The following is a 92,869-nucleotide window of genomic DNA, read 5'->3' on the forward strand; positions in this document are numbered from 1 at the left end:
CCCCGTGGTGAACGACACGGGCGCTGGCACGCCCGTGTACTCGCAGGCGGCCGCCAGCCGTCCGGACATTCTGGGGGAGGACGGCTATGACCGACCCGACACCGTCTGAAGCGAAAGCCGCATCGACCTCGATCGGAGATCTCCTCGGGGAAGTGTCCCGTGACATTTCGACGCTGATGCGCCAGGAGGTCGCCCTCGCCAAAGCAGAGTTGAAGGACTCGGCCACGAAGTCCGCCAAGGGTGCGGGCCTGATGGGTGCCGCCGGCTACGGCGCACTGATGGCGGTGTTCTTCCTGTCCGTCGCGCTGTGGTGGGCTCTGGGAACGCTGATGGGCGGCGGCTGGTCCGGCGTTGTCGTCGCGGTCCTGTGGGCACTCATTGCCCTGATCCTGTTCCTGGTCGGGCGCAGCCAGATCAAGCAAGTGAAGGGCGTCCCGCAGACCGTGGACACCCTGAAAGAGATCCCCGAAACGCTGAAGAGAAATGAGGAAAACCGATGAGCGATTCACCCGACGAGATCCGCACCGACATTGAGCGGACCCGCCAAGACCTCGGCATGGACGTGGACGCCCTGGCCGATAAGGTCTCCCCGTCGAAGATCGTGGACCGACAGGTCGAAAAGGTCCGCGGTGCGTTCACCTCCGTCCGTGAGCGTGTGATGGGCGCAGCGGATGACGCCGGCTCGTCGCTGACGGATGCGGGCTCTCACGCGGGAGATCTGAAAGACCGCGCCGTCGCGAAGGCGGAGGGGAACCCGCTCGCCGTCGGTCTGATCGCCTTCGGCGCCGGCTTGGTCATCGCCTCGCTGATCCCCGCATCATCGAAGGAGAAAGACCTCGCTGCAACCGTCAAGGAGCAGGCGCAGCCGCTGGTTGACGAGGTCACCGATGCTGCGAAAGAAGTCGGCGATCATCTGAAGGAGCCTCTGCAGGCGTCGGTCGAATCCGTGAAGTCGTCGGCGCAGGACTCCGTCGCCACAGTCAAGGACGAAGCCCAGGGCGCGGCCAGCGACGTGAGAGACCAGGCTCAGCACGCTCGCGAGAACATCTCCGACAGCTGAACCCGCACGAATCGGGCGGGCCCGTCACACGACGGGCCCGCCCCGTCACGAAGGAACCTGCGATGACCAGCACAGCCCCCTCCACCCCGCGCAACGCCCCAGACCCCGAAGCATCAGGCAAGCCCGATTCCCCAGACGATCTGCACAAGAGGTCCTGGAAATACGTACTGCGGAAGACGATTCGCGAGTTTTCCTCGGACCAGTGCACCGACATCGCCGCCTCCCTGACGTATTATGCGGTGCTGTCGCTGTTCCCCGGCCTGATTGCAATCTTCTCGCTACTGGGTGTCGTCGGGCAGGGAAAAGCCGCCAGCGATGCGGTCCTGGGAATCATCGAGCAGGTCGCTCCCGGCGACACGGTCGACACGATCCGCGGGCCGATCGAGCAGATCGCCGAGTCTCCGGGTGCCGGTTTCGCTCTCATCACCGGCATCCTGCTGGCCATCTGGTCAGCATCCGGGTACGTGGGAGCGTTCAGCCGTGCGATGAACCGGATCTACGAGATCGAGGAGGGCCGGCCGTTCTGGAAGCTGAAGCCCGCCCAGCTGCTGGTCACCGTGATCACGATCGTGCTGCTCGTCATCGCCGCGATCATTCTTATCGTCTCCGGCTCGGTCACCAAGGCGATCGGCGACGCACTCGGCATCGGCGACGTGCCCCAGACGGTCTGGTCCATCGCCAAGTGGCCGTTGCTCATATTCATCGTGGTGTTGGTCGTCGCAATCCTCTACTACGCCACCCCGAACGCGAAGCAGCCGAAATTCCGGTGGATCAGCATGGGCGCCCTGCTAGCGATCATCGTGCTCGCACTCGCTACCGCAGCCTTCGGGTTCTACGTCGGAAACTTCTCGAACTACGACCGCACCTATGGATCCCTTGCGGGGATCATCATCTTCTTGCTCTGGCTGTGGATCGCAAACCTCGCGCTGCTGTTCGGCGCGGAGTTCGATGCTGAGCTCGAGCGAGGTCGCCAGCTGCAGGCGGGCATCGCCGCCGAGGAGGACATCCAGCTACCTCCGCGCGACACCCGCAAGAGCGACAAGGCCGCCGAGAAGGAGCGGCAGGACATCGAGAAGGGCCGAGAGATCCGACAGAATGCCGACCCCGACGACACAGCCAAGGACGCGACCACCCCCGGTCCTGCCAGAGAACACTGACGGACGGCCTCGCTCGGGGCGCTCACGCCGCAGCTACTGGGACAGCTCCCCTGCGAAACGGTCGAGGAGTACTTCCAGCGATACTTCGAATTCTTCGTCGGAATGGTCCTCGCTCAGAAGAGCCCGTAGCCGACGGACCTCCGGAGCGTCATCCAAGCCGATGCTCCCGTCACGCTCGGGTATATCCGCGTTTCCTTCGTCGAGCGGTTCTTCCACCGGGCCGGTCTCAGCTCCCCGAACCGCGGATTCCAGCAAGAGTTGACCGAGCAGGAAGCTGCTGAAGGACCGATACGCATCGACCGCTTGCGCGTCCGTAAACCCGTGCCCCAGCAGGGTGCTGAGGAACGTGTTCACGACCTCGACGCTGCGTAGCGGGGGTCGTAGCCAGGGCGCCGCGGGATGCCGGGTCGCCACTAACGGAAATGCCTGAGGATGATCGATCGCGATCTGACGTACCTTATGGGCGACATCCTGCAGGAAGCCCTGCCAGTGCTCCGCCAACTCGTCGTCCAGGTTCGATGTCAATTGTCCGAGGAGCAGAGCGATCACACCCTCGAGCAGATCCTCACGCCCGTGCACGTAGCGGTAAAGAGACATCGCTTCCACACCCAGTTCCTGAGCAAGGGAGCGCATAGAGAGGCCCTGTGCCCCGGCGCGATCGATCTGGCCTAGGGCGGTCTCGATGATGAGTTCGCGACTTAGGCGCCCGGCCGCTGACCCTCGGGGCTCCCGGCTAGATTCTCTCGACATGACGCGTCATCCCTCCCAACGGTCAGGAACGCACCGTCCCTGCGGGTGCAGATCGGACCGACCGATATATGCCACGGTAACCCTGCTTACAACGTAAGCAGGGTTACCTGCCCTCGGTGCGGTCCTGTACCCACCGAGCGATCCCGATCATGAGACGCGCAGAGCTTGCTTCGCGGATCGAAGAGTGTTTGGCCGGACGCGAGAGCCTGCAGGTCAGTTTTCTCCGTTGGCGGCTTCGTCTTCTTCTGGGTTGAAGTGCGAAGGCGAGTCGGACAGGCCTGCGGCTACCCCGTCGGGGTTCGCGGGGATGGTGTTGTCTTCGCCCAGACCCCCGGGCTTGACCGTTCCCTCGGAATCGTTGGTCGGAACATCGGTGTCGGAGTATTCACGGCTCGATGCATTGCTATCGTTCGTCATCGGCTTCTGCTTTCACTATGTTCTGTACTGCAAGAGAAGGCAAGAGTACCTCCTGTGACACGCTAGTTAGCACCCCACTGCCTATGGGACCCAGGTAACGGACAGGCGATGTTAGGAACTTCGCCACGCCTCAGCGTCAAGACGGTCTCACGACGCCGCGACTCAAGTCGGACACTAGCGGTCGACTGCTGCGCATGATCAGGTACCGGGACTAGGCCCGCGATGCTCCGGCCCGTCGGGATCATCGCCCGCCGAAAACGACCGTTCTCGGTGGGGATCGCAGATCCAATTCTCCAAGGGGGCCTGTGAAGCGATACCTAGTCGCGTAGGTCTGTGAGACGCTGGTTCTATCTTCATCGGTTACTGATCACCGCCTCGATGCGTCCTCGAGCCTGCATCACGCAGCCCTCGGCCACTTCGGAACGGAGTTGGGCGAACTGCTGGCCGTGAAGCTGCTCGAGCACCGCACGGGGCTCCAATTACGCGCCGACTAACGCGGAAGCGATCTGACGCCTGCAAGCGCAATCCCGCGGCTTAATACCGGACGCCCCGCGCCGGATCAACCCCTCTTCCGAAGACCCTGGAACCCGCTATTTTCGGCGTACCGGGGGTGACCCCAGCATCCTCGGGAACTACCGGTGGCCTTGCACGCACCCCAGCCCTCGCGGAGGTCGCCGGTCCCTTCTAAAGGGTTTGCGGATGAGGTCGGATCCCGCTCATGCGCCGGGCGTATGAGGGGGATCCGACATCTCGCTCCGCGGAAGCGGAGGGCACGCGCTGTCTGCTCCCGATATCCCCAGATCCCGGTTCACCGACTCCCCAGAAGGTAGTGCGAGAAAGCGCAACCCACCGTCGGGAGACGTCATTATCCTGTCAGATCCGTGCCGCCGGGGCACGCCCTTGGGGTGCAATTTACAACGATGGGCCCAACAAGCCGATGTGGACTTGTAGCTACCCCACTATAGACAAACGTCTAGGTGCGGGCGCGCTGCCGTTGGGATGCCGATGCGCAGCGAAGGCCGCCTGGGGGTGTTGCTCGCGAATCAGCAGTGGGACGCTAAGTGTCTCCACACCGCCACCAATCCGGTTGCGATCATGGGCACTGTCGCCCGGGGAGACAGAGCAAAGGCGCACTATGGGCACGTTCATCTGCGAGGGACACCAGAAAGCGGAGATTGAGGACCGCGCCCTCATCCACCTTCAGCTCGTCATCACCGCGAAACTCCGTCGAGGCGAACCCTTCCCCTGGAAAGAGGACATGAGTATCGGTGGCGGCCGCACCACGGTGTGGCTACACGAGCACAGCTCGATCACGTTCAAGTACCACGGCAGCCGGCAGCCTCCTATCAACCGGACCTGGACCGACGCGCTCGCTTTCACCGCGAACGCACCCTCCGGTCTGTACCTGACACCCGAACCCCGCGAGGGGACCCACCTCGACCCCGGGACGAGCGCTCCCGCACTCGCCTGAGCCGGCGGGCAGGCTCGCGTTCGCGAACGGTAGACATCGCATGCACGATGCTCCACGAGAGTATGCCCCGTGAGGAGGTGAGGCGAAGGATCGTCAGGCCACGGGCTCCAGCAGAGAGGGGTCGGTCGAGTCGACTGTGCGGGAGTTGCTGACCTTCCGGTCGACGACGTGCTCACGAATGGTCGAGGCGACGTCTCCGGATGTGTGCTCGAGCATCGCCAACGTCTCAGCCTTGCGATCGCCGGTGAGCTTCTCCGGAGCGAGCCACGTATCCCACGTATCGGGCATAAGGAACGCGGGCATCCGGTCGTGCACCTCCCCGCTGGCATCCCGCGCCTCGCGGGTGATAACGACGAAGCACCGTGACTTCTCCCCGTTCGGCAGCTCCATCGACCAGGTGAGGCCTGCGGCCGAGAGAGGACCGTCGCCGTGGAGGAAGTGTGGGGTCTTCGGCGTCTTGTCGCCGGTCCACTCGAAATAGCCGCGCATCGGCACGATGCACCTAGCGGCAGAGAAGGCGGGCGCCCAGAATCCCTGCGCGAGCTTCACCGAACTAAGCAGACGGCGCGCCGAAAACGATCGTTTCCGGCAGGCGCACCGCGGTCACCGGCCGACTGCACGACACGCCGGTCGCGCACCTGCCGAAACCCCCTGCCGGAACCTGTCGCGCCGAAACGGTCCGCCCGACCTTTTAGGCAGGGTGAGAACGAAACGCGAATACCGACAAGTTTCGTGAGACAACCGGCAGTTTCGGCAGCGCACCACTCACCCGCCTTTCCGGGGATGTTCTGTCTCACCAACCGACAACTCTCGTGAGATCGGACAGCTGATGCGCGCCGCGATGTGGCGCAATATCGCTTTCCAGCTGCCGCCGCGAGCTTCTCTGGGTCACTATCGCGCAGGGGACATCACGAGTGCGTCAGACGCGCAGGGAATCCGCGATGTCCGCGAAGGAGCCGATCGTCGGCCTATACCTCGCAAGAGGGTCGTGAAGTACTCGGCCCGCTCAGGAGGCTCCAATGGCAACTCGGGTGGCACAGCGTCCGCCAGCTCGGCCGACCGCCCCGGCGGCAGTGTCGCTGGGCGTCCTTCCTCGCCGCCAGCTGACCGGCATCATTCCCGCGCTGCTCTGCATCGCTCTCGCGACGGCAGTGACAGGACTCAACGCGGTGCGGCCGTTCACCGACCTGGTCCCGGTGGTGTGGATCGTGGCGGTGGCACTTGCTGTCGGCGCGATCGCATCGGGGGTGCGAGCCTTCCAGCGGCAGGGCCGTATGGACCCGGCCATCGAGGCGGTGCTTCCTCATCTCGGCGCAGCCCAACCGACCCGCGCGCTCGTGGAGCCGGTGAAGTGGACGAAGGGATGGGTGGGCCTCCCGGCGCGCGTAAAGATCCGGTACGCCTCGCACGTTGTCGACGACGATCCGCGTTTCGTCGACCAGATCATCGCCGGCCTCACCCGACGCCTGGGTGCGGAGTACCGGGTGCGGAAGCACAACTCGAGGCGGTGCGTCCTCATCGTCGAGCTCGCACCCGCGAGCGATCCGGTCTCCCGCGAGCAGCAGCGCGCGATCGAGGTCGTCAAGCAGGTCATCGACCCGACCGCCAACGTGTCGGTGACGTCGGCCGAGGATGCGTCGGTCTCGAAGATCGAGGTCAAGCACAACGTGGGTCCGAAGATGGCGATCGCCGCCCGTCGATCCCAGATCGAGAAGGTCGTCTCGTCGATGCTCCCCGGCCGGTGGCGGGCGCACTGGGATCTCGAGGGCGACAAGATCAGGTTCGAGGTCCGCCCGACCATGCCCGACATGGTCTTGCACGAAGTGGAGCCCGCGGCCGCGCTCACTCACTCGGCCTACAAGTCGTTCAGGATCCCGATCGGCCCCGACGAGGACGGGCAGATCCAGTCGTGGCATCCGGCGATCTCCCCGCACTGCCTCGTCATCGGTGGCACCGGCTCGGGCAAGACCAGCTTCCAGCACACGGTGCTCACCCACCTGACGCACGCGCACTGGCGCGTATGGGTGCTCGACGGCAAGCGGATCGAGTTCGCCGGTTTCCGTGACTGGCCCAACGTCGAGCTGGTCGGTGCGCGCGTCGAGCACCAGGTGCGGATGCTGCACGCCGCACACGAGCTCATGGAAGAGCGCTACTCGCAGCTCGAGAACGGCACAGCCCGGCTCGAGGACTTCGACCCGCTCGCGCTGATCATCGACGAGTACGCCACCTTCAAGGCTCGCGTGCAACGGTGGTACAAGACCGTCAAGCCGAAGGGTGCGCCGGCGCAGGCTCCCGTCCTGGATCTGCTCTCCGACCTCGCCCGGCTGGCGCGATCGGCGAAGATCCACATTCTGCTGGGTCTGCAGCGTCCCGACGTGGAGTTCCTCGGCGGTGAGATGCGAGACAACTTCGGTGCGCGCGTCAGCTTCGGTCGCCTCTCCCCGCAGGGCGCCAACATGATGTGGGACAGCTTCGCGGTCGGCGTAGCGATCCCACGCAACAAGCGGGGCCGCGGCATCACCCTGAACGCCGAGTCGCTGCCTGTCGAGATCCAGGCCTTCTACACCCCGGACCCCGCGAAGCTCGACTCGTCCGACAAAGCGGACTGGGACCACCTGGCAGCGCTGCGCCCCGCGACGGCGGACTATGAGCGGATGATGGTGCGCGACCCGGAACCGGAGCTCACCGACGACGGCGAGGGCGAAGAGATCGAGCCTGACTACTTCCAGTGGTCCACAGCCGAGATCGTCGAGTGGGATCCCGCGGCCGCGTCGAAGCCCCAGCCCGGCGCCCTCCGCCCCGCGAACGTCACCCCGCTGGACCCGCGCGAACGGGTCCGGTTCGTCCCCGACGTCGACGACGAGGCACCCGACGTCGACGCAGCTGCGGACGGCGACGGGTACAGCGAATCACTCGAGGGGCCGGCCGTCGAGCTCGAGGTCGGAGATCTCCTCCTCGTCGACGCCGCACTGGGCCTGTGGGGAGTGGTCGAAGGGGTCGAGCCCGACGTCGTCGACGACGAGTACCTCGCTATCGAGTACCGCGACATCGACAGCGGAGAAGACGGACTGCTGACGGTGTTCGACAACTCGGTCATCAGTTACCGACGTCCCGAGGCCGCGTGATCGTCGTGGCAGGGATGACACCGAGGGCCGACTGGCCCCGAGAGAAGGGATGAGCAACTCGTGTCGAATCAGAGCGTGTCGGAAGACGACTGGATCTCGCTGCTGCTGATTGCCGTGCTCGTCCTGGCGAGCGGTGCCGTATCGCTGGGGATGTTCCTCGATCCGCTGCGCACATGGATGGTGCAGTACCACTTGCTCGAGCAGGGTGACGCCGTGGCGCTCGAGGTCGTCGACGGCGTTGGACTCGGTTGGGGACAGATCCTCGTCATTCTCGCGATCCTGATCGGTGCGATCGCGCTCATCGTGTGGCTCAAGCGCCGCGCGGCTGCCCGTGTCTGAGCTGCCCGGCATGCTCGGCCCGAGGAGAACAGGAAGGAGGAGATAACCACCCATGATCCGATTGCTATCAAAGAGCGGATGCGTCCAGTGCACCGCGACATCCAAAGCGATGGACGCGAAGGGGATCAACTATCAAGTGATCGACCTGGGCGAGGACGCCGAGGCGCTCGTCGAGGCCAAGGCGCTCGGCTATATGCAGGCGCCCGTCGTCATCACGGACGAGGACCACTGGTCGGGCTTCCGCCCCGACAAGATCGACGAGCTCGCGCAGCGTCTCGTGTGATCAACAGCAGAGGCCCCGCCGGCGGATTGCCACCGGCGGGGCCTCTGCTATGCCCGTCAGGGCCAGCGTGTCACTGGTGCGGCATGTGCGCCGCCGCCCACTGCTGCAGCAGCTCCTCGCGCATGCGGGTGTTGTGCTCGAGCAACCGTCGCACGCCGGCAGGCGTTGCGCCTACGGCCGCGCCGTCGTTGATCGTGCGCATGCCGAGATGCTCACAAGCCCACGCCGCGAGTTCGTCGAGCTCGACGGTGACGGTCGCAGTGAGGCTGACGTGTTGCTGCCACTGAACCCTGTAGGCAGGCATCGAACGCTCAATCGGGGTTGCGGAAGAAGTCGACCACGAGCGCGATGGTGAGCGGGACGAGGACCACCGCGGCCGCGGTGACGATGATGCGATCGAGGATCGGCGCGGCGAGGATCCCGAGCCAGCCGGCGGCGATCGCCGCCACGATGAACAGCGCAGCGCGTGCGACGTGCTGCAGCCGGCGCGCGGTGGGTGCGGGAATGGTTCGGGGTCGGGCGGCGAGGGTCATGAGCTTGCCTCGCTCTGGCCGACACTGTGTTCGCGGATGTGCGTGTAGGGCACGGTGCCGCGGTGGCCGTAGGCGTCGGTGATGCTGACGCTCTTCGGGTTGACGCGGGTGACGGTGCACCAGCTGCCGAAGTACTTGATTTGGTCGCCGACGTTGATGGTGTCTTTGCTGTGGTCGGTGGCGGCGCCGGACGCGATTTGCTCGGCGCGAACCTCCTGCCAGTAGGAGAGCTGATCCTGAGCTGCGGCCAGCTCACGCTCGAGCCGTTCGGCGTAGGCGCCTGTTGCCGCGGCTGTGACCTCGATGTACCCGCCGGCGAGGGTCCGGCTAGATCCGTCGAGACGTCGCCGCATGCCCGCGATGTCGGCGCGGAGCTTCTCGATCCGGTTCGCAACAGTGATGGGTGCGTAGCGGGCGTCGTTCGATGAGGCCGCGATGTCGGCGCGCACCTGGGCGCGGCGGGCCTCCGAGTCGGCGTCGATTGACCGGCGGATCGCGGCATCCGCTTTGGCGATCGCGCGACGGTGTCCGGCTTCCGAGTGGTGCCCGATCTTGATCGGCTCGCCACCTTCGGGCAAGCGGCGCAGTGCGCGTGCGGCCCGCTCCGCTTCCTCGGTCGCGTGATGGTGGCGCCGAGTGGCGCGGTCGGCCAGAGCGTCGGCGCGTTCGCTCCGGCGCTCGATGAGGTCCGCTTCGACGTCCGTGGTGGCGCGGCGGGCGTAGTCGATCGAGATCTCGACGGCGAATCCGGCCGCGGCGAGCTGCTCGGCGGTGCGGTTGATGATCGCGGTCTTGGGCTCCCGGTCGCGGGAGTGGGGGATGTACCAGGAGCCGATGGCCCTGCTCCATCGCCACCCGTTGGCTTTGAGCGCGTCGGACGTTCCGTCGCCCCGGCTGGTCCCGTCGATGAGGGTGCCTTCCGCGGCGGCGTGGGTGATCGTGAGAGTCATGGCCGGCTCCCTTCCCGCGCGGCTGCGTCGTGCGTGAGCGGGTGGCGGAATCCGATCTCTCGCTCCCAGACCTCGACGGCGCGGTGCAGGCCCTCGTACTCTTTGACGCCCAGGTGGTCGGGGGAGTCCACGAGCGGACGGTGGGAGAACCGCCGCGCGATTGCGTCGCCGAGGCGCTCGACGAGATCACGGGCGGGGGACTGGTCCCATTCGGGGTGATGGCAGGAGACCTCTGCGAGCAGAAGACGGCTGCGTTCGATCTGCAACGCCTGCTCATCGTCGGCCAGGGGAACGATCTCGGCGACGGGCTGCCACTCGTAGTGGGGTGCGGCGATGTGCTGCTTGATCGCGTAGCTGACGCTGGCGTGGTTCTCGTCCCAGAGGCTCTGCCCCATCCGGTCGGCGTTCTCGGCGAGCTCGCGCGGGGTGCTGCTGCGATAGGCGGGGGTGGAGATGTAGGCGGCGGTGACCAGCAGGTCGATGGTGTCGCGGTTCACGGGGAACGCACGCATGATGAGACCTCCTCAAAGGTGGTGAATGTGACATTCACTACTCTAAAACCAGCTTGCTCCCGTGTCAAGGCGTGGTGGTGGGGCGCTCTGCAGCCGCCACGCTGCGGGCAAGATCGAGCGGTACGAGGGGGAGTGGCCTGGGCGGATACCGTTGGGATCGTGCCGAAGTCGTTGTCGATGAATGAGATCCGAGCTCGCGCTGCGCAGTTCACCCGTGACTGGCAGGACGAGCCCGGCGACGAGCGACAGCAGGCGCAGTCCTTCGTCCGGGATCTGCTCGGCGTGTACGGGATAACCCAGACCCGCGCGGCGTTCTACGAGAAGCGAGTCAAGCGCTCATCTACCGGCTCGCGCGGATACATCGACGCGCTGATCCCTGGTCTCGCGCTGATCGAGATGAAGTCCGCCGGCAAGGATCTCGTCGCGGCTGAGCAGCAGGCGCTCGACTACATCGACGACCTTCCCGACCCGGAGGTTCCTCGGTGGGTCATCACGAGCGACTTCCGCCGGCTCCGTCTGCTCGATCTTCACGCTGAGAGCGAGGGTGTGCAGGAGTTCGCCCTGACCCAGATGCGGGATCGTGCCGACGTGCTGGCCTTCCTCGCCGGGTACGGTGAGCGCACCTTCGGATCGAAGGCGCAGGAGTCGGCGTCGATCAAAGCGGCGAAGCTGATGGCGTCGCTGTACGAGGCCCTCGAGGGGTCCGGGTACGACGATCACGAGGCGTCGGTGTTTCTGGTGCGCACCTTGTTCGCCCTCTACGCCGATGACGCCGGAGTGTGGGATCGCGATCTGTTCCTCGAGTTCCTCGAGACCCGCACCGCGACGGATGGTTCCGACCTCGGGCCTCAGCTGTCGTTGCTGTACCAGGTCATGGGACGTGAGCCGTCTCGTCGGCAGTCGAACCTCGACGAGCTAATTTCGCGGTTCCCCTACGTCAACGGTGGCGTCTTCGAGGAATCGGTGTCGATCCCGTCCTTCGACGCCGGCATGCGTGACCGGCTGATCGCGGCTGTGATGTTCAACTGGTCGGCGATCTCGCCGGCGATCTTCGGCAGCCTCTTCCAGGCCGTCAAAGACAAGACAGCTCGGCGTGAGCTCGGTGAGCACTACACAACCGAGACCAACATCATGAAGGTCATCGGCCCGATGTTCCTCGATGAACTGCGGCAGCGGTTCACGGACGGGTACCACGACACCGCCAAGCTCAAGAAGTTGCGTGCCGACATGGGGCTGATGCGGTTCCTGGATCCGGCGTTTATGCGCAAGTCGGATGTCTCACGAGACACCGAATCGAGCACGCCAAAGCGGTTCCATCTGGCCGCGTAGCGGTCAGCCGAGCGCCTTGTTGACTGCCGTTGAGAGCGATCGCCAAGCTTCGCGTTCCGATGGATCGAGTGCCGCAGTTCCATTCGCACTCAACCATTTCGCGAATGCGCGAGCGAGCTTCCACTTGGAAGCTCCAGGATGCTCGGCGACGAGGATCTCCATGAGAGGGCGAGCGGGTTGCTGCTGTACCGTCGCGAGGCTGTCCCATCCGAGTTCGTCGCAGGCGATCTGAGCCAGTGTCTGCCGCAGCAGGTCCTCGATTTCAGCGCGCTGCACGCCAGAGATGTGGTCTCCCGTTCTCAGGATCCGCTTCGCGCTCAGTAGTTGCCAAAGCGCTTCCTGCTCAGCAGCCTGATCGCCAGCCGAATCCGAGTCCAGGAGAGCTGCCACCTTGAGGCTCTGGCTCGTGAGGATGGTGCTGTAGTAGACGACCTTGCTCGCGCTTCCTGCGGGCACTATCGCGATGTCGCTGTCCAGCGCCGGTCCGCCCTCCGATGAGAATGCAGCATTCAGTGCCTCGATGATGAGGAGGTCAGTGATGCCCTCAACGACCAGGTTTCGCTGGTGCGTGAACATGCTCTGCGCGAGGTCGTACCCGAGTGCTGCCTGAAGCGGGTAGATCGACTTTGGATCGTCGACCGCGAGGCGTGTGTGTACCTTCGTCCCAAGCTTTCGGTTGACCATCTCGACCACCCGGACGAGATCCAGCTCGTCGGCTCCCACCATGAAGGGTGAGTGTGTCGTGTAGATGATCTGGTTCCCCTCAGCCAGAGCGGACACCGTCTTACGAAACTCTTGTTGCTTGAGCGCGTGAAGGCTGAGTCCGGGCTCGTCGAGGAGCAGGATGGCGTTTCGGAGATCATCCTTTGCCTGAGCATGGAAGACCACGAAGAACGAAACGAGCCAGCGGAAGCCCTCGCTTCGCTGATCGAGCTCGACCGGAATGCCGAGCTCATCCTCGACGAGGGTCTGGAGATACTGTCCATCGACGTCGAGTCGGAGCGTCAGGGAGTCATCGTTCCATACCCGACGGATCTCAGCCGTCAGGCGTGCACCGGCTGTTTGCAGCGCGCGCTTGCGCTCTGTGAGCCGGCGTTCATGCGCGGCAAGTGCGGCCTTGTATCGTTCCTGCTCTCGGACATCGGTGTCGTAGTTCGCACCCTTTGTCGGGGCCTCTGAATCCATCTCCGAGAGCTCGCGTGCCGTGAAGCCGAGGAACTTGAGGAGCTGCAGGTTTCCGAAGTCGTAGTCGAGATCGATCTCACCCGATTCTTCGCGTTCCGCCAGGCGGTTCAGGTGGATTCTCGGACGCACTGAGAAATACGAGGAGAAGTAGACGAACGGGGGCAACTTTGACAGGAGGTGCTTGCCAATCTTGTCTCGTCCCGCCGCCTCCTTGAGGGCGGAATCGAGTACATCCCAGTGGGTCTCCGCGGCCGACCCGTCTGCGAACAAGGGCAATAGTGCATCGAGATGTCCGCGGAGTTCTTCAGCGACCTTGCCGCTGATCGGGTCAGTCGGACTCTGCTTCTCCCTCCACCCAGTCAGCGCCTGAGCTGCGGCTTTCGCGTCCCCGCTCGACTGCTTTGCCATTGCGCTGGTTAGGCGAACAATGCTCTTGTCAACGTCTTCGAGCGAGGGTGCAGGCGGCAGACCCGTCACGCGGAAGGTGCGGTTACCGCTGAGCCATGCAGTCATCTCAAGCCGGAGGTCAGCGTCTTTGGGGATGGCGAGGCCATCGACATCAGTCGCGTCCGGCGTCAGGATGACCCTCGCCACTGCCATCCGCTCTCGATCGAGATTTCCGCGGCGGATGTCGTCGACCATCGGTGCGGGCGCGTCGAAGAGCCAGTCGATCTTGGGCGTATCCGGGGTTGGGCTCACGAGTTGAATCGCCTTCAACAGCGCGGTCTTGCCTGCCTCGTTGATGCCGACCAGGATTGTCTTGTCGGCTTCAACTCCGAAATCTCCACTATCGACAATGCAGCGATAGTTGGTCACGACTGCTGATTCGATCCTCATCTACGAGGCTCCTTCCGTCTTGATCTTCTCGACCTCGGCACCGATCGGGCGTCGTAGTCGCTTGGCCTGACTAATTCTCGAAGCCCGAGCTCGCGTCGAACTTGAGCACGCGTGCGTTCTCGGAGATGGTGCGCACCTCTCCCTCGCCGAAGCCGTCGCTCTTGCTGGCCTGGATGTCGATCGTGATCTCGAGCTTCGCGCCGGCGCCGGCGAGGCGATCGATGATCTCGCGGGTCACGTTTCCGATGTCCCTTGAGTAGCGATCGGGGTCGACCTTCACGGAGCCGAAGTAGCGGATCGGGCGTCGCGGTGCGACGATGTCTTCGCTCGATGTGGCGGAGTCGTCCGCATCGACATCGACCAGCACGATGTCGATCGGACCTAGCTCTGCGGCACCTTCCTCGGCTGCGCGCCGAGCAGCCTCCCGAGCGGCGGAGGCTCGGTCTGCAGATGCTTGCTCATCGGCCGTGTTCCAGTCCACCAGCAGCGTGCTGTCTGTCACCTGGAGTGCGGCGTTGTGCGCAGGCGGAACGATCAGTCCGCGGTAGCGACCGGACTCGGTGTCCTTCGCCGTCGCGATCGCGAACTTCTCGCCGTCGACGAGCACGGAGTTCAGCGACCGCTCGATCGCGGAGTCGAGGGTCTCGCGGCGAACGAGGCGCGGTAGGTAGACGTACCGGGTGAAGTAGCCCCACAGCTCGCCGACGCTGATCTCGCCCTTATCGCGCCACAGCTGTCCCAGCTCCTGGTGCAGTGTGGCACCGAGGATTGGCGCACCAAGTTCGGTGACGAGCTGATCGTCGCGAGACAGCTTCGCGGCGACGCGCTCGGCGAGCGAGCGGCCGCTCGAGTCCGGCACCTTGTCGGTGATCAGCTCGAACGGCTTGGTGGCGTCGAACTGTTCGGGATAGACCGCCCACACGAAGGTGTCGCGGATCCGGTCCGAGACGGTCCGATCCAGGCGCGTGACCCAGTCGTCGGTCTGCTTGCGCTGCTGCACCGACAGGTTGAGGCTCTCGCTAGTCGCCTGCACACGCTTCCACGCGAGGTAGCTGCGCGCGGCGGCCTCCAGGCTCTCCAGCTCGCTCTTGTCTGCGACGAGGAAGACGAGAGTGTTGCGATGCACGCGCTGGCTTGCGCCCTTGGTCTCGATCGCGTCGCGCACCCACTGGTGGGCGGGCGAGTCGGCGCCATCCGACTTTCGCCGCGAGTGGCGTGGGTGAGCAATCACCAGTCGCGCGTCCTCGAGGTCGGGGACGTCGGCGCTGGATGCCGGCGCGACGTGTACACGATCGAAGACACCGCGCGCGCGTTCCTCGCTGCGAAGTCGCTCGGTGATCTCGTTCCACACGGTCTCGACGTCTTCGCGGAGTCGCTCGGCATAGTCGTTCGCAGTCTTTGTCACCGACGGTTGAGTGTCGAACCAGTAGTGACCCTGCTCCTCGTAGAAGTACGTCGACCGCTGGGCAAGCAACTCGATCGCACTGCCGAAGTTACCGAGCGTGTCACCGGGAGCCGCGGTTCCGAGCCAAACATACTGCTTGTCCAGGCCCTTCCGTGATGCCTTGATCCGCGGGGCGGCACCCATGAAGATCGTTCGCGCGATCCGCTGCGTCACGAACCGCTGCCCCAGGTTGGGGCGGTCCAGGTCGATCTGCTGCGCCATGGATCCCGGGCCGTCGATGTCCGAGTCGATGATCGGCTTCCACTGGTCCTCGAGGTACTGGGTGAGGTCGGTGTTGACCGTCGTCGCCTCCAGCGGCACGTTTCCGGGGAGGATCAACGGCGACGTGTCGTTGGATGCCCACAGCTCGTGCACGATCGAGGAAACGAGCTTGAGCACGCCGCGGGTGCGCTGGAATCGCTCCAGCGTCGACCAGTCCTCGTACAGGCGGTCCAGCAGCTCGGGGTGCAGTGGATAGGACGCCCGGATGCGCTGCTCGTAGTCATCGCTCGGTGCCGCGGCATCCCGGGGGAAAAGCGCGGTATTGCTCCGATACAGAGTGACGAAGCTGCGCGCTACGGCGGAAATCGTGGTCAGGCCCTCCGCGTTCGGCGCCTGGAATAGTCGGCGGCGGACGATTTCGAAGGACTCGTCCTTGCTCGACGGACGCCACTGATCGGCGACACGGCGGATGACGTTCTGCAGTCGTTCCAGAGCGAGCTGGCCGTTCGCGCCACCGATCTCGATGTCGCTTCCGCTGCCCGCTTCGCCGGTGTCGGATGCCGGGATCGAGACGACGAGCATCGCGCCCGGCACGGACCGGACGACTTCCGTCAGCGACTGCGCGAACGTGAACTGCGTCTCGAAGGACCCTGACGGAAGTTCCTTATCCGTGACGAGCTGCCGCGCGTACGCAACCCACTCGTCGATCAGGATCAGGGCCGGCGAGTACTTCGCGATCAGCGTGCGCAGCGCTTCACCGGGGTTCGTCCCAGCTCGGTCGTCCTCAGCAATGAGGTCGTACGCTTCGCGGCCCCCGAGCTGCCAAGCGAGCTCGCCCCAGAGCGTGCGGACCTCGGTCCCGTCGTCCTTGATGAGCGGTGATCCCGCCTTCAAGTACGTGCCGACGAGCGCGACGCGCTTCACGCCCAGCGCCGCAAGGTCGGCGTTTCCGGTCTCTGCGATGAGCTCCTGCAGCTCCTGCGGGTAGTCCTTCGCGGGCGTGCCGCTGAAGAGGTGGTAGAGAGCGAGCATCGAGTGCGTCTTGCCGCCACCGAAGTTGGTCTGCAGGTTGACGACCGGGCTGGCGTTTCCGTCTCCGCCGCCCACGCGTCGGAGCGCGCGCGACAGCAGGTCTCGCAGACCTTCCGTGAGGTATGTGCGGGTGAAGAACTCGACCGGGTCGCCGTACTCGGGGCTCGTCGCCTGACCTGTTCGCACGAGATGCAGGTCGGCAGCGAACTCGGATGCTGTGAACTCGCCGCGTGCCACATCATCGTGCGGGCGGATCACCTCGCGCCAGGGACGCAGACCCGAACCCGGGTCGAGGGTCACCGTCGTCCGCTTGACCTGCTTGCGCGTCTGATCCTCGAAGACCGTGCGCTGCAGGTCGACGCGGAGCTTGCGGACGTCCTCGGCGGAGTCGACCGCGCCGACGGCATGGAGCAGTCGCTCGATCGTGTCGAGCGCGCGCGCCGCGTCATCAGAGCTGAACGGCTCGTTGTGCGCCCACAGGTTGCGTGTCTCGCGGAGCTCAGAGCCGAAGCCCTGCTGTGCCCGCGACAGCATGTCCTTGAATCGGTACCCCTGCTCTGTGATGGCGCGCAGCTGCACCTGGACATCGTGCTTTGTCAGCGTTCGTGCCGGTCCGCCCCGGCGTTGAGCATCTTCTTGTGCCCACGCGGCCGGCCAGTCCGATGTGCTGTAGGCGGCGGTCATCACTTCATCGACGGAATCAAGTAGTCCCTCCGACAACAGGTCGAAGGCCTTGCCCACGCGGTCACGGTTGTTCATCGCCATCGAACTCAGTCCCCGTCCTCATCGAAGTCGAACGCCTGCTGAACCGAGCGCGGCGAACCGGCGTGCTTCCGCGCCTGTTCATTCACGTCACCCCACGCACTCACCAACCCGTTGAAGAGGATCGCGTCCTTGGTGTCCCGCTTTTTCTCCGCCTCATGGAACAGAAGGAAGCCCAGTTCCTTCACCGCGTCGAGATTCACCCGTGTCTGCACCGACGGGAGCAGGGCGGCGACCTGGTCGGCGCCATGCTTCGCCATCACTGCGGCGAGTCGGACGGTAGCCTCCCACACACTTACTCGTTCATCCGCTGCAACGTCCCATGCGTTCTCGAGCTGAGTCGGAGACAGTAGCCGCGCTTTGCCACCTCTTGCTTCGAATATGCCCCCACGCTCAAGTGTGCCTAGGGAGGTGTCCGAAGATCGCGCGAGCTGGTCCGCAACGCCTGAGCTTTCTTCGGTCCAGCCGTACTGTCGGTACCACTTGACGGCAAATCGGGTATCAGGATCGAAGTCGGACTCCTGTTCACCGATTACCTCATCGAGCGTGGCGTTCACGAGTAGCAGCGCGTCCTTCACGCTCATGTCGGAACCATCGGCTTCGCGAACCCGCGAGTAGCGAGAGAAGACCTCAATGCCGGGCCCGATAGCAGCCTGCGCAAGATCGACCGGGGCAACATCGCCCTGAATCATCTTGCGGAGCGCATCCGGCAGCTCTGTCTTCAGAGCGGCGACGAATGCTCGTCTGGTGGTAGCGGGGGCGTCGACAGGTCTGGGCCTGCACGCCAGCACGATCGACGAAGCAAGGGCATTCGTCCCGAAGCTCAGCATCCGGCCAGCGCGCTCGCTACGCAGGGGCCAGGTTGCGGTGATCGTCCACCCGCCGTCGATCAGCCCGCCGAGCATCGTGTGCCATCCCGTAGATGTTGTGCCGGTATCGCGCACGTCCTGTTGCTTGTAGGCGTAGTAGACGGTGAGTGGGACAAGTCCGTTCGCGGACTCACGCATGCGCGCAAAGACGCTGTTGAAGCCGCTAACAAAGAACTCCGCAGCGCCCGCCTTTCCGCCGTGTCGTGCAGAGTTCGCCACCAACTCGTCCGCCTTCGGTGTCAAGACAGTCTCGAAGAGGGACGGGTGTATGTCGCGCAGCGAGCGTCGGAGCCATACGTAAAAGAAATCGGAGAGATCCGAGTATCCGATGTTGTCGTAGTAGGGAGGATCAGTCGAAACGACAGTCACTGCATAGTCACGCGCGGCTGCGTCGGCTTGGGTGGCTCGTCCAGGGTTACGGGGGTCAGCGGGCATGGCATCAACACCAGCAGCCACCCATTCGACGTGGGCACTGAAGTTGCCGACTGAGTTCGAGAACGGGTTGATTTCCACGTAGTCCCAAACCATGGGCAAAGCTTGTCGCGAGAAGGTGTCCCGAACGCCCTCGATCTGCGTGATCCAGCTACACAAGGTGGACGACCAATCCGCGAGCTTGCTCACCGCGAAAGCGAGGTACGTCGCGACTGCGTCTGCGTACGCAATCGCCCCGTTCCCACCAAGAGCGATTCCCTCTCCGTCTTCCATCCCGGCGCTACGCGCATCGTCCACCACGCGCCCGTGGACCTCACCGATGAGATCACTGAACGTCGACAACGCGGCCAACTGACGGGACGAGAAGAGGTCGGTGAAGTGCCTGAAACCATAAAGGGAAACGTTCCGTGATGCAGGTCCCCCCTCGGGGATCTCGCCAATCGGGAGATCCTGTGGTGGGGGAGTGACTGCGGCACGGATTTGCACGTCGTCTGCGGGAAGGTAGAGCCGCGACCGAGAGCCTTCGGCGACCGTCGCCATGAGCTGTGTGCCCATTCGTCCTGCCGTGGCTTCGGAGCGCAGATAGTCCCAGGACATAGGCGTTCCATCGACGATCGAGATAGCGCCGCCCTTGTCCCGACCGACGGATCCATCCTCGCCAACCGGGCCTGAGCGCCCGTGTTCGATCCTGAAGCTCACACCGCGCCCGCTCACCTCGGGGGTCAGATAGGTTTCCCGACCCTTCTTCTTGCTGAGCCACCACGTCCGCGCTAGCGGAACGCTTATCGGGTTGGCGGGGTTCGGGTTTGTGACAGTTCGAGCCCAGATCCAGCCGACGACCGTGTGCTCGGTGCCTTCCGCAGTCGTCGCTTTGGGATACAGGTGGCCAATACGAGCCCATGCCGCCTCCCGGAGCCACTCGCCGTAACGGCGCACATCCTCGGCGAGCCCGGCAGCTCGGCTCCATGGGACCGTGCGTGACTCTGCATCTGGGTTGACCGGCGCCCTATCCGCGAAGACTGGGGGGATTTCGATTAGACCCTTGTTCTTGAGGACAGCGACTGGGTTCAGATCGGACGCCGATGCTTGCAGGCCGAGCCTCTGCGCCTCGAGGGGAATCGCTCCGCCGCCGGCAAAGGGGTCTAGGAATGTCAGGGGCGTGTCGCCATTGCTGCGAACGATCTCCGCGCGCGCCTTCGCGAGCAGCTCCTCGTTGGAGGAGTTCTCCCACTTGCACAGCTCCTCAAGGAGTCCGTGGAGTCGACGTCGTTCCGCGTCCTGGGCATCCACTGAGGGGAACTCATCGGGCCGCGATGAGGGATCATCGACCAGCTGAGCAAACAGCACCGCACGCGCTGCCGCGAGCGGGCGTGGGGCCCAGTACAGGTGCATTGTGGAAGGATGACCCTTCCTGGGGACTGACTTTTCATGTTCCGCCGCCGCGTTGATGGCTTCGAGCGGAAGAGAGGTTTCGATGAGCTTCTTCTTGGGCGTTGCGTTCACGGCTGCGTCTCTCGTAGGTCGATGGCTGTTTCGATCGGGCCCGTCATCGCGGTGGGCCTCCGCGATCCCAGTAGTCGCGCCATTCCTCGTTGTACGACCGAGTTGTTGCTGACGGCTCGATGTGCGTGAATGCGTCGAGGACATACCGAAGCCGGTCGTGCTCCTCGCCATCGGGCGACACGAGCACGAGCGCGAGTCGGTGACGATCGCCTTGAGTCTGGGCAAAGGTGACTTCGTTGGTCGTGATGGTGAAGGTGTCGGATCCTTCGACCCGCCCCTTCACTTCGATGTAGTGGATGCGTCCCTCGTTGTCGTACGACTGGATGTCGTAGCCGGGGTTGTTCCGGGGCATCTCGAGAGGGTTGCGGCCGAGTGCGAGCTCCGCGGCGAAAACTGCCTCGACTGCACGTCGCTCGACTAACTCGGTCTCGCGCGCAAATGTCCGAGGGGCGGCATCCTCATCTCCCGGAGCGAGACGCTGACTCGGCACAACGATCGCTGATCCACGGACGACCGCGGGCAACGCGACGAGCTGCGTGCTTTCGTCGAGCGCGCGGAGCCGCTTCTCGAGTCGTTCGTCGAGCTGTCGCGCTCGTTGGAGCGCGGCTTCTGCGCGGATGCGGCCAATGGTACCGGCGCGTTCGAGAGCTTCGAGGCGGTTGTGCTCGCGATCCCAGTGGTTGATCTCGGCGAGCAGTCGCTCTTTGACCTGCACGCGGGTGCGGTCGACGTCTACCGAGATCCGCGCGCTGAGCTCCTCCATGCGGGGGGCGAGTCCGTCGCGGTATGCCCACGCGCGGATGGATCGTTCGTGATCGCTCTTCGACCACTCGGCGTCAAGGACCGTCGCGATTGCATCGGCCTCGTCGGGGTCTGGTGCGTCGTAGTCGAGGTACGGAGGCGCGGCTGCCAACGTTACGTCGCCTGCGGTGTCGAGGACAGGGTAGTCGAAGTGGTGCGAGACAGTGTCGGGGTCGGGGGTGGCGTTCTGGATACGCTGCTCGACCGCGTAGAGCAGTGCGGTTCGGTCGGACTGCTGTTCACGACGGTCGACGAACACTGTGCCCTGCTTGAGGACCGGGCCGAGATCCTCAATGGTGAGCTCGATGACGGCCTGCAACAACGGGTGGCCGGGTGCGAGCAGCGCGGCCTGAGTCTGACCCTCGGGACGAACATGCACGGTCTCGAACGTGACCCGTTCATATCGCTCCGGCACGGGCGCCCACCTGTTGAGCCTGCGGGCGGTGTCGATGACACGCTGGGGCACGCGAGTGATCTCGTAGCGCCCCTTCTCGCGGCGCCGGATTCGGCCGCCCAGTCGTTCGAAGGCGGGAATGAAGAAGGCTGCGATGTAGCCGGGCTGCAGTCGCCGCTCGCGGGCTTTCTCCATGCGTCCACGGATCTCTTCGAGGTTGAGCGAGGAGTACATCTCGGGGTGCAACGCGCGCTCGGCCACCATCGTGTCGAGACCGTGAGCGACGCTCGCGTCGATGACGCGGTCCAGCTCAGCCTTCCGCTCAGGCTGGTCACCGTAGCGGATCGCCTCGATCAGCAACTCGCGGAGAGACTTCTCCTGGAAGGCATCCGCGTCGCCAAGAACGTTGAAGAGGTTGCCGCTGTACGCGATCGACATCTGGTCGATCTTTGACAGCAACCGCGTGAAGACATCTCCTTCGCGAGTGTCCTTGGCGACCATGTTCCACAGATGACAGACCTCGCGCTGTCCGATGCGGTGGATCCGCCCGAAGCGCTGCTCGATCCGGTTCGGGTTCCACGGCAGGTCGTAGTTGACCATGAGATGCGCGCGTTGCAGGTTGAGGCCTTCACCCGCGGCATCCGTCGCCAACAGCACGACGGTATTGCGGTCGTAAGTGAACTGCTCGCGCGCCGCTTTGCGATCTTCACGGCGGGTGCCGCCGTGAATGGTGATGACTGACTCGGGGCGTCCCAGCTGCGTCGTGATCTTCTGCCGCAGGTAGTCCAGCGTGTCCTTGTGCTCGGTGAAGATGATGATCTTGCGCGGCTCGCCGGAGTCGTCGTGGACGAGGAGCTGGTCGTCGAGGATCGCTCGCAGCTGCACCCACTTCTTGTCGTCGTCGAGCAGCCGAACTCGACGTGCGACACGGATGAGGTCTTCGAGGATCGTGATCTCCGCGCGGAGCTCTCCGATCGACTCCGCGGCGGTGGCGAGGTCCACGACCTCGTCGACGCGCGCTTCGAACTGTGCGCGCTCTTCCTCGGCGACCTCCTCGTCGAGGTCGTCGAACGAGTCGGGGTCGAAGTTCGGGATCGAGTTGGACGCGTCCTCGAAGTCGAGAGTCGTGCGGCCCGTCGACCACTCGTCGATCGTCGCCGTCATCGAGGTGCTGTACCGTGCCTCGTCGGTCGCACGCTGCCATTCGCGCAGACGCGTCTCAAGTCTCACCTGGCGCCGCTCAAGCGATCGGAGGATCGCTTCAGGGCTCGAGGCGAGGCGTCGCTGCAGAACGGTGAGCGCGAACCCCACGTTGTTGCCGCGCTTCTTGTCGCCGGCCTGCGCGAGGCGTTCCGCGCGGCCCATCTCAGTGCGGACATAACCGGTGACGAGTTCGTACAGTTCGCGTTCTGCGTCGCTGAGCTCGTACTCGACCGTGTAGGCGCGGCGTTCAGGGAACAGTGGTTTGCCCTCGAAGGTGAGGAGCTCTTCCTTCACCATTCGGCGCATCAGTCCACGCGTGTCGGTCCGATGAACACCGGCGCGGAACTGTCCCTCGAACCGATCCCGATCCAGCAGCGACATGAACAGCTGAAAGTCCTCTTCCTTCCCCGCGTGCGGTGTCGCTGTCATCAGGAGGAAGTTGTGCGCGGTCTCGGCGAGCAGTCGGCCGAGCCGGAACCGCTTCGTCTCGTCGACTTGACCCGCCCAGGAGGAGTAATGCGCAGACATCCGGTGCGCCTCGTCGACAACGACCGCGTCCCACGTCACGTCGGAGAGCTGCTCGATCAGGTCGTCGCTGCGGGAGAGCTGGTCCATCCGTGCGATCAGGAACGGGTGCTCGGCGAACACGTTGCGGCCTTGTGCATCGTCGATCATCTGGCGGTTGAAGATCTCGAACGAGAGGTCGAACTTCTGCGACAGCTCTTCACGCCACTGCTCTACGAGGCCGCCGGGGGCGACGATCAGCGCTCGTTCGCAGTCGGCACGGAGGATGAGCTCCTTGAGGTAGAGGCCGGCCATGATCGTCTTGCCGGCGCCGGGGTCGTCGGCGAGCAGGAACCGCAGCGGGATCCGCGGGAGGAGCTCTTCGTACACCGCGCGGATCTGATGCGGCAACGGGTCGACGTCCGAGCTGTTCACCGCCGCCATCGGGTCGTAGAGCGCGGCGTACTTGATGCGCAACGCTTCGGCCGCAAGCCGGAACTCGTCAGGGTCGCCGTCGAACGCGGGTGCGTTACCCAGCTCCGTGACTAGTTCGAGCTTGCCGGCATCGAGCTCGGTGATGGTGCGTTCGCCGGTCCGACCCGAGTCATCGCGGAAGAAGATCTCGACGAGCGCGTCGTCCAGCGGTGTCACGCCGACGAGTGTCACCGGCTGCCCGGGCAGGACACCGCGCAGGCGTTGCCCGGCGCGCAGCGATGCGAGCGTCACTGTGGGTGCGTGCACGTGGTTCCTCCCCTGGAAAATGGCAAGTCGATCAGGATACGTCGTGCCGCCGACATCGCGGCCGACTGGGTCAGTCCGGAGATCCTGCGTCCCCCCTGCGTACCCAGTCGTCGACCTCGCTCGCCTGGAACTTCCACAGACGCCCGACCTTGTGCGCCGGCATCCCCTTGTCGGAGATCCAGGCGTAGATCGTGTCTTTGGTCACGCCCAAGTGCTCAGCGATGTCGTCGGCAGAGAGCCACGGCTCTGACATTCACGCCCCCATGCGGATCGAGCCGGATTTTTCCGGGTATGGCCGATCCTATCGGGAACCCTCGCCCTCGTCGCCATTGAGGTGCCCGACTTCGTCAACGGCCGCCAGCAGCTCTTCGAGGTGCATGTGAAGTTCGTCGTACGCCTGCATAAAGAACATCAAGTCCATGTTGAGTGGGGGCGTGCCGTCCAGGTCGGCGAGGACCTCTCGAGCCTCGCGGACCGCTGTCTGCAGCCGCGTCTCGATTCCGGGCAGCCTCTGGATCCACGCGTCGATGACGCTGAACGGGACTGGTGAGAAGTCGTGGGCGTCGACGCCGACGTGGAACTGATGCCCATTCGGGCCATGGTCCCGCGCGTGGGTGTGCCCGTGGATGAGCGGGATTCCGTCGTCCCAGCGCGGGCGATGCGACGTGTGTCGATCCTGTTCCTGGCTGTCGCCGGCGTAGGGGTAGTGCGAAGCGATGATCCGGTACCCGCGGCGGGTGCCCTCGACGACCTCTGGGAGGATCTCCCAGAGGTCGTCGCTTCGTACATGGGCAGGAATCGCTCTATCGCCCGTTTCGACTGTGTCGCGGGTGAGACGCGATCGTGGTTCCCGGGTACGAGCAGCCTGCGCCCGTTGAGCCGCGCGGTGAGCGCGATCGATTCCTCGATCGAGCCGAGCGCCACGTCGCCAAGGTGAAGGACGACGGCGCCTGGCGACACCGTGTCGTTCCATCGGCAGACGAGATCCTCGTTCATCTCCTCGACGGTGGAATAGGGCCGACCGGCGAGTTCGCTGATGCGGGCGTGGCTGAAGTGCGTGTCGGAGGTGACGAAGTCGACCTGATCGAAGTCGAACGTCGGATAGTCAAGCACCTCGAACCTCGTCGTTGGCGTTTATGTCGAAGGCGCGCAGGAGGAGCCGTTCCACGTCGCTCACCGGCTCAGGAGGAAGGTCCTTCATCTCGTCGCGGAGCCGGTCCAGCGCCTGTTCGATCAGTGGGCGGTGTTGGTCACGCCAGGCGCGGATCCCAGGATCGCGCAGGAGGCCGGATTCTGCATTCCCCTCGTAGCCAAGCAGCAGCTCGGTGTCGATAACCGAGGCCATGACACGGGCATCGACGTTGGGCGACGAGCGCAGGCTCGACAGGTGGGTGACGGCATCCGAGCCAGTCACGTCGATGCGGTAGCGCTGGATGTCGCCAAACTCAGTCGTCTCGGTCTCGACGTGGGAGACCGTGATGGTGCGCCCGCCGATGGTGTTTTCTCGCACGCATCCTCCCTCCCGAACAGATCAGACTATCGAGGCGGGCCTACCTCACCCAGCCTCAGGTGGGATGCGGCCCGGTCGGATGACCTCGTCGTGGCCCGGAACGAATGTGATCGTCCCGAGCCGTGACCAGTAGCTGACGAGCCAGCGCTGGAGCAGTTCGCGTTGCTCCTGCCGCTGGAGAAGTGAGCGTCCGGGATCGTCGATGATGTGCTCCCAGTCGGGGCTCGAGAACATCTCGTCGAAGAGTTCGGCTTGCGATGGTCCGGTGCCGTGGCGGCCCCACCACGACAGAGTCAGCTGGCCCGCGAGCTCGGCGGTTGACCTGTCCTGCGGCTCTTCGATGGTGCCGATCAACGCACTGATGTACGGATCGTTCGCTGCCAAGGCGAACGGCTCGTGCTCGATCGCCACCGCCTCCATAGATTGAGGATGCCATACGGATTAGGCATCGCGTGCGAGGTCGGTTGGTTGGGCTACGAGGCTACGCGGATTGTGAGCGTCCCGCCCGAATGCCGTCGGCGGATGACGGAGCTGGATCCGACCGATGAACAGGGACGATGGAACGCGCACCATGAGGGGGTGGCGGGGCTCCCACGAACTAAACTCGAAGGCCAACTTGCTGCGCCGAGCCGAGGAGCCGGTGCCTGATGTGGCGACGGCTACGTTGCGCCGCCCCAGTTCTTCAGCCACGAACTACCCATCGAACTCCAGATGATCTTCGTCGCAAGCGTTTGCTCGAACCAGATTGTCATCAGGTGATAAACCGTCAGCACAGCCTCCTGACAGTCCTGGCTATCCTCCAGTGACTCGATAGCAAGTCCCTGTGCCTGTGCCTCGTCTCGTCCGATACGGCGACCGTGCGACTTATGGTGCGAGTTGTCGGCGAAGTAGTGCGCGATCTCCGCCGACCGGGTGGCAGCGTCCGAGTCTCCGGCGAGCATGTACTTCTCTAGCCAGTTCGCGACCATCTTCTCGGAGTACTCGAGGTTGTTGCTCGCTTCCTTGACGAGCGCTGGGCCAAGACTCGCGAGTACGGGTGCCCACGCGTGTGCCACGACGGGATCGGCGGTGATCTCTGCCTTCGCCTGGTCGAACTGGTCGACAATCGCGCGCGCCGAGTAACTGCGTCCGCCGGGCATCGGCATCTGTGGGTCGATCGGCCCGAGCTGGCTGTGGCGTGCCATGACAATGCGGTCGGCGGCCATCGAGATCATGGTGCCCGCCGACATCGCGTAGGTCGGCACAATGACCTCGATCGCGGGGAACTTCGCACGGAGATAGTCGACCAGCGACTCCGTCGCGTTCGTGACCCCGCCCGGCGTGTGCAAGATGAGCGTCAGTCCGTCGCTAAACCTCATCCCCTTGATGACGGCCATAAGGCCGTTCAGGTCTTCGTGGGTGATGCTCACATACGCCTGCGGAACGTTCTGTTTCTGTAGCCAGCCCGAGCCGTACAGGACGACGTTCTTGTCATTGCGCAGTTCAGAGACGCGCTTCAGCCAGATGTCGAACTGCTCGTTCATCCACACGCCCTTTGCCTCGGGCGGCAGTTGCTCGAACTCGTTGAGCAACTCGTTCCAGGCCGGCACTTATCCGGCGAACGTCAGCGAGCCAGGCATCGGACGCGGCGCGAAGAAATCGGGTAGCTCGTCGTGTGTCTGGTCGATGGATTCGAGCGCATCGAACGCCAGCCGACGGTACTGCGCGTATTCGGCGAGCACTGCGTCTGTCGGCTCTAGCGGCGTTGCGGGGGCAATCGGCATGGGTGACCTCCACGTAGCTGATTACTTGATAGTAGCCACATCGGACAATGAATCGGCTGAGTCGGTGCGCGAATGTTGAACGCGTCACGGGAGCGATGTCGGCTGCAGCCGGTAGCGTCACGCGCGTGGAATGGATCGCTACCGTTGTCGCCGTCATCGCTGCGCTGATCGCTGGTTGGCAGGCGTGGGAGGCGCGACGATCTCGCCTCGACGCACGTGCGTCGGCGGGCGAGGCGCAGCAACATGAAGAGCGCGCAGCCGCCGCGTCCGAGCGCATCGCGCTAGCGATCGAAGAACAGATCGCACTCGAACGTGCTGAGCGGGAGAAGTACCGCAATCCGTGGAGCATGCGGTCGACGCGCGACAAGAGCAGCCGCACCTACAAGTTCATGCTGGGCGGTGACGAACCGGTGAGCGACGTTCAGATCAGCGTCGACGACGCGCACAGCGAACGCGAGAAGTTCCGTTTCGTGAAGCCCGAGGCAGCGACGATGCGCCCCGGAGAGTCGATGACGTTGAGTTGGTGGCGGCACATGGGTTCGACATCGCAGGTCACAGCCGAACTCCGGTGGACGCGTCCGAACGGCGAGCAGCACGAGGCCGCGATGACGCTCGATTGAACTCTCACGGCTGAACATTCTCGATCACGCGGCGACGCACCAGTTCGCCCCGATCCTCGCGGCCACCGCGTGGGCAGGCATGCAACGCGGTCCCGGTTCGCCAGTACATCTCAGTGAATCGTGAGATCGGGCGTTTCAGTGGGGAGAAGATCGGTGATGGTCACACCCAGCACTTGCGCGACCGCAAGCAGCGTCTTGACCGTGGGGTTCGCCGGCGTGCCGGGCCGCGACTCGCCCTTCTCGAGCTTTTGGTGCATATCGATCCCACGGTTCAGTTGATAACGCATGGGAAGGCACACATTCAGGCTTACGATTAGGCCTCCGCTGGTAGGCCTAATCCGTATGGCAAGGTGACGCGCGCTTCGTTCGGTGCCGCACGTAATGCAGCGTCAAGCGCGTTCAGCGGGGCTCCGCCTCGGCAAGGTGCGCTTCATCGGGGTGACGTTCCTCGTTGGGTCCTCGCCTCGCAGCAGCTGGTTCTCCGCGTGGAGTTCGGCGACCGCGGTGGCTGCGATCGTGAGTTGCTCCTCCAGTTCGCGGACCCGCGCGCGGAGGTCCTTGATCTGGGCCGCACGCTCTGTGAGAGATCGGTTCAGGGACTCGATCTCGCGGTCGCGCGGCTGGGTACCGTCGACGCGCATAGCCCACTCGTCGAGCACGGACTTCGTGCGGTTCATCGTGGCGCGGCTGACACCGGCTTCGCGGTAGAGGTTCTCCTTGATGAGGCGGCCGTCGGTGCGCTCCGCTGTGCCGGTGAGGAGGCGATTCATCGCGTCGCGGAGGTTGCGCTCCGATGCGCTCATGGGTTCAGGCATCCGTGAATCTCCTCGTGATCTTTTGCACTTCGACGAGCTCGGATTCGAGTTGCTCGCGATTGTGCGTTGCCATGCTGCGATCGCGGAGCTTGGCGACGAGATCGCGCTCCTCGGCGATCCATACGGGCGCGTGCTCGTCCGTGACGACAGAGTTGCCGCACGCGGTCGGCTGGCAACGATTCGGCATGACGCCGCCTGCGGCAGCCTCGGCGGGCAGCCCCTTGAGGCATGCGGCCTGAGCTGGATCGCCGAGACAGTGGTTGATTGTTCCCCACCGGAGCGTGCTGAATCGGTCCCGTAGGAGAGTGCGCAAGGTGCGCTCATCCCCAATCTTGACTGCACTGACGGCTTCCTCCTCGACGTTCGCCAGCTCGCTGCGGAAGCGTTGGGCGCCGGCACCGGCAAGTCGAACGTCGCTCACCGACTCTGAGGACCACATGCCGACGAGACGCGAGGCGACGGCCTCTTGCAGTTCGTGCTCGAACTCCGCCGCCCACTCGGGTGTCTCGCTTGCGTATCCGGACGTCGTCCCGTTCGCGACTGCCCGACGCGCGGCATGCTTCAGTTGGATGCCGAGCGCTATCTCTCCATCCGGCTGCTGGGCAGTAATGACCGCCATCGTGCGGCGAAACATGTGCGGCGCGAGGTGGAACGCGGGGATCGGCTCGAGACCAGCATCGGCACCGAGCGCATTGAGTTGCGAGATGAACTTCTTCAGCTCATCGTGGCGATCGAAGGTGACCAGGTGGCCTTCCTTCTGCTGGCTGCGTCGGCTCGAGCCGAAGACGGCGTCGCCGACCGCGAGCCGCTCTGCGACGCTGATTGCCTGTGCAACTGGCTCGATGATCCACCAGTTGCGACGATGGGTGCCTCGCCGACCCTTCCGAAGTTGTGAGGCTACGGCGGGTGCGCCGTAGAAGCTCGTCAGCGCACCCTTCTTGATGCTCAGCAACTCAGAGTCCCGCATCATCGTGAGCGCTGCGCAGAAGACGTAACACGCGTTGCGCAGGACCTTGAGTTGAGCTCGGATGGTGGCGGGGTCAAAGCCATCGATCCACGGACCGATCGAGCCGTCTGCCTTCCGCACGTCGGTCGGCTTCGAGCGCAGCCCACCGCGCGCAGTGGGGATCTCACCAGCGTCGATGGAGGTCACGATGCGCTGGCGTCGACGCCGGACCTCGGCTCGAGATGTCTCGGCGAAGAGGTGCTTGCTGTTGCCATCGGACACGAGCAATGAGAGCAGAGTCCAGTGGATCTCACCTTCGGTGAATCGTCCGTACGACATGCGATGCAGCGGCACGGCGGACCCAGTACTGTCCAGCCAGGTTTCGATCGCCTGGTCGGGGTTACGGACAGCGACACGCTCGTCGCGAGGACGTTCGAGCGCGGACCACTCGTCGACTGCCGCGAAGATGTCGTGCGAGAACACGTCGATGTATTGCCAGCACGCGCGAAGCAGCGGCCACCAGACGTGCGGTGGGATCACCGGTGTGCTCAGCTCGTCGCTGAACTTCTGTCCGCTCAGCGCGATGGTGGTGGCTTCACCCCACGGTCGGAACGGTATCCCGCCGCCGGTGATGACCCTGCTGTACCGGTGAAGGGCGCGGACTGCGTCGACGGCGCTCCTCGCCGCTGATGGTGCAGCGAATGGTTTGACGTCGCTGAGGAAGTGGTCGAGGTGCGATTGGTGGAGCTCAGGCAGGGGGAGCGGGTCGACATGCTCGCGGTGCCATGACGCGTAGCGCTTGAGTCCTTCAAGTCGGGCTCGGATCGTCTTCACATGAGCCGGCGTCGCGGCCAGATACAGGCTCCTGTCGCGCAGTACACGATGGGCTGGATTGAGCATCGCCATCGCGAGCTCACGCGCTCGAAGGTTCCACTCACCAGTGAACGCGTCGAACAGCAGCACCGCCGAGTGGCGGCCGGCGGCGGGATTCCAGCCAAGTGAGTGCAAGTCCCACCGAGAGGCGTCGCCGAACACCGGAACGACGTCGCTCGGCTGTCGGTGGTGATTGAGGAGCACAGGCTGATCGTCGCCCCAGTACTCGCTGACAGGTGCGAGTCTCGCGACTTCGGGCAGCACTCCGCCCGTGCTCACAGGTGAACTCCTCGCTGGCTGATCGGGACATGGACATCGGCATCAAGCTCGTGACCGTGTTGCGCTCGTTCTCGCTCCGCCGGCGGGGACTCGTCGATGATGCGCTCGATGTTCCTCAGCTGCTGGCCGTGAGTCGCCGCGAACTGGGTGGGTGTCATCTCGTTCTCGTGGCGACGGAGGATGTCACGGTAGGCGAGTATGCGCGGCAAGTGATCGGTGAACACGATCGCGTTCGGACATGCGAAGCACATCGACGGACGATGCTCGCAGAGGCGCCCGGCGCTCCCGTAAGGCGAGTCATAAGGCGAAGTGCAGTGCGCGACGTTCATTGATCGATCCGTCGGTGTGGACCCCAGCTCGGCTGTAGCCGCGGCTGCCAGCTCGGCGTGATCGTCGCCTCGGATTGTTGCAGCGGGCGCCTTCACGAAGAGCGGGCCGCGCAGGCGTTCGAACACCTGGTGCTGCGCAGCGTTGACTGCGGCGCCCGCCAGCACATGCACGGTCGTTGATTGGGCGTAGTGACGCTGATAGACGGCGATACTGTGGTCATCGCCGGCTGCGAGGTCGGCGCTCCTGAGCACCGCGGCTCTCACACTCTTGACCGTCTTTCGCAGTCGCCGGGCGTCGTGAGGTTTAGAAATGCCTGGCTCGATCGCCGCGAGTAGTGACGCGAACGACTTCGAGAACGATTCCGCACGCGCCTCGAGCATGCGCGACGGAGTGCGGAAATTGCTCAAGAACAGAGCGTCCTTCGAAGCTGTTGCGTTGGTGTCAGCAAGCATCCTCGCCGTCGCTGTGGCAGCCAGGAGACGCTGGACGAGATCGCCCGATTTCCAGCCGTTGCCGGGAGGTGTCGAGAGTGCGCATCGCACCGTTCGACTCCGGTGGGCACGCGCCTTATATAAGCGGACGTGCAGGGTGCCCGAGCCTGCGTCTTGGATATCGCCCAGCGCGACGCCCGACCATTCCTCGGGAGCTGCGCCGGTCTCGAGCTGGAGGAGCGTTCTGAACGCGACGAGATCCGCGCTGGAAGGGTAGAGGTAGGACATCAGGCGGCGGACGACACGGCCCGATCCGCCATAGGTCGTCGGTCGCTCTGTCGCGAAGTCAGCGCTCATCTCGTTGAGATCGCCGCGGTCGCACGCGTTCATCGCTTCGCGCTCGACGGTTGTGCCATGAGTTCGCCCGAGGTGGTGGATGCCCCAGACAATGTTCGCAGCGCTGTGCCAACCAGCGGTACGTGGATCGTGTCCAGCTTCGAGCATCCTCTTTCCGATCGTGAGTCGAGCTTCCAGCTCGCGAATGCGCGTGCGGCAGGCGTCCCGGATCGCGATGCGTTCGGCGTTCGAGAACTCGTCGAGGGGTGTGTCCTCCCCGCCCTGGTGGAGCACCGGTCCGTTGGCCCAGCGCTCGACGTCGTCATTGATGTCTCGGCCGCTGGCGATGTGCACTCGCACCAGGCGTCGGGCTTGTCGGCCGCACTTGTAGGGCATTGTGCTTTCGGCAGGGTACGCGGAAGCTAGCCCGGACTCCCATTCGTGCAACGCATTGACCACTCCGCGATCGGTGGAAGCGAGGCTCGCAGTCCGCGGGCAGCTCTCGGTCAAGGCGTGAAGGAGGTTGATGATCGTCGCACGGTAGTGGTACGCGGTGCCGTCGGCCAGCGCGAACGTCCTCCTCATGTCGATCAGCGCGTCAGACAACTCGGCGGCCAGGATTGGGTGATTGAACTGGAGAGGAGCGACGGTTCCATCGATCGTGGTTGACGTGGTCTTGAACGTCATCGGACGGGGCGAGAGGTCGACGCCGCTCACTCGGCGCTCCGCTCCGCAAGTACGGCGTCGGCAAAGGTCGCGGCCTCGTCGCTCCAGCTATCGAACACGTCCCGGACGAGTGTGTCGGTGTCTTCGATGTAGCGGAGATAGATCATCGTCGTGGCGGGGTTCGAGTGGCCGAGGAGCCGCTGCACAGTGAGTCGAGGATTGATGGCGATGTGCTCGGAAAGGGTCGCGGGACCGAGATCGCCGGCACGCCGATCAGCTTCACGAGCGAGTGCGACGTCAGTGAGCGCCTTGAGGAGGACGACGGCGAATGTGTGGCGCAAGTCGTGCGGCGTGATCCGAGCTCGACGACCACCCATGTCGTTCGAGGCGAGGTCCAGCGTGCGGCGACTCGCTGCTTCGAAGGTGGCGTGCCATGCGCGCCGACTGATGGGTAGGCCGCCGCGGCCCAGGAACAGGCCCAGCGCCTCGAGTCCGCCGTCGCGCTCGATCACGGCAATCTGGCGCAAACGAGGTGGGAGCAGATGCAATCGCCATCTGGAAGGACGTCCGTCCAACCGTCCGCGGACGACCCCCGCGGAGACGTCGAGTTCGTCGACGATGAACAGCTCGCCGCGCCGTGACCACAGAGAGCTCGCAGAGGCGCGAACCACGGCTCGACGTTCAGTCTGGCGATAGAGGTCGACTGCGCGCAGGGTCGTGCTCGGAACGTGGACGCGCCGTCGCTTCTGGTACTTCGCGCATGCCTCGAGGAGGACGGAGACGCCCGTGCCTGTAGATGCGGGCAACTCGGCATCCAGCAATGTCGAGAACTCGCCGAGTCGCATGCCTGTGGTCACCGCGACCTGGGCGCCCGCCTGGGAGCGCAGGCTCGTGCTGCCGCGCCAACTCGCGTCGAGCTCACCAGTCGCGGTCTGCCCACCCAGGCCGATGTCACGGAAGGCGCTCCACTGCTCCTGGGTCAACGGGCGGATATCAGGCTCACTCCGCCAGGGGCTGCGTAGCGCTGACGACCGACCGATGGTGATCCAGGGCTCGCGGCGGATCTGCCCAGTCTGCATGAGCAGTTGGTAGATCCCGCGAATCACGACGACGTCGCGTTGCCAGGTCGCCGGCGAAACCGGTCGCTCGGCGCTGCCCACCCGCCACTCCCGATACGCGACGATGTCGTCGTCCGAGGCATGGACGACATCGGTGCCCCGTGCGTCGAGGAACGAGGCGAATCGGAGCGCGTCGTATGCGTAGTTGCGGGCAGTTGACCTCTCCGTCGAACCTGCGATGATCCGAAAATAGGTCAGCCACGGTTCGACGGGCCGCCATCGGCTGTCGAGGATGACCGGCATCCCCTCTGGAAGTGCGTGCGTGCTCGAGTACACCTCGCGGGTGCGTTCATCGACGTCGTCCGGCGCGGTGAGGGTGTGGTCGACGAAACGCAGCTGCATCGCTCTCCGGGGTGATCGAGTGGTCAGTTGAGACACTGACAGAACCTACACATAACGGCGTGCGGCTGCGGCAACTTCCTGGTGGTCGGCTACCGACAGATGCGAGCCCTCGATCTTGAGGTTCTGCTGCGGGTCCAAGAGTTGTCCGGCGAGACGGCCCGCACGATGTTCTTCACCGAGGAGCACCTGGCCGTGCGGCTGTCGAGCTTTCACGGGATCGAGCTCGAGGAATGGCCCGCCCAGATCGCAGCGACGGCGCTGCACCTGGTGGAGCACCAGGCAAACCAGGCGATGGAGCTGGCGCTCGGATCTGCGCCCGATCCGCTGCCACTGGACAAGATCAAGAGCATCGTCGTCGGCAACGCGCTGCGGGTCGATTGGGCGACCGTCCTAGAACCGACCGAGCACCTGTACATCATGGGAAACCCGCCCTTCCTCGGCCACGCCACCCGCTCGGCCGAGCAAGCGCAGGAACTGCGCGACGTGTGGCGGCGGGACGACATCGGGCGGCTGGACTACGTCACTGGCTGGTATGCGAAGGCGCTCGAGCTGCTCGGCCGTCCCGGCTACCGGGGCGAGTTCGCCTTCGTCTCGACGAACTCGATTGCACAGGGAGAGCCGGTGCCGGCGCTCTTCGGCCCCGTGTTCGCCGCCGGGTGGCGTGTCAAGTTCGCACATCGGACATTCGCCTGGACCAGTGAAGCGCCCGGCGCCGCGGCAGTGCATTGTTCGGTGATCGGTTTCGACCGACCGTCGAGGAAGAGAGCGCGGCTGTTCGACTACTCCGGCAACCTCAAGGGCGAGCCCGTCGAAATCCCCGTGGTGGATCAGCTCAACGGCTACCTCGTCGACGGCCCGATTGTCCTGGTCGACCAGCGCCGAAGCCCACTGGCCTCGGCGCTTCCTCCGATGGTGTTCGGGAACATGGCTCGCGACGACGGCAACCTCCTCATCGAGCCGGACGACTACGCGGAGGTCATGGCGGATCCGATCGCCGCGAAGTACGTCCGACCGTTCGTCGGCGCCCGGCAGCTCATCCACAACGAACCCCGGTGGTGCCTGTGGCTCGTCGATCTGGACCCCAGCGACATCGCCCGCTCACCGATACTCCGCCGGCGGCTGGATGCCGTGCGCCAGTTCCGCGCAGCATCGAAGGCCGAGTCCACGCGGCAGATGGCGGAGACGCCACACCTATTCGGGCAGCGATCGCAGCCCGACACGCCCTATGTCTGCGTGCCGCGGCACGCAAGCGAAACCCGCAAGTTCTTCCCGACAGCCCTGTTCACCCCGGATGTGATCTGCGGTGACGCGAACTTCAAAGCAGACGACCCGGACGGTCTCGCCTTCGCAGTGATCTCGTCGTCGGCATTCATCACCTGGCAGCGCACTATCGGCGGCCGCCTCGAGTCTCGCCTGCGCTTCTCGAGCACCCTGACGTGGAACACCTTCCCGCTGCCCGCCATCACCGACGCACAGCGTGCCGCGATCATCGCCGGCGGCCGAGCCGTTCTGGACGCGCGAGCGCTACGCCCCGAACGCTCGCTCGCAGACCACTACAACCCCCTCGCGATGGCGCCCGAGCTGCTCCGCGCGCATCGCGAGCTCGACGCTGCTGTCGACAAGACCCTGGGCCTGCGTGGAACCGCAACGGAGGTCGACAGGCTGCGAGCGCTGTTCGCCAGCTACGCGAAGCTCACCACGGTCGACGAGCTCGCAATGCCGAAGAAGCGTCCCCGCAAGACGAGAGCCGTGAGCGCGGTGTCGTGAGCTGGCCATATCCGACCGTCCGCGTCGACGGGATCGCGACGGTTGATGAGGACGGGGAGAATCAGGTCTGCGCCTGCGGCAACGATTCGGCTACTCAGGATTGGCGAAGTGCCGATCGTCACGGGCGCCTTACCTTCGATGCGGCTGGTTCGTCCGATCCTGACGAGTTCGCGGTGTGCCCGGTGTGCGGCCGCGTGTATCCCAACGCTGCGTTGTTCCAGGGTGCCGCGGCGGCGGTGGCCCGCTATGAGATCACGAGCGCCGAGTTCATTGCTGCGCTGCGGCGGTATGACCACGACGCTTACGGATCCGGCGCGCCGCTGACGAGCTGAGGTCACGCGGTAGTCGGCAGCGGCTCAGCGCACGGGCTGTCGGCGCGCCAGCATAGGGTTCGCTGTTGTGGTGCAGCACTGGTCTCCGATGTCTCAGCTGCAGGCGTCACCGGAGCCGGGGATCTGGTACGTGTTCGACCACAGCAAGAGGATCGCGATCATCCGCCATGTCGAGATCCGCGGCCGCAGGCTGTTGCGGTCGGTGACGTTCGATCAAGATCCCGAGCGGCGGCTGCTGATCGGCTACTTCCCGGACGATGCGATGAGACTCGCTGTCGAGTGCACCTGGTCTGAGTATGTGAGGGCGACGGGCCCGCCGGTGAGCAATCGTCGATGATCGCGTGCCACCGGGGCAAGAGAAACGGCACCCGGCCGGAGCGTGGAAATTGTCACATTCACCAACGATCCAACTGAGGAGGAACTTTCGCCCCGAGGGGCGGGAAGGAACCTGCTCAACAGCCGGGTGCCGCGCCTTAGTGTACCGCGCAGGGCGGTCAGAGCGGGGTTTCTCGGAGGAGCTCATCAGCGATCCGGTCGAGGATCTCCGGGGTGAGCTTCTCGTGTCGGCCGGCGCGCTTGACGGCGTCGATTGTGGCGAGCACCGTGGTGTGCGCGTCCGGCGCGGACGGGATGGTCTTCTGAGCTCGGCGGATGCGTGCGCTGAGCTCGAGGATCGCGGACTCGTCTCGTTCGGTGTTCGCGTATCCGGCGGCGATCTCGAGCGCCTTGTGTAGCAGGCGGAGCTCGCCGGTAGTGAGCGGTGCGGTCATCGTGTCCTCGCGTTCAGGAGAGCGGCGGTCAGCTGGGTGAAGCGGTCGTCGACGTCGCGCTGGTCGGTGAGTTCTGGATCTGGCGCGATCGGCCGGGCATCGTAGAAGTGGTGCCGGATGACGCGGCCTCGGTGGTCGACGAACCCGTCGCCCTCGCCCTCGAGTGGATCGAGGAGGGTGGCGACGGTGACTGTGAGCTCGCGCGCGGTTTCGCGCTCCCGGATGAGGGCGCGGTCCCCGATGCGCAGCGCTGGCCATGCGGTGAGCGTGTGGTCTTTCATGAGGGCGTTCCTCCGGTTCGTCGGGCCGGCTGGCGGCGAAGGCGTCGAGCTGACTTGGGGAGCGGTTCGTTGCGGGGCAGCTTGGCGAGGTTCCAGTCGTCACGGGCTGCGATGGCGGCGGCGTAGCAGGTCATGAGTGTGGGGTGGTGGTGGTTGGCGCATCCGGCGCGAGTCTGGCATCCGAGGTCGTACCCCTCGGGGCTGCCGTGGACGATCGTCCGTGCGACCTCGTCGGAGAGCATCGCCGGTCCCTCAGTCGAAGGTGGCGTCGAGGAGGAGGTCGAGCGCGTCGGCGAGCTCGCGGAGCCGGTAGCTGCGCCGGCCGGCGATGACATGGCCGAACAGGTTCACGAAGTGCAGCTCGCGGGTGGTGGTGTTGGCGACCGCCACGGTGTGGATGTCGTGGGCGTCGATGTATTGCCAGCTGATGATGTAGTTGCGTCCCGCGACGTGCGCCTGAGCCCAACGGAGCAGGAGCGCGCCGAGCGGTCCGTCTTCGGATGCGCGGGGCGAGAAGGGGTCGGCCGGCACAATGGCGTCGACGGAATGGAACCCGACCGAGGATCGGGTGATCTCGTAGCTGTCGAGAGGGATGTCGACGAAGAGATCGTTGTATCGGGTGCCGGTGTCGTCGGTGATGATGATGTTGCGCAGGGTGCTCATCGGCGGTGGTCCTTTCGGGTGTTGGTCAGGCGGTGCAGCTGGCGAGCTGCGCGCTGAGCGCGGTGTGGTCGGCCGCGTTGATCGTGAGTTGGTAGGTGGTGAGGACGTCGACGAAGCGGGCGGCGTACATGCAGCCGTAGTCCGCGTTCGGTGGCATCCAGTTGGCGGGACCGCGGTCGCTCTTTGACTGGTTCGCGCTGCCGTCCGTGGCCTGCAGGTTGATCGGGTCGTTTGCGAAGTGCTCGCGCTGCGTCTCGTCCCACTCGTCGGCGCCCTGCCGCCAGGCCCATGCGAGGGGAACGATGTGGTCGACCTGCACGAGCTCGCTGGTGCCCTGGCCGCGCTGGAAGGCGATCGTGAGTCCCGTGTAGGGGTCGTGGAGCGTGCCGGTGAGGACGACGCAGTCGTGGGTGCCGGGCTTGGTGGTGATGTTCTCGAGCGCGGCCGCGAGTGCGTCGTTGCGCTGGTCGCAGCCGTTGCGGTCGATGTCGGCCCATCGCTGCCCGAACTCGTCTCGCTGGTAGCTGTCCTGGTCGTCGGCTTCGGCCACGACGAGCTGCTCGAGCTGCGAGAGAGTCTCGGCCGCATCCGCCGAGATCTCCGCCGGCGCCAGGGGCGGCACGGCTGGCCCCGATGTCGTCGAGTCGATCGTCGTCGCTGCACCAGTATCGGCGGTGTTGGCGGTGAGGGCGATCGCGCCGGCGAGTAGGGCGATGACGAGGGCGCCGGCGGCGGATGCGGTGCGCTTGATGTGGCGGGGCATGTTTGATCCGTTCAGAGGAAGAGGATGGCGCCGAGGGCGACGGCCGCGGCGATCGCGGCCGCACTGACGGCGAGAGTGATGAGGAGCTTGAGGGTGCGCCGCACGGTGCGTTCGGTGCGGCGCGCTGCGTCGACCGCGACGATGAAGCCGACGATGCCTCCGCTGCCGAGCAGCAGGGGAGCAAAGTCGCGTGCGGTGGTCAGGGCGAGATCCATGGGCTCCTCCGGGTTGTGCGTCTACGGGTATAGGCCGCGGCTGGGGGGCTTCGCGGACAGAACAGTTCGGGGGCGGGCCGGTCGCGCCCGCCCCCGAAGCTGTTACGCGGCCGGGGCCTGGTCCTCGTCGCCGAGCATCGCGTCGGCGATCGCGTTGACGGCGCGGAGGACGTTGCTGGCGACGCTGCGGATGAGGTCGACGTCGCCGCCGGCCCAGCCTGCGACGTACCCGATCGACCACGAGCTGGTGTCGATGCCGAGCAGTGCGCCTGCGCCGTATGCGACCGACTCGGCCTCGGTCTCGATTACGCCGCGGTGCTCGCGGGTGCTGCCCTCGTCGAAGTGCAGCAGCGCGTGGCCGATCTCGTGGAGGAGGGTCTTGACCCGCATGGCCGGTGCCATCTTGCTGTCGACGCGGATCTGCCGCGTCGTGCCATCGGTGTATCCGTTGAGCCCGTCCTGGGTGATGTCCTCGAGCGCGACGTCCCAGCCCTGCCCGGTGATGTATTCGGCGAGCTTGTCGAACAACCCGGCAACGTCATCCCCCTCGAGGTAGACGGCGGGCTGCTCGGGAAGCGGCTCGCCCTCGGTGTCGCTGACGTCGAAGACGGAGAGCACCGGGTAGATGACCCGGCTGCTGGTGGACTCCTCGCCGGTGGTCTCGTCGACCTCGACGATGCGCTTGGTCGAGTAGCCGAAGATCTTGATCGACTTCGCGCCCTTGACGACGTGCCGGCCGAGGCCCTCCCACTGGCGATAGCCGAGGCAGTAGGTGCCACCCTGCGCGAGGATGAGCATCTGGTTGGAGAACGAGCGTCGGCGGACGAGGCCGGCGAAGCGCAGCCAAGCCTTCCAGTTCTCGCTCTCGGCAAGTGTTGCGACCTGCGCGGTGAGCTGCTCGTGCAGCGCCTCGGCCTGCGCCCGACGCTCTTCCGGGGTACGGCGAGCGGTGCTGGAACGGCGGGTCTTGGTGGTCATGGTGTCCTCCCTCAGACTGGACAAGTAGTGAATGTGACATTCACTACTCTAAGGGTGGCGCGTGCGTGCGTCAACCCCTGATGTGCAGGCGCCGCTCGATGCGTGGTCAGTCCTGCAGAATGTCGGTGTCTGGCTTGGGGTACGCGGTGCGAGGCAGGCCGATCGGAAGGCGTCGGCGCTGCAAGCTGCTGCCGAGCGGGAAGGCGTAGCGGAAATTGCCGGGGTGGCGGATCTTCGTGACCTCGAGCGCAGCGAGTGCCGCGCGCAACCAAGATCGAGGATCCTGGCCAGCTCGGCGCATAGGAGCGCCGAGAGAGACCAGGTGCCGCTCGGCGGCGTCGGCGCCTCGCTCTTGTCCTCTGATCTTCGACAGAGATCGCTCGGAGAGCACGATGCCTTGTCGGGCGTGGTAGTTAAGGGTGCGTGCAGTGCTGCGGCCGAGGGCGACCGCGTTCCCTGCTTGATATATCAGCCCGCAGTGACCGGGCGACGTCCGCTCGGTGCGTTCGATCATGGTGCCGTCGTCGAGAACCTCGGTGACCTGTCGGTGTCGCGGCATTGGATCCGCGAAAGAGACGACGCCACGGATGCCGCGGTCGTAGGCGTGACGGAACGCGCGTGCGAGGAACCACGATTCGGCGTTCGCGGGGGTGTCGGTCAAGACAAAACGGCCAAGCTCGATGCTCTGCTCATACGGCTCGAGCGTGGGGAAAACGCTCGAAAGTACACGGCTGGCCATGGGCGTCGAGAAGGTGGCGACTCCGACGAGTGCCATCCCGTCGACGGTGGCGCCGTTGATCGGGAAGCGGTCGTCACGGGTGAGGAGCCCGACCGAGAAGCGTGCCGCAGGGAACGAAGAGGCGTAGTGCTCGTCGATGACGAAGGCTCGCGCGGTGGCCTCGGTGATCGGGGTGACCTGGTACAGCTGGGGGTCGAAGCCGCCCTCGGAAGCGTGGCGCCAGGAGTGGCGGCCGCGGGACCAGCGCTGGCAGTACTCGCTTGCGGGGGAGGAGGGCAGCTCGGCCGGCGTGAGTGCCGGCCGAGCTGTGATGGCGGGCATTGGGTCAGACCCGCGCGGCGATCGCGCGCAGCTGCTCGGCGACGTCGGGGGCAGCGTCTGCCCACTCCCCGGTCCTGGCGTGCAGTCCCACGATGAGCGCGGTGCTGAAAAGCAGCGTGCCGCGGCCGTTCTGAGTCAGGTAGAGCGACGCGAGCAGATTGGGCTCGGTGTTCTTGACGCCCGCTTCCTCGTCGACGAGCAGGGCGTGACCGTTGGTCAAGCGAAGCTCTGCGATCCATCCGCCGATCTCGCGCTGATAGTCAGCGAGCTCGGCGACGTGGATGGTGGTGATCTCACCGGCGGGCGTGACCTTGATGGCGGTGGTCATGGTGTCCCTCTCAGAATGGCTTAGTAGTGAATGTGACATTCACTGATGCTAGGCTGTTGTGCGGAGCGCGTCAACCCGTCGTCGCCGGCGCGGCGCGGCGCGTCTGAGTGCATGGCTCACGAGCGCTCGCTCTGACCGCTCAGAGGAGCGCTGGGTCGACTCGGCAGCACTTCTGCTGCGCGTAGGGGCGTTCGCTCAACGGCATCCAACCCTCTTCGCCGCGGCGGATGAGCCGGGGGCGTCCTGGCTCGGCGTCGGCGAGCATGTGAGGGCCGGCGTTGGTCCAGCAGTTCTGAGCGCGGGTCTCGCACCAGAGCGCGAGGCGTGCTTCGCGAGGGAGGCAGGCTCGGTGTGTCCACCAGGCTCGTTTCTCACCGTAGGGTCCGAACTGGTGCCCCTCACTGTGTGCGATCGCGTCGTGGACGGCGCGGAAGACGTCGTTGGCGAGCATCGGTGCGCGCTGCCCCGAGGGGAGGGCGACGTTCACGGTGCGTGCCATCGGGTGGTCGGGAGGCAGAGCCCCCTCGGTGTGCTGCGAGACCTCGGTGCGGAAGTAGAACAGGTGCTTGTTCTGGCGGAGGTCGTCGAGCATCGCGGCGGAGTCGGCGTAGGGCTGCTCGGTCTCCCCATGCCAGGGCTCGAAGGTGTAGCCGGCTTCGGTGAGCATGTCCCACTGCGCGCCGATGTGCTGCCGCAGGGAGCGGTAGGACCGAGCGACCTGTGGGTGGTTGGGTTCGTGCGTTGCGGCCTCGTAGGCGCGCGCTGCAGCGATGTCGTCGAGCTCGGTGAGTCGAGGGATGGGCTTGCGCTGCGGGAACCCGTGCGCGTCCGCGTACCGCTCCCGAAGCGACTGGATCTCCTTGATGGGCTGGTGGCGCTGGTAGCTGTCGTTGCCTGGCACGAAGGCGACGTGTGCTCGAGCGAAGGTTGGCTCCGTGCCGAGTCGTGCGGCGATCGCGTTCACTGCGGATGCCGGCAGCGGGTATTCGGCTGGCTCGGCGATCTCGAGTTTGCCGTCGTAGAGCCTGCCACCTGGTGCGCCGGCCGCGCGGAGGAGGTCGAGGGTTTCTTGGACCCGCTGCTGTGTGCCGGTATCGGCGGCGAAGCTGTAGACCCGGTCGGGCCCATCCGGGTCGAAGTACCCGGCCATGATGCTGTCCTGCTCGTACCGTCCGGCCAGCTCGCCAGCCCAGTCGGTGATCTGCTCGAAGCTCTCCGCGCGGACGATGTAGGCGCCCGCCGGCTCCGATGTGCCTTCCCAAAGCCCATCCGCGTGCTGCAGCTCGGAGATCTCGACACCGTGCCGCTCCGCGGCCGCGCGGAGGGAGTCTTCGTATTCGATCCACTCATCGGTGTCGTAGTAGCTCGGCCGCGAGCTCATCCGCATCAGCTCGCCAGAGACCGGCCGGAATGGGGTCGCACCGATGAACGCCTCGAGTTGCTTCTCTGCGCTCTGCTCGCGCTTCTCCGCTCGCCGGCGCCGCTGCCCCTCGGCCGTTGACGACGGGCACCGTCGCCCTCCGTGGTCGATGTCGTCACACATGGCCTCTCCCCGTCTGTCTGCTGGGTATAGGCCGAGGTTTGAGCTGTTCGCGGACAAAGATCGGGCCCCGCCGTAGCAGGGCCCGATCGGTTCTCGCAGCAGGTTCAGGAGGATCCGTGAGAGTACGGAGAACCATGGTTCCCGTCAGGCCGCGGCACTGGCGAGGCCCCCGTCTCATCCTGCGGAGTGTCGAAGTGAAAGACCGCTTCTTTCAGACGGGCAAGGCGGGCCTCTTTCAGAGTGAGAACCACGATCAATGCGATGCCTGCCAGCGGGAGGAACACGATCGGCGCAGGGAACACGATCACGACCGCCACAGTGAGCAGTGCGACCATCAGGAGCGATCTCAGAGTCGGTCGGTGGTACTGGCTGAGCCGGGCTTTGATGCGGTCCTTGATCACGACGTCCTGCTGGCCGTAGACCGCAATCGGATCTGATGAGCGAAGCATGGAGCGGATCGCCCCGCTCGTCCACTCGCTCAACGTGCGCTGGTGCCGGCTGCTGCTTCCTTCCATGGTCTGCCTCGTCATCGGATGTACTCGCTGGGCGAGGGGATCGGGAGGTCGGGGTTGCGGATCTCGTACCGCCGATCCTCCACATAGGCGGCGTACTCGTCTGCGAAATCGCGCGCCTCGCCCTCGTCCTGCCCGGTCTCTCTTGCGTGATCGAACGCCGCTTGCCACGGCTGACCGACCGCGCGGCCGCGCAGCGCCTCGCTGACACCATCCATCAGCTGCCCCGCCCGCACGGACGCGAACCGCAGATCCCCCTCGGCGAGCGCGAACAGGATCTTCTCGATGCCTTCGATCGCGGGAGCGGGGATGGTCAGGGTGATGCTGTCGCCGGTGCCGTGCGGGTTGGTGCGGAGTCGCCAGAGGGCGTCGGAGAGCGATAGTGCGCGTTGGCGTTGGACGGGGGTGAGGAGTGAGTTGTCTGGTTCGGTGGTTGCTGGGTTAGGCATGCTCGGTCTCCTCGTCGGGTGGGTTCATGATGATGAACCCCGTGCCGGCGCGCGGCTGGTCCTGCGTCAGCCCGATGATCTCGGCGTCGGTGGCGTCGCGGTCGTTGAGGGTCTGCTTGAGCAGGTCGGCGTACTCGTCCGGGGTGAGTGCCTGGACGGCGGTGGGGTCGGTGACGTCGACGGGCTTGCCGTTGACGTGGAAGATGCGGGTCATGGTGGTCTCCTGCTGGTGCGGTGGGGTGGGTGGTGTCTATCCTCGCCGCGGGTCAGTGGAGGTCGAGTTCGACGCTGTCGGCTTCGAGATCGGGGACGGTCTGTTCGGGGTGGCTGAACGTTGCGCAGGGGGCGTGGACGATGACGCGATCGCCGCGGTGCGTGGTCAGTCGGAGCAGCTCGGCGAGCGCGCCGCTGGCGTGGACGTTGTAGGGGCCGTCGTCTGTGTCGACGCGGAATCCGACTCGGGCTCGGCGGTCGGGGATGCGGCGGACGAGGGTGAGCGGTGTGCGGACGGTTCCTGTGATGGTGACCGCTGTGCCGGTGGGGGCGGCGGTCTGGGTGATGGTCATGGCCAGTCTCCTCAATCGTGTAGTGAATGTGACATTCACTGACTATACGCCTGCGTGCCCGGTAGGGGAACCCCGTGCCTGACGCTGCAGGCTCTCTTGATGGGTATAGGTCGGTTCCGGGGGTGTTCGCGGACATCCGGGTTGGGGATAGCAGTGCTTAGGCGTCGGGATCTGGCTCGTCGCATGCGCCGCTGTTGATGGCGTCGACACCGGCCTTGGTGAGCACCCAGCCTGGCTCGGTCCAGGAGTAGCGCTCGATCAGCCCGCGGCGGTTCAGCGAGCGGATGGTGCCGCCGGGGATCCCCAGGCCGGTCGTGTCGAGGTAGCTCGAGCCGCCGGAGGGAGATCGGCCGTCTGAGATCATCCGCATGGTGACCCGCTGTGACCAGTTCAGGGTCGTGCTCGACGACGCCGACCTCGACGCGGCAGCCGCCGCGGCCGCGGTCGGTCGCTTCGCCAACGGCGGCCAGGCCTGCACCGCGTCCAAGCGCTTCATCGTCCTGGACGCGGTGTACGACGCGTTCCTCGAGAAGTTCATCGAGCAGAGCCGCGCGTACGCCACAGGCGATCCGTCGTCGGACGAGACGAAGCTCGGCCCGCTCTCCTCCACCGCCGCCCGCCGGGATCTCGTCGAGCTGGTCGACGAAGCCATCGACCGCGGCGCGAAAGTCCACCTGGGCGGGGAGGCCCCTGACGCACCGGGCGCCTACTATCCGGCGACCGTGCTGTCGGGCGTGACGAAAGACATGCGCGCCTACGCGGAGGAGCTGTTCGGACCGGCCGCGGTCGTGCACCGCGCCGCGTCCGAGGAGGAGGCGGTGCGGATCGCCAACGACTCCCCGTTCGGTCTGGGCGGCACGGTCTTCTCGGGCGACCTGGAACGGGCGCAACGGGTCGCCGACCGGATCGAGACGGGCATGGTCTGGATCAACAGCACGAGCAAGACAGCCCCGGATCTCCCGTTCGGCGGGGTCAAGGCCTCGGGCGTCGGCCGCGAGCTCGCGCATTACGGCATCAACGAGTTTGCCAACAAGAAGCTCGTCCGCGTCCCTGGGGCCACGAAATAGTACGCCGCGTGGCGGAGTGCACCACCGGAGCGATTCGGGGGATACACTCCGCCACTTCGCATGCCCCATCCCCATGCCCAGGCTGCACTCACAAGAAGTAACCTCGGGCAGGGCTCGGATCTCTGAGCCGATGGGGCCGGGCGTGCCGTACGCGCAGCATGAGCGGCATTCCGAGTCGCTTCATTTGACGTGCGTTCAGAGACCGTGTTCAGGGCCCCGCGGGTACATGACGTGCCGAAGACGACCTTTGGGCACCCGAAAGGCGAGACCGCGCACGCAGCGTTCGAAGAGGCGCCGGAGTTGACGGGTCACCTGGTCCTCGAAGCCTCCGTGGTTGACATCGGCGAACCAGCAAGTGGGCTGGCGAGCGGGCGAGACGCTAGTCGACGGGTCGAACAGCATGAATCCTCGCGCGCATGTTCGTTCATACCGATGCGATGAAGAACATCCGTATTTCGGTGGTACCGGTGATCGCTGTGCCGAGCGATGCGGCCCGAGACGCGGTCTAGCGTCTCGGCCGGTCGAGCCCGACGGTTTCTCGATCCGCGTGCCGCGGTCAGGAGCGCCGGGCTCGACCGCACCCGCCTCTAGCCGAGGGCGGGCTGATCCCAGATCGGCAGCACCGTGCCGATGTCGCGGCGCTGCGCCTCCCAGAGGAGTTCGGTCGCCCAGGCGACGTCTTCGGCCGGGATCCCGCCGATGGAGAAGAATGACGGCCGCGCCGGATCGTAGCCGGGTGCTCGGCCGTCGACGATGTCCCCGAACTCGGCGATGTCGGCGGCGGTCAGGCGCCCCTCCAGGAGCATGTCCTGGTATTTGACGCCGAGTGCCCCGAGCTGCTCGTGGTACGGACGGCTGAAGTTCGCGACGTAGGCTTCATAGAGCGGAGTGTGGTCGACGACGTTGCGAGCTCCAGCACTCAGGAACCCGGCATCGACCTGGATGTTCGAGGTCGCCGCGACATACGCTCCCGGGCGCAGCCACTCCGGGTCGATGACCGGGTAGTTCGCGGTGCCGGACAGACCGGTCGCGGCGACGGTGACGATGTCGGCGTCGGCGACCGCCGACCGGATCGAATCGACGATCTCCACCGCTTGGATCTGGGGGAACTCGGAGCGGACGAGCTGCTCGAAGCGCTGCGCGTTCCGGCTCGTGAGCGAGCGCGCCGCGATCCGGACGCGGGCGATGGCGGGCCGTGCCTCGAGGATCGCCCGGAACGCGACCTGGTTGATGAGCCCGGGGCCGATCACCGCGACCGAGTCGGCGTCCGGCCGGGCGAGGTGGCGGGCGCCGGCTCCGACGACCGCACCAGTGCGATAGGCGCTGATCAGGTTTCCCGGCATCACGGCGATCGGAGCGCCTGTCTCGGTGTCGTTCAAGACCACGAGGTGGATGGACCGGGGCAGATCCTTCTCGGTGTTCTCGATGTTCGAGCCGTACCACTTGAGGCCGGTCGCACGATACTTCCCGCCGATGTACGCCGGCATCGCCATGAAGCGGCGGTCCGACGTGTGGCGCGGCATGCCAGGGAACGCCGGCTCGAGCGGGAAGTCGACTTTGATCCCGTGCGAGCTGTGATTCGGGCCGCCCATGCGGTAGTCGCCAGTCGCGAGCAGTGAGAAGACCTCGCACATCGTGTCGATGCAGCGCACCATGTCCGTGGCGCCGACGTCGATGAGCTCGGGCTCGCTGAGGTACCGCAACCGGAGAGAAGTGTCGTGCATCGTTGCCCTTTCCTGCCCGCGGCCTCACCGCGAGGTGCCGTATTCGATATTGCGATGCTAACCCTCGATAACGTGCCCGGAATGCAAAAGAGCCGCTTTCATTCAGACTGATAGCGCATGAATCATGCGGGAACTGGTATCGCGGGGCTCTTCGATTCCCTGCATCGACCTGGAACACTGAGGTCACCAGCTACTTTCGCAACGGCTGCACGGTGCCGTGCCGCACGAGGAGGATCGATGTCCAGCGCTGAGCAGGCGTCCGTCGCCGTCATCGGAATGGGCACCGTAGGCGCCATGGCCGCGTGGCAGCTGTCGAAGCTGGTGCCGGGACGCATCATCGGCATCGAGCAGTACGGCGTCGCGCACGCGTACGGCGCGTACGCCGGGGAGTCCCGCCTGTTCCGCACCGCAGCTTACGAGGGCGAGCACTATACTCCGTTGCTCGTCCGGTCGCAGCAGCTGTGGCGAGAACTCGAGCGGGAATCGGGGCAGAGCATCTACCTGCAGGTCGGCGCGCTCACGATCGCCCCCGGTGCTTCCCCGAAGATCGCTGGAACCCTCGAGGCCGCCGAGCGATTCGCCCTCCCCTACGAACATCTGGCGGGGCGCGAGCTGCTCAGCAGGTTCCCGCAGCACGACTTCGACGACGGCGACGAGGCGATCCTCGATCTCGGCGGCGGCGGCCTGCGCCCCGAGCGCGCCATTCTCACCGCGGCATCACTCGCCGAGCGCGGAGGCGCCGAGATCTGGGACGGCACTCGGGTGCTCGGCATCGACGAGCAGCACGGGCGGCACCTCGTGAGCACCACCCGCGGCGACATTCTCGCCGAGAAGGTCGTCATCGCCGCCGGCCCCTGGAGCCAGCAGGTCCTCCCTGAGCTGAAGACGTTCACGAAGGTGAAGAGTGTGCCGCTCACGTGGTTCATGCCGAAACGCGTCGACCAGTTCCTTCCCGAACGGTTCCCCGTCTTCGTGCGGGACCGCGGAACCACCCACCTGTTCGGCGCCCCGAGCCTCGAAGGCTACGCCGTGAAGATCAGCCGCGCCGCGTTCCCGGACTGGCCGCTCGTCGACGACGTCGCGCAGCTGCAGCGTGAGCACACCCGGGCAGAGCTCGCGCAGACCTCCGAGTTGGCGACCTGGTACTTCCCGGGCCTGCACCCGGAGCCGGTGCGCCACAGCATCCACCCGGACAGCTACACGGCCGATCTCACCCCGATCATCGACGCCTCGCCCGACGGCAGCCGCGTCGTCGTGTCCGGGCTGTCGGGACGGGGCTTCAAGTTCGCGCCCGTCCTCGGCCGCATCGCCGCTGACCTCATCCACGCAGGCGCCAGCGAACTCTACGACCCCGGCCGGTTCAGCCTCGCCGCTCACTACCGCACGCTCGACCACTAACCACACAGGCGGTCCGGGGCTCCTGCCGCGGCGCACCGCGCACGCGCCGGGAGCACAGTTCGCCATATCCATGAGAACCCCTTGAGAAGGAGAAACACCATGCAGGAAATCACTCGCGACGTCGTCATCATCGGCGCCGGTCCCGCGGGCCTCACCGCGGCGCGGCGCCTGAGCCAGGCCGGGAAGACGGTCGCCGTGCTCGAAGCGCGCGACCGCGTCGGCGGCCGCACCTGGTCGGACACGATCGACGGCACCTTCCTCGAGATCGGCGGCCAGTGGATCGCACCCGAGCAGACCGCGATCCAGGATCTCGCGGCGGAACTCGGACTCGAGCTCTTCCAGCGCCACCGCGACGGCGATTCGGTGTTCATCGACAAGGAGGGCAACCGCCACCGTTTCACCGGCGACTTCCCCGTGAAGCCGGAGACCCTCGAGGAAATGCTCAAGCTCCGCGCAGAACTCACCCGACTCTCCCTCGAAGTCGACCCGGCCGCCCCGTGGGAGCACCCCCGCGCCGCCGAGTACGACGAGATCACCTTCGACGCCTGGCTGCGCACCCAGAGCGACGACGCCGAGGCGCGCCTCATCATCGGCAACTTCATCTCAGGGGCGATGCTCACCAAGCCCAAGCACTCGTTCTCCCTGCTGCAGGCCATCTTCTTCGGCGCCTCGGCCGGGTCGTTCGAGAACCTCGTGGACGAAGACATCCTCCTCGACAAGCGCGTCGTCGGCGGCATGCAGAGCGTCTCCATCCGCATCGCCGAAGAACTCGGCCCCGACAATGTCTTCCTCGACAACCCGGTGCGCGAGCTTCACTGGGAGGACAGCGGCGAAGGCGCCCCCGCCACGGTCATCGCGATCACCGACCACATCCGCGTGAGTGCCCGCCACGCGATCCTCGCGGTACCGCCGAACCTGTACTCCCGCATCCAGTACGTACCGGCCCTCCCCCGCACCCAGCAAGTCGCGCACCAGCACCACTCGATGGGGCTCGTCATCAAGGTCCACGCCTCCTATGACCGCCCGTTCTGGCGCGAGCAGGGCCTCTCCGGCACCGGCTTCGGCTACTACAACGTCGTCCAGGACATCTACGACAACACGAATCACGGCGACGAGCGCGGCACCCTCGTCGGATTCATCGTGGAGCGCGACGCGGAGAAGGTCTGGGCGCTGCCCGAGAAAGAGCGCCGGGAGACGATCCTGAACTCCCTCGCCGAGTACCTCGGCGACGAGGCGCGCAACCCGCTCGCGTTCTACCTCTCCGATTTCGGCGCCGAGGAGTGGACCCGGGGCGCATACGGCACCAGCTACGATCTCGGCGGCCTGAGCCGCTGGGGCGCGACCCAGAACCAGCCCGTCGGCCCGATCTTCTTCGCCAGCTCCGACATCCAGGGCTTCGGCTACCAGCACGTCGACGGCGCCGTCCGCATCGGGCAGGACACCGCCGCCCGCATCCTCGAGGCGGACGGCGCAGCACAGTGACCACCGCACAGCGCGAGCCCGCCGCGACCACCAAGAGCCTGACACTCAAAGGTCTTCAGAAAGGGAAGATCGGCGCCTTCGCCGGGGCGATCATCGGAATCGCGAGCATCGCCCCGGCATACACCATGACCTCCGGGAACGGGCCGACGATCTCGGTGGCCGGGCTGCAGACCCCGTTCATCCTTTTGGTCGGATGCATCCCGATGCTGTTCGTGCTCATGGGCTACCGGGAGCTGAACACCTCGATGCCGGACTCGGGCTCCACATTCACATGGTCATCGCGCGCGTTCGGCCCCTGGATCGGCTGGCTCGGCGGGTGGGGGCTCGTCGCGTCGACCGCGCTGGTGCTGTCGAACCTCGCCGCGGTCGCCGTCGACTTCCTGTTCATCGCGCTGTCGCAGATGTTCGGGAGCCCCGACATCGCCGACCTCACGGACAATCTCTGGGTCAACATCCCGGTCGTCGCGATCCTAACGGGGATCGCCGCGTACATCTCGTATCGAGGCGTCGAGGAGACCAAGCGCGTCCAATACGCGCTCGTCGGCCTGCAGGCCATCGCCCTGGCCTGGTTCGTGATCGCAGCGGTCGTCAAGATCGCGAACGGCGAAGCCTACGACTACACCCCGGTGAGCCTGGAATGGTTCAACCCCGCGCTCCTCGGATCCGACGGGTTCAGCTTCAGCGTACTCATGGCCGGCCTCTCGCTGTCGATCTTCATGTTCTGGGGCTGGGACGTCATCCTCACGATGAACGAGGAGACCAAAGATCCCCGCCGCACCCCCGGACGGGCCGCACTGCTCACCATCGCCATGATCGTGATCACCTACCTCACCGTCACGATCGTGCTGCTCAGCTATGCCGGCATCGGCACGACGGGACTCGGGGCCGGAAACCCGGACATCCAAGAAGCGCTGTTCGCCGCCCTCGCCCCCGAGGTAATGGGACCGTTCGCCCTGGTGATGTCGCTCGCCGTCTTCGCGAGCTCAGCCTCGGCGCTCCAGGCGACGCTCGTGTCCCCTTCCCGGACCTTGCAAGCGATGTCGCATTACGGGGCTGTGCCGAAAACCTTCGGCAAGCTCTCCAAGTACCAGACACCGGGTGCCGCGACGGTGTGGGCGGCGGTCGCCTCGGTCGCCTTCTACGTGCTCATGCGCCTCGTGTCCGAGGACGCCCTCTGGGACACGATCACCGCGATGGGCATCATGGTCTGCTTCTACTACGGCATCACCGGCCTGGCAGCGTTCTGGTACTTCCGCGGCACCTGGTTCGCCAGCCTTGGGAACTTCTTCCGGCGCTTCTTCCTCCCGCTGCTGGGCGGGATCGCGCTCGTCGTCATGTTCGTCAAGACGCTGTACGACTCCGCCACCGACCCCGACTTCGGGTCCGGGAACATGCTCTTCAGCACCACCCTCCCCGACGGCTCTACCGATGGCGGCGTCGGAGTCGTCTTCGTCGCCGGCGTCGCCATTATCGGCGGCGGCATCATCCTAATGGTGATCTACTCCCTCATAAACCCAGGATTCTTCAAAGGCAAGGAAATCGAAGTCGGATCGGTACGCCAGGAAACCGATATGACACCTTTTGATGCCGCAGCAGATCACGCCTCAGCAGAGCGAGAAGAGCACTTGCAACATGAAACCGGACGCTAGTCAAGGTTACTCAAAAGTGTTATTACCGCAATACAGTCTGCATGTTCAATGCATAGAAATAACATAGGAGAGGACCAATAGCGGTAGGCGTCGGGCGGTTAGGAATTTCCTATCCCTAATCATCTGGTGCGATGCCCACACTATCGCCGTGGCCGACACAGGTGAAGAGTTCACCTCGGAGCAAGGACGTTTTACTGGTGGAAACGAGAGTTCCACTCATGGCCCGGCATCATGTCCTGAAATCAGCAACCGAGAGAACCGCATACCGTGAAATCAAGATTGTTGCGGTCCGAAGCGGTAGCTTACGCGTGTTGGTTGACAACTATGAAACCCTTGCGCACACCGGTGACATTACAGTTCTCCCCGCAGAGACGGTATTCCATGTGGTCCCAGTGCCCCAAGCCTCAATTACATGCATCTACTTAGACCCAGAATATGCGCTTGATCTAGTCTATTGGCAGTATCGCGGCCGACTCTCTCACCGCGCAGAGGCGCACGTCTTTGCTGAACGTTTATACGGTGACATGCGAATTATCGTGCGGCTTGGCAAACGCCTTAAGAAACTGGCACCGATTCTCGACGGAATGGTTGCGCTGAGCAGAACGAGTGATTTTGTCATACATTCAAACCAGATGCAGGCACACTGGTTCACCCTTGCAAACGCAATTTCACGCAGTATTGGTGGACCGGAGGCATTTCCGCCCGCCGGGTCCGACCAAAGGCTCCGTGCGACGCGCCCGACGCCGATCAGACCTGAGGTACTAAAGGTCGAAACGCTCCTGCGTGAGAGGCCCGAATTTGAGTGGACACTTAGAGAGCTGGCCAGGCGAGTTAATCTCTCGCCGGGTCATCTCTCTACACTGTGCACTCGAGCCTGGGGCTATCCGCCAAGAACCCGATTGCAATTGATCCGGGTTGAGATGTTGGCAAGGTTGCTGCAGGAGACAGACAGCACAGTCGAGCATTGCATTCATCTTGTCGGATGGAGAAGTAGTTCGCATGCCTCGAAGCTTTTTCGTACAGTTATGCAAGTCTCGCCTCACGAATATCGGATCGCGCGTCGGCGTGATACTTCTGTGACTTTGGGGGCCGAAATCGTTGGTCTTGGGGCCCGTAGCGAGGCAGTTTGAAAGAGGACACTTCCATCTTGGAAGTGATTAGCGGTAAGCCGGATATTCCATAGTGTCGGGGTCACTGCTACGCCTGACGAACGGTACCCTCCGAACGTCACTTGCGTCTTCTGTTCTCCTCGTCGCACCTTATCGCCAGTACCCAAGGTGAGAAGGAGTTAGCAACATGAATGATCTCGATCAACGGCTCATGCTGCTCGGCAGACTGTTGGGCACTGTCCGTGGCCTGCCTACCGCTGCGATGTATCTTGCCAGACATGGAGTGCCCGTCTTTCCATGTGTGTCTGGATTCAAACGCCCAATAGTAAAAGGCGGTTTCACGGCAGCAACCGTCGATGTTCGGCAGGTTGAAACCTGGTGGCGTCGGTGGCCTGACGCAAATCTAGCCGTGCCGACCGGTGCGGCGTCGGGTCTTGATGTCGTGGATGTGGATCGTCACAGCGACAGCGACACCGGGCTCCTGTCGTTCGGTCGCGCTCGTGATGCCGGGCTGCTGAGCGGCTGGTCCTCGTTGGTCGAGACGCCCTCCGGCGGCTTGCACATTTACTTTCCTGCCGATCCGAATCGGCCGCAACGGATCTGGCAGGCGGCGTCTGCGCAGGTCGATTTTCGTGGCGATGGCGGGTATGTGCTCGTGCCACCGTCGAGGGTACGGCAGAAAGATGGGACACTCGGCGCATACGTGCTGCGCTCGACCAGCCCAGCCCCCACCGCTCCGGTGGATGCGCAGCGGTTGCTCGAGTTGCTCGCACCGCCTAAGCCTGCCCGCGCCCGCCCGGTGCCGAGCACGCCTCGTGAAGCGCGAAACAGTGATGCTGGGCGGGCCAGATGGGTGGCGGCGCAGCCCGAGGGGAACCGGAACTGGGCGTTGTACTTCATGTCTTGTAGGATGACCGAGGACGGCATCGCCAAGGCCGACATCGTGAGGGTGTTGCTCCCCGCAGCGGAGCAAGCGGGGCTTGGTGAGCGGGAGATTCTGCGAACGATCGACTCCGCGTGGGAACGAGCACACCCGACCACCGGGCAGCAACAGTCACCGCAGTTGGCGCGGTTTGGCGTCGCTTGAGCTCGGCCGCTGCGCACTGGGTTGCGGTGGCCTCCGTGGTGTGCCGGTGAGCGCAACGCCACACCCGTTCCCCGGAGCGGTGGGTGCCTTTGTCGGCGATGTCGTCGATGACGCCGCGCAACGCTCCGCCCTCGCGTCCAGGGGTCCATGACGACCAGCTGGCGGTCATCATGCGATCGCCGCGGTCAGCTCGGGGGAGAGGACGCCGGCGTGCTGGTCTGCGCGGACGGCTGCGCCGCAGTCCTTGCACGTCATATCCGCGATCGCCGTTGCCGGCGCCGTCGTCTTGCGGCCGCAGTAGCCGCGTCCTGTGGTGCCTGCCAGGCAGGTTCGGGTGGTGCTCTCCTGTGTCATTGGCGGGATCCGTCGTCGGTGCTGCAGCTCGAGCAGAGATCGGGGGCGCCGTCGTCGTTGATCCACCAGCAGCCGCCGAAGCATGCCCGCTCGTCCGTGCACCCGCAGGCGTGGCAGGTTCGCACGATCTCGAGGAGCACTTGGTCGATTGCACGGTGGGTGCCGAGGTCCGCGCCGAGGGCGGTGACTCTCGAGATCAAGTCCTCGGGTGCGGTGCTGGGCACTTGGATCGTGATGGTGACGGAAGCGGCGGTGTCGTTCATGGTGAGCCTTCTTGGCGTCGGTGTCGCGGGTCAGGCGGAGCGTGCGAGCTCGGGTGCTGCGGTGGCCGGCTGCAGGGCGAGGAGACGCTGCGCCTTTTCCGCTTCGATCTCGCGCGGCAGCTCGCCTTTGCGCGCGCCGGAGCGGCCGTAGAGGAGGATCTTCACGCCGCTCTTGGAGGCTTGTGCGCTGTCGGCGATTTCGATGACGGTCATGCCGGAGGCCATGAGCTGGCGGACGTGTTGACGGACGGGCTCGGCGGGTACGCGCGGAGCTTGCGGGGCGATGCCGGCTTCACGCCGGCGGCGCCGCTCTTCGGCCAGCGAGGCATCCGCGCACGAGGTTTCGGCCGGGCAGTGGTCGCGGTCCTTGCAGCCGAGCTGGTAGCCGTAGGCCGTGCCGTGGTGCTCGAGCGGGATGGCCTGCGCCTTCCGGTTCGCCATCCACTGGCGGTGATACTCGCGTCCCGCTTCGATGCACTCGGGCCTGTCGCAGCCGCGCGCCCGGCAGGCATTGGTCCCATGGGGCTGCAGCTGCCTCGGCTGCGGTGTGCGTCGCGGGGTTTCCCCGCGTGGCCTCGGCATGCGCGGCTTGGCCGGCGGTGTGGGGCGGGCGTGAGCGGCAAGAGCGTCGGTCGCGGCCTGGTGTTGAACGGTCGCGTTGTGCAGGGCACGCTCGATCACGCCGCCGACCGAGAGGCCGCTGCCGGCGGCGATGGTGGCCGTCTTGAGGGTCTCGGTCGCAGCGCGCAACCGGTCGCGGAGATCTCGCTGCTCATCGCGCCCCTGTGCGAGCTCGTCGACGTGCCGATCGAGTTCGGCTTCGTAGCGGTCGACTGCCTGGGTGAAGGTGCCGGCGAGATCCACGGGTAGCTGCGCGGCCGCGGCGCGGGCTTTGTCGATCCATTGGTAGCCGGCGTGGGTGCGAGTCCGCGGGGCTGCCGGCGTCGACGGGCGTGGGTGCGAGTCCTGCGCGGGGTGGGGCTGACGTGCGGGCTTGGGCGCCGCCGCACGCTTCGCCCGCGGTGTCGGGGTCGGCTTCGCGCGTCGGGGTCGCGCGGCCATTGCCGCCGCGTCGCGCTCTTTGCGTGCGGCGTTCTTGTCGCTCTGTCGTGCCTCGTCGCGCGCGGCAGCGTCGCGCTCGAGGATCTCGGTGAGCGGGGTGCCAGCGTCGAACAGCCTCGCGAAAGAGAAGTCCCCGACGTAGCGGGTGTGTACGGTGCGGCAGGGGATGAGCGCGGGGCAGGCGGCGGTGCGGCATCCGCGGCGGTATCCGTTCGGGGTGCCGTGCGGGAAGCTGTCGTCGAGCAGGTCGAGGGTAGACATGACGGTCGGCCTCAGTAGCGCAGAAGCTTCGCGGTGACCAGCGTCAACAGCGCCGCCCGCTGGGGCGAGTTGAGGCGTGAGAAGTGGGCACCGAGGGTGTCCAGCGCTGCGGTGAACTCCGCGGGCAGCCCGTCGAGATCCCGCTTGACGCGCCGCTCGTTCGCGTCCCGCTGCGCTTCGGCCTGATCGGTCACCCGCCACTCGTCGGTCGCCGCAGTGTCGGCGTAGGCGCCCGTGATCCGTGGCGCGTACTGGCCGCTCGTGTAGAGCATGGTCGGCTCGTCCGCGGGGCGGTTGATCGTGACGATCGCCCCCACTGGCGCGGCTGTGTACGGCTTGTAGGAGCCGATCTCTTTGTCGGAGAGCTCGCCGTCGACGAGCGCGCGATACCAGTGCGCGAGCTTCCCGTTGCCCGCGGCCTTACGGCCGACGTAGACGACTTCCTCGGTGACGGTCGATGCGGCTTCACCCATGAGTGGACTCCCTCAGGTCAATCGTTAGTAGTGAATGTGACATTCACTGATACTAGAGAGGTTGCAGGGCGACCGCAACCGTCGTCGTCGAGGTCGTCGTTGCAGTGAGCTTCCGATGGTCGGCGACATGCGCGGGTTCGTCGCGGGGGCCTTCGATCTCGAACCCGCAGACACCGCAGCTATGCAGCCCGATGCCGTCGACGTCGTCCGAGGGGATGTACATCGTGGTGGGCTCTTCGCACATCAAGCAGCGCATGGTGTCTCCGTTCGTGATTGTCAGGTGATCGGTTGGACGGTGGCGGAGTATCCGCGGTGGGAGCCCCAGGCCGCGGCGATGCGGTCGGCAATGTCGCGGTCCTCGCCGAGGTATGGCCGGTATCTCTTGCCGCGAGGGTCGGTGATCACGACCTGGACGACGCCGGCGGGCTCGCGCACGGTGACCCTGGCGGCGGGGATCGGATATGCCTGGACGCGACCGGCGATGATGAAAGTCGGGTACAGGTCGCGTGCGAGCTCCGGGGCACGGAACACGTCGTGAACCCACGCCGTGATGGCGAGCGCGCCGGCGGGGCTGAACCCGATGAGGCGGGCGGGGAGTTGCTCGAGCCCGGCGCGGACGAAGTAGTGCTCGTCGACGAGGATCGGCGTCGGCGGGAGCAGGGTTTGCTCGTCGTGGGCGGGGTAGATGGTGAGGCTGGTGCGGCTGTTCATGAGGCGCTCGTTCATGCGGTGCGGCGGATGCCGGCGGCGATGATGTGGGCCTTGGTGGGCCGGGAGTAGAAGCCGAAGCTGTCGTCGTCGTCGGAAGCGGAGACGGTGGCGGTGAGTAGATCTTCGCCGTCCGGCGTGTGCTGCCGTCGCTCTCCGTGGAGATGGAATCCCGGCTGTCGGTCTCGTCCTGGCGACGGTCTTCACGCAGAGCGGCTGGGTCGGAGCAATGGCGGTGACCGCCGCGACTCTCGTCGTGGCGGCGCTGATCGTCTGGCACCGTGCCCGATCCGGTCTCGTTCGTGCGCTGGATCCTGATCATGCCGTGCGCCGGAGCCGATCTCTGTCGTGGTCACCGGGCAACCCGGGTGAGCTGTTCCAAATCGGCACAGCGCTGTGGCGGAATCCTCCCTGAGAGTAGAGCTCATCCACCGAGTGGTCGCCTAGTTCCTGCAGGCGCCGAGCATCAACGAAGGAGTTATGCGATGTCCTCGTCATCCACCGCGACCGCAGTCGTCCCGAGCGCCCTGCGTGATCTGTATCTGGGCTGGTCCGAGCTCATGGCCACCCACGAGCTGGACATGCGGCTGTTCCGCAGCATCTTCGATGAATGGCACCAGCCGACCATCGAACCGGAAAATGTCACCTACAAGGAGGAGACGGTCGGCGGCGTGCCCGGCATCTGGGCGTTCCCGGCCGGAGCCGATCGCTCCAAGGTCCTCCTCTACACGCACGGCGGCGGGTTCGCCGTCGGCTCTGCGGCCAGCCACCGGAAGCTCGCCGCGCACGTCGCGAAGGCGGCCGGGGTAACAGCGTTCGTGCTGGACTACCGTCGCGCGCCCGAGCACCCGCACCCCGCCCAGGTAGACGACGGGGTCGCGGCGTTCGAGGCCCTGCTGGAGCGGGGGGTCCACCCCGAGGACGTCACCACCATCGGCGACTCGGCGGGAGGCAATCTCGCCATCGCCATCCCGTTGGCGTTGAAGGCGAAGGGACGGCCGCTGCCCGGGCACGTCATCGCGTTCTCCCCGTGGCTGGACATGGAGAACCGCGGCGCGACGCTGGTCACCAACGATGCGACCGACGCGCTGATCTCCGTGCCGCTCCTGGAGGGCATGATCGCCGGCGTGCTGGGGGAGACCACCAGCCCGTCGGCGCCGCTCGCGAACCCGCTCTACGCGGATTTCACCGGGTTCCCCCCGCTGTACGTCAACGCCGGTTCGGTCGAGTCGTTGGTCGACAATGCCATCCGCGTGGCAGAGCGCGCCAAGGGCGCCGGCGTTGACGTCACCCTGCATGTCGCCGAAGGACAGCAGCACGTCTACCCGTTCCTGGCTGGCCGCGACGCGGACGTCGACGCGGAGCTTGCGGCGATCGGCCAGTGGCTTCGCCACTGACCTGCAGCACCCCCACCCACCTCATTCAACGAAGGAGTTGCACCATGACATCCACACAGACCACGGACCTCGACGCGATCGTCGTCGGCGCCGGATTCGGCGGCATCTACCAGCTGCACACACTGCGCGACAAGCTCGGCCTGCGCGTCCGCGGGTTCGAGAAGGGCGCCGGCATCGGAGGCACCTGGTACTGGAACCGGTACCCCGGCGCCATGTCCGACACGGAGAGCCCCTTCTACCGATACTCGTTCGATGACGAACTGCTGCAGGAGTGGGACTGGGCCCGAAAGTACATCGACCAGCCCGACATCCTCAGCTATCTCGAGACCGTCGTCGACCGGTACGACCTCCGCAAGGACTTCCAGTTGAACACCGAAGTCACGTCGATCGTCTTCGACGAAGCCACCAACACCTGGACGGTCGGCACCTCCGCCGGAGAATCCTTCACGGCCCGATACGTGGTGACGGCGCTGGGGCTGCTCGCAGCAACCAACATCCCCGACATCCCCGGGATCGACTCGTTTGAAGGCCGCCTCGTGCACACCGCGGAGTGGCCGGAGGACCTGTCGATCGAGGGCAAGCGGGTGGGGGTCATCGGCACTGGCTCGACCGGAACACAGTTCATCGTCGCCGCGGCCAAGCAGGTGTCGCACCTGACCGTGTTCCAGCGCTCGGCGCAGTACAGCGTCCCCTCCGGCAACGGACCGGTCGGCCCGGGGGAGGTGGACGGATACAAGTCCCGGTTCCCGGAGATCTGGGAGCAGGTCCGAAACTCCGGCGTCGCCTTCGGGTTCGAGGAGTCCACCGTCGCGGCCACCGATGTCGACGAGGCCGAGCGGGAGCGCGTGTTCCAGGCGGCATGGGACCGAGGCAACGGATTCTATTTCATGTTCGGCACGTTCAACGACATCGCCATCAGCCCGGAGTCGAACGAGGCAGCCGCTGCGTTCATCCGCCGCAAGATCGCCGAGACGGTCAAGGACCCGGAGACGGCGCGACTGCTCACCCCGACCCAGCCGTATGCGAAGCGGCCGCTGTGCAACCAGGGCTACTACGACGTGTACAACCAGGACAACGTGAAGCTGGTGTCGATCAAGGAGAACCCGATCGTCGAGATCACCCCGCGAGGCGTGAAGACCGCGGACGGCGTGGAGCACGAGCTGGATGTGCTCGTGCTGGCTACCGGGTTCGACGCGGTCGACGGCAACTACCGCCGCATCGACATCCGCGGGCGCGGAGGGGTGAGCGTCGACGAGCACTGGGCCGACGCTCCGACCAGCTTCCTCGGCATCATGACGGCCGGATTCCCGAACATGTTCATGATCCTCGGCCCCAACGGGCCGTTCACCAACCTGGTGCCCAGCATCGAGGCGCAGGTCGAGTTCATCACGACCCTGGTGACCGAGGCGGAGCGGAGAGGCGGGCTCATCGAGGTGTCGCAGCAGGTCGAGGACGAATGGACCGAGACCTGCACGACGATCGCGAACTACACGCTGTTCCCCAAGACCGACTCGTGGATCTTCGGGGCGAACATCCCCGGCAAGAAGCACGCCGTGATGTTCTACCTCGGCGGCCTAGGCGCCTACCGCGGCCTCCTCTCGGATATCCAGGCGAAGGACTTCGAAGGATTCAGCATCGGACAGCCCGTCCCGGCCTGATCGACGGTAACCGTAGGCCGGGAGTGTGCTTCCCGGCCTACGGTCGTCCTATGAGCGACTCCATGTCAGCAGACGTCACATTCCGGTCACGCCGCTGGGTCCGTCCCGAGGACCTGAACGCGCACGGCACCCTGTTCGGCGGCAGCCTGCTGCGCTGGATCGATGAAGAGGCCGCGATCTACGCCATCATCCAGCTCGGAAACTCCCGGGCGGTCACCAAGTACATCTCCGAGATCGACTTCGTCAGTTCCGCGCGACAAGGCGATCTGATCGAGATGGGACTGCGCGCCACCGCGTTCGGGCGCACCTCCCTCACGATGCGCGCCGAGGTGCGCAACATGATCACTCGTGAACGCATTCTCACGATCGAGAAGATCGTCTTCGTCGGCCTCGATGACCACGGCCAGCCCATTCCTCACGGCTACACCGACATCACCTACGAACGCGACCGGCTTCCCCACCACCATGGACTCATGCGCACAGAGGATGGATCCACAGCGGACCAGGTATTGGCGGGTTCCAATAGGGAGGCGGATACTGGGTGTGACCACTTGCAATGACGCGAGGTCCCAGCTATGTCCATCGACACCTACTCCGCCGCGAGCGTGCGGCAGGCTCGTGAACGCCTTCTCGAAGCTGGCGTCGGCGCGCACGGTCTCACTCCCCGCACGCTGAACGTCCCTCCGTGGATCGAGCGCAGTTGGCGTCGCTCGTTCACCACCGGTGGCGGCTACGATCCGACTGCGACTCCTGCTTACCACCCGTTCTCCGAACCGGCGGGACGCTTCCAGGACACCGCTGAGACCGTCCTGGCGCGATGGGCGGAATCACTCGCTGACATGCGTGTCGCGCTGCTGGTCAGCGACCGATCCGGACGGATCCTCGCCCGAAAGGTAGGCGACCCGAGCCACGCGAGACGGCTCGACAAGGTGTCCGCCGCCGAAGGATTCGAATTCTCGGAGTCCGCGCTGGGCACGAACGGACTCGGAACGGCGATGGAGGAAAGATCCGCAGTGTTCGTGCGCGGCGCCGAGCACGTCAACGACCGGCTGCAGACCCTCGCCTGCGCCGGCGCCCCCATCCACGACCCCCTCTCGCAGCGGGTCATCGGCTCGCTCGCCCTCGCCTCTCCAGTCGGGGCATCCCATCCCGCGATGCTCGCGATCGCGAAGCAGGCCGCTCGCGACCTCCAGGACGCGCTCCTGAACACCGCACCGCCGGAGTTGCAGGCGCTGCTGGCCCGGTTCGCGGACGGCACCGCCCGCCACCGCGTGCTTGCCATCAGTCGAGGAGGCGTGCTCGCCTCGACGGGCGCGTTGCCGATGCTCTCGGCCGAGCGGCACGTGACGCTGTGGGACGAGTTGCAGGCTCACCAGTGGCAGGGGGGTGTCGCGTCCGTCCTGCTCGCGGGTCGGCCGAGCACTGCCCGCCGCATCGTGAATCGGGCAGGCGAGAGCATCTACCTCGTTGAACTGCCCGAGGACGAGCCGACCGCAGCGCCGGAACCCACCCGGCTCTCCCGCCTTGCCGCGCACCTCGACGTGCTCGGTCGCACCAGCGGGTGCATCGCGATCCACGGTCCCCGCGACAGCGGGAAGACGCTTCTCGCCCAGCTCTGGCTGCGCGAACGCGACCGCCACGACCCGGTCGTCATCGACGCCCCGGCATTTCGGGAACCGGGGGCCGTGGCCACGGCGGCGCACGCGCTGAGCACAGGCACGTCGGTGGTCGTCCGCAGCGTCGAGTCTTTGACCGACGCAGACTTCCCGGTCCTGCAGCAATTGGCTGGCGCGGCAGATCCCATCCGGTCCGCCCGGGTCGTGTTCTGTGTCGCAGACGACCCGACTGGCGTCGTCTTCAGTTACCTGGGCCGCCGGGGGCCGCGACTCGACCTCCCAGCGCTGCGCGATGACCCAGACCGTGTCATCGGCCTGGCCGTGAGACTCGCTCAGGAGCACTCGGTGACACTGAGCCCTGCTCTGCTGCAGGCGCTTTCCCGGTGGGACTGGCCTGGTGGCGCCTCGGAGCTGCGGGTTCTGATTGCCGCGATGGTGGCGTACCGCCCCGTCGGCACCATCCTGGACGTCGACCTTCTGTCCGCCGAGATGCGCACACGTGCCCGCCAGCTGCGCGGCATCGCCGCATCCGAGTACCGGGCGATCGATGCGGCGCTGCGGGAAGCGGACGGAAACCGTTCGCGCGCAGCGGAGATCCTCGGTATCGGGCGCACAACGCTGTACCGGAAACTGCGCGCGTACGGTTTCGACGGGCAGAACACCCTGATCTCCTGAAAACAGCGCCCCCGCCTGCCGACCAGGGAGGCCTGGATTCGCAGTTGCGTACTCGGCGCGGCGGAGGCGTTACACGGGGATATCAGGCGGGGGTTCGGATGAGCTTCTTGTTCGCGAACTCGTCCATGCCGTACCGGGCGAGCTCGCGTCCGACGCCGGAGCGCTTCACGCCGCCGAAGGGGAGGTCCGGTGCGCTGCGGCTGGTGCTGTTGATCCACACCATCCCGACCTCCAGTTCGCGGGCGATCTGCGCGGCTGCCAGAGGATCCTGCGTGAAGACGCTGCTGGACAGCCCGAAGGGCGACTCGTTGGCCAGGGCGACCGCGGCCTGCGGGGAGGGCACCCGGTACACGACCGCGGTCGGTCCGAACAGCTCCTCCTCGTAGGCTCGCATCAGCGGGGTGACCCCGGTGAGCACGCTGGGCGGGTAGAAGGCGCCCTCTCGGCGTGCACCGGGGGCGATGTGCAGGGTGGCGCCCTTGGCGACCGCGTCCTCGACGAGCTCCTCGAGCTCATCTCCGGCATCCGCGGACGCCAACGGGCCGAGGAACGTGTCGGGGTCCGTGGGGTCGTCGGGGATGATCTTCGTGATCGCGTCGATGAACTTCCGAGAGAACTCGTCGTAGACGGCATCCACGACAATGAACCGCTTGGATGCCGTGCACGCCTGGCCGCCGTTGGCGATGCGGCCGCGTACGCCGGCTGCCACGGCCGCGTCGACGTCAGCATCCTCCAGGACGATGAACGGGTCCGAGCCGCCCAGCTCGAGGACGACCTTCTTCATATGCCTGCCGGCCACCTCGCCGACAGCCGAGCCCGCCTTCTCGGAGCCGGTCAGCGACACCCCTTGCACGCGCGGGTCGGCGATGATGCCGGCAATCTGGCGGCTGTCTACGAACGCGTTGATGTACGCGTCGGCCGGAAGCCCGGCATCGTGGAGCACGCGTTCGATGGCGAGGGCGGACTGCGGGCAGTTGCGGGCGTGTTTGAGGATGATCGTGTTGCCCAGTGCGAGGTTGGGGGCGACAAACCGGGCCACCTGGTAGTAGGGGAAGTTCCACGGCATGATCCCCAACAGCGGCCCGATCGGCTCGGTGCGGACGAGCGCTTCCCCTCCGCCGACGATGTCGAGGGTCTCGTCGGCGAGGAACGCTTCGGCGTGGTCGGCGTAGTACTGGTAGATCGAGGCGACCAGCTCGACTTCCCCGCGGGCCTGCGTGACGGGTTTGCCGACCTCGAGTGTCAGCAGCGCGCTCAGTTCATCAATGCGGTCCCGGTGCAGCTGCGCCGCGCGTGCCAGGATCCCCGTCCGTTCGGCGAGCGGCAGCTCCCGGTACTTGCGGTAGGCCGTGTGCGAGCGGGCGACGATGTCGGCCACGTCCGCATCGCCGATCACGGCGTACTCGGCGACCGTCTGACCGGTGGCTGGGTTGATGGTCCGGTATGCACCCATCGTGGTCTCCTCGCTTCATTGCTGTCGTGCGTCTCACGGGCCACGCCCGCCCAGATCGGCGGTCGTCTGGCGCGGTACTGCCCTCTCAGCCTGTCGCGCCGTGGCCGAGTTCGTCCAATACTGATCCCGGTCCAGATTGATGACGATGGCGCATCAGATGTACGTGGATCGGGTATTGGACGCGCATTGATCGGTGATGGGAGGCTGGGACGGTGACCACTCTGATACTCCGCGAGGGCGCGGACCGGCTTCACGTCGAACTGAACCGTCCTGACGTGCGAAACGCGATCAACGACGACATGGTCGACGAACTTCACGCGGTATGCACGAGCCTGGAGCGAGAGCCCCGCATCCTGATTCTCACCGGAACCTCCACGCCCGAACGGGGTGTGTTCGCGGCTGGCGCAGACATCCGGCAGCTGCTCGAGCGCGGCCGCGACGAAGCGCTGGCCGGCATCAACTCCGGGCTGTTCACCCGTATCGCGCGGCTGCCTATGCCGGTGATCGCCGCGGTCGACGGGTTCGCGATCGGGGGCGGTGCGGAACTCGCGTACGCGGCCGACATCCGGATCGCGTCCACCCGCGCCGTGTTCGGCAACCCCGAGACGGCGATCGGAATCCTGGCCGCGGCCGGGGCGACCTGGCGGCTCGCCGAGCTGGTGGGGGAGCCGCTGGCCAAGGAGATCCTGTTCACGGGGCGCCGGCTGGACGCCGAGGAGGCGCTGCGGTGTGGGTTGGTGGCCTCGGTGCATGCACCCGACCAGTTAGCGGCTGCGGCGGACACAGTCGCCGATCGGATCGCGGGCCAGGATCCGCTCGCCCTCCGCGTCTCGAAGCGCGTGCTCGCTGCGCCGCGGGACGCCCACCCCCTTGTCGACGAACTCGCGCAGGCGATCCTGTTCGAGTCGGACGCCAAGACGCAGCTGATGACCCGATTCCTCAACCGTTCTCAGGAGACCCGATGATCACTGTTCCCTCCACCGTCGGCGTGATCGGGGGCGGCCGCATGGGCGCCGGTATCGCGCAGGTATTCGCTCAGGCGGGCGCCCAGGTCACCGTGATCGAACGCGACCCGGCAGCGGCGGGCGCGGCCGCCGCGCGGTTGGCCGATGGGATCCGCAAGGCCGCGGAGCGGGATGCCTCGGTCGACGTCGACGCAATCGCCGGCCGCGTCGCGGCCAGCGCCGACTACGAGGCGCTGCGGAATGCCGAGCTCGTGATCGAAGCTGTCCCAGAGACATTCGCACTCAAGGTCGAGGCGATGCAGAGAGCAGAGGGGATCGTGGAGGAGTCGGCGTGGCTGGCCACGAATACCTCATCGTTGTCGGTGACAAGGCTCGCGGCGCAGCTCGCAAGGCCGGAGCGCGTGTGCGGACTGCACTTCTTCAACCCGGTGCCGCCCTCGTCACTCGTCGAGATCGTGCTGACGCCGTCGACCGACCCGGACCTGCGGCAACGGGCGGAGCAATGGGTGACATCGCTGGGGAAGACCCCGATCGTCGTCAACGACGCGCCCGGCTTCGCGAGCTCCCGCCTGGGCGCGGCAATCGCGCTGGAAGCGATGCGGATGCTCGAAGAGGGGGTGGCCAGCGCCGAGGACATCGACACGGCGATGGTGCTGGGATACCGTCACGCGACAGGTCCGTTGCGCACCTCCGATCTTGTCGGGCTGGACGTGCGTCTCGGGATCGCCGAATACCTCTATGAGACGCTCGGCGAGCGGTTCGCCCCGCCGCAGATCCTCCGCGACAAGGTCGCGGCCGGGGAGCTGGGACGCAAGACGGGACGCGGCTTCTTCGACTACGCGTGAGTCGTGGCCGGCTGGACGCCCGGCGCGGTCACGCGCTGAGCACGATCCGGCCGGGCACGCCGCCCGCGGCGAGCCGGTCCAGCGCATCCTGCACCGCCGTCGCAGACAACTCCCCGTCGATGATCGGGAGATGCGGGAGCGCGCCGCGCCGCGCGAGCCCGACGAGCTCCTCGAGCTCGCCGAGGGACCCGACGAAGCTTCCGCGGATGGTGATGATCTTCAGAGTGAGCAACGCGGTGGGGATGACCAGCTCTCCGCCGAACAGCCCGACCTGAACCATCGTTCCGCCCTTGCGGAGCGCGGCGAACGCAGCGGGAGCTGTTGTGGAGTTGTTGACGAAGTCCACGATCGCCGCGACCGGCCCACCGGCGCCGGCGACGATGGCGGCGGCAAGGTCTTCCTGGCGGGCGGAGATCGTCGTGGTCGCTCCGAGCTGCCGCGCCAGTTCCAGATTGCGCTCCTGCAGGTCCACCGCGAGGACTGCTTCGTGGCCGAGCGCGCGCAGCGTGGCGATCGCCATCAACCCGACACCGCCGGCGCCTATCACCACGACCGGATCGGACGCGGTGGCCGGAAGGGCCTTGCGCGCGGCACTGTAGGCGGTCAGGCCGGAGCAGGCGAGAGTTGCGGCCCACCGCTCTTCGATCCCGGTGACGTCAAGGAGGTAACGGGGATGCGGGACGAGGATGAACTCGGCATACCCGCCGTGGCGGGCGACGCCGAGGTTGCGGGGCGAGGGGCACAGGTTCTCGTGACCTGCCTGGCATGCGTCGCAGGATCCGTCGCCGATCCATGGGTAGACAAGGCGATGCTCACCCGGCGAGACCCCGTCGGCGTCGGGGCCGGTCGCTTCGACGACGCCCACGACCTCATGGCCGAGGACAAGCGGGTAGGTGACGCCCCGGTCGATCAGATTCAGACGTCCCCGGCTGCCGAGGTCGTAGTACCCCTCACGCAGGTGCATGTCGGTGTGGCACACCCCGGAGCGAACCACGCGGAGGAGCACTTCGGTGCCCTCGGGCGTTGGTGTCGGCAGTTCCACATCGGTCACGGTGTGGTCGTCTTGGAAGATCGCGAACGCGTGCATGGTTGTCCTCGCCGTTGATATACGCACAGTGGACTCCACGCTTCCACTTCGTTCTGATTCTCTCCAATACCAAATGGCAGGCGGATTGATACCTGGCGACCCTTAGTCCTGCGGCGTCGGGAGGACGGATTCGGACAACCGGAGCACGGCGTGCAAGGCACGGTCGTCGCTGTCGCGCAGCCACGCCATCCGCAGCTCGACAGGTGCGACGTCGTCGGTCAGGCGCAGGAAGCGCAAGTGCGGGTCGGCGATGCTGTCGATCACCGAGGACAGGGTCAATGAGCAGCCGATCTCGGCGGAGACGAGGGACATCAGCGTCCACGAGTCCGGTGCGTGCTGGACGACATCGGCGTTGAACCCGGCGGCTCTACTCATCTGTCGCAGCCGCTCCAGCAGCAACGTGCCGGTCTGCGGTTGGAGCGACACGAACGGCTCACCCTCGAACTGCGCGATCGACACGGCACCGGCGTCGGCTAGACGGTGGGTCTCCGGGACGGCGATGACGAGTTCCTCGACAGCGATCACGCGGGTGCGCACGGCGGCGGGAATGTGGTCCCACCTGCCGAGGGCGATGTCGATGTCGCCGCGGGTGAGCAGCTGCATCGCCGGTTGGGCGAAGTGCTGACTGAGCAGCTCGAGGTGGATGCCTGGGTGGTTCTGGTTGACCGCTCGGGCGAGCAATCCGACCATCACGTTGGAGGACGCACCCGCGTACGCCAGACGGACGTGACCGATCTCGCCCGTCCCGGCTGCGCGGGCGACCCTGCTCACCCGGTCCAGCGCGTCCAGGACCTCCTGGGCGGGGGCGACGAGGGCCTCGCCCACCGAGGTCAGCGTTACCTTGCGGGTGCTCCGCTCGAACAGCCGCGCACCCAACTCCCGCTCCAGCTGCTGGATGCCGCGGCTGATCGGCGGCTGCGCCATATGCAGGCGCTCGGCTGCCCGTCCGAAGTGCAGTTCCTCGGCGACGGCGAGGAAGGTGCGCAGCTGCTGCAGATCCATCCAGGGATTATTGCATATTCCGTACCGATCGAAGGTGGATTGGCGCGCATGACTGGATGAATCGGCCGGGGTCGACACAACAGACCCCGGCCGACCGGGATCACTGCGCGGTGTAGCCTCCGTCCACGACATACTCGGCGCCGGTGACGAAGGAAGCCTCGTCCGAGGCGAGGAAGAGTACGACGTTCGAGACTTCCTCGGGCTGGCCGGGCCGGTCGAGGATCGTCGTGGACAGCACGGCTTTCGTCGACTCCGGCGTCGCCAGCAGCCCCGTGGTCATGGGGGTGGCGATGACACCGGGATGCACAGAGTTCACCCGGATGCCGTACTTGGCCAGGTCCACCGCGCTGGCCTTGGTCAGCAGCCGGACGGCGCCCTTTGACGCCTCGTACGCGGCGGCGCTCGGTGCGCCGATGATGCCGTAGATCGACGAGATGTTCACGATCGATCCCCCGCCTGCGCGGACCAGAGCAGGCACCGCGGCCTTGGTGCCGAGGAAGACACCCTTGGCGTTGATGCGGAAGATGAGGTCCCACTCCTCCTCTGTGGTCTCCTCGACGGGCTTGAGGATGAGCACCCCCGCGTTGTTGACCAGAATGTCGAGCCGGCCGAAACGCTGCTCGGCTTCTGCCACGATCTCGTCCCACCTCGCCGCGATCGCGACATCCTGCTCCAGCCCCACGACCGTCCCGCCGTCACGGTTCGCTTCGGCGACGGTGTGCTCGAGCCCGGCCGAGTCGACGTCGGTGGCGAGGACGCTCGCCCCTTCCTGGGCGAGGCGGCGCACATGTGCGCGCCCCATCCCGTTCGCCGCGCCGGTGACGATCGCGACCTTGCCTGCAAGCCTGCTACCCATGGGTTCTCCTTAGCCTCATTGCTGATCACGCCCAGGCGCGGGCCGCTCCCGGCCCCATCGCCTCGACACCACCAGGGTGGCGTCGAAATGGGGAGCCTCGAGTGTGCCGTTCTGGAACAGCCCTCGTTTCATGAGATTAGAGCATCAATACGTGCCTGATCAGGTATTGGACGGACATAAACGGCTGCTGGGAGTCTGGACGAACACGACGACTGAGGTGTTCCCGATGATGAAGAGCTCGCTCCCGGATGGCCGGACGGTGCAGGACGTGGCCGGTGGTCCTTTCGAGGGTCTCCTGGTCGCGGATTTCGGCCGGGTACTCGCTGGCCCCTACTGCACGATGCTGCTCGCGGACCTCGGGGCGACGGTCATCAAGGTGGAGAGTCCGCTAGGGGACGAGACACGCAGCTACCGGCCACCGGAGTACCGAGGCGAGTCGACCTACTTCCTCTCCATTAACAGGAACAAGCAGTCTGTGGTGCTGGACTTCCGCAACCCCGATGACCTTGTCCTCGCACAGCGTCTCGCGGCCCGAGCCGATGTGGTCACAGAGAACTTCAAACCCGGCGGGCTCCGGCGATTCGGCTTGGACTACGAGTCCGTCAAGCGGGAGAACCCCAGTGTGATCTATGCGTCGATCACCGGCTTCGGTACCGCGGGAGGCGCGGGGCTCGCCGGTTACGACCTGCTCGCACAGGCGCTGTCTGGACTGATGAGCGTGACCGGCGCGCCGAACACGGAAGGGTTCCGCGCGGGCGTCGCGGTGTTCGATGTGATCACCGGGTTGCACACGTGCATCGCGATCACCTCCGCCCTTTACCACCGACAGCGCTCGGGAGAGGGACAGCACGTCGAACTGAACCTGCTGTCCTCCGCATTGTCGGGCATGGTCAACCAGACCGGCGGGTTTCTGCTGAGCGGGCAGTCTCCGACCCGGATGGGCAATGACCACCCCAGTATCTACCCCTACGCACCGTTTCGCACCCATGACGGGGAACTGGTGCTCGCGATCGGCAACGACGCGCAGTTCGCTACGTTCTGCGACGCCATCGGGCTGCCGCAGCTGGCCGCAGACACTCGCTTCGCGTCCAACGCAGACCGCAGCGCGCACCGAGACGCCCTGCGCCCGCTGCTGACAGCGCGGCTGGTCACCAAGACCGCATGGGAGTGGTTCGACATCTTCAGCCCGTTGCAGGTCCCGTGTGCGCCGGTCCTGGATGTCCGTGGAGGCGTCGAGTTCGCTGCGAAGATCGGCCTGGAGCCCAGCGTCGCGGCCGGCACCGGCGACCACGCGGTGCCCACCATTCGCAACCCCATAACGTTCTCCCGCACCCCCGCGAGTTACCGCGCCGCGCCTCCTGCACTCGACCAGGATGGCGAGGCGGTCCGACGGTGGCTGCAAGTCGCGGAAGACGATGAAGACCACGTCGGCGATCGGGTTACCGTCCCGGCGATTCGGAAAGAGGGACGCTGAGAGATGACGATCACGAAGGCGGCACATCCGGTGGATACGGACTTTTATCAGATCGGTGATCTTCTCGGCGACGACGACCGCAATCTCATCACACGTGTGCGCGGATTCGTGGATTCCGAGGTCCTGCCAGTTATCAACGAGTACTGGGAGTTAGCGGACTTCCCTTACCAGATCCTCCCCGCACTGGGCGAGCTGGGAATCGTGGGCACCGCGATCCAGGGCTACGGCTGCCCGGGACTGACCCGACTGCAGACCGGCCTCGTCGCGATGGAACTGTCACGCGGCGACGGCAGTGTGAACACGCTCAATGCCGTGCACTCGGGACTCGCGATGGGCAGCATCGCACTGCTCGGCGACGACGAGCAGAAGCAGCGCTGGCTGCCCGAAATGGCAGCCCTCCGCAAGCTCGGCGCGTTCGCGCTGACCGAGCCCGAGCACGGATCAGACTCCGTTGCGCTGGAAACCACAGCCCGCCGCGAAGGAGACGTCTATGTGATCGACGGTGCCAAGCGGTGGATCGGCCTCGGCCATGTCGCCGACATCGTCATCATCTGGGCACGCGACACCGCAGACTCGAAGGTGAAGGCATTCGTCCTTGAGAAGAATGCCGATGGAGGATACCCCGACGGATATGAGGCCGAGGCGATCACCGGGAAGATCGCCAAACGCGCGATCCAGCAGGCGCACATCGAGATCTCCGGACTGCGGATCCCTGCCGGGAACAAGCTCGCGAAGTCGAGCTCCTTTCGGGACGTCTCCGCGATCCTCAATCGCACCCGCAGCACCGTCGCGTGGGAGGCGCTCGGGCACGCACTCGCCGCGTACGAGGCGGCAGCGGCCTACGTCCAGGAGCGCGTCCAGTTCGGCAAGCCCATCGCGAGCTACCAGCTGGTGCAGAACAAGCTGGCCAACATGCTCGCCGATCTCACCGCGATGCAGCTGCTCTGCTTCCGCACAGCCACCCTGCAGGATGAAGGCCGACTGACGAACGAACAGGCCTCGCTCGCGAAGATGTTCACCGGCGAGCACGCGCGTGCACTCTGCCGGGATGCCCGTGACCTCCTCGGCGGCAACGGACTCCTTCTGGAGAACCACGTCGCCCGCCACCTCACCGACATGGAAGTCGTCCACACGTATGAGGGAACCGACTTCATCCAGTCGCTCATCATCGGGCGCCAGATCACCGGAATATCGGCGTTCGCCTGACCCTCGGCCGACCACGGAAGGGAGCCCGCCATGACCGCGAGCTTTGTCTACGATGCTGTCCGCACCCCCTTCGGGCGGGCGGGTGGCGCGCTCAGCGGCATCCGGCCCGACGATCTCGCCGCAGTCGTCATGAAGGCGACCGTCGCGCGCATGGGCCTCGACCCCGCGCGCATCGATGACGTGATCTTCGGCGATGCGAACCAAGCAGGAGAGGACAACCGCGACGTCGCCCGTTTCGGGGCGCTGCTGGCAGGCTTCCCCACCAGTGTCACCGGCGTGACCGTCAACCGACTCTGCTCGTCGTCGCTGGAAGCGGTGATCCAGGCCGCCCGCGCTGTCGAGACCGGCGACGCCGGTCTCGTGCTCGCCGGCGGAGTGGAGTCGATGAGCCGGGCGCCGTTCATCGTGGAGAAGTCGCCGAGGCCGTGGCCGGCGGTCGGTAACCAGACACTGTGGAACACCTCCATCGGGTGGCGGATGACCAACCCGAAGCTGCCGAAGCAGTGGACCATCTCCAATGGAGAATCGGCGGAGAAGATCGCCCGAGAGTGGGGAATCTCCCGAGATGCCCAGGACGAGTTCGCCGTGCGCTCTCACCGGCTGGCAGCTAAAGCGTGGGCTGACGGGGTCTACGATGGCGAGATCGTGCACGTGCCAGGGGCCGACCTGGCACGCGACGAGGGCATCCGGGACGACACTTCCGTGGACAAGCTCGCCGGGCTTACTCCGCTGTTCGCGCGCGACGGCGAAGGCACCGTCACCGCCGGCAACTCCTCGCCGATCAACGACGGCGCTTCCGCCGTTCTGATCGCCGCGGAGGGTGCGCTGCCCGGCGAGCCACTCGCGCGGATTGCGGGACGCGGGGCGCATGGCGTCGATCCGCATCTGTTCCCGATCGCGCCGATCGAGGCGGCGAACAAGGCGCTCGCACGCGCCGGCCGGTCCTGGGCCGATGTCGACGTGGTCGAGCTCAACGAGGCGTTCGCTTCACAGTCGCTCGCATGCGTCGCCGGGTGGCCTGAACTTGATCCTGAGCGGGTCAACATCCACGGCGGAGCGCTGGCCATCGGCCATCCGCTGGGCGCTTCGGGGGGCCGCATTCTCGGGCATGCCGCGCATGAGCTTGCGCGACGCGGAGGCGGCGTCGCCGTCGTGGCGATCTGCATCGGCGTGGGTCAAGGCCTCGCCGTCGTGCTGGAACGGTGACAGTGAGACCGCGAGCATCCGTTCGTGGTGGGGTCATTGGCAGTCCCAGAGTCAACCGAAGCTTCAGCATTCCCCTCCGACGTTCTTCCTCGACGGTGAGATGCTCGAGCTCGGCCAGCTGCAGTGACCTCCAGCGCTCTCGCCGCCGTGACAGGCCGCTGACCAGACAGGGTCGGCGCGTCAGAGAGCGGTGTAGGAATCCGCCATTTCCCGTGGAATCCTGAGTCCGGGACCACCGCCAACTAGCGTGGAATCCCTGGGGTTATCCGCCATCTCGAGCGGGAACCTACAGTGATCTGGCCGGCGTGCGCGGGTGCGCGATCCTCGTCAGTGGGGCCGAGCCCTTCCCAGAGGTCGGGGCGGTTCTCGTGGATCCAGGCGCAGATGGCGGCCCAGTCCGCGACGCCGGACGGGTACTGGTTGGTGGTTGCCATGGTGTCCTCCCGGATCGTTGGTTAGTGAATGTGACATTCACAGCCTAGGGAGGGGGTCGGACATCGCACGGGGACATCGCGACTGCGTCGCTGGGGGCGACGGAGTCGCCGCCGCCCCCAGCTGGCTAGTGCATCTGTTTGGCGATGCCGGCCGCGGCACTGACGACGCGACGGGGGATGCCGAAGAGATCGGCGGGGCCGGATGCGACGCCGTTGCTCCACACCTTCCCGACGCGCCATCCGATGGGGAACCGGATGGCGGTCGTGGTGTAGGTGGCCCCGGATTCGAGGGGGCCGGCGATCACGCCGAGCGGGCTGACCTCGACGTACCATCGGCCAACCGTCCGGGAGCCGCCCTCGTGGCCGGTCATGCGCCGGCGCTCTCGAGCGGCTGCGCGACGTGTGCCGGCAGCGCGCGCAGCGCGGCACGGGTCACCCACTCGTCGGCGGTCTCGTCGAGCTGGCCGAGCTCGATGATCGGGCCCTGGTCGTCGTGGTGGATGAACAGCGATCCGTACTCTCGGCCGTCGACGTAAAGGTAGATGTTCCCGGCGTAGGCGCCGATCTCGCCGTTGTCGAACAGTCCGTCGCGGGCGTCGGGTTCGCCCAGGTCGATCTCTTCCTGGCGGTGGCCGAAGTTGAGGGTGAGTTTCATGGTGTCCTCCCTGGTAGGTGGTGAATGTGACATTCATAGGCTACGGTGGGGGTCCGACATTGCGCCGGCGAGCGAGCGAGGGCACTCTGTGTCCGCGAAGACGCCGGGATGCGGCCTATACCCCTCAGACGGGCACAAGCCCGCGACGAGAGGAGGAGCGATGCCGAGTCGCGAAGAGGTAGACGATGTCCTGCAGCGCGTGGGGCTGGCGGCGATCTCGTACTACCCAGAGATCCACATCGACGAGCCCGACTACACCGTCGACACCGACGTTGACTGGTGCCTCGAGCCGGTGACCGACCTGACCGATGAGCAACGCGCCCCGCTGCGAGAGGCGGTCGGCCTGGCGATCACCAACCCGACAGCTCACCGGTACGCCCTGTTCCAGATCTTGCTCGAGCTGGCGCCCGCGGACTCGTAATGTCCGCCGGCGTCGACGACACGTCGGCGCGATCGAATGGCGGAGCACCAGACCCACACGCGGCATGGCTGCGCGCGGGGCAGGCCCGTCAACAGGCGAAGCGCGCCGACCAAGGACAGGATGCCGCGGCGAGCGCCGCGGCAGAGCGAGAGCGTGAGTACAAGAGGCGCTATCGCGAAGAGCATCGCGAGGAGATCCGCGCGTACCGGGCGCAGTATCACGCTGAGAACCGGGATGAAGTGAACCGGAAAAACCGGGAGTACATGCGTGAGCGGTCGCGGAAGATGCGAGCGCAGAAGGAGCGGCGCGAGAAGGACCGCGAGCGGGTGCGGCGGTGGACCGAGGCCAATTCTGAGCGCAAGCGCGAGACGATCCGGCGGTGGCATGCGGAGCACCCGGAGAAGACGGCGGAGTACTCGCGGCGCTACTACGAGCGCAACCGTGAGGCGGTGCTGGCCAGGGCGAGACAGCGCCGAGATCAGAGCCCGGAGAAGGTGAAGGCGTCGGCGCGGGACTGGCAGCAGCGCAACCGTGACCGTCTGACCGAGTGGCAGCGGCAGTATCGGGCTGAGAACCCGGATGTGTATGAGCGGGCGCTGCAGTCCAACCGTGAGTCGAAGCGGTTGGCTCGCCGCCTCAAGTCGTTGGGGTTGCCGGCAAAGCGCGTGCGTCGGTCCCCGGCAGCAGAGCGGCGGACGCATGAGGCAGAGTCGCGGGAGTTCTTCGAGCGGGACCGGGCGGCGAGCGCGCGGAAGCGGGTCATGGCGGAGTACACACCGCTGGATCAGGCGGCGCTCGAGGCGTGGCGCTCGAAGTCGCCATTGGCGCGTCGACGGGATGCGCAGCTGTCGCGGTTCCGGCGGAAGCTGACGACGGGCGCAGCCATGGTGGCGAAGATCCGTGAAGAGGTTCGGATGGATGCCGTCGCGCGGCGACTGCGGGGAGACAGCATCGACGCGCCCGCGGAGCTGCGTCAGCGGGTCTTCGACGCCGCAGGGGGCCGGGAGTACCTTGCCGCGGGTGGCGATCGCCACACGGCGGCGCTGATGCTCGAGGAGTCCCTGGATGGGCTGGTCAAGCCTGTCGCGCTCCCGGATGGGCGGGGCATGGTCTGGGTGCCGGAGCACACTCGCGCAGGACGGGAGATCGCCGGTCACTGGCGCAGGCGCCCCGGCGCGTGAGCAGCTGCGCGGTGAGGAGTGCGGGGCGTCCCTGTGTGGGGCGCCCCGCACTCGCTCAGCTGGCTGCGGCGAGCGCGTAGCTGCGAGCGCGCCAGCGGGGGATGCGCACTCGCACGCCGTGGTGGTCGATCACGCGGAGCACGTCGCGCTCGACGACCTCGAAGACGGTCGCCGCGGTGGTCTGGAGCCCGCCTCCGAACGTGAAGGCCTCCGCGAAGCGGATGCGGTCACCGCGGCGGACGCGGGGCTTGGCCTCCTCGAGCTCGAGGTTCGCCCAGCACGCCGTGCGCCACTGCTTCGCGTACTCGTGATCGGTCGGGGTGAGTGCCTCGAGCACGCGGCGGGGAGCGTGGACGGCGCCGGGGCCGACCGTCTCGTCCATGTCCTTGTACGTGAAGTTGTAGTAGCTGGACGGGGCGACGGAATAGAGCACGACGAACGCGAAGACCTCCCCGGCGTGCGGGTGGCCCTCGTCGTAGCACACCGCGGCATAGAACTCGAAGGGCCAGTCGTAGCTCCCGCCGACGTAGTCGGGGTCGCGGCGGGTGCCGCTGGCGATGATCGTGGCGTTGGTGAAGTAGTCCGCGAAGTAGTCGCGGACGCTGACGCCGGCCGTCTTGTGAGTGGATGTGGCACCCATGGTGTCCTCCTCGATTGCTAGTGAATGTGACATTCACAGGCTACGGGAGGCCTCCGACATTGACGATCGCCGACGTCGATGGTGGGGCTGTGAGACGATGCGTCGATGACGACGACGGATCGCACTGGGGCGGTGGGCGGGCTGCGGATGCCGGCCGTGTGGGATCGGGCCTCCTTCGAGGCGGTGGGATTCGTGGGGTTCGTTCCGTTCGCGAATCTTGCGGCCGCGGGGGTGCCGACTGAGGCGGGGATCTATGTGGTGCTGCGTCCGGCGTCGGCGTCGCCGGAGCTGCTCGAGCTGACGCGAGCGCGGGCGGGGTCTACCTACCCGTTGGACGACCTCGCGTCGCGGTGGGTGCCGGGGACGCCGGTGGTGTACATCGGCAAGGCAGAGGCGAAGGTGGGCGGGCTGCGCAAGCGGCTGGGACAGTTCGCGCGGAAGGGCGCCAGCCACCAGGGCGGGCGTTCGATCTGGCAGCTGGCCGATCAAGACGAGCTGCTCGTCGCGTGGCTGACGACGCCGGGGGAATCTGCCGAGGACGTGGAAGTCCGATACCGTGCCGCGTTCGCCGACGTGTATGGTCGCTGGCCGTTCGCGAACCGGAAGCGATGAGGGCAGGCGGTTGATGAGAGGGTGGCGGGGCTGCTGCACACGGGTCTCGCTGGCGTTGACTTCTCCGGGGATCTAGGTTGCTACCGCTGGCCTGTGTACGCTCTCGGCCATGAGGGCAGACAGGTTTGAGGACGTGGAGCTCGGCGCGTTTGAGCGCTTCTATGACGAGCGACCCTTCGAGGGGCGCAGCTATCCCGGCCCATACTTCGAGACCGAGATCGCGTCGGGCATGAAGCGCGGGTTAGCGGTGTCCGTGGAGGGGCCCACGGTCGATGATGCGCGTGCGCTCATGGATCAGGTGAGGGCCATCATCGCCCGCCCGCTGCCCACCCAAGAGATGTACTCTGCGCTGCTCGAGACATTCCCCAAGGCGTTCCCCTGGAATACCCCAAGACAGATGAGCTATGCCGTCACGCCGAGTGCCATTTGCGTCGGAAGGGAGGGAGACTACTCGGTCCACTTCGACGTCGACTCGGAGGACGACACTCTCGTCGACTACTGGCCTGTCGTGTGGCTTGACCGTGACGGCAACATTCTGAGCGCTCACGCCGATGGCGGACGTGGCGTATATCCCGGAGGTCGGGACTACACACTCCCGGAGTCGACCGAGGCGTTGGTGCGCTCCTGGCCGTCGAAGAACATTTGGGCAGAGGATGTCGCGACCCGTCTGGACAAACTGGACGGGCTGGGCTGAGCCCCGCGTTCGTCGGCGGGGCCCAGCGTTGGGGTGTCAGCCTCGTGCGGCTGCCAGCTCGGCGTCGATCCGGCGCCGCTCGCCGCCGGGGTGGGTGCTGCCCAGCAGCACGACGCGGCGATCCCATGCGACCTCGCCCGTGAGCGAGTCGACCCAGTCGGTGACGTCGGCGCGCTGCGCCTCGGTCAGCTGGTCGACGGCCAGGCCGGGCAGGATCGTGTCGGGCAGGGTGAGGGTCTTGCGCAGGTACTCGAAGTCGACCTCGTTGCGCCAGGCGCGCTCCGACTCGATGAACCGGTCGATCTGCGCGGTGTCGGGGTGCCACTGGCATCCGCCGATGCAGGCCTCCTCGGGGTCGACGGACTGAAACCAGACGGCGTGTACGGTGCGGTTGGTGGTCATGGCATCCTCCCGGATTGCTAGTGAATGTGACATTCACAGGCTACGAGTGGCCTCCGACATTGGCTGCGGCGAGCGCCGCGAGGGGCGGGGCGGGCGGTGTGCCCGCCCCGCCGGGTTGGGCTACTCGCGCTCCCAGTCGGTGACTTCCGCGTCGATCGAGTCGGCGACGTAGTTGTCGGATCGGAGCGACTCGATCACGTCTTCGACGGTGTACGCCTCGGTCGCGAGGTCTTCCGCTTCGTCTGACGTGCGAGCGGTGACCGAGACGGTGACGCGCTGGGTCAGCGTGACGGAGAGGGTCACCCGGAAGTCGCGCTCGCGCGGGGTGCCGCCGATCGCTTCCACGAGCCGGTCGTACTCGGAACAGAAGCCCTCATCGTTGGCAATCTGCTCGCCCCTCTCCCAGATCGCCGCGAGGCGGTCGTCTGCCGCGTTGGTGATCGGCAGCTGCAGGCGCTCGATCTCCCGCTGCTGCCGTTCGACGGTCAGCGCGAGATCCGCGGCCCGCGCCTCTGCCGCGACGAGATCGGCCTGAGTGCGGGCCATCTCTCCGGCGTAGCCGCCGCGACGGTCGGTGACCGGGGCGGGCATGTCGAGCTGGCCCTGTGCGAACTCGATGCTGGTGGTGGTTGCCATGGTGTCCTCCTTGGAACGTAGGCGGTGAATGTGACATTCACAGGCTACGGGAGGCCTCCGACATTGGCTTCGGCGAGCGCGACAGTGCCCCGCCGAACGATCCCGGCGGGGCACTGAGCGGGCGTCAGCTGACGGGTGGGGTGAGTGCCGCCAGGATCGCTCTGAGCGCGTCCACGGCCCCGTCGCGGGCTTCGAAGACGGCATCCATGGTGTCGGCCTCGGTGGAGCGCTCCGCCTCCTCGATCGCCGCCTGCGCCGTGTCGGTCAGCTCGCGCAGCCGGTCAAGGTCTGCGGCGAGCGCGAGCGGCGCCGCGTGCTGGTGGATGTGCAGCGTCCAGCCGTCGTCGGTCGGGGTGGCCCAGACGGTGGCGATCGCCTGTCCTTCGGGGTTGTCGAAGTCGACCTTGCCGAAGTCGTCGCCATGGTGGGCGAGGATGCGTGCGCGGTCGTCGGCGGGCATCGAGTACAGGTGCGAGTTGCTCGGTGTCCAGGCGGACGGCTCGGCACGGCTGCCGGTGTCGTAGGGGGTGAGTGCGGTGGTCATGGTCGGTCCTTTCGTGCTGAGTGCCGGGGCGGGCGTGGTGCCCGCCCCGGCGGGATGTCAGCGGGTAATGAGCCCGGCAATGATCCGGTCGACGGAATCCGCGGAGACGGTGATCGCACACGGGATGCAGACCTCCGTGCGGGTGTGGCGGATGTCGTCGTGGTCAAGGATCGTGACGACGTAGTTGGTCGCGTCCTGCGTGCCGCACTCGGCGCAGGCGTAGCCCACCGGCTCAGCCTCGGGCTCCTCGTCGACGTCGGCGACGTCGAGCCCCTGGCGGGCCAGCTCGACGGCCTGACCGACCCAGTAGGCGACGGCCTGGTCGTCGACGACGAACGCGCCGTCGTCGATCGCCTCGACGAGCGAGCCGCCGTGGTTGCTGGTCATGCGCTCGAGGATCGTTCGCGAGATCTCGTCGGTGGTGAGTGGTGTGGTTGCCATGGTGTCCTCCTTGGAACGTAGGTGGTGAATGTGACATTCACAGGCTACGGGAGGCCTCCGACATTGGCTGCGGCGAGCGCGAGAGTGCCCCGCCGGGATGATCCGGCGGGGCACTCTCAGGGGTTCAGTCTTCGCCGGGGAGGGCGATGATGATGCAGGCCTGGCCGGTGAGGTTGTAGCCCTCGATGCTCACGCGGAGCGGCTGGCGGCTGGCGGTGGTGGCGTTGCTGGGGTTGCCGGATCGCGTGGTGTTCGGCACGCGCAGCACGTAGGTCTCGCGGGGGATGAGATCGCCGGCTACCTGCCGGGCGGTGGGGCGGATGACGTTGAGCACGTCCCAGAATCGGGCGTCCTCGCTCTGCCAGCTGCCCTCACGGGTCCACTGCACCGCGGCCTCGTAGGCGGCACGGGTGAGCAGCACCGTCAGTCGGTATCCGGCCTCGAGTGCGGTGGCGGGGTTGAAGTGCAGCAGGATGCCGTCTGCGACGGCTTCCTCTGCGGTGTAGACGGCGATGATCTCTGCGCCCTCGAACGGGTTTTCGTTCTGCTCGGTCATGGTGTCCTCCCGGATCGTTAGCTAGTGAATGTGACGCTTACACTCTAAGCGAGGGGTCTGACATTGGCCCGCTGGGGGCGCAGGGCGATGGGGGACAGTGGCACGCATGACTGAGACGTGGATCTACGAGCGCACGGCGGACAACTCCGCGCGCTTCGTGCTGGGCACGGTGGGCGTAAACCCTCTCGTGTGCGTCGGCGTGAACCCCAGCACCGCGGCGCCGGGAGACCTCGATCTCACCGTCAGCAAGGTCATGGGTTTCGCGGCCCGCAACGGGTTCGACAGCTGGGTGATGCTGAACCTCTACCCGCAGAGATCCACCGACCCCAAGGGCATGCACCTGGCGCACGATCCGGCGCTGAAAGCCGAGAATGAGCGACACATCGCCGATCTCATCGGCGGGCGTCAGCTCACAATCCTTGCCGCGTGGGGCGAGCTGATCCGATCCCGCACCTACCTCCCGCGGATGCTTCAAGGGGCTCTGTTGCAAAGATTGGCGGCAGTCAGAGGTAGGCTGTCGCTCTGCGCCGATCAGGCGGCTGCTGCGAAATGGTGGTTGAGCATGCCCATGGCCTCCGTCAGCGCCGAGGGCCCAATGCCAAAAGCTCTCTCCACAAGGCGCACCTCGCCCCTGATGCCGGGCTGCAGGCACCAGGGGCGAGCCTGTCCTTTGCGCAGGGCTCGCATGACTTCGAATCCCTTGATCGTGGCATAGGCCGTGGGGATCGATTTGAAACCGCGCACCGGCTTGATCAGTATCTTGAGCTTTCCGTGATCGGCCTCGATCACGTTATTGAGATACTTCACCTGCCGGTGGGCCGTCTCCCGGTCCAGCTTTCCTTCGCGCTTCAATTCGGTGATCGCTGCACCATAGCTCGGCGCTTTGTCGGTATTGAGCGTGGCAGGCTTTTCCCAGTGCTTCAGGCCTCGCAGGGCCTTGCCCAGGAACCGCTTCGCTGCCTTGGCGCTGCGGGTCGGCGACAGGTAGAAATCGATCGTGTCGCCCCGCTTGTCGACTGCCCGGTACAGGTAGGTCCACTTGCCCCGCACCTTGACGTAGGTTTCATCCAGGCGCCAGCTCGGATCAAAGCCACGCCGCCAGAACCAGCGCAGCCGCTTCTCCATCTCCGGGGCGTAGCACTGGACCCAGCGATAGATCGTCGTATGGTCGACCGAAATGCCGCGTTCCGCCAGCATTTCCTCAAGGTCGCGATAGCTGATCGGATAGCGACAATACCAGCGCACCGCCCACAGGATCACATCACCCTGGAAATGGCGCCACTTGAAATCCGTCATCGTTCCGTCCGTCCAATCTCCGCCAAGCATGCTCAAGCTTCACGATTTTTGCAACAGAGCCCTCGTGGGCGTGATCCTCTCGGCGATCGCGGCGAAGATCGCGATCACGCGGTATCTGCGGGTCTAGCGGCGAGGGTGCGGTAGGCTGGATCCTCGCGCGTGAGCGCGGATCCCGCACCAGCCCGACGGCAGAAAGGATGTGACATGCCCAAGGAGACCGGCGAGAAGCTGATCGCCTCCAACAAGAAGGCCCGGCACGAGTACAACATCCTCGACACCTACGAGGCGGGCCTGGTGCTCACCGGCAGCGAGGTGAAATCGCTGCGCATGGGGCGCGCGTCGCTCGTCGACGGCTACGTCTTCATCGAGCGCGGCGAGGCCTGGCTCGACGCGGCGTACATCCCCGAGTACCTCAACGGGTCGTGGACCAACCACGCGCCGCGCCGCAAGCGCAAGCTGCTGCTGCATCGCCAGCAGATCGACAAGCTCTACCAGAAGACCCGCGAGGGCGGCATGACGATCGTGCCGCTGCGCCTGTACTTCCTGGACGGCCGCGCGAAGGTCGAGATCGCCCTCGCGAAGGGCAAGAAGGAATACGACAAGCGGCAGACGCTGCGCGAACGGCAGGACAAGCGCGAGGCCGAGCGGGCCATGCGCAGCAAGAACCGGCTGGGGGAGTAGCGCCCGCGACCCGGTGCGATTCAGTCGGCCCGGGCGAGCCGGGCGGCCCCGCCGGTTGAGCGGGCCCCCGCTGGTTGAGCGAGCGGAGCGAGTCGAAACCCGGGGCGGTCGGGTTTCGACTCGTCGCTGCGCTCCTCGCTCAACCGGCGGGGGAGGCCCGCCGCGAGCGGAGCGACCGTGGCTACACTGCGTCGAGCGCGCGGCTGACGTCGAGCAGGATCCCGTTCTGCAGCCGGTGCCAGTGCTCGGTGTCGGGATCGGGCCACGACGACAGCTTGACGATCACGGAGTCGGTGAGCGGGTCGAGCCACAGATTCTGCCCGTGGATGCCGATGCCGCTCACGTTGCCGCGCTCGTTGCCCGTGCACCACCACTGGCGGGTGTAGCTGCCGTCGGGGAAGGTGTTCGTGAAGCCCTTGTCGGTCATCGCCTCGTGCGATCCGCCGGCGAGTACGCGACGCACCCAGTCCTCGGAGACCACGCGGCCACCGGGGGCGACGCCGCCGTCGAGCATCATGCGCCCCACGCGCGCGAGATCCCGCGCCGTGCAGGAGACGCCGCCGTGCGCGAAGCCGAAACCCGTCGTGTCGACGGTGATGGTAGCGTCGCGGTCGGCGTCGAGCTTCGCCCACAGGTACGTGGAGAGCGCTTCGACGTAGCGCAGACCGGTGACCCGTTCGACGATCCAGGCGAGTACGTCGGTGTTCGCCGAGCAGTACTGGAACTCGCCGGTGCTGCCGTCGCCGCGGAGGGTGGTGAGGAACTCGTAGGTGTCGGCCGGGTCGCCGTGGCGGCGCGTGCGCCAGCCGGCCGAGCGACCGTGGGTCTGCACCTCGGATGCGGGATCGACGTAGTCCTCGTTGTAGTCGATCGAGATCTGCATGTCGAGCACCTGCAGCACGGAGGGCCCGTCGTAGACGGAGCCGGCGAGCTCGGGTACATACTCGGTGACGGGCTGCGCGGGATCGATGCGCCCCTCGTCGACCAGTGCTCCGACGACCGTGCCGCACAGCGACTTCGAGACGCTCATCAGCAGGTGACGGTCGTCGGGCGCGAAGCCGGCGCGGTAGTACTCGGCCACGACCTCCGTTCCGCGCAGCACGAGGAAGGCGTCGGTGTAGGTCTGTTCGAGGCGCTGTTCGAGGTCGGGAAGCTGCGCCGCGATCGCGCCGAGCCGCGCGAGGGCATGACCGGGCGCGTTCACCGGGCGCCGCGAGACCGCTGCCGAGGGCACCATCTCGCCGAGGTGAGCGAAGGCCCAGCGGTTGTGCGGGGGCTCCTGCCAGCTGTCGAGCGTCGGTTCACCCGCGGCGGCGTCGGGGTATCGGGCGGGGTGCGAGCCGGTGGTGGGCGTGTTCATCGAGCGTCTCCGAAGGTGTGGCCGCGGCGGGTGAAGAGGTAGTACAGTCCGCCGCTGACGATCATCGCAACGGGAGCGGAGAGATCGATGTAGCCCATGGCCTCGGCGATCGCGCCGCTCCAGAAGTCGGTGGTGAGGAAGAAGGAGGCGGCTGCGCCGCCGATGATCCCCGCGGCGAGGCCGGGAATGCTGAAGCCACCGGTGTACCAGTACTTGGCCCCCGGGCGCTCATCGAAGAGATCGAGGCCATCGTATCGGTTGCGGGGCTCTGTTGCAAAGATTGGCGGCAGTCAGAGGTAGGCTGTCGCTCTGCGCCGATCAGGCGGCTGCTGCGAAATGGTGGTTGAGCATGCCCATGGCCTCCGTCAGCGCCGAGGGCCCAATGCCAAAAGCTCTCTCCACAAGGCGCACCTCGCCCCTGATGCCGGGCTGCAGGCACCAGGGGCGAGCCTGTCCTTTGCGCAGGGCTCGCATGACTTCGAATCCCTTGATCGTGGCATAGGCCGTGGGGATCGATTTGAAACCGCGCACCGGCTTGATCAGTATCTTGAGCTTTCCGTGATCGGCCTCGATCACGTTATTGAGATACTTCACCTGCCGGTGGGCCGTCTCCCGGTCCAGCTTTCCTTCGCGCTTCAATTCGGTGATCGCTGCACCATAGCTCGGCGCTTTGTCGGTATTGAGCGTGGCAGGCTTTTCCCAGTGCTTCAGGCCTCGCAGGGCCTTGCCCAGGAACCGCTTCGCTGCCTTGGCGCTGCGGGTCGGCGACAGGTAGAAATCGATCGTGTCGCCCCGCTTGTCGACTGCCCGGTACAGGTAGGTCCACTTGCCCCGCACCTTGACGTAGGTTTCATCCAGGCGCCAGCTCGGATCAAAGCCACGCCGCCAGAACCAGCGCAGCCGCTTCTCCATCTCCGGGGCGTAGCACTGGACCCAGCGATAGATCGTCGTATGGTCGACCGAAATGCCGCGTTCCGCCAGCATTTCCTCAAGGTCGCGATAGCTGATCGGATAGCGACAATACCAGCGCACCGCCCACAGGATCACATCACCCTGGAAATGGCGCCACTTGAAATCCGTCATCGTTCCGTCCGTCCAATCTCCGCCAAGCATGCTCAAGCTTCACGATTTTTGCAACAGAGCCCTTCAAGGCATCGCCTCGGTAACGGATGCCTCGGGCTGCGACTGGGTGTCGATCGGTGATCTGCTCAAGAGCGGGCATCCTCGGCATCCGTCACGCGCCCGCTACGCCTGGCCGTTGCAGAGCTTCGACGTGGCGAGCTATCTGCGCTAGGCGCTGGCAGGCCTGGCGGTGCCCCGCCGGTTGATCCCGGCGGGGCACCGTGCGGCTATCCCTCGTCGTGCGGCCATTCCAGGCGGGGGTCGAAGTGGAACCGCTCGCGGCCCTCGTTGTGTGCGAGATCGTCGCTGCGCGCGTCGTACTCGTCCTCGCTGAGCCGTGAGCCGTGCCCGTTGGCCCAGGGCAGCGGGTCGCGGTCGCCGTCGCTTTCGGCAAGCCAGGTCTCGCGCATGATGTGATCGGCGGTGCCGGTGTGGCCCAACTCGTCGAACAGGTCGGCGAGGATGCGGGCCTCGGTCATGTTGATCGCCGCGAAGACATCATCGTGCCAGCCGCCGATCATGTCGGCCGCGGCCGCGACGACGGCGAGGTCGGGGATCGTTCCGCTGCTCATCGCTGCACCTTCCCCAGTCCCCAGTCGGCTCGTTCCTGGTCGGCCATCCACACGGCCCGGTCGAGCGCGGTGTGAATGTCGACGCCGCGGGCGTCGGCCAGGTGCACGAGATCGGTGAGCACGTCGCGGATCGCCTGATCCGGTTCGCTCGGCTCGTCGTCGTACCAGGCCGCGATGAGCGTGTGCATGCGGAACTGCGCTCGCCGCAGGGTGTCGGTCTCGGTGCGGTTGTCCAGCTCGCGGCTCATCTCGAGCTCGAGCTGCGTGGTGGGGTTTGCCATGGTGTCCTCCCGGATCGTTGGCTAGTGAATGTGACATTTACAGCCTAGGGGAAGGGTCAGACATTGGCCGCGGCGAGCGCGACGGTGCCCCGCCGGATGATCCCGGCGGGGCACCGTGTAGGGGTCAGCTGCGGATGCCGCGCGCCCAGTAGAGCGCCCGCGGCAGGTCGAACCGTGCCGCGATGCTGTCGTGGGCGATGTGCAGCGCGCTCGCCGCGTACCGGCGCGTCGGCAGGGGAGCGACGGTCTGCGGGTGCACGTCGCGCGGGGCTGCCTGATGTGGGGTGCTGCCGGTCAGGATGCGGCGTGCCGTGCCCTGGTAGGCGCGGTCGGTGTGGCGGGTGCTGATCTGGAAGGCCACGAAGCCCGGCCCGCCCCACGGCGCGGCGTACTGCGTGTCGAACAGTCGCCACGTCTCGGTGATCGTCCGCGCGGCCGGATCGAAGCTGCGCGTGTGGATGACCGCTTCCGGGTCGTCCGGTCGTTCAGCCTCGATCGCTTCCAGCGCCGTGCCCAGCCTGGCGAGCACGCGGCGAGCGCGGGCGATCTGATCGCGGGTGCTGATCGCATCGTGGTCGCCGCGGTCGATCGAGTGCACCCACTCGTCGCACGCCCACGCGGTGAGCGGAAACGTCTCAAGGCAGGCCCAGTCGCGGAACGCCTCGACGATCGGGTTGCGCCTGGTGGCGCTCGCCGCGGTCACGGTGCCACAACCCGCAGGGAGCGCAGCCAGTCGACTTCCTGGGCGTCCAGGACGTGCCCGGCGGTGATCCAGTCGGCGGCATCGTCGGTGCCGTCGAGATCGCGGAGGGTGTACACCTGGCTGGGTGCGTCGTCGTGTTCGGGGTTGCCGTCGTAGATCGTGCCGTCGTTGAGGAACACCCGGACGTGGCTGGTGGCCTCGGTGGTGTCTATCTGAGCGACGGCCGCGCCGTCGATGAGAGACACGTACCCGTGCACGTCGATGCCCGCGGCCTCGCCCGCATGGTCGGCGACAGCCCGCTCGGCGGCGCCGGTCGCGAGCGCGCGGATCGCGTCTGCGTCCACGTCGCCCTGCCCGAGCGCTTGGGTGAGCCCGTCGATGTCTTCGTAGTTGAGCGCGATCGTCTCGGCGACGATCTCGCTGATCGGTTTGGTTGCCATGGTGTCCTCCCGGATCGTTGGCTAGTGAATGTGACATTCACAGCGTAGGGGAGGTCGCCGACATGGCGATCAGTCGTGCAGTACCTCGGTCGCCCAGGCGGGGTTGAATGTCCCCTCGGCGCGCGCTTGTGCCTCCGCGTGGAGTTCGATGGCGAATGCCCAGATGGGATGCTCGGCCCGTTCGTAGACCGCGATGCGGGTGCCTGGCATGGTCTCCCGCTTGCGTCGCCTCACAAGCTGGGCTGTGCCGAGCCGCTTTAGGAGAGCGTGGATCGTGCTGGTCGGCAGGGAGACGGCTCTGGCTACGTCAGGGATGGTGAATCGGCCGTCCTCCGACTCGGCGATCGCGGCCGCGATTGCGAGCGCGTGTCTGCTGCCGAAGAACACGAGGGAGAGGTCTTGCTGATTCATGCGGTCGAGTATGGCAGCGAGGCCCGCTCATGAGCCTCGCTGCCGCCACCCGCTACATCTGTCCGACATCCCGCGCCATGCGCTCGCGGAACGCCGTGCACGCCGCGTCGATGACGGCGGCACGGTAGGCGCTGCTCTTGGCCGCAGGGAGGGTCGCGAGGGCGTCTCGGAGAGCGGTGCGGGTGCTGTAGTGCAGAGCCTCAGATGCTTTGTGCGCTGAGCGGGTGCTGATGTCGTGGGTGATCCGCTCGATGATCTCCGGCACGCTGAGCGGAGGCAGCTCGAAGCGATAGCCGGCGAGGTCGGCCAGGATGATCGCGCGCTGCCGATCCGTGAGCGGGGTACCGTACCCGCTACTGGGGTACAGCTCGAGGTCTCCGCTGCGGCCAGCCCGGATGTTCACGCGCACGTAGGGGCGCTCTGCGCGGCCGATGCGCACGTTGCTGATGCGCTCGCCGCTGTCGGGGTCGATCGGGCAGAGGTCGGCGCGCGGCTCGCCGAGGGTGGGGCCTGGCTCGTGGCTGCGTGCGTCGGAGACCTCCCAGGTCAGTCCGGCCGCGGTGAGTCGGTCGCCGAAGGTGAGGGGTGCGGTTGCCATGGTGTCCTCCCGGATCGTTGGCTAGTGAATGTGACGTTCACAGCCTACGGGTGGGGTCGGACACTGCGGCGAGCGCGGCAGCGCCCCGCCGGTCAGTTCCGGCGGGGCGCTGCGGGAGGGGTCGTGTAGGTCGCCTACTGGGGGGAGAGTGCGTTGGTGACCTGGGTCTTGATCTCTTCGGCGGCGAGGATCATCGCGCCGTCCTGGTGCGATTCGCCGTAGGCCGCGATTACGCCCGCGATTGCTCCCCATTCGGCCGCGGCCAGGGTCACCGGGATCGGCGTCGGCTGTGATCCGGTGGGCGATCCGTTCTCGCTGGTCATGGTGTCCTCCTGGGTGTTAGGTAGTGAATGTGATGTTCACAATGTAGGCGGCGGGGCGGACATTGGCGCGAGCGCGAGAGCGCCCCGCCGTTAGATCCCGGCGGGGCGCTCTCGGTGTGTCAGTAGCCCTCGTCGGTGCGGGCGAGGGTGTCGATGATCCGTAGTCCGTCGTGGAGGGGGATGGTGACGGTGGACAGGAGCGCGTAGCCCTGTGCGCCGTAGGCGTTCAGGTCTTCCTCGCGCTGCTGGCGAGCGCGGTTGCTGGCGATCTCGCCCTCCGCCTCGGTGTACTGGCGGGTGTCGATGGTGATGAATCGAGTGCGGTTTGCCATGGTGTCCTCCCGGATCGGTGGCTAGTGAATGTGACATTCACAGCCTACGGGTGGCCTCCGACATTGGAATTGCCCACGGGTATAGGCCTAGGTTTCGGGGGTTCGCGGACATCGCAGGGCGGTGCCCCGCGACCGTCGCCGCGAGGCACCGTCCGAGGGCCTATGCGCCGGGGCACTCGGTGTCGATGTCGTCCTGGTCGAGCGGCAACAGTCCGCACGCCTGGCAGGTCGTCGTCCCGGTGAAGCGGCCGCTCTGCCACTGGTGCGCGACCGGCGAGGCGGGTGCGTCCTCGTCGTCGGTGTCCATGGTCGCGGTCGCGCCGCAGTCCAGGCACCGGGCGGCGACGTCGCCGTTGAGGGTGACGACGACGCCGGGGACGCCGGAGAGCCATTCGATGTTGGTGTGGTCGCAGTCGGTGGTGGTGGTCGCCATGGTGTCCTCCCGGATCGTTGGCTAGTGAATGTGACGTTCACAGCCTACGGTGGGGGTCAGACATCGGCGGCGAGCGCGCGCGACGGTGCCCCGCCGGTCTCCCGGAAGGGCACCGCGTGCGGTCAGGCCGCGTCGAGCGGCGTCCAGTCCCGCTCGTGGGCGGGGGTGTAGTCGATCAGTGCGGCCAGGCGGTCGCGTGCGGCCTGTAGCGCCTCGATCTCGGCGTCGTTGCTGTCCCCCTCCGCGGCGGCGAAGGTGTCCTCGATCAGACCGGCGATCTCCTTCTGTGCCGCCTCGTCAATGAGGGTGAGGCGGGCGATCTCGCCGTCCGGGTAGCGGGCATCCAGCGCCGCGGCGTTTTGATAGTCGAAGGCCCACTGTTCGCCGAGGATCGCGAATGCCGCGGCGATGTCGCGGTCGCGGTCGCCGGTGCTGATCGCTACGTAGCCGCGGTTCAGGCCGGTGCCGACGTGCGGGTGCAGGTCGGCGTGGTCGGGGCCGAAGGTGATGTACGTGGTCATGGTGTCCTCCCGGATCGTTTGCTAGTGAATGTGACGTTCACAGCCTAGGGCGGGGGTCGGACATCGCCACGGGGTGGCGAGCGTGAGCGCCCCGACCGGGGTCGCGGGGCGCTCACGCTCGCTGGGTGCGGTTATGCCTTCCAGGTGCCTTCCCAGCCCTCGGGGAGACGCACGCCGTGCTCGCCGTGTTCGTCGGTCTGGTGCAGGTACACGAGCACGTCGCCGGGGTCGGGGTCGGCCTCGTACTGCGGCACGGTGCGCTCGGCGGTGTTGATCTGGCCGACGCTGTTGTAGCGCACGTCCACGTCGATCGCGCGCAGGTAGCCGTCCTCGACGTTGACGTGCTGATCGCAGCGCGGGCACCACAGCACTGTGCGCTCGCCGTAGTCGGTCGGTTCGTCGAGCTCGACGATGCGCAGCGCGGGGAAGTCGGCTGCTTCGATCTCGTGCATGACGCTCCACAGCCGGTCGATCAGGTCGTCGGCAGGGATGGGGGGAGCGGCCGTAGCCGCGGTGTCGGTGGTGGTCATCGTGTCCTCCTGGGAACGGTGAAGGCCTGCGGCGAGCGCGGGCGGGGGATTGGAACTCGAGGTGCTCCCGCCGAGGGGCTCGGCATAGCCGGCCCCTCGGCGCGTGTGGTGCTCGCCGCCGCCGGGGTAGGTGTGCACCCGGCGGCGGCGAGGGGTCAGACGGCTTCGACCAGTCCAGGGCTGACGCGCCAGCCGTTGGCGAGCGTGTACGACTTGGGGTTGGTGCGGACGATGAGCGTCTCGACTCCGGCCAGCCCGTCGCGGGTGGTGCGAGGGTTGGCGATGATGCGCACGCGGGTTCCGGGGATCAGGCTCGGCAGCGCGGCCGCGATCGCTTGCAGAGCGGCGGCGAGCGCGTCGTCGCTGTGGCCGGTCGGCTCGACGGTGGCGGTGCGGGCGAGGGTGTAGACCTTGCCGGGTTCGGTGAGGGCTGCGATCTTCGCCTTGGTGCGGACGAAGTCGATCAGCACGTACTCGGTGCCGCGGAAGCGGAACGTGTCGCCGGGGGTGCGGGTGATGAGGGTGGTGGTGTCGGTCATGGCGTCCTCCTTGGACTCTCGACGGTGAATGTGACATTCACAGGCTACGGGTGGCCTCCGACATTGGCCGGGGCGGGCGGCGCGGTCTGCGCGCCCGCCCCGGCGTGGGTCACTGGGAGGCGATCGCCGCGGTGATCTCGGCGGTGACGCGCTCGCGCTTGGCGTCGGCATCACGCCCTGGCTCGAAGTGCCCGAACGCGGTCAGGTAGGCCTCGATCTGCCCGCGCAGGTACTCGGTGTTGCTGGCGTCGGAGTTGAGGCCGATGATCGCGTAGCGCGCTGCGCTCGCCGCGGCCCGCCATCCGCTCTGTGTGAGGCCGTGGGGGTCGCCCTCGGGGAGCGAGTAGGACTGCTCGATCTGGCCGTCGTGCGCGGTGTACTTGGTGACGGTGCGCTCGGTGACCACGACGACATCCAGGTAGTCGGGGTCGCCCTGCCCGCCGAGGGGCACCCACACCTGGGGGTCGTCGTCGGGGTGGTCGGCGTCGATGCGGGCGAGCAGGGTGGGCATGGCTGGGTCGAGGGTGAACGGGTCGCTGAGGCTGTAGTCGTCCCACGCCTGGCGCAGTTCGTTCGGCTCGATGGTCGTCCAGCCCTCGTCGAACTCGGCGCGCAGCGGTGCGTGGAAGCGGATCGCCCGCTCGACGGCTGCGCGGATGTCGTGGACGTTGTTGATGGTGTCGGTCATGGTGTCCTCCCGGAACGTTGGTTAGTGAATGTGACATTCACAGGCTACGGGTGGCCTCCGACATCGCGCGGGGACATCGCGAGTGCGACATGGCGGACAGGGGAGTGCCCCGCCGGGTTGTTCCGGCGGGGCACTCGTGGCGCTCAGCGGGTGAACGCCCAGTCGGGGAGCGTGCCGGTCGCGCAGAGGGTGGCGACGATCTGGCTCATGCCGTGGTCGGGGTCGATCGCGAGTGCGCGGTCGGTGTAGACGGTGGCGTGAGTGGAGCGGCCCAGCCCCCAGGACAGCCAGGCGGCGGCGGCGAGCAGGTTAGGGCGCTCCTGGTCGTCGGCGTAGGCGGCAAGGTGCCGCACGAGCGCGAGGCCCGCCGTGAGCCGGTCGGCGTCGGGCCGCTCGCCCTGCCCGACCAGGATGCGGGCGATGCCCTCGGGGATCGGCGCGCCCATGATCGAGTGGCCGATCTGCGCGGCCAGCGCGCGGGTGCCGGTGTCGCGGTCGGTGGCCCACTGGATGAGGGCCACGTCGCGCCACAGCGGGATGCCGATGCCGGTGAGCAGGATCGCGGCCTGGCGGGTGTCGAGGTCGGCGGGGTCGCCGGTCAGGGCGGCCTCCGCGACGGTGACGAAGTCCGCGAGGGCGTCGTCGTCCATCCGCGCGGCCGCGAACGCGATCCGTGCGGCACGCGCCGGGTCGGCGTCGGGGATGCTCGCCCCGGCGGTCTGCGAGGCCGCGACCTTCTCGCGCAGCGCGTCCGGGGTCGCGATCTCGGCGACCGGTCGCGGTGCCTCGCCGGTCAGGTGGCTGCCGTAGCCGTCGCTGGCGACGTAGAGCACGTCCACCAGGTGCAGTCCCTGCCGGTCGGCGACATCGGTGATCTGTTGGCCGATATCGCGGGTGCTGTCGGCATCCCCTGTGGCGTAGATCACGGCGGCTACGCCGGTCACGCGAGGCACCCGGCAGACCAGGCCCAGCCCGGTGTGCACGAGCGTCGCGGCATCCGCGTCGAGGTCGAGTCGCATCGCCCCGATCGTGCGTGCCGCCTCGAACGGCACGAGCACGAGCGAGTCCTGCGGGGTGAAGCCGAGCAGCGCGGGCACGAGGCCGAGGAAGTCGCGCGGGGTGCCCGCCTTGATGGTGGTCGGTGTGGTGGCCATGGTGTCCTCCCGGAACGTTGGTTAGTGAATGTGACATTCACAGGCTACGGGTGGCCTCCGACATTGGTCAGTGCACGACAGAGCGCCCCCCGCCGGTAGGTGGCGAGGGCGCTCCGAGAGGGGTGTCAGTGGCCCGAGCAGCCGCAGCAGTCCAGGCACTCGGTGTGGATGTTCGGACACGCGATCTCGTCCATGTGCGGGGTTCCGCACACCCGGCAGACCGCCGGGATCGGGGTGCCGGTCATTCGGCGTCTCCGTCCGTCGTGCCGTCGCTCCACGTCACGGTGAAGTCCAGACTCAGCGCGTCGATGATCTGGTCGAACGGGATCGAGCCGTTGCCGTCGTCGTTGCCGTGGATCGAGAAGAACCCGACGCGCTCACCGTCCCAGAACGGGATCACGTAGGCGTCCCAGCCGCCCATCCACTCGGCGGTGTAGACCTTGCTTGTCGCTGCCTCGGCGTGCTCGATCCAGCGGTGCACGATGGGGCTGATGTCGGCCTCGCATGCGATCCGCCGGTCATCGTGCCACCCGGTGGCGGTGAGCAGCTCGTCGCCGTGACGCTCGGTGACCTCGGCGTAGTCGAACGCCGCAGCGAACAGGTCGCTGTAGTTGTGGCCCCACTCGTCGGTCACGGTGACCTTCTGCACCCGGCGCGGCTCGGCGGGCTCGGTGGGCACCGGAACCCGCGTGCCTTCCAGCCCGTCCGCCAACCACCGTGCCGCGGCCGCGAGATCACCTGACCCGTCCAGCGCAGCCCGCAGACGCGCGATCGACTCGGCGAGGTCGTCGGGCACCAGGCCGCTCTCACGGTCGTTGCAGCGCTGCCCGCCGATGTAGGAGTACTCGATCGACCCGGCCTCGTCCGCATCCCGCGTATCCCACTCGATCCGCACGCCCACGACAGCGCCGGGGAACCGACCCGACACAGCCTCAGCGAAGTCCTCCACGCCTTCCGGCTCGTACTTGGTATTGCCGTCCAGCGCCCAGCCCGCCCCCGTCACCGGGCCGTAGGAGAGATCGCTGATGTTGCCTTCCAGATGACGCTCCACAGCCTCATCCAGCAGACGGCCCGTGGTGCCCTCGGCCTCCTCGATGTCGACGGAGACGGTGATGTAGTGACCCATGGTGTCCTCCCAGGGTTGTTAGTGAATGTGACATTCACAGCCTAGGATGGGGGTCAGACATCGAGGCGCGCAGCGCCGACCCCACCGTGACCAGCCCTCCCACCCCAGCCATGAGCACGGGGGAGAGGGGATGAGCCGGCACCGCCGGCGGACCCCACCCGAGGCCGTAAGCGCCCCCGCAGCGCCACCCCGACCTGCTCCCCGCACCACAGGCACCGGCCACTCTCGAACCGCCAGCCAGCGGGCCGCACACCGCACCCACCGGAGGTCCGCGCAGCGGTCCGACCCCGCGCGCAGCGCCCGGCCTGCCGGGCGCCCGTCCCTGCGAGCGCAGCGAGCGGGGCACACGGGAAGG

Annotated in this window: 108 protein-coding genes and 1 pseudogene (1 of these 109 cut by a window edge); 35 read left to right on the plus strand and 74 right to left on the minus strand. The window is 66.3% G+C overall.

Annotated elements, in window-relative coordinates; translation table 11 throughout:
* The 4 genes from AB0O87_RS14510 to AB0O87_RS14525 all read left to right on the plus strand — a co-directional run.
* Positions 1–109, plus strand: partial view of a hypothetical protein gene (locus AB0O87_RS14510; protein WP_363517525.1) — the 3' end only. Its footprint begins 587 nt before the window's first position; the window shows 109 of its 696 coding nt (coding positions 588–696); the start codon falls outside the window, past its left edge; the stop codon is at positions 107–109.
* Complete coding sequence (locus AB0O87_RS14515; protein ID WP_061015471.1) at positions 87–500, plus strand: phage holin family protein; 414 nt, start codon at positions 87–89, stop codon at positions 498–500. Before AB0O87_RS14510 ends, AB0O87_RS14515 begins: the two co-directional genes overlap by 23 nt.
* The gene (locus tag AB0O87_RS14520; RefSeq protein ID WP_363517529.1) at positions 497–1,060 is read left to right on the plus strand and encodes a DUF3618 domain-containing protein; all 564 of its coding nucleotides are present in this window, start codon (positions 497–499) and stop codon (positions 1,058–1,060) included. The genes AB0O87_RS14515 and AB0O87_RS14520 overlap by 4 nt, the downstream gene beginning before the upstream one ends.
* A 62-nt stretch (positions 1,061–1,122) precedes the next feature.
* Positions 1,123–2,217 (plus strand): YihY/virulence factor BrkB family protein, encoded by a 1,095-nt coding sequence (locus tag AB0O87_RS14525; protein ID WP_363517532.1) that lies wholly within the window; start codon positions 1,123–1,125, stop codon positions 2,215–2,217.
* Positions 2,218–2,250: 33 nt separating this feature from the next.
* Here the strand turns inward: AB0O87_RS14525 and AB0O87_RS14530 are convergent, their stop codons facing one another.
* Entirely contained in the window at positions 2,251–2,967 is a 717-nt protein-coding gene (locus tag AB0O87_RS14530) for a TetR/AcrR family transcriptional regulator C-terminal domain-containing protein (protein ID WP_363517535.1), read from the minus strand.
* 213 nt (positions 2,968–3,180) lie between these two features.
* Positions 3,181–3,384: a hypothetical protein gene (locus tag AB0O87_RS14535; protein ID WP_045264175.1), complete on the minus strand. Its 204-nt coding sequence runs from the start codon at positions 3,382–3,384 to the stop codon at positions 3,181–3,183.
* A gap of 1,135 nt (positions 3,385–4,519) precedes the next feature.
* On the opposite strand from AB0O87_RS14535, the gene AB0O87_RS14540 reads away from it, so the two are divergent.
* Complete coding sequence (locus AB0O87_RS14540; protein WP_363517539.1) at positions 4,520–4,855, plus strand: ATP-dependent DNA ligase; 336 nt, start codon at positions 4,520–4,522, stop codon at positions 4,853–4,855.
* Positions 4,856–4,948: 93 nt separating this feature from the next.
* Here the strand turns inward: AB0O87_RS14540 and AB0O87_RS14545 are convergent, their stop codons facing one another.
* Positions 4,949–5,404, minus strand: coding sequence for an SOS response-associated peptidase family protein (locus tag AB0O87_RS14545; RefSeq protein ID WP_363517542.1), 456 nt, complete (start codon positions 5,402–5,404; stop codon positions 4,949–4,951).
* A 470-nt stretch (positions 5,405–5,874) separates the two neighbouring features.
* Here AB0O87_RS14545 and AB0O87_RS14550 point away from each other — a divergent pair, with 470 nt between their 5' ends.
* Genes AB0O87_RS14550 through nrdH form a run of 3 tightly spaced genes read left to right on the plus strand, consistent with a single transcriptional unit; the run spans position 5,875 to position 8,602 of the window.
* Positions 5,875–7,980: an FtsK/SpoIIIE domain-containing protein gene (locus AB0O87_RS14550; RefSeq protein ID WP_363517545.1), complete on the plus strand. Its 2,106-nt coding sequence runs from the start codon at positions 5,875–5,877 to the stop codon at positions 7,978–7,980.
* Between the two features lie 60 nt (positions 7,981–8,040).
* The gene (locus tag AB0O87_RS14555; RefSeq protein ID WP_363517548.1) at positions 8,041–8,319 is read left to right on the plus strand and encodes a hypothetical protein; all 279 of its coding nucleotides are present in this window, start codon (positions 8,041–8,043) and stop codon (positions 8,317–8,319) included.
* A gap of 52 nt (positions 8,320–8,371) precedes the next feature.
* Positions 8,372–8,602, plus strand: a complete 231-nt coding sequence (gene nrdH, locus AB0O87_RS14560) for a glutaredoxin-like protein NrdH (protein ID WP_292809382.1) — start codon at positions 8,372–8,374, stop codon at positions 8,600–8,602.
* Positions 8,603–8,672: 70 nt separating this feature from the next.
* Here the strand turns inward: nrdH and AB0O87_RS14565 are convergent, their stop codons facing one another.
* The 4 genes from AB0O87_RS14565 to AB0O87_RS14580 are packed head-to-tail and all read right to left on the minus strand — an operon-like array spanning position 8,673 to position 10,597.
* The gene (locus AB0O87_RS14565) at positions 8,673–8,906 is read right to left on the minus strand and encodes a hypothetical protein (protein ID WP_234001631.1); all 234 of its coding nucleotides are present in this window, start codon (positions 8,904–8,906) and stop codon (positions 8,673–8,675) included.
* Between the two features lie 7 nt (positions 8,907–8,913).
* The gene (locus AB0O87_RS14570; RefSeq protein ID WP_363517551.1) at positions 8,914–9,135 is read right to left on the minus strand and encodes a hypothetical protein; all 222 of its coding nucleotides are present in this window, start codon (positions 9,133–9,135) and stop codon (positions 8,914–8,916) included.
* A complete protein-coding gene (locus AB0O87_RS14575) occupies positions 9,132–10,085 on the minus strand; it encodes a DUF3560 domain-containing protein (RefSeq protein WP_363517554.1) in 954 nt (317 codons plus the stop codon). Before AB0O87_RS14575 ends, AB0O87_RS14570 begins: the two co-directional genes overlap by 4 nt.
* Positions 10,082–10,597 (minus strand): hypothetical protein, encoded by a 516-nt coding sequence (locus AB0O87_RS14580; RefSeq protein ID WP_363517557.1) that lies wholly within the window; start codon positions 10,595–10,597, stop codon positions 10,082–10,084. The genes AB0O87_RS14575 and AB0O87_RS14580 overlap by 4 nt, the downstream gene beginning before the upstream one ends.
* 177 nt (positions 10,598–10,774) lie before the next feature.
* Here AB0O87_RS14580 and AB0O87_RS14585 point away from each other — a divergent pair, with 177 nt between their 5' ends.
* Complete coding sequence (locus AB0O87_RS14585; RefSeq protein WP_363517560.1) at positions 10,775–11,926, plus strand: type IIL restriction-modification enzyme MmeI; 1,152 nt, start codon at positions 10,775–10,777, stop codon at positions 11,924–11,926.
* A 3-nt stretch (positions 11,927–11,929) separates the two neighbouring features.
* Here the strand turns inward: AB0O87_RS14585 and AB0O87_RS14590 are convergent, their stop codons facing one another.
* From AB0O87_RS14590 to AB0O87_RS14635, 10 genes are all read right to left on the minus strand, one after another.
* A complete protein-coding gene (locus AB0O87_RS14590; RefSeq protein ID WP_363517563.1) occupies positions 11,930–13,948 on the minus strand; it encodes an AAA family ATPase in 2,019 nt (672 codons plus the stop codon).
* 70 nt (positions 13,949–14,018) lie between these two features.
* The gene (locus AB0O87_RS14595) at positions 14,019–17,411 is read right to left on the minus strand and encodes a DUF499 domain-containing protein (protein WP_363517566.1); all 3,393 of its coding nucleotides are present in this window, start codon (positions 17,409–17,411) and stop codon (positions 14,019–14,021) included.
* 5 nt (positions 17,412–17,416) lie between these two features.
* Positions 17,417–20,212 carry a DUF1156 domain-containing protein gene (locus tag AB0O87_RS14600; protein WP_036294307.1) on the minus strand — a complete coding sequence of 932 codons (2,796 nt, stop codon included), beginning with the start codon at positions 20,210–20,212 and terminating at the stop codon, positions 17,417–17,419.
* Between the two features lie 43 nt (positions 20,213–20,255).
* Positions 20,256–23,855, minus strand: coding sequence for a helicase-related protein (locus AB0O87_RS14605; RefSeq protein ID WP_363517571.1), 3,600 nt, complete (start codon positions 23,853–23,855; stop codon positions 20,256–20,258).
* A 70-nt stretch (positions 23,856–23,925) separates the two neighbouring features.
* A complete protein-coding gene (locus tag AB0O87_RS14610) occupies positions 23,926–24,108 on the minus strand; it encodes a helix-turn-helix domain-containing protein (RefSeq protein WP_036294314.1) in 183 nt (60 codons plus the stop codon).
* Between the two features lie 158 nt (positions 24,109–24,266).
* Complete coding sequence (locus tag AB0O87_RS14615; protein WP_363517574.1) at positions 24,267–24,968, minus strand: metallophosphoesterase; 702 nt, start codon at positions 24,966–24,968, stop codon at positions 24,267–24,269.
* Positions 24,961–25,365, minus strand: coding sequence for a hypothetical protein (locus AB0O87_RS14620; RefSeq protein WP_363517577.1), 405 nt, complete (start codon positions 25,363–25,365; stop codon positions 24,961–24,963). The genes AB0O87_RS14615 and AB0O87_RS14620 overlap by 8 nt, the downstream gene beginning before the upstream one ends.
* Positions 25,366–25,410: 45 nt before the next feature.
* Positions 25,411–25,785 (minus strand): hypothetical protein, encoded by a 375-nt coding sequence (locus tag AB0O87_RS14625; RefSeq protein WP_363517580.1) that lies wholly within the window; start codon positions 25,783–25,785, stop codon positions 25,411–25,413.
* 239 nt (positions 25,786–26,024) lie between these two features.
* Positions 26,025–26,888: a hypothetical protein gene (locus AB0O87_RS14630; RefSeq protein WP_363517582.1), complete on the minus strand. Its 864-nt coding sequence runs from the start codon at positions 26,886–26,888 to the stop codon at positions 26,025–26,027.
* A 66-nt stretch (positions 26,889–26,954) separates the two neighbouring features.
* Positions 26,955–27,128 carry a hypothetical protein gene (locus AB0O87_RS14635; protein WP_363517585.1) on the minus strand — a complete coding sequence of 58 codons (174 nt, stop codon included), beginning with the start codon at positions 27,126–27,128 and terminating at the stop codon, positions 26,955–26,957.
* 125 nt (positions 27,129–27,253) lie between these two features.
* Here AB0O87_RS14635 and AB0O87_RS14640 point away from each other — a divergent pair, with 125 nt between their 5' ends.
* The gene (locus AB0O87_RS14640) at positions 27,254–27,748 is read left to right on the plus strand and encodes a hypothetical protein (protein ID WP_363517588.1); all 495 of its coding nucleotides are present in this window, start codon (positions 27,254–27,256) and stop codon (positions 27,746–27,748) included.
* Positions 27,749–27,858: 110 nt separating this feature from the next.
* On the opposite strand, the gene AB0O87_RS14645 is transcribed toward AB0O87_RS14640, so the two are convergent.
* The 5 genes from AB0O87_RS14645 to AB0O87_RS14665 form a co-directional block, all read right to left on the minus strand.
* On the minus strand, positions 27,859–28,005 hold the full coding sequence (locus tag AB0O87_RS14645; RefSeq protein ID WP_363517591.1) for a helix-turn-helix transcriptional regulator: 147 nt from the start codon (positions 28,003–28,005) through the stop codon (positions 27,859–27,861).
* Positions 28,006–28,137: 132 nt separating this feature from the next.
* Positions 28,138–28,563: a hypothetical protein gene (locus tag AB0O87_RS14650; RefSeq protein ID WP_363517594.1), complete on the minus strand. Its 426-nt coding sequence runs from the start codon at positions 28,561–28,563 to the stop codon at positions 28,138–28,140.
* Positions 28,556–30,661 (minus strand): hypothetical protein, encoded by a 2,106-nt coding sequence (locus tag AB0O87_RS14655; protein ID WP_363517596.1) that lies wholly within the window; start codon positions 30,659–30,661, stop codon positions 28,556–28,558. The genes AB0O87_RS14650 and AB0O87_RS14655 overlap by 8 nt, the downstream gene beginning before the upstream one ends.
* Complete coding sequence (locus AB0O87_RS14660; protein ID WP_363517599.1) at positions 30,658–32,475, minus strand: hypothetical protein; 1,818 nt, start codon at positions 32,473–32,475, stop codon at positions 30,658–30,660. The genes AB0O87_RS14655 and AB0O87_RS14660 overlap by 4 nt, the downstream gene beginning before the upstream one ends.
* Complete coding sequence (locus AB0O87_RS14665) at positions 32,472–33,920, minus strand: tyrosine-type recombinase/integrase (protein WP_363517602.1); 1,449 nt, start codon at positions 33,918–33,920, stop codon at positions 32,472–32,474. The genes AB0O87_RS14660 and AB0O87_RS14665 overlap by 4 nt, the downstream gene beginning before the upstream one ends.
* A gap of 15 nt (positions 33,921–33,935) precedes the next feature.
* On the opposite strand from AB0O87_RS14665, the gene AB0O87_RS14670 reads away from it, so the two are divergent.
* The 3 genes from AB0O87_RS14670 to AB0O87_RS14680 all read left to right on the plus strand — a co-directional run bounded on the left by AB0O87_RS14670 (position 33,936) and on the right by AB0O87_RS14680 (position 36,320).
* The gene (locus AB0O87_RS14670) at positions 33,936–35,651 is read left to right on the plus strand and encodes a DNA methyltransferase (protein ID WP_363517676.1); all 1,716 of its coding nucleotides are present in this window, start codon (positions 33,936–33,938) and stop codon (positions 35,649–35,651) included.
* On the plus strand, positions 35,648–35,983 hold the full coding sequence (locus AB0O87_RS14675; RefSeq protein ID WP_234001626.1) for a hypothetical protein: 336 nt from the start codon (positions 35,648–35,650) through the stop codon (positions 35,981–35,983). The genes AB0O87_RS14670 and AB0O87_RS14675 overlap by 4 nt, the downstream gene beginning before the upstream one ends.
* An 88-nt stretch (positions 35,984–36,071) precedes the next feature.
* Entirely contained in the window at positions 36,072–36,320 is a 249-nt protein-coding gene (locus AB0O87_RS14680; RefSeq protein WP_234001625.1) for a hypothetical protein, read from the plus strand.
* A 157-nt stretch (positions 36,321–36,477) separates the two neighbouring features.
* Here AB0O87_RS14680 and AB0O87_RS14685 read toward each other — a convergent pair whose 3' ends face one another.
* From AB0O87_RS14685 to AB0O87_RS14755, 15 genes are all read right to left on the minus strand, one after another.
* Complete coding sequence (locus AB0O87_RS14685; protein ID WP_363517606.1) at positions 36,478–36,753, minus strand: hypothetical protein; 276 nt, start codon at positions 36,751–36,753, stop codon at positions 36,478–36,480.
* Complete coding sequence (locus tag AB0O87_RS14690; protein ID WP_363517609.1) at positions 36,750–37,034, minus strand: hypothetical protein; 285 nt, start codon at positions 37,032–37,034, stop codon at positions 36,750–36,752. The genes AB0O87_RS14685 and AB0O87_RS14690 overlap by 4 nt, the downstream gene beginning before the upstream one ends.
* The gene (locus AB0O87_RS14695) at positions 37,031–37,276 is read right to left on the minus strand and encodes a hypothetical protein (RefSeq protein WP_363517611.1); all 246 of its coding nucleotides are present in this window, start codon (positions 37,274–37,276) and stop codon (positions 37,031–37,033) included. Before AB0O87_RS14695 ends, AB0O87_RS14690 begins: the two co-directional genes overlap by 4 nt.
* A gap of 10 nt (positions 37,277–37,286) precedes the next feature.
* Positions 37,287–37,697 (minus strand): hypothetical protein, encoded by a 411-nt coding sequence (locus tag AB0O87_RS14700; protein WP_299091755.1) that lies wholly within the window; start codon positions 37,695–37,697, stop codon positions 37,287–37,289.
* Between the two features lie 25 nt (positions 37,698–37,722).
* Entirely contained in the window at positions 37,723–38,460 is a 738-nt protein-coding gene (locus tag AB0O87_RS14705; RefSeq protein WP_363517615.1) for an HNH endonuclease family protein, read from the minus strand.
* An 11-nt stretch (positions 38,461–38,471) separates the two neighbouring features.
* Positions 38,472–38,675: a hypothetical protein gene (locus AB0O87_RS14710; protein WP_234001619.1), complete on the minus strand. Its 204-nt coding sequence runs from the start codon at positions 38,673–38,675 to the stop codon at positions 38,472–38,474.
* A gap of 102 nt (positions 38,676–38,777) precedes the next feature.
* The gene (locus tag AB0O87_RS14715; RefSeq protein ID WP_363517619.1) at positions 38,778–39,653 is read right to left on the minus strand and encodes an ArdC-like ssDNA-binding domain-containing protein; all 876 of its coding nucleotides are present in this window, start codon (positions 39,651–39,653) and stop codon (positions 38,778–38,780) included.
* Between the two features lie 106 nt (positions 39,654–39,759).
* Positions 39,760–40,713, minus strand: coding sequence for a hypothetical protein (locus tag AB0O87_RS14720; RefSeq protein WP_234001617.1), 954 nt, complete (start codon positions 40,711–40,713; stop codon positions 39,760–39,762).
* Between the two features lie 4 nt (positions 40,714–40,717).
* A complete protein-coding gene (locus AB0O87_RS14725) occupies positions 40,718–41,041 on the minus strand; it encodes a DUF3846 domain-containing protein (RefSeq protein WP_234001616.1) in 324 nt (107 codons plus the stop codon).
* A gap of 139 nt (positions 41,042–41,180) precedes the next feature.
* Positions 41,181–42,584, minus strand: a complete 1,404-nt coding sequence (locus tag AB0O87_RS14730) for a hypothetical protein (protein WP_234001615.1) — start codon at positions 42,582–42,584, stop codon at positions 41,181–41,183.
* Between the two features lie 104 nt (positions 42,585–42,688).
* Entirely contained in the window at positions 42,689–43,114 is a 426-nt protein-coding gene (locus AB0O87_RS14735; RefSeq protein ID WP_363517624.1) for a hypothetical protein, read from the minus strand.
* Positions 43,111–43,545: a hypothetical protein gene (locus AB0O87_RS14740; RefSeq protein WP_363517627.1), complete on the minus strand. Its 435-nt coding sequence runs from the start codon at positions 43,543–43,545 to the stop codon at positions 43,111–43,113. Before AB0O87_RS14740 ends, AB0O87_RS14735 begins: the two co-directional genes overlap by 4 nt.
* On the minus strand, positions 43,538–43,759 hold the full coding sequence (locus AB0O87_RS14745) for a hypothetical protein (RefSeq protein WP_234001612.1): 222 nt from the start codon (positions 43,757–43,759) through the stop codon (positions 43,538–43,540). Before AB0O87_RS14745 ends, AB0O87_RS14740 begins: the two co-directional genes overlap by 8 nt.
* 52 nt (positions 43,760–43,811) lie before the next feature.
* Positions 43,812–44,111 (minus strand): hypothetical protein, encoded by a 300-nt coding sequence (locus AB0O87_RS14750; protein ID WP_363517630.1) that lies wholly within the window; start codon positions 44,109–44,111, stop codon positions 43,812–43,814.
* Between the two features lie 157 nt (positions 44,112–44,268).
* Complete coding sequence (locus AB0O87_RS14755) at positions 44,269–44,481, minus strand: hypothetical protein (protein ID WP_234001610.1); 213 nt, start codon at positions 44,479–44,481, stop codon at positions 44,269–44,271.
* Positions 44,482–44,509: 28 nt separating this feature from the next.
* Here AB0O87_RS14755 and AB0O87_RS14760 point away from each other — a divergent pair, with 28 nt between their 5' ends.
* Complete coding sequence (locus AB0O87_RS14760; RefSeq protein WP_234001609.1) at positions 44,510–45,178, plus strand: aldehyde dehydrogenase family protein; 669 nt, start codon at positions 44,510–44,512, stop codon at positions 45,176–45,178.
* Between the two features lie 587 nt (positions 45,179–45,765).
* Here the strand turns inward: AB0O87_RS14760 and AB0O87_RS14765 are convergent.
* Positions 45,766–46,902, minus strand: coding sequence for a tyramine oxidase subunit B (locus AB0O87_RS14765; RefSeq protein ID WP_234001608.1), 1,137 nt, complete (start codon positions 46,900–46,902; stop codon positions 45,766–45,768).
* Positions 46,903–47,139: 237 nt separating this feature from the next.
* Here AB0O87_RS14765 and solA point away from each other — a divergent pair, with 237 nt between their 5' ends.
* From solA to AB0O87_RS14790, 5 genes are all read left to right on the plus strand, one after another.
* Complete coding sequence (gene solA, locus AB0O87_RS14770; RefSeq protein WP_234001607.1) at positions 47,140–48,300, plus strand: N-methyl-L-tryptophan oxidase; 1,161 nt, start codon at positions 47,140–47,142, stop codon at positions 48,298–48,300.
* 99 nt (positions 48,301–48,399) lie between these two features.
* Complete coding sequence (locus AB0O87_RS14775; protein ID WP_234001606.1) at positions 48,400–49,782, plus strand: NAD(P)/FAD-dependent oxidoreductase; 1,383 nt, start codon at positions 48,400–48,402, stop codon at positions 49,780–49,782.
* Positions 49,779–51,431 carry an APC family permease gene (locus AB0O87_RS14780; RefSeq protein WP_234001605.1) on the plus strand — a complete coding sequence of 551 codons (1,653 nt, stop codon included), beginning with the start codon at positions 49,779–49,781 and terminating at the stop codon, positions 51,429–51,431. Before AB0O87_RS14775 ends, AB0O87_RS14780 begins: the two co-directional genes overlap by 4 nt.
* Before the next feature lie 632 nt (positions 51,432–52,063).
* Complete coding sequence (locus AB0O87_RS14785; RefSeq protein WP_363517679.1) at positions 52,064–52,561, plus strand: AraC family transcriptional regulator; 498 nt, start codon at positions 52,064–52,066, stop codon at positions 52,559–52,561.
* Between the two features lie 166 nt (positions 52,562–52,727).
* Complete coding sequence (locus tag AB0O87_RS14790) at positions 52,728–53,627, plus strand: bifunctional DNA primase/polymerase (RefSeq protein WP_234001604.1); 900 nt, start codon at positions 52,728–52,730, stop codon at positions 53,625–53,627.
* A gap of 168 nt (positions 53,628–53,795) precedes the next feature.
* Here the strand turns inward: AB0O87_RS14790 and AB0O87_RS14795 are convergent, their stop codons facing one another.
* Genes AB0O87_RS14795 through AB0O87_RS14820 form a run of 6 tightly spaced genes read right to left on the minus strand, consistent with a single transcriptional unit; the run spans position 53,796 to position 56,751 of the window.
* Positions 53,796–53,981 carry a hypothetical protein gene (locus tag AB0O87_RS14795; RefSeq protein ID WP_234001603.1) on the minus strand — a complete coding sequence of 62 codons (186 nt, stop codon included), beginning with the start codon at positions 53,979–53,981 and terminating at the stop codon, positions 53,796–53,798.
* Positions 53,978–54,244 (minus strand): hypothetical protein, encoded by a 267-nt coding sequence (locus AB0O87_RS14800; RefSeq protein WP_234001602.1) that lies wholly within the window; start codon positions 54,242–54,244, stop codon positions 53,978–53,980. The genes AB0O87_RS14795 and AB0O87_RS14800 overlap by 4 nt, the downstream gene beginning before the upstream one ends.
* Before the next feature lie 30 nt (positions 54,245–54,274).
* Positions 54,275–55,567: a hypothetical protein gene (locus AB0O87_RS14805; protein WP_234001601.1), complete on the minus strand. Its 1,293-nt coding sequence runs from the start codon at positions 55,565–55,567 to the stop codon at positions 54,275–54,277.
* Between the two features lie 11 nt (positions 55,568–55,578).
* Complete coding sequence (locus AB0O87_RS14810; protein WP_234001600.1) at positions 55,579–56,040, minus strand: hypothetical protein; 462 nt, start codon at positions 56,038–56,040, stop codon at positions 55,579–55,581.
* 52 nt (positions 56,041–56,092) lie between these two features.
* Entirely contained in the window at positions 56,093–56,296 is a 204-nt protein-coding gene (locus AB0O87_RS14815; RefSeq protein ID WP_363517638.1) for a hypothetical protein, read from the minus strand.
* Between the two features lie 20 nt (positions 56,297–56,316).
* A complete protein-coding gene (locus tag AB0O87_RS14820) occupies positions 56,317–56,751 on the minus strand; it encodes a hypothetical protein (protein ID WP_101305219.1) in 435 nt (144 codons plus the stop codon).
* 232 nt (positions 56,752–56,983) lie between these two features.
* On the opposite strand from AB0O87_RS14820, the gene AB0O87_RS14825 reads away from it, so the two are divergent.
* From AB0O87_RS14825 to AB0O87_RS14845, 5 genes are all read left to right on the plus strand, one after another.
* On the plus strand, positions 56,984–57,163 hold the full coding sequence (locus AB0O87_RS14825) for a hypothetical protein (protein WP_228179555.1): 180 nt from the start codon (positions 56,984–56,986) through the stop codon (positions 57,161–57,163).
* 70 nt (positions 57,164–57,233) lie between these two features.
* The gene (locus AB0O87_RS14830) at positions 57,234–58,145 is read left to right on the plus strand and encodes an alpha/beta hydrolase (protein WP_005054979.1); all 912 of its coding nucleotides are present in this window, start codon (positions 57,234–57,236) and stop codon (positions 58,143–58,145) included.
* Positions 58,146–58,189: 44 nt separating this feature from the next.
* Complete coding sequence (locus tag AB0O87_RS14835; protein WP_234001598.1) at positions 58,190–59,803, plus strand: NAD(P)/FAD-dependent oxidoreductase; 1,614 nt, start codon at positions 58,190–58,192, stop codon at positions 59,801–59,803.
* A 50-nt stretch (positions 59,804–59,853) separates the two neighbouring features.
* Positions 59,854–60,363 carry a hotdog domain-containing protein gene (locus AB0O87_RS14840; protein ID WP_308195142.1) on the plus strand — a complete coding sequence of 170 codons (510 nt, stop codon included), beginning with the start codon at positions 59,854–59,856 and terminating at the stop codon, positions 60,361–60,363.
* Between the two features lie 15 nt (positions 60,364–60,378).
* Complete coding sequence (locus AB0O87_RS14845; protein ID WP_234001597.1) at positions 60,379–62,094, plus strand: helix-turn-helix domain-containing protein; 1,716 nt, start codon at positions 60,379–60,381, stop codon at positions 62,092–62,094.
* 82 nt (positions 62,095–62,176) lie between these two features.
* Here AB0O87_RS14845 and AB0O87_RS14850 read toward each other — a convergent pair whose 3' ends face one another.
* Positions 62,177–63,547 (minus strand): NAD-dependent succinate-semialdehyde dehydrogenase, encoded by a 1,371-nt coding sequence (locus tag AB0O87_RS14850; RefSeq protein ID WP_234001596.1) that lies wholly within the window; start codon positions 63,545–63,547, stop codon positions 62,177–62,179.
* Positions 63,548–63,759: 212 nt separating this feature from the next.
* On the opposite strand from AB0O87_RS14850, the gene AB0O87_RS14855 reads away from it, so the two are divergent.
* Entirely contained in the window at positions 63,760–64,512 is a 753-nt protein-coding gene (locus AB0O87_RS14855; RefSeq protein WP_234001595.1) for an enoyl-CoA hydratase/isomerase family protein, read from the plus strand.
* Positions 64,509–65,357, plus strand: coding sequence for a 3-hydroxyacyl-CoA dehydrogenase family protein (locus AB0O87_RS14860; protein ID WP_005054991.1), 849 nt, complete (start codon positions 64,509–64,511; stop codon positions 65,355–65,357). The genes AB0O87_RS14855 and AB0O87_RS14860 overlap by 4 nt, the downstream gene beginning before the upstream one ends.
* A 28-nt stretch (positions 65,358–65,385) precedes the next feature.
* Here AB0O87_RS14860 and AB0O87_RS14865 read toward each other — a convergent pair whose 3' ends face one another.
* From AB0O87_RS14865 to AB0O87_RS14875, 3 genes are all read right to left on the minus strand, one after another.
* Positions 65,386–66,444, minus strand: a complete 1,059-nt coding sequence (locus AB0O87_RS14865) for an alcohol dehydrogenase (protein ID WP_234001594.1) — start codon at positions 66,442–66,444, stop codon at positions 65,386–65,388.
* A 102-nt stretch (positions 66,445–66,546) separates the two neighbouring features.
* Positions 66,547–67,446 (minus strand): LysR substrate-binding domain-containing protein, encoded by a 900-nt coding sequence (locus AB0O87_RS14870; protein ID WP_135950159.1) that lies wholly within the window; start codon positions 67,444–67,446, stop codon positions 66,547–66,549.
* A gap of 100 nt (positions 67,447–67,546) precedes the next feature.
* On the minus strand, positions 67,547–68,302 hold the full coding sequence (locus tag AB0O87_RS14875; protein WP_135950158.1) for a glucose 1-dehydrogenase: 756 nt from the start codon (positions 68,300–68,302) through the stop codon (positions 67,547–67,549).
* A 151-nt stretch (positions 68,303–68,453) separates the two neighbouring features.
* Here AB0O87_RS14875 and AB0O87_RS14880 point away from each other — a divergent pair, with 151 nt between their 5' ends.
* The 3 genes from AB0O87_RS14880 to AB0O87_RS14890 are packed head-to-tail and all read left to right on the plus strand — an operon-like array spanning position 68,454 to position 72,188.
* Entirely contained in the window at positions 68,454–69,776 is a 1,323-nt protein-coding gene (locus AB0O87_RS14880) for a CoA transferase (RefSeq protein ID WP_228179441.1), read from the plus strand.
* A gap of 3 nt (positions 69,777–69,779) precedes the next feature.
* Positions 69,780–70,982 carry an acyl-CoA dehydrogenase family protein gene (locus AB0O87_RS14885; protein ID WP_234001593.1) on the plus strand — a complete coding sequence of 401 codons (1,203 nt, stop codon included), beginning with the start codon at positions 69,780–69,782 and terminating at the stop codon, positions 70,980–70,982.
* Positions 70,983–71,012: 30 nt separating this feature from the next.
* Complete coding sequence (locus AB0O87_RS14890) at positions 71,013–72,188, plus strand: thiolase family protein (RefSeq protein ID WP_005055005.1); 1,176 nt, start codon at positions 71,013–71,015, stop codon at positions 72,186–72,188.
* Between the two features lie 559 nt (positions 72,189–72,747).
* On the opposite strand, the gene AB0O87_RS14895 is transcribed toward AB0O87_RS14890, so the two are convergent.
* Together AB0O87_RS14895 and AB0O87_RS14900 are read right to left on the minus strand one after the other, a co-directional pair.
* Positions 72,748–72,993, minus strand: coding sequence for a hypothetical protein (locus AB0O87_RS14895; protein WP_234001591.1), 246 nt, complete (start codon positions 72,991–72,993; stop codon positions 72,748–72,750).
* Positions 72,990–73,277, minus strand: coding sequence for a hypothetical protein (locus AB0O87_RS14900; protein ID WP_234001590.1), 288 nt, complete (start codon positions 73,275–73,277; stop codon positions 72,990–72,992). The genes AB0O87_RS14895 and AB0O87_RS14900 overlap by 4 nt, the downstream gene beginning before the upstream one ends.
* Positions 73,278–73,437: 160 nt before the next feature.
* On the opposite strand from AB0O87_RS14900, the gene AB0O87_RS14905 reads away from it, so the two are divergent.
* The gene (locus AB0O87_RS14905; protein ID WP_234001589.1) at positions 73,438–73,698 is read left to right on the plus strand and encodes a hypothetical protein; all 261 of its coding nucleotides are present in this window, start codon (positions 73,438–73,440) and stop codon (positions 73,696–73,698) included.
* The gene (locus AB0O87_RS14910; RefSeq protein WP_234001588.1) at positions 73,698–74,879 is read left to right on the plus strand and encodes a hypothetical protein; all 1,182 of its coding nucleotides are present in this window, start codon (positions 73,698–73,700) and stop codon (positions 74,877–74,879) included. The genes AB0O87_RS14905 and AB0O87_RS14910 overlap by 1 nt, the downstream gene beginning before the upstream one ends.
* Before the next feature lie 55 nt (positions 74,880–74,934).
* Here the strand turns inward: AB0O87_RS14910 and AB0O87_RS14915 are convergent, their stop codons facing one another.
* Positions 74,935–75,519, minus strand: a complete 585-nt coding sequence (locus AB0O87_RS14915) for a hypothetical protein (RefSeq protein ID WP_234001587.1) — start codon at positions 75,517–75,519, stop codon at positions 74,935–74,937.
* A 105-nt stretch (positions 75,520–75,624) separates the two neighbouring features.
* On the opposite strand from AB0O87_RS14915, the gene AB0O87_RS14920 reads away from it, so the two are divergent.
* Positions 75,625–76,131, plus strand: a complete 507-nt coding sequence (locus AB0O87_RS14920) for a hypothetical protein (RefSeq protein ID WP_363517650.1) — start codon at positions 75,625–75,627, stop codon at positions 76,129–76,131.
* Positions 76,132–76,240: 109 nt separating this feature from the next.
* Entirely contained in the window at positions 76,241–76,825 is a 585-nt protein-coding gene (locus AB0O87_RS14925; protein ID WP_234001584.1) for a hypothetical protein, read from the plus strand.
* A 36-nt stretch (positions 76,826–76,861) separates the two neighbouring features.
* Here the strand turns inward: AB0O87_RS14925 and AB0O87_RS14930 are convergent, their stop codons facing one another.
* The 5 genes from AB0O87_RS14930 to AB0O87_RS14950 form a co-directional block, all read right to left on the minus strand.
* Complete coding sequence (locus tag AB0O87_RS14930) at positions 76,862–77,227, minus strand: hypothetical protein (RefSeq protein ID WP_234001583.1); 366 nt, start codon at positions 77,225–77,227, stop codon at positions 76,862–76,864.
* Between the two features lie 120 nt (positions 77,228–77,347).
* Positions 77,348–77,863 carry a hypothetical protein gene (locus AB0O87_RS14935; protein WP_234001582.1) on the minus strand — a complete coding sequence of 172 codons (516 nt, stop codon included), beginning with the start codon at positions 77,861–77,863 and terminating at the stop codon, positions 77,348–77,350.
* A 124-nt stretch (positions 77,864–77,987) separates the two neighbouring features.
* The gene (locus AB0O87_RS14940; RefSeq protein WP_363517654.1) at positions 77,988–78,407 is read right to left on the minus strand and encodes a hypothetical protein; all 420 of its coding nucleotides are present in this window, start codon (positions 78,405–78,407) and stop codon (positions 77,988–77,990) included.
* A 57-nt stretch (positions 78,408–78,464) separates the two neighbouring features.
* Positions 78,465–78,848, minus strand: a complete 384-nt coding sequence (locus AB0O87_RS14945) for a hypothetical protein (protein WP_363517657.1) — start codon at positions 78,846–78,848, stop codon at positions 78,465–78,467.
* Between the two features lie 124 nt (positions 78,849–78,972).
* Positions 78,973–79,404: a DUF6573 family protein gene (locus AB0O87_RS14950; RefSeq protein WP_234001580.1), complete on the minus strand. Its 432-nt coding sequence runs from the start codon at positions 79,402–79,404 to the stop codon at positions 78,973–78,975.
* Positions 79,405–79,510: 106 nt separating this feature from the next.
* Between AB0O87_RS14950 and AB0O87_RS14955 the strand changes: the two are divergent.
* Positions 79,511–79,843: pseudogene (locus tag AB0O87_RS14955) on the plus strand (DUF1643 domain-containing protein); the annotation flags it as partial.
* Between the two features lie 92 nt (positions 79,844–79,935).
* Here the strand turns inward: AB0O87_RS14955 and AB0O87_RS14960 are convergent.
* Entirely contained in the window at positions 79,936–80,700 is a 765-nt protein-coding gene (locus tag AB0O87_RS14960) for an IS6-like element IS6100 family transposase (RefSeq protein WP_001389365.1), read from the minus strand.
* A gap of 204 nt (positions 80,701–80,904) precedes the next feature.
* Here AB0O87_RS14960 and smpB point away from each other — a divergent pair, with 204 nt between their 5' ends.
* Complete coding sequence (gene smpB, locus AB0O87_RS14965) at positions 80,905–81,381, plus strand: SsrA-binding protein SmpB (protein WP_079941838.1); 477 nt, start codon at positions 80,905–80,907, stop codon at positions 81,379–81,381.
* A 181-nt stretch (positions 81,382–81,562) separates the two neighbouring features.
* Here smpB and nylB read toward each other — a convergent pair whose 3' ends face one another.
* From nylB to AB0O87_RS15050, 17 genes are all read right to left on the minus strand, one after another.
* On the minus strand, positions 81,563–82,741 hold the full coding sequence (nylB, locus tag AB0O87_RS14970; protein ID WP_012476896.1) for a 6-aminohexanoate-dimer hydrolase: 1,179 nt from the start codon (positions 82,739–82,741) through the stop codon (positions 81,563–81,565).
* A gap of 318 nt (positions 82,742–83,059) precedes the next feature.
* Positions 83,060–83,824 carry an IS6-like element IS6100 family transposase gene (locus AB0O87_RS14975; RefSeq protein WP_001389365.1) on the minus strand — a complete coding sequence of 255 codons (765 nt, stop codon included), beginning with the start codon at positions 83,822–83,824 and terminating at the stop codon, positions 83,060–83,062.
* A gap of 266 nt (positions 83,825–84,090) precedes the next feature.
* Complete coding sequence (locus AB0O87_RS14980) at positions 84,091–84,435, minus strand: hypothetical protein (protein WP_234001866.1); 345 nt, start codon at positions 84,433–84,435, stop codon at positions 84,091–84,093.
* Complete coding sequence (locus tag AB0O87_RS14985; RefSeq protein ID WP_234001867.1) at positions 84,432–84,716, minus strand: hypothetical protein; 285 nt, start codon at positions 84,714–84,716, stop codon at positions 84,432–84,434. Before AB0O87_RS14985 ends, AB0O87_RS14980 begins: the two co-directional genes overlap by 4 nt.
* Before the next feature lie 124 nt (positions 84,717–84,840).
* Positions 84,841–85,419 (minus strand): hypothetical protein, encoded by a 579-nt coding sequence (locus AB0O87_RS14990; protein ID WP_234001868.1) that lies wholly within the window; start codon positions 85,417–85,419, stop codon positions 84,841–84,843.
* Entirely contained in the window at positions 85,416–85,859 is a 444-nt protein-coding gene (locus tag AB0O87_RS14995) for a hypothetical protein (RefSeq protein ID WP_234001869.1), read from the minus strand. The genes AB0O87_RS14990 and AB0O87_RS14995 overlap by 4 nt, the downstream gene beginning before the upstream one ends.
* A gap of 69 nt (positions 85,860–85,928) precedes the next feature.
* The gene (locus AB0O87_RS15000; protein ID WP_234001870.1) at positions 85,929–86,270 is read right to left on the minus strand and encodes a hypothetical protein; all 342 of its coding nucleotides are present in this window, start codon (positions 86,268–86,270) and stop codon (positions 85,929–85,931) included.
* Positions 86,271–86,322: 52 nt separating this feature from the next.
* Positions 86,323–86,868 (minus strand): hypothetical protein, encoded by a 546-nt coding sequence (locus tag AB0O87_RS15005; RefSeq protein ID WP_234001871.1) that lies wholly within the window; start codon positions 86,866–86,868, stop codon positions 86,323–86,325.
* A 134-nt stretch (positions 86,869–87,002) separates the two neighbouring features.
* Positions 87,003–87,191, minus strand: a complete 189-nt coding sequence (locus AB0O87_RS15010) for a hypothetical protein (RefSeq protein ID WP_234001872.1) — start codon at positions 87,189–87,191, stop codon at positions 87,003–87,005.
* Positions 87,192–87,310: 119 nt separating this feature from the next.
* Positions 87,311–87,523, minus strand: coding sequence for a hypothetical protein (locus AB0O87_RS15015; RefSeq protein WP_234001873.1), 213 nt, complete (start codon positions 87,521–87,523; stop codon positions 87,311–87,313).
* A gap of 160 nt (positions 87,524–87,683) precedes the next feature.
* Positions 87,684–87,956 carry a hypothetical protein gene (locus AB0O87_RS15020; protein ID WP_234001874.1) on the minus strand — a complete coding sequence of 91 codons (273 nt, stop codon included), beginning with the start codon at positions 87,954–87,956 and terminating at the stop codon, positions 87,684–87,686.
* Positions 87,957–88,078: 122 nt separating this feature from the next.
* Positions 88,079–88,477 carry a hypothetical protein gene (locus tag AB0O87_RS15025; protein ID WP_234001875.1) on the minus strand — a complete coding sequence of 133 codons (399 nt, stop codon included), beginning with the start codon at positions 88,475–88,477 and terminating at the stop codon, positions 88,079–88,081.
* A gap of 131 nt (positions 88,478–88,608) precedes the next feature.
* Complete coding sequence (locus AB0O87_RS15030; protein WP_234001876.1) at positions 88,609–89,007, minus strand: hypothetical protein; 399 nt, start codon at positions 89,005–89,007, stop codon at positions 88,609–88,611.
* Between the two features lie 155 nt (positions 89,008–89,162).
* On the minus strand, positions 89,163–89,546 hold the full coding sequence (locus AB0O87_RS15035) for a hypothetical protein (protein WP_234001877.1): 384 nt from the start codon (positions 89,544–89,546) through the stop codon (positions 89,163–89,165).
* Between the two features lie 109 nt (positions 89,547–89,655).
* A complete protein-coding gene (locus AB0O87_RS15040) occupies positions 89,656–90,234 on the minus strand; it encodes a hypothetical protein (RefSeq protein WP_234001878.1) in 579 nt (192 codons plus the stop codon).
* Between the two features lie 143 nt (positions 90,235–90,377).
* Positions 90,378–91,388, minus strand: a complete 1,011-nt coding sequence (locus tag AB0O87_RS15045) for a DUF4192 family protein (protein ID WP_234001879.1) — start codon at positions 91,386–91,388, stop codon at positions 90,378–90,380.
* Between the two features lie 241 nt (positions 91,389–91,629).
* A complete protein-coding gene (locus AB0O87_RS15050; RefSeq protein WP_234001880.1) occupies positions 91,630–92,514 on the minus strand; it encodes a hypothetical protein in 885 nt (294 codons plus the stop codon).
* Positions 92,515–92,869 lie beyond the last annotated feature (355 nt).

Source organism: Microbacterium sp. NPDC076768 (genome assembly GCF_040687205.1).
Classification (GTDB): domain Bacteria; phylum Actinomycetota; class Actinomycetes; order Actinomycetales; family Microbacteriaceae; genus Microbacterium.

What these genes read in the sequence shown, in the direction of transcription:
- AB0O87_RS14515 (WP_061015471.1), top strand. Translation starts at nt 87, where the DNA reads ATGACCGACCCGACACCGTCTGAAGCGAAAGCCGCATCGACCTCGATC.
- AB0O87_RS14520 (WP_363517529.1), top strand. Translation starts at nt 497, where the DNA reads ATGAGCGATTCACCCGACGAGATCCGCACCGACATTGAGCGGACCCGC.
- AB0O87_RS14525 (WP_363517532.1), top strand. Translation starts at nt 1,123, where the DNA reads ATGACCAGCACAGCCCCCTCCACCCCGCGCAACGCCCCAGACCCCGAA.
- AB0O87_RS14530 (WP_363517535.1), bottom strand. Translation starts at nt 2,967, where the DNA reads ATGTCGAGAGAATCTAGCCGGGAGCCCCGAGGGTCAGCGGCCGGGCGC.
- AB0O87_RS14535 (WP_045264175.1), bottom strand. Translation starts at nt 3,384, where the DNA reads ATGACGAACGATAGCAATGCATCGAGCCGTGAATACTCCGACACCGAT.
- AB0O87_RS14540 (WP_363517539.1), top strand. Translation starts at nt 4,520, where the DNA reads ATGGGCACGTTCATCTGCGAGGGACACCAGAAAGCGGAGATTGAGGAC.
- AB0O87_RS14550 (WP_363517545.1), top strand. Translation starts at nt 5,875, where the DNA reads ATGGCAACTCGGGTGGCACAGCGTCCGCCAGCTCGGCCGACCGCCCCG.
- nrdH (WP_292809382.1), top strand. Translation starts at nt 8,372, where the DNA reads ATGATCCGATTGCTATCAAAGAGCGGATGCGTCCAGTGCACCGCGACA.
- AB0O87_RS14565 (WP_234001631.1), bottom strand. Translation starts at nt 8,906, where the DNA reads ATGCCTGCCTACAGGGTTCAGTGGCAGCAACACGTCAGCCTCACTGCG.
- AB0O87_RS14570 (WP_363517551.1), bottom strand. Translation starts at nt 9,135, where the DNA reads ATGACCCTCGCCGCCCGACCCCGAACCATTCCCGCACCCACCGCGCGC.
- AB0O87_RS14575 (WP_363517554.1), bottom strand. Translation starts at nt 10,085, where the DNA reads ATGACTCTCACGATCACCCACGCCGCCGCGGAAGGCACCCTCATCGAC.
- AB0O87_RS14580 (WP_363517557.1), bottom strand. Translation starts at nt 10,597, where the DNA reads ATGCGTGCGTTCCCCGTGAACCGCGACACCATCGACCTGCTGGTCACC.
- AB0O87_RS14585 (WP_363517560.1), top strand. Translation starts at nt 10,775, where the DNA reads ATGAATGAGATCCGAGCTCGCGCTGCGCAGTTCACCCGTGACTGGCAG.
- AB0O87_RS14590 (WP_363517563.1), bottom strand. Translation starts at nt 13,948, where the DNA reads ATGAGGATCGAATCAGCAGTCGTGACCAACTATCGCTGCATTGTCGAT.
- AB0O87_RS14595 (WP_363517566.1), bottom strand. Translation starts at nt 17,411, where the DNA reads ATGGCGATGAACAACCGTGACCGCGTGGGCAAGGCCTTCGACCTGTTG.
- AB0O87_RS14610 (WP_036294314.1), bottom strand. Translation starts at nt 24,108, where the DNA reads ATGTCAGAGCCGTGGCTCTCTGCCGACGACATCGCTGAGCACTTGGGC.
- AB0O87_RS14625 (WP_363517580.1), bottom strand. Translation starts at nt 25,785, where the DNA reads ATGGAGGCGGTGGCGATCGAGCACGAGCCGTTCGCCTTGGCAGCGAAC.
- AB0O87_RS14630 (WP_363517582.1), bottom strand. Translation starts at nt 26,888, where the DNA reads ATGAACGAGCAGTTCGACATCTGGCTGAAGCGCGTCTCTGAACTGCGC.
- AB0O87_RS14635 (WP_363517585.1), bottom strand. Translation starts at nt 27,128, where the DNA reads ATGCCGATTGCCCCCGCAACGCCGCTAGAGCCGACAGACGCAGTGCTC.
- AB0O87_RS14645 (WP_363517591.1), bottom strand. Translation starts at nt 28,005, where the DNA reads ATGCACCAAAAGCTCGAGAAGGGCGAGTCGCGGCCCGGCACGCCGGCG.
- AB0O87_RS14650 (WP_363517594.1), bottom strand. Translation starts at nt 28,563, where the DNA reads ATGCCTGAACCCATGAGCGCATCGGAGCGCAACCTCCGCGACGCGATG.
- AB0O87_RS14680 (WP_234001625.1), top strand. Translation starts at nt 36,072, where the DNA reads ATGTCTCAGCTGCAGGCGTCACCGGAGCCGGGGATCTGGTACGTGTTC.
- AB0O87_RS14685 (WP_363517606.1), bottom strand. Translation starts at nt 36,753, where the DNA reads ATGACCGCACCGCTCACTACCGGCGAGCTCCGCCTGCTACACAAGGCG.
- AB0O87_RS14690 (WP_363517609.1), bottom strand. Translation starts at nt 37,034, where the DNA reads ATGAAAGACCACACGCTCACCGCATGGCCAGCGCTGCGCATCGGGGAC.
- AB0O87_RS14695 (WP_363517611.1), bottom strand. Translation starts at nt 37,276, where the DNA reads ATGCTCTCCGACGAGGTCGCACGGACGATCGTCCACGGCAGCCCCGAG.
- AB0O87_RS14700 (WP_299091755.1), bottom strand. Translation starts at nt 37,697, where the DNA reads ATGAGCACCCTGCGCAACATCATCATCACCGACGACACCGGCACCCGA.
- AB0O87_RS14705 (WP_363517615.1), bottom strand. Translation starts at nt 38,460, where the DNA reads ATGCCCCGCCACATCAAGCGCACCGCATCCGCCGCCGGCGCCCTCGTC.
- AB0O87_RS14710 (WP_234001619.1), bottom strand. Translation starts at nt 38,675, where the DNA reads ATGGATCTCGCCCTGACCACCGCACGCGACTTTGCTCCCCTGCTGCTC.
- AB0O87_RS14715 (WP_363517619.1), bottom strand. Translation starts at nt 39,653, where the DNA reads ATGACCACCAAGACCCGCCGTTCCAGCACCGCTCGCCGTACCCCGGAA.
- AB0O87_RS14720 (WP_234001617.1), bottom strand. Translation starts at nt 40,713, where the DNA reads ATGCCCGCCATCACAGCTCGGCCGGCACTCACGCCGGCCGAGCTGCCC.
- AB0O87_RS14725 (WP_234001616.1), bottom strand. Translation starts at nt 41,041, where the DNA reads ATGACCACCGCCATCAAGGTCACGCCCGCCGGTGAGATCACCACCATC.
- AB0O87_RS14730 (WP_234001615.1), bottom strand. Translation starts at nt 42,584, where the DNA reads ATGTGTGACGACATCGACCACGGAGGGCGACGGTGCCCGTCGTCAACG.
- AB0O87_RS14735 (WP_363517624.1), bottom strand. Translation starts at nt 43,114, where the DNA reads ATGACGAGGCAGACCATGGAAGGAAGCAGCAGCCGGCACCAGCGCACG.
- AB0O87_RS14740 (WP_363517627.1), bottom strand. Translation starts at nt 43,545, where the DNA reads ATGCCTAACCCAGCAACCACCGAACCAGACAACTCACTCCTCACCCCC.
- AB0O87_RS14745 (WP_234001612.1), bottom strand. Translation starts at nt 43,759, where the DNA reads ATGACCCGCATCTTCCACGTCAACGGCAAGCCCGTCGACGTCACCGAC.
- AB0O87_RS14750 (WP_363517630.1), bottom strand. Translation starts at nt 44,111, where the DNA reads ATGACCATCACCCAGACCGCCGCCCCCACCGGCACAGCGGTCACCATC.
- AB0O87_RS14755 (WP_234001610.1), bottom strand. Translation starts at nt 44,481, where the DNA reads ATGCGGATGATCTCAGACGGCCGATCTCCCTCCGGCGGCTCGAGCTAC.
- AB0O87_RS14765 (WP_234001608.1), bottom strand. Translation starts at nt 46,902, where the DNA reads ATGCACGACACTTCTCTCCGGTTGCGGTACCTCAGCGAGCCCGAGCTC.
- solA (WP_234001607.1), top strand. Translation starts at nt 47,140, where the DNA reads ATGTCCAGCGCTGAGCAGGCGTCCGTCGCCGTCATCGGAATGGGCACC.
- AB0O87_RS14775 (WP_234001606.1), top strand. Translation starts at nt 48,400, where the DNA reads ATGCAGGAAATCACTCGCGACGTCGTCATCATCGGCGCCGGTCCCGCG.
- AB0O87_RS14785 (WP_363517679.1), top strand. Translation starts at nt 52,064, where the DNA reads ATGCAGGCACACTGGTTCACCCTTGCAAACGCAATTTCACGCAGTATT.
- AB0O87_RS14790 (WP_234001604.1), top strand. Translation starts at nt 52,728, where the DNA reads ATGAATGATCTCGATCAACGGCTCATGCTGCTCGGCAGACTGTTGGGC.
- AB0O87_RS14795 (WP_234001603.1), bottom strand. Translation starts at nt 53,981, where the DNA reads ATGACACAGGAGAGCACCACCCGAACCTGCCTGGCAGGCACCACAGGA.
- AB0O87_RS14800 (WP_234001602.1), bottom strand. Translation starts at nt 54,244, where the DNA reads ATGAACGACACCGCCGCTTCCGTCACCATCACGATCCAAGTGCCCAGC.
- AB0O87_RS14805 (WP_234001601.1), bottom strand. Translation starts at nt 55,567, where the DNA reads ATGTCTACCCTCGACCTGCTCGACGACAGCTTCCCGCACGGCACCCCG.
- AB0O87_RS14810 (WP_234001600.1), bottom strand. Translation starts at nt 56,040, where the DNA reads ATGGGTGAAGCCGCATCGACCGTCACCGAGGAAGTCGTCTACGTCGGC.
- AB0O87_RS14815 (WP_363517638.1), bottom strand. Translation starts at nt 56,296, where the DNA reads ATGCGCTGCTTGATGTGCGAAGAGCCCACCACGATGTACATCCCCTCG.
- AB0O87_RS14820 (WP_101305219.1), bottom strand. Translation starts at nt 56,751, where the DNA reads ATGAACAGCCGCACCAGCCTCACCATCTACCCCGCCCACGACGAGCAA.
- AB0O87_RS14830 (WP_005054979.1), top strand. Translation starts at nt 57,234, where the DNA reads ATGTCCTCGTCATCCACCGCGACCGCAGTCGTCCCGAGCGCCCTGCGT.
- AB0O87_RS14835 (WP_234001598.1), top strand. Translation starts at nt 58,190, where the DNA reads ATGACATCCACACAGACCACGGACCTCGACGCGATCGTCGTCGGCGCC.
- AB0O87_RS14840 (WP_308195142.1), top strand. Translation starts at nt 59,854, where the DNA reads ATGAGCGACTCCATGTCAGCAGACGTCACATTCCGGTCACGCCGCTGG.
- AB0O87_RS14845 (WP_234001597.1), top strand. Translation starts at nt 60,379, where the DNA reads ATGTCCATCGACACCTACTCCGCCGCGAGCGTGCGGCAGGCTCGTGAA.
- AB0O87_RS14850 (WP_234001596.1), bottom strand. Translation starts at nt 63,547, where the DNA reads ATGGGTGCATACCGGACCATCAACCCAGCCACCGGTCAGACGGTCGCC.
- AB0O87_RS14860 (WP_005054991.1), top strand. Translation starts at nt 64,509, where the DNA reads ATGATCACTGTTCCCTCCACCGTCGGCGTGATCGGGGGCGGCCGCATG.
- AB0O87_RS14865 (WP_234001594.1), bottom strand. Translation starts at nt 66,444, where the DNA reads ATGCACGCGTTCGCGATCTTCCAAGACGACCACACCGTGACCGATGTG.
- AB0O87_RS14870 (WP_135950159.1), bottom strand. Translation starts at nt 67,446, where the DNA reads ATGGATCTGCAGCAGCTGCGCACCTTCCTCGCCGTCGCCGAGGAACTG.
- AB0O87_RS14875 (WP_135950158.1), bottom strand. Translation starts at nt 68,302, where the DNA reads ATGGGTAGCAGGCTTGCAGGCAAGGTCGCGATCGTCACCGGCGCGGCG.
- AB0O87_RS14885 (WP_234001593.1), top strand. Translation starts at nt 69,780, where the DNA reads ATGACGATCACGAAGGCGGCACATCCGGTGGATACGGACTTTTATCAG.
- AB0O87_RS14890 (WP_005055005.1), top strand. Translation starts at nt 71,013, where the DNA reads ATGACCGCGAGCTTTGTCTACGATGCTGTCCGCACCCCCTTCGGGCGG.
- AB0O87_RS14895 (WP_234001591.1), bottom strand. Translation starts at nt 72,993, where the DNA reads ATGACCGGCCACGAGGGCGGCTCCCGGACGGTTGGCCGATGGTACGTC.
- AB0O87_RS14900 (WP_234001590.1), bottom strand. Translation starts at nt 73,277, where the DNA reads ATGAAACTCACCCTCAACTTCGGCCACCGCCAGGAAGAGATCGACCTG.
- AB0O87_RS14905 (WP_234001589.1), top strand. Translation starts at nt 73,438, where the DNA reads ATGCCGAGTCGCGAAGAGGTAGACGATGTCCTGCAGCGCGTGGGGCTG.
- AB0O87_RS14910 (WP_234001588.1), top strand. Translation starts at nt 73,698, where the DNA reads ATGTCCGCCGGCGTCGACGACACGTCGGCGCGATCGAATGGCGGAGCA.
- AB0O87_RS14915 (WP_234001587.1), bottom strand. Translation starts at nt 75,519, where the DNA reads ATGGGTGCCACATCCACTCACAAGACGGCCGGCGTCAGCGTCCGCGAC.
- AB0O87_RS14920 (WP_363517650.1), top strand. Translation starts at nt 75,625, where the DNA reads ATGACGACGACGGATCGCACTGGGGCGGTGGGCGGGCTGCGGATGCCG.
- AB0O87_RS14925 (WP_234001584.1), top strand. Translation starts at nt 76,241, where the DNA reads ATGAGGGCAGACAGGTTTGAGGACGTGGAGCTCGGCGCGTTTGAGCGC.
- AB0O87_RS14930 (WP_234001583.1), bottom strand. Translation starts at nt 77,227, where the DNA reads ATGACCACCAACCGCACCGTACACGCCGTCTGGTTTCAGTCCGTCGAC.
- AB0O87_RS14935 (WP_234001582.1), bottom strand. Translation starts at nt 77,863, where the DNA reads ATGGCAACCACCACCAGCATCGAGTTCGCACAGGGCCAGCTCGACATG.
- AB0O87_RS14940 (WP_363517654.1), bottom strand. Translation starts at nt 78,407, where the DNA reads ATGACCACCGCACTCACCCCCTACGACACCGGCAGCCGTGCCGAGCCG.
- AB0O87_RS14945 (WP_363517657.1), bottom strand. Translation starts at nt 78,848, where the DNA reads ATGGCAACCACACCACTCACCACCGACGAGATCTCGCGAACGATCCTC.
- AB0O87_RS14950 (WP_234001580.1), bottom strand. Translation starts at nt 79,404, where the DNA reads ATGACCGAGCAGAACGAAAACCCGTTCGAGGGCGCAGAGATCATCGCC.
- AB0O87_RS14960 (WP_001389365.1), bottom strand. Translation starts at nt 80,700, where the DNA reads ATGACGGATTTCAAGTGGCGCCATTTCCAGGGTGATGTGATCCTGTGG.
- smpB (WP_079941838.1), top strand. Translation starts at nt 80,905, where the DNA reads ATGCCCAAGGAGACCGGCGAGAAGCTGATCGCCTCCAACAAGAAGGCC.
- nylB (WP_012476896.1), bottom strand. Translation starts at nt 82,741, where the DNA reads ATGAACACGCCCACCACCGGCTCGCACCCCGCCCGATACCCCGACGCC.
- AB0O87_RS14975 (WP_001389365.1), bottom strand. Translation starts at nt 83,824, where the DNA reads ATGACGGATTTCAAGTGGCGCCATTTCCAGGGTGATGTGATCCTGTGG.
- AB0O87_RS14980 (WP_234001866.1), bottom strand. Translation starts at nt 84,435, where the DNA reads ATGAGCAGCGGAACGATCCCCGACCTCGCCGTCGTCGCGGCCGCGGCC.
- AB0O87_RS14985 (WP_234001867.1), bottom strand. Translation starts at nt 84,716, where the DNA reads ATGGCAAACCCCACCACGCAGCTCGAGCTCGAGATGAGCCGCGAGCTG.
- AB0O87_RS14995 (WP_234001869.1), bottom strand. Translation starts at nt 85,859, where the DNA reads ATGGCAACCAAACCGATCAGCGAGATCGTCGCCGAGACGATCGCGCTC.
- AB0O87_RS15000 (WP_234001870.1), bottom strand. Translation starts at nt 86,270, where the DNA reads ATGAATCAGCAAGACCTCTCCCTCGTGTTCTTCGGCAGCAGACACGCG.
- AB0O87_RS15005 (WP_234001871.1), bottom strand. Translation starts at nt 86,868, where the DNA reads ATGGCAACCGCACCCCTCACCTTCGGCGACCGACTCACCGCGGCCGGA.
- AB0O87_RS15010 (WP_234001872.1), bottom strand. Translation starts at nt 87,191, where the DNA reads ATGACCAGCGAGAACGGATCGCCCACCGGATCACAGCCGACGCCGATC.
- AB0O87_RS15015 (WP_234001873.1), bottom strand. Translation starts at nt 87,523, where the DNA reads ATGGCAAACCGCACTCGATTCATCACCATCGACACCCGCCAGTACACC.
- AB0O87_RS15020 (WP_234001874.1), bottom strand. Translation starts at nt 87,956, where the DNA reads ATGGCGACCACCACCACCGACTGCGACCACACCAACATCGAATGGCTC.
- AB0O87_RS15025 (WP_234001875.1), bottom strand. Translation starts at nt 88,477, where the DNA reads ATGACCACGTACATCACCTTCGGCCCCGACCACGCCGACCTGCACCCG.
- AB0O87_RS15030 (WP_234001876.1), bottom strand. Translation starts at nt 89,007, where the DNA reads ATGACCACCACCGACACCGCGGCTACGGCCGCTCCCCCCATCCCTGCC.
- AB0O87_RS15035 (WP_234001877.1), bottom strand. Translation starts at nt 89,546, where the DNA reads ATGACCGACACCACCACCCTCATCACCCGCACCCCCGGCGACACGTTC.
- AB0O87_RS15040 (WP_234001878.1), bottom strand. Translation starts at nt 90,234, where the DNA reads ATGACCGACACCATCAACAACGTCCACGACATCCGCGCAGCCGTCGAG.
- AB0O87_RS15045 (WP_234001879.1), bottom strand. Translation starts at nt 91,388, where the DNA reads ATGGCCACCACACCGACCACCATCAAGGCGGGCACCCCGCGCGACTTC.
- AB0O87_RS15050 (WP_234001880.1), bottom strand. Translation starts at nt 92,514, where the DNA reads ATGGGTCACTACATCACCGTCTCCGTCGACATCGAGGAGGCCGAGGGC.